Here is a 115,343-nt window from a genome sequence, read left to right on the forward strand (position 1 = left end):
TCTGGGCGACGCTGGTCCTCGGCATCCTGTCCTTCGCCGGGTTCCTCCTCCGCCAGCGCACCGCCCGCAGCCCCATGATGCCGCTCGGACTCTTCCGCGTCCGCAACTTCTGGGCCGGGAACATCGCCACCGCCTTCATCTACGGGGCGCTGTCGTTGAACGGATTCGTCGTGGGCGTCTACCTTCAACAGGGCGCGGGGCTCTCCGCGACGCTCGCGGGGCTGGCGACGCTTCCGAGCACCGTGCTGCTGATCCTCTTGAGCTCCCGCGTGGGGGCCCTCGCGGGGCGGCTCGGCCCGCGGGTGTTCATGACCGTCGGACCCCTGCTGATGGCCGGGGGCGCGCTGCTCCTGCTGACCGTGTCGGAGGAGTTCGACTACTGGTGGCAGGTGCTTCCCAGCGTGCTGATCTTCGGGCTCGGCCTGGCGGTGACGGTGTCGCCGCTGACCTCGGCCATCCTCGGGGCGATCGACACCTCGCGGTCGGGCATCGCCTCGGCGGTCAACAACGCCGTCTCGCGCGTGTCGGGGCTGCTCGTCATCGCCGCACTCGCGACGATCGTGGGCGGCACGCTGGACCTCGACGGCTTCCACCGCGCCGCGGTGGTGACCGCGGCGTTCCTGGCGCTCGGCGGGGCCATGTCGTGGCTGGGGATCCGCAACCCCGCTCCGCCCGGACAGCCGTCCGAGATCAGATGAGGCTCTTGGTGTGCCAGACGGTCTTCACCTCGGTGAAGGCGCTGATGCGCTGAAGGCTCGGCGCCGCGGCGTCCGGACCCGACTCGGGGGGAAGCACGCGCGTGAGCGTCTCCGCGGCCTTCACCTGCAGATCGAACCAGTCGATCCCGCCGGCGCCGACGAGGTCGAGCGCGTGCACATCGGGGTGACCCGCGAGCCACGGCGCGATCTCGGCGGGCGACCCGGTGAGGATGTTGACCACGCCGCCAGGGACGTCGGAGGTGGCCAGCACCTCGGCCAGGCTGATCGCCGAGAGGGGGAAGGCCTCCGAGGCGACGACGACCACGGTGTTGCCGGCGACGAGCGCCGGGGCGATGGCCGAGACGAGGCCCACCAGCGCCGTGTCCTGCGGCGCGATGACCCCGACCACCCCGGTGGGTTCGGGCACCGAGAGATTGAAATACGGCCCCGCGACCGGGTTGGCGTTGCCGGTGACCTGCGCGAACTTGTCGCACCACCCGGCGTACCAGACCCACCGATCGATGGCCTCGTCGACTTCGGCTGCCGCCTTCGTCTGCGCCAGACCGGTCTGCGCCGCGATCTCATCGATGAACTGGCCGCGCCGGCCCTCGAGCACCTCGGCGACGCGGTAGAGCACCTGACCGCGGTTGTACGCGGTCGCGCCGGACCACTTCTTCACGGCGCCGACGGCCGCGCCGACGGCATCGCGCGCATCTTTGCGGGACGCCTGCGCGGCGTTGGCGAGGAAGGCGCCCTTGGGCGCGCGCACCTCGAAGGTGCGACCCGATTCGCTGCGGGGGAAGGCACCGCCGATGAAGAGCTTGTAGGTCTTGGGAACGGTCAAACGCTGTGTCATGTCCTCGGTCCTCAGCTGTTCGCAGTGCTCGTCAGGTACGCCAGCAGCCCGTGCCGGCCACCCTCGCGCCCGTACCCGGACTCCTTGTACCCACCGAACGGGCTCGACGGGTCGAAGCGGTTGAAGGTGTTGGCCCAGACCACGCCGGCGCGGAGGCGATCGGCGACGGCGAGGATGCGCGACCCCTTGTCGCTCCAGATGCCGGCGGACAGGCCGTAGGGGGTGTTGTTGGCCTTGTCGATGGCCTCCGCGGGGGTGCGGAAGGTCAGCACCGACAGCACCGGTCCGAAGATCTCGTCGCGCGCGATGCGATGACTGGTCTGCACGCCCGTGAAGATCGTCGGCGGGAACCAGAAGCCGTTGTCGGGGATGACGCAGTCCGCGCTCCAGCGCTCGGCGCCCTCCTCCTCGCCGATGCGGCTGAGCTCGCGGATGCGGTCCAGCTGCTCCCGCGAGTTGATCGCTCCGATGTCGGTGTTCTTGTCGAGGGGGTCGCCGAGGCGGAGGGTCGACAGCCGCGCCTTCAGCCGGTCGACGACCTCGTCGTGGATCGACTCCTGGACGAGCAGTCGGCTGCCGGCGCAGCAGACGTGACCCTGGTTGAAGAAGATGCCGTTGACGATCCCCTCGATGGCCTGATCGATGGGCGCGTCCTCGAAGACGATGTTGGCCGCCTTGCCGCCGAGTTCCAGCGTCAGCTTTTTCGGGGTGCCGGCGACCGCACGGGCGATCTCGCGTCCGACGGCGGTCGATCCGGTGAAGGCGACCTTGTCGACATCCGGATGACGCACGAGCGCGGCGCCGGTCGCCCCGGCCCCGGTGATGATGTTGACCACGCCCGGGGGGAGGTCGGCCTGCTGGAGGATCTCGGCGAACAGCAGCGCCGACAGCGGCGTGGTCTCGGCGGGCTTGAGGACGACGGTGTTCCCGGCGGCCAGGGCCGGAGCCACCTTCCACGCGAGCATCAGCAGGGGGAAGTTCCACGGGATCACCTGCGCGGCCACGCCCAGCGGACGGGGATTCGCGCCCGCACCGGCGTAGTCAAGCTTGTCGGCCCATCCCGCGTAGTAGAAGAACCAGGCGGCGACCTGCGGGATGTCGACGTCGCGGCTCTCTTTGATCGGCTTGCCGTTGTCGAGGCTCTCGGCGACCGCCAGCTCGCGGGCGCGCTCCTGGACCAGGCGCGCGATGCGGAAGAGGTACTTGCCGCGGTCGCGCCCCGACATGGTCGACCAGGTCTTGTCGAACGCGCGCCGCGCCGCGGCGACGGCGGCGTCGACGTCGGTCTCGTCAGCGTGGGCGATCGTGGCGATGCGCTTCTCATCGGCCGGCGACACGGTGTCGAAGGGGGCGCCCGTCCCGGCTCGGAACTCGCCGCCGATGAAGAGTCCGTACTCGTCCCGGAGGTTCAGGATCGAGCGGGACTCGGGCGCCGGGGCGTAGTCGAGGAAGGACAGGGGGGCTGTGGTGTCGAGCTCGCGGGTCATCCGGGTCTCCTCAGTCGATCGTGACGTAGTCGGCGCCGGTGTAGTGGCCCGAGCGCAGCTTCTGCCGCTGGCGGAGGACGTCGTTCAGCAGGGACGACGCGCCGTAGCGGAACAGGTGCGGCTGGAGCCACTCCTCCCCCACGGTCTCGGCCACGAGCACCAGGTAGGCGATGGCGTCCTTCGCGGTGCGGATGCCGCCGGCGGGCTTGACCCCCACCCGCTGGCCGGTGGCGCGGTACCAGTCGCGGACGACCTCGAGCATGAGGAGGGTCGTCGGACGCGTGGCGGCGGGCTGGACCTTGCCGGTGGAGGTCTTGATGAAATCCGCTCCCGCGAGGATCGCCAGCCACGAGGCGCGCTTGATGTTGTCGTAGGTGTTCAGCTCGCCGGTCTCGAGGATGACCTTCAGCGAGGCGTAGGTGCCGTCCGCGCGGCGGCACGCCTGCTTGACCTGCGAGATCTGGTCGAACACCAGCCCGTAGCGGCCCGAGAGGAACGCCCCGCGATCGATCACCATGTCGATCTCGTCGGCGCCGGCGGCCACCGCCTCGGCGGTGTCGGCGAGCTTGATCGCGAGAGATGACCGGCCGCTCGGGAACGCGGTCGCGACGGCCGCGACACTGATGAGCCCGTCGTCGGGATCGCCGTGCGCCCCGCCCAGGGCGGCGACGGCGTCGGGGACCATGTCTCCGTACACGCACACCGCGGCCACCCGCGGACAGGTGGGGTCGGAGGGGTCGGGGGTCAGCGCCTTCGCCACGAGCGAGCGCACCTTGCCCGGGGTGTCCGCTCCCTCGAGGGTGGTGAGGTCGATCAGCTCGATGATGCGATCCAGGGCCCACGCCTTCGACGTCGTCTTGATCGATCGCGTGCCCAGCGCCGCAGCGCGCTGCTCGAGCCCGACGGCGTCGACGCCCGGGAGTCCGTGGAGGTAGCGCCGGAGGGTGGTGTCGTCCGGCTCACCGCCGAGGAGATCGACGGCGCGCTCGGCGAGCGTCTGCAATTCGGTGCGGCTCATGGCCCTTCCCTTTCCCGGTTGCCTGCGATCGGGCAAACCTCAAGCCTAGACGGTCAGCGCCGCCCGCACACGGTCGACGTCGTCGGCCATCTGCGCGATCAGCTGCGGGATGCCCTCGAAGGCCCCCATTCCCCGGATGCGATGACGGAACTGCACCTCGACGCGATGACCGTACAGATCCAGGTCGGTCTCGTCGAGGACGTAGGCCTCGACCTGCCGTCCGGTCACGTCGTCGAAAGTCGGGTTGGTGCCGATGCTGATGGCGGCGGGATAGCGGATGCTGCTGCGCGGTCCCTCCGGCTGGCTCGCTCCGATCACCCCCTCGTCCACGAGCCATCCCGCGTAGACGCCGTCTGCGGGGACGTAGCCTTCGCGATCGGCCGAGAGGTTCGCGGTGGGATAGCCCAGCTCCCTCCCCCGCTTGAAGCCGTGCACGACCTCTCCGCGCACCGACGGGGCACGCCCCAGGAGCTTTGCGGCGGTGTCGACGTCACCGGCTTCGAGGAGTTCGCGGATCCAGGTCGACGACACGCGGCGCTCTCCCTCGACCGCCCTGACGTCGTCGACGACCTGGAGGGAGAACCCGTGCTCGGCCGCGAGCTTTTCGAGCAGGTCCACGTCGCCGGCGCCGCTACGGCCGAACCGGAAGTCCCGGCCGACCAGCAGCATCGCGACGCCGAGCGCGTCGACCAGGAGTGTGCGGACGAACTGCCGGGGCTCGAGATCGGCGAGCTCGCGGTCGAAGGTCAGCATGAGCGTGGCGTCGACACCGGCCTCGGCCAGCAGTCGCAGCTTCTGGTCGGGTCCGACGAGGCTCACCGGGCAGAGGTCGGGGCGAAGGAGCGCCAGCGGATTGCGATCGAAGGTCACCGCGACCACCGGGGTGCCCATCGACGCGGCGTTGATCTTCGCGCGCTCGATGAGGGCGCGGTGACCGGCGTGGACGCCGTCGAACTTCCCGATGGCGACGACCGACGGGCCGAAGCCCCGGGGGATCTCCTCGGGAGTGCGGAAGACGATCACGGCGTCACCGCTGCGGCGCGAGCCGCCTGGGACCCGCGCGTCGCCGGGCGATGCAGAACGAGCCACCAGAGCCCGAGGAAGGGCAGCACGAGGGGGATCAGCAGATACCCCGCGCCGAACCAGGACCACACGGTGGGGTGGGCGAAGAGCGCGGGGAAGATGAAGCTGAGCGTCCCGATCACGAGGACGCCCGCGAGCTCGAAGCAGATCGCGATCCACGCCACGCGGTACCACACCCGCGAGCCGGAGAAGATCAGCGCGAGCGTGGCCACGATGTAGACCACCGCGGCCAGCGCCGAGAGCGTGTACGCCAGCGGCGCCTCGTCGAACTCCCGGACGATCTGCACGAATGAGCGTCCGGTGGCGGCGAGCGCCATGATGCCGTAGACGATGACGAGGACACGGCCGATGCCGGTCATGCGGGGGCGGGGCGTCGAGAACATGGCGTCCTCCATCCTACGTTCGCCGCCCCCCGGGCGGTCAGGCCAGCTGGATGGTCCAGATCACCTGCATCCGCCAGACCATCACCGCCACCGCGAGCGCCGCCACGCCCATGATCACGGTGCTCCAGCGGCTGCGCTCGACCAGCGCCCAGGCGACACCGGCGGGCGGAAGGAGCGCGGCCGAGACGAGGTAGACCCAGAACTCCAGCAGGCTGCCGGTGGGGGGATTGCCGGCGAACGGCGCGACGATCGCCACCACGATCTGCACGATGAGGAGCACTTCGACGAGGGCCATCGCCCCGACCGTGAGATCGCTCGGACGGCGGCCGGCAAGACCCAGGATGACGCCGAGAAGCCCGGCCGCGACGGCGACGGCGACCTGGATCAGGGTGAACCACAGGATCATCCCGCGACCTCCTCGGGCATGTTGACGACGCTCTTGATGTCCTGGCCCCGGCGTTCGACGATGCCGACCAGCACCCCGTCGGGGTCGATGGCCGCCGCACGCGGCGCGGGCAGGACTGATGCGATGCCGGTGAGCCGTTTGCCGTGCCGGAGGTCGCGCGCCTGCGCGGCGGTGACGCCGATGGAGCCGAGAACCGCCGCTGCCGCCTCGGCCGGGGGCCAGGGCGAGGCGTCCGCGAGATCGTCGACGGCGACGGCGTCGGCGAGGGGGAAGGGGCCGATGCGCGTGCGGCGGAGGGCCGTGAGATGCCCGCCGACACCGAGGGCGGCGCCGAGGTCGCGGGCGAGGGAGCGGATGTACGTGCCGCTGGAGCAGTCCACGGTCACGTCGAGATCGATCACGGAGCCCGTCCGGCGCTCGTCGGTCACCTCCAGGCGGGACACGGTCACCTCGCGTGCGGCGAGGACGACCTCCTGCCCGGAGCGGGCGAGGTCGTAGGCACGCCGGCCCTCGACCTTGATCGCCGAGTAGGTGCTCGGCACCTGGGAGATGGTGCCGCGAAGACCCGCCAGGTGCGCCTCGATCTCGCCTCGGGTCACGCCGGCGGCATCCGTCGTCGCGGTCGTCTCGCCGTCGGCGTCATCGGTCGTCGTCGCCTCGCCGAGCCGGATGGTGGCCTCGTAGGTCTTGTCGAGTCCGACGATGAAGGTGAGCAGGCGCGTGGCGGCATCCACCCCCAGCACGAGCAGTCCCGTCGCCATGGGGTCGAGCGTGCCGGCATGGCCGACCTTCCGCGTACCCCGGGCCCGGCGGGCTCGCGCGACGACGTCGTGGCTGGTGATGCCGGACGGCTTGTCGACCAGGAGGATCCCCGCCATCAGCAGGAATCCGCCCAGACGCGCCGGGGATGCGCGGGATCGGTGTTGTCGACGATGGCGGAGGCCTCGGCGCGCGGATCGGCGTCCTGGAGGTAGAGCTCCTGCCCCTCCCGATAGCGGGCGTTCGACGCGGCCCACGGATCGGGGTCGGTGCCGTCGCGCCGCGCCACGCGCTCGGCGGCGACGTCGATCGGGACGTCGAGCCACACCGACCAGTGCCAGATCCCGCGGAGTTCGGGACGCAGGAGGAAGACCCCGTCGACGATCAGAACGGCGTCGCGGGGGCCGGTGACCCACTCGGCCTCGACCGGCGCGTCCCGGCGATGGTCGAACGACGCGAGCTGGAATCCCGTCGAGCCACCGGTCTGCCCGCCGTCGCGGAACGGCTCGATGAGCACCCGCCGGAAGGTCGCGTAGTCGAACGAGTCGCGGTAGAAGCCCTCGGGCGAGGTCCGCCCGCGGGCGTAGCGTTCCGCCCGGGGCCGGTGGAAGCCGTCGATCGACGCGCGGAAGACCGCCGAGCCGTCCTCGGCGAAGACCTGTGCCAGGTGGTCGGCGAAGGTGGTCTTGCCGGCACCGTCGGTGCCGTCGACGGCGAGGATGATCCGCCCCGCACGGTAGTGCTGGCGCACCTCGTCGCGGAGCGACCGCCACAGCGTGGTGGCAGGCGTGACGGGCAGCTGCATGCCTCTCAGCCTACGACCGCGCGACCCGGGCGACATGCGGGTCTGTCTAGGCTGATCGGCATGCCCGACCTCGCCGCGCCGCTGATCGCGTGGTACCGCGACGCGGCACGCGATCTGCCGTGGCGACGGCCCGGCTTCCCCGCGTGGGGGACGCTGGTGTCGGAGTTCATGCTGCAGCAGACGCCGGTGGCCCGGGTCGTTCCGCACCTGGAGGCATGGCTCGCACGCTGGCCGACCCCTGCGAGCCTCGCCGAGGATCCCCCCGCGGAGGCGGTGCGGCAGTGGGCGAACCTCGGCTATCCGCGGCGGGCGCTGTGGCTGCACCGCGCGGCCACCGAGATCCGCGACCGGCACGGGGGCGTGGTCCCCCGCGACGTCGACGCGCTTCTCGCGCTCACCGGCGTCGGCGACTACACCGCCCGGGCGGTGGCGGTGTTCGCCTACGGCGAGCGGCACCCGGTGGTCGACACCAACACCCGCCGGGTCCTCGCGCGAGCGGTGGAGGGTCGATCCCAGCCCGGCGCGCCGTCGCGTCGCGATCTCGCCGCCATGGCCGAGATCCTCCCGCCCGACGACGAAGCCGCCGCGACCGTCAACGCGGCGGCGATGGAGCTCGGGGCGACCGTCTGCACCGCACGGGCACCCCGCTGCGACGTCTGTCCGCTGGCGGCGACGTGCGCATGGCGCGCCGCGGGCTTTCCCGACACCGGCGACGGTCGCCGCCGTCAGGCCCGGTACGAGGGCAGCGACCGGCAGGCGCGCGGGGCGGTGCTGAAAGTCCTGCGCGACGCCGATCACGAGGTTCCTCTGGAGGCCGTGATGCCGGACTGGCCGGATCCTCTCCAGCGCGACCGGGCGATCGACTCCCTCGTGTCGGACGGCCTCGTCGAGGCATCCTTAGGGATGCTGCGCCTTCCCGGGTCGGTCAGTCCTCGTCGTCCTCGCGGGGCTTGATGTAGGGGTCGGCCTCTCCGGCATAGGAGGCGGAGGACGCCAACCCTGCCACTTCGGCGTCGCGCTCGCGCGCCTGACGCAGAAGGTCCTCGATGTGGCCGGCATTCTCGGGAAGGGCGTCGGGGATGAACTCCAGCGTCGGGGTCAGCCGGACGCCGAGGCCGCGGCCCACCTCGCTGCGGAGCAGTCCGGTGGCCCGGCGCAGAGCCTCGCCGGACGCCAGGCGGGCCTCCTCGTCGCCGAGGACGGTGTAGAACACCGAGGCGTGCTGGAGGTCGCCGGTCACCTTGACATCGGTGATCGTGACGAATCCCAGCCGCGGGTCGCGCAGACCCTTCTCCAGCCGCTCGGCGATCAGCACCTTGATGCGGTCCGCCAGTCGGGCCTGTCGTTCCCCTGCCATCCTTCTCTCCCTCTCTTGTCGCCCCGTGTGCGTGCGCACTGGGGCGGCCGAGAGGGATGCCCCTCCGACGGCCGGGGACCCGCAGATCCCGTTCGCCGGTGAGGCATCCCTCGCCGCAGCGTGGCGTGTCAGCCGCGCGGCTTCTCCACCATCTCGGTGGTCTCGATCTCGTCGCCGATCTGGATGTCGTTGAACTTGCCGAGACCGATACCGGCCTCGAAGTCCGTGCGCACCTCGGTGACATCGTCCTTGAACCGGCGCAGCGATTCGATCGCCAGGCCGTCGGCCAGCACCACGCCGTCGCGGATGACCCGAGCCTTGGCGTTGCGCGTGATCGTTCCCGACCGCACGATGACACCGGCGATGTTGCCGAACTTCGAGGAGCGGAACACCTCGCGGATCTCGGCGACACCGGACTGCACCTCTTCGAACTCCGGCTTGAGCATGCCCTTGAGAGACTGCTCGACGTCGTCGATCGCGTTGTAGATGACCGAGTAGAACCGCACGTCCACACCCTCGCGGGCGGCGCGCTCACGCGCCTTCGTGTCGGGGCGGACGTTGAATCCGATCACGATCGCATTGTCGATCGTGGCCAGGTTGATGTCCGACTCGGTGATCGCGCCGACGCCGCGGTGGATGATACGCAGCTGGACGCTGTCGTCGACCTCGATCTTCAGCAGCGACTCCTCCAGCGCCTCCACGGCACCGGACACGTCGCCCTTGATGATGAGGTTGAGCGACTCGACCTTGCCCTCTTCCAGCGCACGGGTGAAGTCCTCGAGCGAGATGCGCTTGCGGGCCTTCGCCAGGGCGGCGTTGCGCTCCGCGGCCTCGCGCTTCTCGGCGATCTGGCGGGCGGTGCGGTCCTCCTCGGTGACGATGAAGACGTCGCCGGCGCGGGGCACGGAGTTCAGTCCCTGCACCTGCACCGGACGCGAGGGGTAGGCCTCTTCGACCGGCTCGCCGTTCTCGTCGATCATCGCGCGGACGCGGCCGTACGCCGTTCCCGCCACGATGGCATCGCCGACCCGGAGGGTTCCGGACTGGATGAGCACCGTCGCGACCGAACCACGGCCCTTGTCGAGCTTGGCTTCGATGGCGACACCGCGAGCGGCCTTGTTGGGGTTGGCGGTGAGGTCCAGCCCCGCATCGGCGGTCAGCAGCACCGCGTCCAGGAGGTCCTGGATGCCGATGTTGTTGCGCGCCGACACGTCGACGAACATCACGTCGCCGCCGTACTCCTCGGCCACCAGACCGTACTCGGTGAGCTGCTGACGGACCTTGGCGGGGTTCGCCTCGGGCTTGTCGATCTTGTTCACCGCGACCACGACCGGCACGTTCGCCGCCTGGGCGTGGTTCAGCGCCTCCACCGTCTGCGGCATGATGCCGTCGTCGGCGGCGACCACGAGGATCGCGAGGTCCGTGACCTGCGCACCACGGGCACGCATGGCGGTGAACGCCTCGTGACCCGGGGTGTCGATGAAGGTGACGGCGCGCTCGATGCCATCGTGCTCGGTCCACACCTGGTAGGCACCGATGTGCTGGGTGATGCCACCGGCCTCGCCGGCGACCACGTTCGTCTGACGGATCGCGTCGAGCAGTCGCGTCTTACCGTGGTCGACGTGACCCATGACGGTCACGACCGGAGGACGGATCTCGAGGTCCTCTTCGCTCTCGGCCTCGAGTTCGGCATCGAGGTCGAGACCGAAGCCCTCGAGGAGCTCCTTGTCCTCGTCCTCGGGCGAGACCATCTGGATCTTGTAACCCAGCTCCTCGCCGAGAACCTCGAAGGTGGCCTCGTCGAGCGACTCGGTGGCCGTGGCCATCTCGCCCAGGTTGAACAGGATCGTCACGAGTGTGCCGGGCTGGACGGTGTAGCCGCGCAGGGCTTCGAGCTTGTCCGCGAAGTCGGCGATCGATGCACCGCGACGCAGGCGGATGATCTCGCCGTTGCCCTTCGAGACGTTGATGCCGCCGACGACCGGCGCCGACCGCATCTCGAATTCCTGCCGCTTCGCCCGACGCGACTTGCGCTGCTTCGACTTTCCGCCGCCCTTGCCGAAGGCGCCGGCGGTGCCGCCGCCGGGCCCGCGACCGCGGCCACCGCCGCCACCGGGGCGACCGGCGAAGCCGCCGCCCGCGGGAGCGCCGGGACGGAATCCGCCGCCGCCGGCACCGCCGGGACGACTGGGACCGCCCGGACGCTGCTGGAAGGGGGCGCCGGGACGACCGCCGCCACCGGGACGACCCGCGCCGCCGGGACGGGGGGCACCCGGACGCGGAGCGCCCGGACGCGGCGCCTGCGGCCGCGGGATGTTACCCGGGGTGGGGCGCTGGCCCATCCCCTGCTGCGAGGAGAAGGGGTTGTTCCCCGGACGCGGGCCCGCGGGGCGCTGGCCCATCCCCTGCTGCGAGGAGAAGGGGTTGTTCCCCGGGCGCGGGGCGCCGGGACGCGGGGCAGCTCCCCCCGGCCGCGGTGCGGGCGGGTCGGCGCGGCAGGGGACGGCGCGGGAGCGGACGAGGAAGGGGCCTCGGGTGCCGCCGCAGCGGGACGCTCGGCCGCGGGGGCCGGGGCGCCGGGGGCCGCGGGCCGCGGCGACGACTGCGGAGCAGCCGGGGCCGCGGGCGCCGGAGCGGCGGGCGCGGGAGCTGACGGCTTGGCCGAGGTCGCGGGACGTGAGGGGCCGGGGCGGCCCGCCGGGCGGGCGGGCGCGGTCTTGGTGTCGCCGGCCGCGGGGGCCGGGGCACCGTCCGCCTGCAGAGCAGCGCGGAGCTTGCGAGCCACCGGGGGCTCGATGGTCGACGAGGGGCTCTTGACGAACTCGCCGAGTTCCTTCAGCTTGGCCAGAGCGACCTTGCTGTCGACGCCGAGTTCGGAAGCGATCTCGTGCACGCGTGGTTTGGCAGCCACAATTCTCCTGTCTAGGCCTACCCAGACAGGGCAGGCCGTTAGTCGCGGACGGGTCTCATTTCGAGCCGTTCACTTTTTTTCCATAGCCGTTCAGCCGTTTCTCGAGGGCTTTCGTGTCAGGCGCACCTGACACCCGCAATGCGCGAATGAATGCGCGGCGCCGCACCGCGGCATCCACGCACTCCTGCGTGTCGTGCACCCACGCGCCCCGCCCCGGCATCGACGCCCGTTCATCGCAGACGAGAACGGAATCGATGGCGACCACTCTCAGAAGGGTGGCCCGGGGAGCACGCGCGCGGCATCCGACGCACATTCGTACGGGTTCCATGGTACACCTCGACGGGCCTCGGCCCGGTGCCGGATCAGCCCTCTTCCAGGATCGAGTCGGGTTGGATGTCGATCTTCGCGCCCGTCAGCTTCGCCGCGAGACGCGCGTTCTGGCCCTCCTTGCCGATCGCCAGCGAGAGCTGGTAGTCGGGGACGAGCGCACGGACAGCCTTGCTGTTCGCATCGAGGATGAAGCTGGAGGTCACCTTCGCCGGAGACAGGGCGTTCGCGACGAACTTCGCCAGTTCGCCGTCCCAGTCGACGATGTCGATCTTCTCGCCGCCGAGCTCTTCGGTGACGGCCCGCACGCGCCGACCGAGTTCGCCGATGCAGGCTCCCTTGGCGTTGACCGTCGGGTCATTGGCCTTGACCGCGATCTTCGTGCGATGGCCGGCCTCGCGGGCGAGGGACACGATCTCGACGAGGCCGCCGGCGATCTCGGGCACCTCCAGGGCGAAGAGCTTGCGAACGAGCCCCGGGTGGGTTCTGGACACCGTGATCGAGGGGCCCTTGGTGCCCTTCGTCACCGAGGTGACGTAGACGCGCAGCCGCGCTCCATGGGCGTAGTCCTCGCCCGGGACCTGCTCCTCGGGGGGGAGGATCGCCTCGACGGTGCCGAGATCGACGTGGACCATGCGAGGGTTGGGACCCTGCTGCACGACGCCGGCGACGATGTCGCCCTCCTTGCCGCGGAACTCCCCCAGCACCGCGTCGTCGGCGATGTCGCGCAGGCGCTGGCTGATGACCTGCTTGGCGGCGAAGGCGGCGATGCGGCCGAAGTCGTCGGGAGTGGTCTCCTCCTCGCCGATGACCGCGCCCTCGTCGTCGGTGAGCGGCAGGTAGACGGCCACGTGACCGGTCTTGCGGTCGATCTGCGCGCGGGCGCCCGGAGGCAGCTCGCCGGTGGCGGAGGAGTGCTTGGCGTAGGCGGTCAGAATGGCCTGCTCGATGATGCGCAGCAGCTCGTCGAAGGGGATCTCCTTCTCCCGTTCGATGGTGCGCAGCAATCCGAGATCGATGTCCACGATGCCCTCTCCTCTATTCAGCTCTCTCCGGCATCCAGCCGCTCCGGAATCCTTCCTACGGTACCCGATGGGCCGCCGGCGGGTGTCGGAGGGTCACCGCGCGCAGTCGTCGCGATCGAGGTCGCGCAGCTGGAATCGCTCGTCGCTCCAGCGCACGAGCACGGGGAGGAAGCGCGAGCCGGGGAGAAGGATCTGCAGGTGCTCGTAGTCGTCGTAGACCAGGGTGCGCAGGCTATTTCCGGCGGCGCAGGAGCGGGCGACGAAGTTTTCCTGCAGGGAGGGAGGGATGACCTCGTCGGCACTCCCCCACGCCAGGAGCACCGGCATCTCCCACGGCCCAGACGCCGCGTTGGCCTCGAGGCGGTCGCCGAGCGGCCCGGCGGTGAGATCGCTGGCGTAGAGCGGGTTGTCGGCCGAGACGCCGAGGGCGGCGGCGACCGAGACCACGACACCCGGCTCGCTCGGGCACCGCTGGGTCATCTCGCGGACGATGGGCGCGGCTCCCGGAGCGAGGTACCGCGACAGCTCGATGTCGTCGTAGGTGTCGGAGTAGGGCAAAAGCACCCACGAGATGAGGATCGCGAGGAGCGCGTTCGGTTCGCCCGAGATGAGCTCTTCGGCCAGTTCCCGCGGCTCCGCGGCCGGGGCGAGAGCCGCCACTCCGAGGACGTCCACGTCGGGGGCGTAGTCGTCGGCGATCTCCGCGGCCCACAGGGCCGCGTGCCCGCCCTGCGAATGGCCCCAGGCCATCGTGCGCTTGGACAGGATCAGGTCGTCGATCTCGCGTGCGGCCAGCACCGCGTCCAGCGACGACCGCGCCTCACCGGTGCCGATGAGGTACGGGAAGACGCCCGGGGCACCCTGGCCGGAGTAATCGGTGGCGACGACCACCCAGCCCTTGGCGAGCGCGTCCTCCAGAGCCGGTATCGCCCATCGCGTGGCGGCGTCGTCCCGGAGACTGGGAGCGCATCCCCGGGCGACCCCGGTCGTGCCGTGGTGCCACATGACCACAGGGCGCGCACCGCGCGGCGGGTCGATCGGAGAGATGACGAGGCCGCTTGCGACGGCCGGCTGCCCCGCGGCATCCCTCGTCGTATACAGGATCCGCTTCACCTCGCCGCCCGCCGGAGCGCGGCCCGAGTAGTCGTCCACGCGGATGAGCCGGCCATGGTCGTACGGCACGACCTCGGGCGGGGTGTAGAAGGCGTCGACGACCGGAGCGCCGTCCCGGAGCCACTCGTTCACCCCCCACCCACCGGCGCTGACCACCACCAGCAGCACCGACAGCGCGTAGCGCCCCGCCGCCTGCCATCCGCGCAGACGCCGTGACTCGCGCGGCGACCGGTCACCCGCCGTGCGCTCACGCGACGACAGCGCCGCCTGGCGGACGACCCGGATGAGCTGGGTCGCCCCGAACACGATCGTCCGGATCCCGAAGACGACGGCGACGACGAGGACCGTCACGTCGGGCCAGGTCAGGGCGAGGATCCCGAACACGATCTGGGTCGCGCCCCAGGCCGCCGACAGAACGCGCTCGCTGGCGCGACCCCGCAGGGCGGCATCGGCGAGCGAGGCCAGGCCGCCGACGAAGAGCAGCACAGCGATCGCTGCGGGGAGGATCTGAAGCGCTCCCCGCAGACCCAGCAGGATGCCGAGGCCGAACGCCACCCAGACGATCGCCAGCACGCGCGAGAGCCAGCGCGGCTCGCGCGGGCGGACCACCTCGGCGATCCCCGTGGCCACCGCGCTCAGGGCCACGTAGATCGCCAGGAGCACCAGCGAGGTGAGCGGCCGCGTGACCACGAGCAGTCCGAGCAGCAGGGCCCCCGCGCCGACCACCACCGACACCCATGGCGGGGCATGGGTCGCGAAGTGGGCGAGCGAGCGCCACCGGATGCGGCGCGGGGTCGGGGGTGCGCTCACCCGGGCCAGCCTATTCGCCCGGGCAAGTGGCTTCGACTGCGGTGGTCAGGCGCGCATGACCTGGACCACCGACGGGCGCGGGGCGTCGGCGACATCGCCTGCCGCAGTCGAACCGTAATCGGGGAAGAGCGAGGTCGGCGCCTCGAAGGTGCCGTTCTCACCGGGGTGCTGCACGGCGACGAACACCATGCCCTCCTCGTCCCGGATCACCGGGCCGCAGGTCTCGGCATCGCGCGGGACGGCGAGGAACTGCTGGACGCGACCGCGCTCCGCGCCCTCGAGGGGAACCTTGAACAGGCCGTCGTTGCGACCGATCGTGCTCGGCGCGCCGTCCGTGGAGATCCAGAGGTCGCCCGCGGAGTCGAAGGCGAGGTTGTCGGGGCACGAGATCGGCGAGACCTGATCCCGCGGGAACCCGGCGAAGTAGGCGGGTGCGAACGTGGCGGGGTCGCCGCAGACGAGCAGGATGCTCCAGCCGAACGTCGTGCCCGCCTGTCCGCCGGTCTCGGTCAGCTCGATGACGTGGCCGAAGCGGTTGCCGGTGAGGGGGTTCGCCTCGTCGACGGGGGCTGTCGGGCCGCCGCGCTGGGAGTTGTTCGTCAGCGCGACGTAGACCTTCCCCGTCTTCGGGTTCGGCTCGACGTCCTCGGGGCGGTCCATCTTGGTCGCCCCCACCCGATCGGCCGCGAGCCGCGTGTACACGAGCACCTGGTCGATGCTCATCCCCGGGACCGCGCTCTGCCCGTTCCGGGTGAGCGGGATCCACTCCCCGGTACCGTCGAACGCCCCGTCGGCGGGGAGGGTGCCGGATCCATCGATCTCACCCGCGGGCGAGTCGCCGCGGAAGCGGGCGACGTAGAGGTCGCCGTCCGAGAGCAGCTGGCGGTTCTTCCGGCGCGACGCCGTCATCCGATTGCGGGAGACGTACTTGTAGAGATAGTCGTTGCGCTCGTCGTCGCCCATGTACGCCACGACCCGCTTGTCGGGGGCGAGGATGACGTTCGCCCCCTCGTGCTTGAAGCGCCCCATCGCGGTGTGCTTGACGGGTGTCGAGCGCGGGTCGTCGGGATCGATCTCGACGATCCAGCCGAACCGGTTCGGTTCGTTGACGTAGCCGGGGTCGTTGGCGTTGAAGCGCGGGTCGTAGGTCTCCCATCCGGTGGAGGTCGACGTCGTGGCGTTCGCCTGATAGCGGCGCTGCTCGGGCGTGCTCGCGTTCCACGCGAAGTACCCGTTGAAGTTCTCCTCGCCCGAGAGCACCGTGCCCCACGGCGTCGTCCCGCCCGCGCAGTTGCCGAGCGTGCCGCGGACCCAGCGCCCCTCGGCGTCGGCGGCGGTCTTCAGCAGCGGCGACCCGGCCGCGGGTCCGGTCAGCTCGAACACGGTCTCGACGGTGATGCGACGGTTGCGGCGGCCGTCCACCCGGTATCCCCAGGGCTCACCGGCGCGACGTCGCTCGAGCTCGACCACCGACATCCCCTGGGCCGCTTTGTAGATGTCGCCGCGACGGCGCAGCTCCGCGGGATCGGTCGACGGCGGGAACATGATCGTCGGATTGACGTACTCGTGGTTGCAGACGAGCACCCCGCGACGGCGGTTCGGCTCGGCGATGATGTCGAGGTAGTCGCAGTTGTAGCCGAACTGGGCGGCCTGCGCCTCGGGGGTCTGCGCGTCGATGTCGAACACCGGTGCCGAGGAGAACAGGGGGTCGCCCCACCGGATGACGGGTCGCCACGCGTACCCGTCGGGCACCGTGAACGCGTCGACCGAGGCGTCGACCGGCGCGATGGGGGTGAACGGCAGGCCGCTGCTCCCGCCTCGCGCGAAGGAGGCGCCGGGCAGCGCCGCTGCCCCCTGACCCGCAGCCGCGGGCGCCGATACGGGAACATCGCGAAGGCTGCTGACGGCGAGCGTGATCGCCGCCGCGGCGCCGAGACCCAGGACCGCGCGGCGCGACAGCGCGGCGGACGCGATGTCGCGGAAGTGCTCGTTGTTCGACGTGTTGCACTCGGGACCCACGCACGCGTTCGCGCACTTGAACTGGCAGGTGACGGCGGAGCGCTTCCCCCGCACGTGGTCTGCCATGGGCAGCGGGCGACGGTTCTCGATCAATGACATCGCATCCTCCTCGGTGAGAGGTCGAGCGTCGCTCTCGAGGGCGAACCCGGAGCGTCATCGAGGTGAACGGCGGGAGACCAGCCCATGAGACTGCTTTCATCTGGCGGCAGCCCCGGCCGCTACGCTGGGGCGATGGGTGCGGTGACCGAAGCCCGAACCGCAGCACACGCCGTCGAGGATGCCGAGTGGTTCCGGGTTCTCGCACGGTCCGGGTACGTCGCCAACGGGGTCGTCCACCTCATCCTGGGTGTTCTGACACTGGCGGTCGCAGTCGGCTCCGACGGGGCGAGCGACCAGACCATGGTCTTCCGGGCCATCGCCGCCGCCCCGCTGGGGTTCGCCGCACTGTGGGCTCTCACGGTCGGCTTCTCGGCGCTGGGACTCTGGCAGCTCGTGCAGAGCGTCCTGATGCGCCGCCGCGGCGATGAGATGCGCGCGGCCGTGTGGGGCCGGCGCCTCGGCGCCTGGGGTCAGGCTCTGGTCTTCCTCGCCCTCGGACTCATCGCCGCGGCCGTGGCGCTGGGCGCACGCCCCGACGCCGAGGCGACCGCGGAGGATCTCAGTTCGGTGCTCCTGGAGATCTGGGGCGGTGCGGTGGTGCTCGGCCTGACCGGCCTGGGCGTCGCGATCGGCGGCGTCTCTTTCCTCGTGATGGGCGTGCGGAGAAGCTTCGAGAACCGGATGACGCTCCCCGACGGCCGGCTCGGGACGACGATCCGGGTGCTCGGGATCGTCGGCTTCGTCGCGAAGGGGGTCGCGCTCACGATCGTCGGGATCCTGCTGCTCATCGCGACGGTGAGCGCGGACGCCGACGTGGCAGGGGGACTCGACGGCGCGGTGCAGGCGCTCTTCCGCCTGACCCTCGGTCCGTACCTCGTGGCGGCCGTGGCTGCCGGTCTGGTCTGCTACGGCGTGTTCACCGTCTTCCGGGCGCGGTACGCCCGGCTCACCTGGCGGTGAGTCGCGCGAGCGCCGCCTCCACGTCCATGACCTGACGCTCGCCGGTCGCGCGGTTCCACACTTCGACGTCGCCGGCGGCGGCGTCGCGCCCGGCGATGACGATGTGCGGCACGCCGACAAGCTCGGCGTCGGCGAACTTCACTCCGGGTGACACCTTCGGCCTGTCGTCGTAGAGCACCTCGCGACCCGTGGCCTCGAGGCGCGCGGCGATGTCGTCGGCGAGGGCGTAGGCCGCGGCATCCTTCCCCGTCGCCACGACGTGCACATCGAACGGCGACACCGACTCCGGCCAGATGAGGCCCTTGTCGTCGTTGTTCAGCTCGGCCAGGATCGCGAGGATGCGGGTGACGCCGATGCCGTACGAGCCCATCGTCACGGTGACGAGCTTGCCGTTCTCGTCGAGCACTTTCAGCCCGAGCGTCTCGGCGAAGAAACGCCCGAGCTGGAAGACGTGGCCGATCTCCATGCCGCGGGCCAGCGACACCGGGCCCGAGCCGTCGGGGGCCGGGTCGCCGGCGCGCACGGACGCGACATCCACCACGCCGTCGCCGGCGAAGTCACGACCGGCGACGAGCGAGTGCACGTGCTTCTCGTGGATGTTGGCGCCGGTGATCCAGCTGGTGCCGTCGACGACGCGGGGATCGAGCAGATACCGGATGCCGCTGGCCGACTCCTCCCCCAGTATCGGCCCGGTCTCGGACCACGGTCCGATGTAGCCCCGCACGAGCTGGGGGTTGCGTGCGAAGTCGGCGTCGGTGGCGGCCTCGACCTCGGCGGGCGCGAAGGCGACCTCGACGCGCTTGTCGTCGACGTCGCGATCGCCCGGAATGCCCACCACGACGAGTTCGCGGGTTCCGTCGAGGTGCGTGAGGGCGAGCACCACGTTCTTGAGCGTGTGCGCCGCCGTCCACTGCGTGGCATCGGCGGTCGCGGGCCCCGCGATCCCGGGCGCGGGCGCGTCGAGGTGCGCGTTGGCGTGATCGACCAGCGTCTGGATCGTCGGGGTGTCCGGAGAGTCGAAGATCACCGGCGCGGGAAGCCCATCGATCGGGAGCGGCGCGGGCGCGATCGTCTCGAACGCCTCGACGTTGGCGGCGTAGCCCCCTTCCGAGCGCACGAAGGTGTCTTCGCCGACCGAGGTGGGGTGGAGGAACTCCTCGCTGCGGGCGCCGCCCATCAGGCCGTTGTCGGCCTGCACGATCACGTACTCCAGCCCCAGGCGCTGGAAGATCCGCTCGTACGCGTCGCGCTGCGCCTGATACGAGACATCGAGACCGGCGTCGGTGTAATCGAAGGAGTAGGCGTCCTTCATGGTGAACTCGCGCCCTCGGAGGAGCCCCGCGCGGGGGCGAGCCTCGTCCCGGTACTTGTCCTGGATCTGGTAGATCGACAGCGGGAGGTCCTTGTACGAGGAGTACAGGTCCTTCACGAGGAGAGTGAAGAGCTCCTCGTGGGTGGGCGCCAGCAGGTAGTCCGCGTCCTTGCGGTCCTTCAGCCGGAAGATGCCGTCGCCGTAGGCCTCCCACCGACCGGATTCGCGATACGGGTCGGCGGGCACCAGGGCGGGGAAGTGCACCTCGTACGCCCCGATGGCGGCCATCTCCTCGCGGATGATGTTCTCGATCCGGGCCTTCACGCGCAGACCCAGCGGCAGCCAGGCGAAGATGCCGGGCGCCTGGCGGCGGATGTACCCCGCACGGACGAGGAGGCGGTGACTGGTCACCTCGGCGTCGGCGGGGTCTTCGCGGAGCGTGCGGAGGAAGAAGTGCGAGAGACGGGTGACCACGAGCGACAAGTCTAGGGCGGGAGGGCGAATGTCCGAGTCGGATTGCTGAATGCAATATATTGCAAGGAGTCCCGTAGACATCTCGACGAAAGGCTCCCGTGAAGCTTCACGACTTCCCCCGGCATCCCCTCACCTTCGGACCGAGCCCCCTCCAGCCCCTCAGGCGACTGACGCAGCATCTCGGTGGCGCCGAGATCTGGGCCAAGCGTGAGGATGTCTCCAGCGGCCTCGCTTTCGGCGGCAACAAGATCCGCAAGCTCGAGTACATCGTCCCGGACGTCCTGGCCTCGGGCGCCGACACCCTCGTCTCGATCGGGGGGTACCAGTCCAATCACACCCGCCAGGTCGCCGCGGTGGCCGCGCACCTCGGACTGAAGGCGCGGTTGGTCCAAGAGAAGTGGGTGCCGTGGGATGACCCGGTGAACGACAGGGTCGGGAACATCCTGCTCTCTCGGATGATGGGCGCCGACTCGCGCCTCGACGACGCCGGGTTCGATATCGGCATCCGCGACTCGTGGAAGCAGGCCCTGGCGGAGGTGGAGGCAGGCGGCGGCACCCCTTACCCGATCCCGGCGGGCGCCTCCGAGCATCGGCTGGGAGGGCTCGGCTTCGCGAACTGGGCCTTCGAGGTCGCCGAGCAGGAGAAGGCGCTGGGCGTGTTCTTCGACACGATCGTCGTCTGCACGGTGACGGGGTCCACCCACGCGGGGATGATCGCCGGGTTCGCGGCTTTGGAAGAGCTGACCGGCGTCCGCCGACGGGTCGTCGGCATCGACGCCTCCGCGACGATCGACAAGACGCGCGACCAGGTGACGCGGATCGCCCGGAACACCGCAGAGCTGATCGAACTCGGCCGCGACCTGCGGGACGACGAGATGCAGGTGCTCGAGGGGTGGGCGGGAGACCTGTACGGCATCCCGGTCGAGTCGACGATGAACGCCATGGCGCTCGGGGCGCAGCTGGAGGCGATGATCACCGACCCGGTCTACGAGGGCAAGTCGCTCGCAGGGCTCATCGATCTCGTGAAGGGCGGCGACATCCCCGCGTCATCCACGGTCCTCTACGCGCACCTGGGCGGCCAGCCCGCGATCAACGCGTACCACGCGCTCTGGAGCTGACGCGCGTCAGGTCGTGACGACCTGCGCCGTTCCCAGCGGGGCGTCGGGGCCCATCTCGTCGGCGATGCGATTGGCCTCCTCGATGAGGGTGGCCACGATCTCGGACTCGGGCACGGTCTTGATGACCTGACCCTTGACGAAGATCTGACCCTTGCCGTTGCCGGAAGCCACACCCAGGTCGGCCTCGCGCGCTTCGCCGGGGCCGTTGACGACGCAGCCCATCACCGCGACGCGCAGCGGCACGGTCATGTCCTTGAGGCCCTCGGTCACGTTGTCGGCGAGCGAGTAGACGTCGACCTGGGCGCGCCCGCACGACGGGCACGAGACGATCTCGAGCTTGCGCTCGCGGAGGTTGAGCGACTGCAGGATCTGGTGGCCGACCTTGACCTCTTCGGCGGGAGGCGCCGAGAGCGAGACGCGGATCGTGTCGCCGATACCCTCCCCCAGCAGGATGCCGAACGCTGTCGCGCTCTTGATCGTGCCCTGGAAGGCTGGCCCCGCCTCGGTCACACCGAGGTGCAACGGCCAGTCGCCCCGCTCGGCGAGGAGGCGGTAGGCCTTGACCATCACGACCGGGTCGTTGTGCTTGACCGAGATCTTGAAGTCGTGGAAGTCGTGCTCCTCGAACAGCGACGCCTCCCACACGGCGCTCTCGACAAGGGCCTCGGGGGTGGCCTTGCCGTACTTCTCCAGCAGTCGCGGGTCGAGCGACCCGGCGTTCACGCCGATGCGCAGTGACACGCCCGCGTCACTGGCGGCCTTGGCGATCGCGCCCACCTGGTCGTCGAACTTACGGATGTTGCCGGGGTTCACCCGCACGGCGCCGCAGCCGGCGTCGATCGCCTGGAAGACGTACTTCGGCTGGAAGTGGATGTCGGCGATGACCGGGATCTGGCTCTTCTTGGCGATGATGTGCAGCACGTCGGCGTCGTCCTGGGACGGCACCGCTACGCGCACGATCTCGCAGCCGGATGCCGTCAGTTCGGCGATCTGCTGGAGCGTGGCGTTGATGTTGGTCGTCGGCGTCGTGGTCATGGACTGGACGCTCACGGGGGCGTCGCCGCCGACCAGCACCTTTCCGACGCGGATCTGCCGAGTCTTGCGGCGGGGGGCGAGGACCTCGGGCACACGAGGCATACCGATGTTCACAGCAGGCACGGATTCAGCCTACGCCGCGCGGGTGGGCCGGGGTGGGAAAACCCGCTCCCCCGTAGGTCGCGGCGGCGGTGTGGTAGGTTCGCCGCATGTTGGCGCACTGGTGGCTCACCGCGTAGGCGGTGGTGTTCGCGCGACATCCGACCGCCTCCGGGCGGTCTTCTTCGTAGGGTGACCGCCCCCTGACGAAAGACCGAGATGACCGGCTTCCCCCACGACCTGTTCGCCGAGCTCGCCCAGGGCGCCCTCCCCTTCGCCCTCATCGCGCGCGACGCCGAGACCGTGGAGCTGCTGACCGGCGATGTCGCCGATGTCGACCTCCTCGCCGACATCCCCCTCGTCGATGCCGCGGGCGTCCCCCGCGAGGTGCTCGCCCTCGTGCCCTTCCGCCAGGTGCGCGAGCGCGGATTCGCCTGTCACGACGACGGCGCGCCGCTCCGCTGCCTGACGGTGACGGGGCGCACCGTGTTCTCGCGGGTGGAGGCCCTCGCCCAACTGCCGAGCGCTCCGGTCGCCCTGCAGGGCGCCGGTTTCGACATCGACGACGAGGCGTACGCCGACATCGTCCGGCGCGTCATCGCCGACGAGATCGGTCGCGGCGAGGGGGCGAACTTCGTCATCCGACGAGATTTCACCGCTGTCGTCGACGCCGACCCCGTGACCACCGCACTGACGTGGTTCCGGGCCCTGCTCGAGCATGAGCGCGGGGCCTATTGGACGTTCGCGGTGGTGACTCCCGGTCATATCGCCGTCGGAGCGAGCCCCGAGGCGCACGTCAGCGCGCGCGACGGGGTGGTCACCATGAACCCGATCTCCGGCACCTTCCGCCATCCGGTGGGTGGAGCGACCGTCGAGACCCTCACCGAGTTCCTGCGGTCGACCAAAGAGACCGAGGAGCTCTTCATGGTCGTCGACGAAGAGCTGAAGATGATGAGCGCGGTGTGCTCCGACGGCGGCCGCATCACGGGCCCGCATCTGAAGGAGATGTCGCGCCTCACCCACACCGAGTACGTGCTGCGCGGGCGCAGCCGCCTGGATCCGCGCGAGATCCTGCGCGAGACGATGTTCGCTCCGACGGTGACCGGCTCCCCCATGCAGAACGCCTGCACCGTCATCACCCGCCACGAGGCCTCGCCCCGGGGCTATTACTCCGGGGTCGCCGCCCTCTTCACCCCGCGCACCGACGAGATCCTCCGCGGAGAGTCCACGCACGACCTCGATGCGCCGATCCTGATCCGCACGGCCTACCTCGCTGACGGCCGCCTGCGCGTCCCGGTCGGGGCGACGCTGGTGCGCCACTCCGATCCGTACGGCGAGGTGGGCGAGACCCACGGTAAGGCCGCCGGGGTTCTCGGCGCGATCGGGGCGATCCCGCGCGATCGCCCCGCCCCGGCCGTGCTGCCGGTCGCCGCCGCGATCGATGAGGATGCCCCCGCCGCCGCTGCGCGGCCGCTCGGGTCCGACCCCGAGATCGCGTCGCTCCTGGCCTCGCGCAACGCCCGGCTCGCCGCCTTCTGGCTGAACCCGCAGGCGGCCCCCGAGGGCGGTGGGCCCTTCGCGGGCCGCTCCGCGATCGTCGTCGACGCCGAGGACCGCTTCACCACGATGCTCGCCCACCAGCTGCGCCATCTCGGACTCGACGTCGCGATCGTGCCGTGGGGTCGGGTGTCGGACGAGCAGATCGACGACGCCGAACTGGTCGTCTCCGGCCCCGGGCCGGGCGACCCGCGCGACCCATCCACCCCCCGGATGCGACGGATGCGCGAGGTGGTCGCCCGCCGCCGCGCCGAGGGTCGCCCCCTCGTGGCGGTGTGCCTCAGCCATCAGATCCTCGCCGACGGCCTCGGCATCGCGCTCGTTTCTCTCGACAAGCCCCACCAGGGCCTGCAGAAGACTGTGGACGTCTTCGGAGAGCAGGCATCCATCGGCTTCTACAACACCTTCACCGCGCGGGTGCCTGCCGGCACGACCCGAATCGACGCGACGGGGGCGCAGGAGGTCCAGGTCGCCGCCGACCCGGTCACCGGCGACGTCTTCGCGCTCCGGGGCCCCGGGTTCGCCTCCATCCAGGGTCACCTGGAGTCGATCCTCTCCCGAGACGGAATGCTCACGCTGGAGCGTCTGGTCGCCGCCGCGCTCTCCCCGGTCACCGCCTGAGCCTCACCGGTCACCGCCTGAGCCTCGACGGTCACCGCCTGAACGCCCCGCCCCCGGCGCCCAGCCCGCGGCGCCCGGCCCCGGACTCCGGTCAGCCGAACAGCGAGATCGGGTTCAGGATGTCGGCGAGGATCAGCGTGCCGCCCATCACGAGGAGGGCGATGAAGACGACGAAAGTGACGGGGACGAGCCTCGTGGCATCGACCGGCTTCGGGGGCGGCCGGCGGAACAGCTTCGCCCAGGCCCGCTTGATGCCGTCCCAGAGGGCGACGACGACATGTCCGCCGTCAAGTGGCAGGAGCGGCAGCAGGTTGAAGGCGAACAGAGCGACGTTCAGCGACGCCAACAGCGACAGGAACCCGGCGACACGGTTGAGGATCGGTGCCTCGGCAGCGGCGACCTCGCCGGCCAGCACACCGACACCGACCACGCTGAGGGGACCGTCGGGGTCGCGTTCCTCGCCGGTGAACAGCGTCGTGGCGGTGTCGTAGATGCGCACCGGGAGCTGCCAGATCACCCCGGCGACGGCGCCGACGTTCTCGATCGCGAACTGCGGGCCGGCCCAGATGGGCTGCTGGACGTAGGCAGACGACGGCGCGATGCCCGCGAAGCCCACCTCCTCGGTGACCGGATCGCCGGAGGCCTCCCTCACGAGCCGTCCGGCGTCGTCGTAGACCTCCCGCTCGGCGGTGGTGGGAACCACCTGGAGCGTCTGCTCCTCACCGTCCCTGAGCACCACGACCGAGAGCGTATCTCCCGGGGACGAGCGGATGATCTCGGATGCGTCAGCGAAGATCTCGATGGGCGTCCCGTCGATCGAGACGATCTCGTCGCCCGGCTCGAAACCGGCTGCCGCGGCCGGTGCCGCGGGATCGGAGGCCTCGCACGTCGTGCGCTCCGCCGACGCGGGGATCACGCATTCATTGACGGTCTGGACGGTGGTCGTCGACGTCTGCACACCGATGCCCGAGAGCAGGATGGCGAACAGCACGATCGCGAACAGGAAATTCATGATCGGTCCGCCGAGCATGATCACGATCCGCTTCCAGACCGGCAGCTTGTAGAACACCCGGCGGTCGTCGTCGCCGTCGAGGGTCTCGTCGTTCGCCGCCCGCGCATCCTGGACCATCGTGGCGAAGAAGCCACCGCCGGCCCGTCCGCCTCGCTCGGCGCTCTTGGGCGAGGGCGGGTACATGCCCGCCATCGAGATGTAGCCGCCGAGGGGGATGGCCTTAACGCCGTACTCGGTCTCGCCGATGCGACGCGACCACAGCGTCGGTCCGAAGCCGATCATGTACTGGCCGACGCGCACCCCGAACCGTTTGGCCGGCCACAGGTGTCCGAGCTCATGGAGGGCGATGGAGACGGCGAGGCCGACGACCATCAGGACGATGCCGATGACGAACGCGAAGACCTCCACGGCACTCACGCTATACCCGGGTTCTTTGAGTCCGCCGTGGGTCCACGGCGGGGGCCTTCGTCGCCGCGACGCTCACTTCGCACGATGCTCATTCCGCTCCCTGCTCATTCAGAAGGGGGCGACGGCGAGTTCGCCGTCGTCGGTGGGGACGAATGCGACGCGTGAGGGTGGATGACTCTCGTATGTCTTCCCGCCGGGACTAGTGAACGTCAGGACCCCGCCGGGGAGTTGCTCGACATGCCAGTTCGTCGCGTGTTTCAGCGTGTGGTGTCGGGCGCATTCGTTGCAGAGGTTGTCGTTGGAGGTCGGTCCGCCCAGTGCGAAGTCCCGGGAGTGGTCTTTGTCGCAGAGTTTGGCGGGTCTGCGGCATCCGGGTGTTCGGCAGGTGACATCCCGGGCGTTGAGGAACCTCGTCTGCGACGGATGGGGCACGTAACGGTCGACCGCGGTGACCACGCCCGTGATGGGGTCGGTCATCACCCGATCCCAGACCCTCGCCGTCCCCGCCATCCGCCTGGCGGTCTCCGGGTCGACCGGGGTGACCCCGTTCAACTCCGCCCCGGAGTTCGTCACCCCGGTGAGGGTGGTGATCGGGATGGTGATCTGCACTTCGGCGGTGATGGCGCCGAGTCCGCCCTTCGCCCCATCGGTGGGGTCGATCGTGGGGGACCCGGTGAGGAGCATGTCCAGGGCGAGGTCGCAGCGGATCTCGTCCAGCGACCGGTCATCGAACCACAGCTCATCACCGTCGGTGGACTCGTTGGTGTCGACGCCGCTCGCTTCGGCTTCGGCCTGCTTGGCGGCGTGCTCGCGTCGCTTGGCGCGATCGACGTCCTTGATGGTGGTGCCCTGCCCGGTGAGCCGGTGGTACACCCCGTGGATGTACACGTTGCTGCCCAGGATGGTGAGGGTCGACATTGCGTCGTCGAGATCGGTGACCCACACACGCCTCTCCTTCACCGCCTTGTCGTGTCGTTCCTGCAACGGACGGGGGTCCAACACCGCCGCGCGCTGGATGGCGTACTTCTTCGTCCGCGGCACGCTCTGCCGCTCCGCCTCCACGAGCACGATCCGCTCGAACGCCGCCCGATCGACCGGGTCCTCGATGACCCGGCCGGCGTCCTGGATCACCTGCGCATGCGCCCTGGTCACCCGCCCCTCCGAAAGAGCTTCCATCGTCGCCGGGAACAACTCCACCAGCTCGTACGCGTCGTGCATCTGGGTCTGCATCGACCGGTCGTTCACCCTGACCGCCATCCCCAGCTCGAGCGCCATTGAACGCAGCGGGATGTCCCGCTCCCGCGAGGACACCGACCCGATTCGTGACCGCTGCTCCAACGTCAACGCATACGCGTCCGCGAGCAGCCGCGTCTTCTTCGCCTCCAACACCGCCCGACGCCGACGCAACCGAGCCAGCTCATCCGCGAACACCCCGGCACGCTTGTCCTCCGCCCGCCGCCGCTTCTCGTCCGCGTCCACTCAAACCCCGTCCCGATGACCTACCAGAATCATCGCAGAGGGTTCCGACATTGATGATTCTTCCTTCATCCACATATCGAATCTTTATTCGCATCCGATGTCCCTTTCCTCACGCCGAATGCCGACGGCGTAGCCTGTTACCGCCGAGATGGCGAGCCCCGAGGAGAACATGAGCCCCCGACACCTGCGCGCCGGCCGGGCCGTCGCAGCCGCCACCGCGGCCACGGTGATCGCCGGGACCTCGCACACCCTCGCTGCGGAGGGCCCTCCCCCGCTCGTCCTGTTGGTCATCGCGGCGGTACTGGCCACCCCGGTCGCGCTGGTGCTCATCGGCCGTCGGCCGAGCCTCGTTCGCACACTCGTCACGGTCACCGCGGCTCAGGCCGTCTATCACGTGGCGTTCGCGCTCGCGGGCACCGGTTCGTCCTCCGACGCCGTCGCCCCTGCGGGGCACCTCCACGACGCCGCGCTTCCCCTGGCTTCGGGCGCCGTCGCGACCGTCCCCGACGCCCCGATGCTCTTCGCCCACGGCCTCGCCGCGATCCTCACGGCGCTTCTCCTCCACCACGGAGAGCGGATGCTGCGAGCCCTCGGGCGCGGCATCCGCACCCTTTTCACCGGTGCCCGTCCGCTCCTCACGCTTCCACGCGTCGCAGTCCCCCGCCTCGGGATCGACCGGCCCGCGTGGAGTCTTCACGTCCGATCGGCATCGGGCTGTTCTTCCCGGGGTCCCCCGCCACTCGTCGCGGCCGCCTGAGGCTGCGACGACTGCACACCGGTGCGAGATCGCGCCGGTGACCCACGCGCGCGCCCGCCGACCCGGCGGCGCGCCATCGACCCTGCGTGAAAAGGAAAGAATCCGCAATGACCGCTTCTGCTTCCCGCCGAACGCCCCTCGTGGCGACCGGCTCCCTCCTCGGCCTCGCCCTCGTGCTGGCCGCTCCCCTCGCCGCGTCCGCGCACATCGGCGTCTCGCCCGAGGTCGCTCCCGCCGGCACCCGGACGACCCTGCACTTCTCGTTCTCCCACGGGTGTGAGGACTCACCCACGACGACGCTTGCCGTCGACATCCCCGAGGAGGTCGCCACAGCGACCCCGGTGGTCGACGGCGAGTGGACGATCACCCGGGACGTGGGTGCCGACGGCGTACCGACCCGGGTGACATTCACCGCCGACGAGCCCATCGAGTCCGGCCTGCGCGCCTCGGTCGCGCTGGACGTCACCTTCGCGGAGGCCTCGACGGGCGCCACCGTCGCGTTCCCGGTCGAGCAGACCTGCGTCACCGGCTCGACCGCGTGGAACGAGGTGGCCGAGGCCGGAGCGGAGGAGCCGGAGCATCCGGCCCCTGTCGTCCTGGTCTCCGCCCCCGAGGACGGCGTCGCGTCAGAGCATGGCGCATCGCATGGGGGCGCTGCGTCGGAGAATCCCGCCGAAACACCCGCAGCGACCGAGCAGACCGGCACGGACGATCCGGTCGCCCGGGGGCTGGCCGCGGCGAGTCTCGCCACGGGTGTCGGCGCCCTCGTGGTAGCCCTGTGGCGGCGACGCGCGCGGAGCTGATCCCGACCGGATCACGGTCTCGGCCGAAGCCGGTGAGAGGATGGATGCGCCATGCCGACGGATGACGCCCCCCACCTGCCCCCCGTGCTTCGGCCGGACCACCCGCCCGTGCACCGCGTGAGCGACCTCGCCGAACGGTTCGCCCGCCGTGTCAGCGGCGACCCCGGCGACACGACCCTCACGGGGGTGACCCTCGCCACCGCCGACCTGCGGCCCGGCGATGTCTTCGTCGCCGTTCGGGGCGTGAACCGCCACGGCGCCGAATTCTCCGCCGACGCCGCCGCACGCGGCGCGGTGGCGGTGGTGACCGACGAGGACGGCGCGGCGCTCGCCGCGGCATCCGGTCTCCCCATCCTGGTCGTCGACGACCCGCGCGCGGTCCTCGGCGCCGTCTCGGCGTGGGTGTACGGCACAGGCCGGGACGACCGCCTGCCCCTCCTGTTCGGCACCACCGGCACGAACGGCAAGACGAGCGTGTCGCATCTGCTCGAGGGGATGCTCGACCAGCTGGGCGTCGTCACCGGACTCTCCTCGACGGCGGAGCGCCACATCGCCGGGCACGTGGTGGTCTCGCGCCTGACCACCCCCGAGGCATACGAGATGCACGCGCTGCTGGCCCTCATGCGGGAACGGGGCGTCCAGGCCGTCGCCGTCGAGGTGAGTGCGCAGGCGCTCAGCCGGCGCCGCGTCGACGGCATCGTCTTCGACGTGGCGGGATTCACCAACCTCAGCCACGATCACCTCGACGACTACGCCGACATGACGGAGTACCTCGAGGCGAAGCTGCCGCTCTTCACCGCCGAGCGGGCGCGGCGCGCGGTGGTCTCGCTCGACTCCCCCGCGGGTGTGGACGTCGTCGCGCGGTCGGAGGTGCCGACGCTGACCATCGGGACCCCGGCCATCGCCGCCGACCCCGAGGCGGCGGCACGTGCGGAATGGGTCGTCGAGATCGTCGAGGAGCGCCAGCAGGGCACCCGATTCCGGCTGTCGTCGAAAGACGGACGGACGCTCGAGACCGTCGTCCCGGTCATCGGCCAGCACATGGCCGCCAACGCCGGACTCGCGATCGTCATGCTCCTCGAGGGCGGCTACACGTGGGATGACCTCGTCTCGGCCTTCCACCGCGACGGCGGGATCCGCGCCTACCTGCCGGGCCGCACTGAACTCGTCTCGGGCGATCGAGGCCCGGCGGTCTTCGTCGACTTCGGCCATTCCCCCGACGCGTTCGAGAAGACCCTCGCCGCGGTGCGGCACGTCACCCCCGGCCGCGTGCTGATGCTCGTCGGCGCCGACGGCGATCGCGACGCCACCAAGCGGCTCGATATGGGGCGGACCGCCGCCGAGGGCAGCGACATCCTCGTCATCACCGACCACCATCCTCGCCATGAGGACCCCGACGCGATCCGCGCGACCCTCATCGAGGGGGCGCGCCGCGCGAAGCCGGACGCCGAGATCCACGAGTACTCCCCGCCCGAGCGCGCCATCCGCGAGGCCGTGGCCCTCGTCGGCGAGGGCGACGCCATTCTGTGGGCAGGCCCCGGGCACCAGGACTATCGCGACATCCGGGGTGTGCGCACCCCCTACTCCGCGCGAGAGCTCGCCCGACGGGCCCTCGCCGCCCGGGGATGGCCCGTGCCCGCGTCGCGGTGGCCGGTGCCGTACCCGGCCGACAGCACGCCGTCATCCGATCCCCTCCGCCCCGCCTGAGAGGACGGAGGGCGCGGAGCGGCCGTCAGCGCGCCGCGATCAGCTCGTCGGCGACGCGGCGCGCCCAGCTCTCGGCATCGGCCAGCGACTCGCGCGTGAGCGCCGCGGGCGCCTCGTGGCGGTCGACGACGTCTACGACGAGGTCGACGATGTCGAGGAACCGCAGTCGGCCCTCGTGGAAGGCGTCGACGGCCTGCTCGTTCGCGGCGTTGAACACCGCGGGGTAGGTCGCCCCGGCCATCCCGACCCGCTTGGCCAGCCGCACGGCGGGGAAGGCGTCCTCATCCAGCGGCTCGAAGGTCCACTGGGCCGCGCGGGTCCAGTCGATCGGCGCCCCGACGCCCGCCACGCGCTGCGGCCAGTCGAGGCCCAGGGAGATGGGAAGGCGCATGTCGGGCGGTGACGCCTGGGCGATCGTCGACCCGTCGACGAACTCGACCATCGAGTGCACGACCGACTGCGGGTGGACGACGACGTCGATCGCGTCGTAGGGCACCCCGAAGAGGAGGTGCGCCTCGATGACCTCGAGGCCCTTGTTCACCAGCGTGGCGGAGTTCGTGGTCACGACCCGCCCCATGTCCCACGTCGGGTGGGCCAGGGCCTGCGCCGGCGTGACGTCGGCCAGTTCCGACCGAGACCTCCCGCGGAACGGACCGCCCGAGGCGGTCAGCACGAGGCGGCGCACCTCGTCGTGGGTACCGGCGCGCAGCGCCTGCGCGATCGCGGAGTGCTCGGAATCGACGGGCACGATCTGCCCGGGCGCGGCGAGCGCCGTGACGAGCTCGCCGCCCACGATGAGCGACTCCTTGTTGGCCAGCGCCAGGGTGCGACCCGTCTCGAGCGCGGCGAGCGTCGGCCCGAGCCCTACCGAACCGGTGATGCCGTTGAGCACGACATCGACCTCGACGTCGCGGACGAGCTGCTCCGCCTCTGAGGCGCCGAGGGCGCACGCACTCTCGGCGACCCCGAACTGCGCCGCCTGAGCGGCCATCAGTTCGCGGCGGCTACCTGTCGCCAGACCCGCCACCTCGAAGCGGTGGGGATTGGCGGCGATGACCTCGAGAGCCTGCGTGCCGATGGAGCCGGTGGAGCCGAGGACGAGGATGCGCCGCATCCGGTCAGCCTATCCGCGCGACATCCGGCAGCGGGGTCAGGGCGCGGTCGTGGCCGCGACGTGCTGGACGCCGAGGATGTCGACGACGAAGACCAGGGTCTCCTCCTGGAGTTCGTTGCCCTCGACGGCGCCGTAGCCGAACTCCGGCGGGATGACCGCGAGCACCTGCGACCCCACGGTCTGACCCTCCAGGGCCTGGCGGAACCCGTCGACGACTCCGGTCGTCTGGAACGACGCCGGAGTGCCCGCCTCCCAGCTGGAGTCGAACACCTCGTTGTCCGACCACTTCACGCCGGTGTACTGAACGAGCACGGTGTCGCCGGGCTCGACCGTCTCGCCGTCGCCCTGCTTCAGCGTCGCGAGCTCCACCGCGGTGGGGGCATCGGCGTCGGGGACCGTGATGGTCGGCTCGCCGTCCTCCGCCAGCTCCACCTCGGGAAGCCCCTCGGGCGCGGGCTGCTCGGTGCCCCAGGCGGCATCGGGGACCGTTTCGAGGAAGTCGAAGACGTAGACCTCGCCGCCGTTGGTCTCGGTCGCGGGGAAGGTGGCGACGACGCGGGTACCGGGCGTCGCGCACCCGAGGACCTGGCCGATGGGGTTGTCGGCGGAGATCTGCTGCGGCAGGAACTGTCCGGGCTCGTAGTTGAGCGACCCGAGTTCCTCGCCGGTGTCGGCGCTGAAGGCGGTGAAGGCGATGTTGACCAGCTCGCCGGCCGCGACGGGATCGCCCTCGCCCTCGGTGACCACGGTGCTCTGCAGCTCGGAGATCTCCAGCGGCGCGGTGAAGACGGCCTGCGACGCAGCGCCCGGCTCACCCTCGACCGTGACCGACTCGGATGCCTCGCCCGACGGAGCAGCGGCGTCGCAGAGGTCGGCGACCTGCGCCGACGGCGATCCGGTCGCGTCGGGCGCACCGCCGCCGGAGCACGACGTCAGCAGGAGGAGCGACACAGCGGTGACGGACAGGGCGGCGATCGAACGAATGCGCACAGAAACCTCAGGGTCGAGGGACGAAAGGACCTCCCCATCCTGGCCTACGTTTCCTCTGTCTGGGCTGAGAGGTCCCGACCGGCCCCGAGCGCAGCGTGGCACGGGCGGGGATGCCGACGGCGGAATGAGAGCGAGAGTACCCTCGTCTGGTGACGTCCGAGGCAGCCAGCGATCTCTCCCCCGGGGACCCCGACGCGCCTTCGCATTCCATCGGCATGACCTATGCGACGGGGCGGATGGTGATCGCGCCGCTGGGCCGACTGATCTACCGCCCGAAGATCGAGGGCAAAAGCAACGTTCCCCGCCAGGGACCGGTCATCTTCGCCAGCAATCACCTGTCGTTCATCGACTCCATCGCCATCCCCGTCGCCGCTCCCCGCCCGGTGCACTTCCTCGCCAAGGCGAGCTACTTCGAGGGGTCGGGGATCAAGGGCTGGATGTCGCGGGAGTTCTTCCGCGCCATCGGCGCCATCCCGGTCCAGCGCGGAGCCGGTCAGGCCGCGCTCGACGCACTGGAGCAGCAGCGGCTGCTGCTGGCCGAGGGGCGCGCGGTTGCTCTGTACCCGGAGGGCACGCGCTCGCTCGACGGGAGGCTCTACAAGGGCCGCACGGGCGTCGCGTTCCTGGCGCTCGAGACCGGCGCGCCCGTCGTCCCCGTGGGGCTGATCGGAACGGACCGCGTCATGCCGGTGGGCGCGAAGCGCCCGTCGCTGTCGGAGCGCATCACCGTGCGGTTCGGCGCACCGCTGGATCTGTCCCATCACGGTGCGGCGTCCTCGGGGCGAGCTCGCCGCGGGGCGACCGACGAGATCATGTCGGCGATCCACGCTCTCAGCGAGCAGGAGCTCGCCGGCCAGTACAACGAGGTGCCCGCGCAGAACCCGATCGAGCGCATCAAGCAGGTCCTTCCGCACGAGCGGCTGTAGCGCGCGGCGCGTAGCGGCGGCGCGGTGGTGCGGCGGCGCGGTGGTGCGGCGGCGCGGTGGTGCGGCGGCGCGGTGTGCAAGCGGCCCGCTCAAGGCGCCGGCTGTCGGTGTGGCCCAATGGGGCCACCTTCTGCGGGGAACCGTGCCATTCGTGCCACTCGGCTGCTCGCCCCACGATCCAGGTGGCGGAAAGGGCGGCCTCGAGCCGCGGGACTCCGCGATTCGTGCCACTCGGCTGCTCGCCCCACGATCCAGGTGGCGAAAAGGGCGGCCTCGAGCCGCGGGACTCCGCGATTCGTGCCACTCGGATCGTCGCCCGCCGATCCGGGTGGCGGAAACGGCGGCCCGTGCCGCGGGACTCCGCCATTCGTGCCACTCGGCTGCTCGCCCCACGATCCGGGTGGCCCAGATGGCGGCCTCACGTGCCCCCGACCCGCCATCCGCGACACTCCGATGGACGCAGACCCCAGAACCACCACCAGTCGCGGGCCCGAATCGAGCGCCCGGTCGACGTGACCCGCCGGTGTCACGCCGACTCGTCAGCCACCAGGATGGTCGCCTCATGGCGGACCGGGAAGTTGACCGAATTGGCGATGAAGCACAGGGCATGAGCCTTGTCGTGCGCCGCCAGCGCGGCATCCCTCATCACCTCCGAAGCGACGGTCACCCGCGGGTGGAGCATCACCTCGCGGAACGCGCCGCTGGCCGCACCGTCCTCAACCATGAGACCGGTCGCCTCGTCCTCGTAGTCGACCACGACGACCCCCGCCATCACGCACGCGTGAAGGTACGACAGCAGATGGCATTCGCTGAGCGCCGCGAGGAGGAGGTCCTCGGGATTCCACCGCGCCGGATCCCCCCGGAACGGCTTGTCGGCCGACGCCAGCAGCGCGGGCTTGCCCTCGACCTCGATCGTGACGGAGCGGTCGTAGTCGCGGTATCCGCTGGTGCCGCTCCCCCGGTTGCCGGTCCACGTCGCGCGCAGCGCGTATCGATGCTCACCGATCATGGCCCCAGTCTGTCACGCAGGATCGGGGGGCTCCGGGGCCGGCGGTAGGCTGACGTGCGTGCCGCAGACCATCGCCGCCGCAGAGGCCGTCGAGCTCGCCGTCGTCGAACGCAGCGGATTCGTGGAGTCCCGTCACAGCGGGGTGGCGGTGGTGCTGAATGCCGACGGCGTGGTCGCCGAACGATTCGGCGACGTCGAGGCGCTGGTCCTCCCCCGGTCGAGCCTGAAGCCCCTGCAGGCGCTCGCTCTCCTCACGGCCGGAGCCGACCTCGCCGGCGAAGAGCTCGGCCTTTCCACCGCGAGCCACACCGGCACCGACCGCCACGTGGCCGTCGTCCGCGGCATCCTGGATCGTGCCGGCCTCGACGAGCGCGCGCTCGGCTGTCCCCCGGCGTGGCCCTCGGATCAGGCGACCCGCGACGCGGTCGTGCGCGCCGGCGGCGAGCCCTCGCGGGAGCGGATGAACTGCTCGGGCAAGCACGCTGCGATGCTCCTGACCGCCACCGTCAACGGGTGGGACACCGCGACCTACCTCGAGCCCGAGCACCCGCTGCAGATCCACGTCCGCGAGGTGATCGAACGCCTCACCGGCGAGCGCGTCGCGTCGACCGCCGTCGACGGCTGCGGGGCACCCGTCTACGCCATCACGCTGCTCGGCCTCGCCCGCGCCGTCCACCGCGTCGGGGTGTCGTCCGAGCGGTCGCCGTTCGCCCTGCATCGTCAGGCCGGAACGCTCGTTCGGACGGTCCGCGAACATCCTTGGACGATCGAAGGACCGGGCCGCCCCGACACCATCGCCATCGAGCGCCTCGGCGTCTTCGCCAAGACCGGCGCCGAGGGCGTGCTCGTGATGATTGCCCCGGGCGGCGCGACGGTCGCACTGAAGATGCTCGACGGCTCGTCGCGCGCAGCGACCGTCGTGGCGCTGCGCCTTCTCGAGCGCCACGGCGCGCTGTCGCCCGCCGACGTCGCCGCCACGGTCGCCGAGCTCCCGCTCTCGGTCACCGGGGGCGGCCGGGACGTCGGAGTGATCCGCCCGGCGATGTGACGCCGGCATCGCTCGACTCGGAGATGTGGGTCTGCGAGGCCGAGCGCTCAGCGCACCGGACGCGCCGATCGCTGCGACCTCAGCTGAGCCCGCCGTCGACCGACCGCTGATAGGCCCCCTCGTCCGGGACGAGCACCGGCGTGTCACGGTTGAGGCGCTCGCCGCGGAAGAACGGCTTCGAACCCGGGAAGGCGTACCAGAGGAACATCAGCACCACGCCGATCGCGAGCGACCCGACCCCGACGACGAACGTGCCGCCGATGCCGAACAGGACGGTGTAGCCGTAGTCGACGTCGTACATGTCGATCGCCGACTGGATGAACGCGTAGGTCAGCATCAGGGCACCCAGCAGCGGCAGAATCCCGCGGTAGAGGAGGTTCCGACCCGACGTGAACAGGTCGCGCCGGAAGTACCAGACGCAGGCGTAGCCGGTGAGGGCGTAGTAGAACGCGATCGCGAGGCCGAGGGAGAGGATCGAGTCCTGGAGGATGTTGTCGCTGACCAGCGTCATCCCGATGTAGAACAGGCTCGCGACGATCCCCATCACGATCGTGGAGAAGGACGGGGTCTTGTAGACGGGGTGGACGGTGCGGAAGCGCTGCGGGAGCGCCTTGTACACCCCCATCGCGAGCGTCCCCCGCGCGGTGGGCAGGATCGTGGTCTGGGTCGACGAGACCGCCGAGATCAGCACCGAGACGAGGAGGACCGGCGCGAGGGGGCCGAGCAGGTCGTCCTTCAGCGCCAGGAAGATGTCGTCGGCGTTGGCCTCGTTGCCGAGGCCCACGCCGGTCGTGCCGAGACCGGCGTACATCATGGCCGCGACGGTCACGCCGACGTACGTGATCACGAGGATGAGGGTCGTCAGCAGCGCCGCCCGGCCCGGGATGCGCTTGGGGTCCTTCGTCTCCTCGTTGAGGGCGAGGCAGGTGTCCCAGCCCCAGTAGATGAAGATCGCCAGCAGGATGGCCTCGGTGAAGGCGCTGAAGTCGGTGAAACCGAGCGGGTTGAACCACGACAGATCCAGGGGCGTCGGATTCGGCGCGGTGCCGGTGAAGAACTGCCAGAGGGCGGCGACGATGAAGATCGCCAGGACGAGGTACTGGATGCCGAGGAGGACGTTCTGGATCCTCTCGCCGATCTCCACTCCCCGCCAGCTCACCCACGTCATCGCCGCGATGAAGAAGACACCGGTGGCGGTGACGAGCAGCACGTTGTCGGCCAGCGAGCCGTCGCCGAACAGCGACCAGAAGTAGATCCCGGCGATCTGGGCGAGGTTCGCGAGCACGATGGTGCCGGCGACCGCGACACCCCATCCGCCCAGCCAGCCGATCCACGGCCCGAACGCCTTCGTGCTCCAGGTGAATGTCGTGCCGCAATCGGGGATCGCGTTGTTCAGCTCGCGATAGGCGAAGGCGATGAACAGCATCGGCACGAAGGCGATGATGAACGCGATCGGCGCCTGGGCGCCGACGGCGAGGACGACGAATCCGAGCGTCGCCACGAGCGAGTACACCGGTGCGGTGGATGCCAGACCGATGACGGTCGAACCCCACAGCCCCAGCGTTCCCGTTGCGAGGCCCTTGCCGTCGGGTCGACCCAGGGTCACGGGGGAGGTTGCCATGGGCTGACGGTAGAGCCACGGGGCGACGGCGGTCAAGCATGCGCGGGAGTGTCGGGGAGAAGGATGCGGCGCGGCTCGCCTCCCGCCTGCCGCACCCACGCTCTCCCGCGACCCGTGTGGCAGTAGGGCGGCAGCTCGCGGTCGGCCGTGAGCATCCGGTACTCGGGCCCGCAGGGCGCGTCGACGACGAGATCGTGGTCGGACCGGATCAGCGCGAGGGTGCGCCAGTGGCGCTGCCATTCGTCGGGTTCGCCGACCACGACGATGCGGCCGGTGCGACTGCCCCGCTCCACACCGGCATCGTAGGCGTCGAGATCGATCAGCGCGGCTCCCCTTGCCTCCCAGGCTCGAAGGGCTGCGCGCGCCTGCGGCGAGCGCCGGGTCACGAATCCGGTCAGCGCCCGCGCCTGCCAGACCTCGGGCGAGACGGGTGGACCGCCGATCGCGCCCTCGAACGCCGTCGCGACCTGGATGGCGGTGCCGTCCATCGTGCCGCGCCCGGGCAGAGCTCGGGGCTCCCACCCGGCCGGGTCGCCGCCCAGAGCGACGTGGTCGGCCCGAGAGGCGGTCGAGAGCAGGACCCGGGTGGAAGCGAGGTCCGCCAGACGCGCCACACCGCCGGTCAGCCGCTGCGCCGTCAGCGCCATCAGAGCGCCGTCGCCTCCGGCCCCGCGGAGGAGATCCTCGAGGCGGTGGAGGATCTCGCCGGCGTAATCCGCCGGATAGCGCCCGACCAGCGCGTCGACGTCGTCGACCAGGATGAGCCTCGGCGCCGGCTGCTCGGTCCGCGCGGCGTCCACGAGCTCCGCGACGACATCCCACGCCGTCTCGGGATCGGCGGGCACCCAGGTCGTGCGGTCAGGACACTGAGCGCCGAGCGTCTGGAGGGCGGTCGTCCGCCCGCTGCCGCTCCGTCCGAGGAAGACGACTCCGGCAGATCGGCCGTCGAGCATCGCGGGCCGCTGCCGCTGCTCATCGGGTTCATCGAGGAGCCCGAGGATCAGCGGCACCCCGGCCCCCGACCCGGTGCTGGCCGGCCCCCTGAGGTCGGACACCCCGAGGTCGGGCACCCTGAGGTCGTCGAGATCGACCCGCGACGGCAGCGCCGGAAGCCACGATCGACGCGGCACCGGGCCCTCGGCGGAGCCGATCACCGCGGCGACGTCGTCCGGTCCGGCGAGAGCGACACGGAATCGCCGAGGTGCGGCGTCGACGCTCCGGCGCACCCAGGCCGTGCCCCGCTCGGTCCCCGTCGCCACCGGGCGCGCCGCGTCCTCCGTCCCCAGGACCGCCCGGCTGTCGGCGGGATCGACCACCCGCAGGCTCAGCCGGAGCGGGAGATTCGCCCACAGGCCCTCGCGGATTACACCCGTGGTGCGCTGGGTGCCGAGGATCAGGTGCATGCCGAGCGCCCGCCCCCGCGCCGCGAGATCGGTGAACAGGGCCTGGAGTTCGGGATGATCGGCCAGGAGCGCGGCGAACTCGTCGACGACGACGACCAGTCGGGGCAGCTCCGCCCGGTCATCGGAGATGTCCCGGGCGCCGGTCCGGGAGAGCTCGCCCTCGCGCCACCGGATCTCCGCCCGGAGGCTGTCGATCGCCCGACGGGCTCCTGCGGGGTCGAGGTCGGTGATGACGCCGGTGACGTGGGGCAGGCCGCGAGTCGCTGGAAGGCGGTTCCGCCCTTGAAGTCGGCGAGGAGGAAGGTGACCTCGCGAGTGGAGTAGCGCGCGCACAGGGCCAGCACCCAGGTGACGAGGAGCTCGCTCTTGCCCGATCCCGTCATGCCGGTGACCACGGCGTGCGGACCGTCCTCGACGAGATCCACCGACACCGCTGCGCGGTCGCGTCCGATGGTCGCGACGAGCCCGGCTGTCGGCGTCGCCGCCTCGCCGGCTCCGAGATCGGAGAGGAGCAGCGGGCCGTCGTCGCCGGGATCGCCCCACGTGCGCGCGGCCCGCCGGGCCAGCTCGTCGGCGATCGCCGTCGCCTGCGCACGACCGACCGCTTCCGGGCGGATCTCGTACGTCTCGCCTCCGATGTCGGCATGCCCTCGATCCGGCTCGTCGACGCGCAGGACGATCGCGCAGCCGGGCGGCGGCGGTTCGCCCGGCTCCACCCGGACGATGCGGATGTCTGCGCCGTCGTCGGCATCCGCTCCTCCGGCTCGCAGGGCGAGGGTCCGCCCGGCGGCTACTCGGCGGTGCGGGAGCCGCGCGAGCCACATCTCGTCGTCGTCGGCCGATGGCAGCACCGAGAATGTTCCGGGGGGATGCACGAGGCACGCCTGCAGCACCAGGGCCCGGACGATCGCCGCACTCACCACCGGTGGCCCGATGACGGCGATCCCACCCGCCAGCGGCACCGCGATCGGCGCATCCTCGAGTACTGTCGCGCGGCGGCGCAGCTCGCCCGAGCGCGGATCACCCTTTCCGCCGGTGACGCGCACCGCGCTCGGGATGCGTCCCCGGCCGACGACCACGGTGTCTCCGCGATCGCGATGGGCACGCCAGACCTCGGCCTCCGATCCCACGAGCCGCGCGACGTCGGGGTGGACGCCCCACCATCGTTCGCGCTCCCTGCCGTGGCGCGAAGCCACCGCACGTGCCACGTCCGCGCGCACCCTCGCGCTCGACCGCTCGGCCGTGCGACGATCGCGCCGGGCGGTGCGGGCGGCATCGGCGATCGACGCGATGGCGATGAGGGGACCGAGAGCAGCGAGCCACAGCGCGAGGATCGACCCGGTGACCAGCCACAGCGCGCCCGCTCCGAGGATCGGGACCGTCGAGGCCACGATCGGCAGGGGCGGCCGGGCCGGGCGCTCCCACGCGTCATCGAGGTGGAGAACCTCGTCGGGGGCCGGGTCGTCGCTGACGATCGCGGGCGGAGCATTCCCCTTCCGCGCGACGGACCCGGGCGGCCGGGTCGGTGGCGGCGCCGTCAGAGGGGAAGCCGGGGGCAGCGGAGTGAACGAGGACACCCACCCACCCTGGACGCGCGGCGCACGCGTGGCGTGCGTCAGCGTCGATCGGTGGAGAACTCGTGCTCAGGCCGAGGCTGTGGAGGAGTCGACGTCGGCGGTCGCTCCGGCGGCGCTCTCGCGCAGCGAGACGTTCACCACGATGATCGTGATGTTGTCGCGGCCGCCGTTCTCCAGCGCGGCATCCAGCATCGCCCCCACCGCACCCGCCGGGTCGTCGTGCTGCGAGAGGAAGTGGTGGATGCCGAAATCGGTGAGCTCCTTGGTGAGCCCGTCGGAGCACACCACGAAGCGGTCGCCGTCGACGATGTCGAGCCGCACGTAATCGGGGGTCACGCTCTCGCTCGGCCCCACGGCCCGGGTGATCACGTTGCCGTAGGGGTGGTTCTCGGCCTCTTCGGGGCTCAGGCGCCCCGACGCGACGAGCTCCTGGACGACGGAATGGTCGGTGGTCACCTGGACGACGTCGTCGTCGCGGAGGAGGTAGACGCGCGAGTCGCCGATGTTCAGGGTGACCCACGTCGCCGGATCGGTCGTCGGATCCAGGTACACGCCCGTGAGGGTCGTGCCGGTGCCGTCGTCGGTCGTCTCGGGGTGCGAGGCGATGTCCTTCACCGCGCGACCGAGCGCCTTCTCGATCGTCTTCGCACTCACCGGCCCCGTCTCCACGACCGCCCGCAGCCGGTCGACGGTGCTCGCGCTGGCGATCTCGCCGCCGATGTGTCCGCCCATGCCGTCGGCGACGGCGAAGAGGGGGAAGGACGCCAGCACCGCGTCCTGATTCACCTCGCGTCGACGCCCCGTGTGAGTCGTGGCAGCCCAGCGCAGCGACAGCGTGGCGTCGGGGAGCTCGATCACGCGGTCTCCGGAGGAGATCTCAGGCACCCGCTCTCCTCTCCCCACGTCGGCTCGCATGCTCCGCCGGATCAGCACGATCGCCGGCGATGGCGTCCTCACATCCTAGTGGACACGCGGGACGACCCCGCGGACTCCCCGGCCGCGTCGGCGGCATCCGGCTCCTCGTCCGCGTCCTCGATGACGGCAGCACGGAACTGCGCGTCCGACAGCCGCCGGTAGGCGCCCCCCGCGGCCAGCAGCTCTTCGTGCGTTCCCTGTTCGACGATCCGGCCGTCCTCCATCACGAGGATGAGGTCGGCGTCGCGGATCGTGGAGAGGCGGTGGGCGATGACGAACGCGGTGCGATCCTGACGCAGCTGCGACATCGCCCGCTGGATCAGCAGCTCGGTGCGGGTGTCGACCGACGACGTGGCCTCATCCAGGATGAGGATGCGGGGATCGGCGAGGAACGCCCGGGCGATCGTGATGAGCTGGCGCTCGCCCACGCTGAGGTTCCCCGCCTCGTCGTCCAGGACGGTGTCGTATCCGTCGGGCAGGGCGTGGACGAACCTGTCGACGTAGGCCGCGCGCGCGGCCGCGGCGATGGCCTCGTCGTCGGCATCCGGGTTCCCGTACGCGATGTTCTCGCGGACGGTGCCCGCGAAGAGCCACGTGTCCTGAAGCACCATGCCGGTGCGCGATCGCAGGTCGTCCCGGGTCATCCGGCGCGTGTCGACCCCGTCGAGCGTGATGCGGCCGGAATCGACGTCGTAGAAGCGCATGATGAGATTCACCAGCGTCGTCTTGCCGGCGCCGGTCGGACCCACGATCGCGATCGTGCTGCCCGGTTCCACGGTCAGGTCGAGGTGGTCGATGAGCGGGGTGTCGGCGGCGTACCGGAACGAGACGTCTTCGAACGCCAGGCGCTTCGCCGACGCCGGCGCGGTCTCGGACGGCTGGGGATCGGGGGTCTGCTCGTCCTCGTCGAGGAGCTCGAACACGCGCTCGGCGCTGGCGACCCCGGACTGGAGGAGATTGGCCATCGACCCCAGCTGCGCGAGGGGCTGGGTGAACTGGCGCGAGTACTGGATGAAGGCCTGCACGCTGCCGATCGAGAGAAGACCGGATGCCACCTGGATGCCGCCGACGACGGCGATGGCGACGTACACCAGGTTGCCGACGAACATCATCGCGGGCTGGATGATGCCGGAGAGGAACTGCGCGCCGAAGCTGGCGCGGTACACCTCCTCGTTCTCGGCCAGGAAGTCGGCCTCCACTTCGCGCTGGTGGCCGAACACCTTCACGATCGCGTGACCGGAGAAGGTCTCCTCGACCCGTGCGTTGAGAACCCCCGTCGCCTTCCACTGCGCGACGAAGAGCTTCTGCGAGCGGCCCGCGACGACGGCGGTGATGACCAGGGTGAGCGGCACGGTGACGAGGGCGATCACCGCGAGGAGGGGTGAGATGAGGAACATCATCACCATCACCCCGATGACGGTGAGGAGCGAGATGATCACCTGCGAGAGCGTCTGCTGCATCGACTGGCCGATGTTGTCGACATCGTTGGTGACGCGGCTGAGCAGCTCCCCCCGCTGCACCCGGTCGAAGTACGACAGCGGAAGGCGGTGGATCTTGTCTTCGACCTGCATCCGCAGCCGGTTCATCGCCCGCTGGACGATGCCGTTGAGCAGGCGCGCCTGCAGCCAGCCGAAGATGCTCGAGAACACGTAGACGGCGAGAACGGCGAGGATGACCGCGCCGAGGGCCTCGAAGGCGATTCCGGCGCCGGGGGTGAAGTCGACGGCGGAGACCAGGTCGGCCTGCTGCTGCTGCCCCGACGCCACGAGCTGTTCGACGACCTCCTGCTTGGTCGCCCCCGCCGGCGCCTGCAGCGAGAGGAACCCGGCGAAGACGATGTTCGTGGCGTCGCCGAGGAGCTTCGGTCCGAGCACCGAGAGCCCGACGCTCAGGACGCCGAGCAGCAGCACGACGACCAGTCGCGGCCGGTCGGAGCTCAGGGTGCCGAGCAGGCGCCGCGCACTCGGGCCGAAGCTCTTCGCCTTCACCACCGGGGCGGTCTGCATCCGCCCGTGACCCGGCCCGCTCATGCCGCCTCCACCGAGAGCTGCGATTCGACGATCTCGCGGTACGTCTGGCTGGACTGGACGAGTTCGTCATGGGTGCCGATGCCGACCAGGCGCCCGTGGTCGAGGACGAGGATCTGATCGGCGTTCTGCACGGTGGAGACGCGCTGGGCGACGACGATCCGCGTCGCATGGGACAGATGGGTGTCGAGCGCCTCGCGGAGCGCGGCGTCGGTGGCGAGGTCAAGCGCCGAGAACGCGTCGTCGAAGAGGTAGATCTCGGGCTTCTTCGCCAGAGCCCGCGCGATCGCCAGACGCTGACGCTGACCCCCGGAGACATTGGTGCCGCCCTGCGCGATCGGGGCGTCGAGCTGACCGGGCATCGCGCGGACGAAGTCGGCCGCCTGGGCGAGCTCGAGGGCGCGCCAGAGGTCGTCGTCCCCGGCGTCCGGGTCGCCGTAGCGCAGGTTCGAGGCGACCGTGCCCGAGAACAGGAACGCTCGCTGCGGGACCAGACCCACCCGTCGCCACAGCTCGTCGGGGTCGAGCTCGCGGACATCCGTCCCGTCCACCCGCACCGAGCCCGCCGTCGCGTCGAACAGTCGCGCCACGAGACCGATCAGCGTGGTCTTGCCCGAGCCGGTCGATCCGATGACGGCGGTGGTCGAGCCCGGAGCGACCTCGAACGAGATGTCGCTGAGCACTGGATCGGCGGCGCCGGGGTAGGCGAAGGCGACCTGTTCGAAGCGCACGGCGCCACGGGGGGCGGGCGGGGCGGCCGGCACGGTCGGCGGCGCCACCGACGGCTCGGTGTCGAGCACCTCGCCGATGCGGTCGGCGCAGACCGCCGCCCGCGGGATCATCACGAACATGAAGGTCGCCATCATCACGCCCATGAGGATCTGCATGATGTAGGTGAGGAAGGCGAACAGGGTTCCGATCTGCACGTCGTTCTGCTGCACCTGGAACGCGCCGAACCAGATCACCGCGACGCTCGAGACGTTGAGCACGAGCATCACTGCCGGGAACATCAGCGCCATGAGGTTTCCGGCGCGAAGACCCGTCGCCATCACCTCGGCGCTCGCGACCGAGAAGCGCACGCGCTCCTGCGGCTCGCGGACGAAGGCGCGGATGACGCGGATGCCGCTGAGCTGTTCGCGCAGGATCTGATTCACCCGGTCGATCCGCTTCTGCATGACCGTGAAGGCCGGCACCATCCGCCACACGATCAGACCGACGATCACCAGGAGGAGGGGGATCGACACCGCCATGAGCCACGAAAGGCCCACGTCCTGACTGACGGCGAGGATGACACCGCCGACGGCGAGGATCGGGGCCGACACCATCAGCGTCGCCGAGACCTGCACGAGCATCTGCACCTGCTGGACGTCGTTGGTGTTGCGGGTGATGAGGGAGGCTGCGCCGAAGTGGCCGACCTCCCGCTGCGAGAAGGCCACGACGCGATGGAAGAGGTCGGCGCGCAGCTGGCGCCCCACTCCCATCGCCAGGCGGGATCCGAAGTACACCGCGATGATCGCGCAGACGATCTGCACCAGGCTGATGCCGAGCATGACGAGGCCCGTGGACCAGATGTAGGGGATGTCGCCGGTGATGACGCCGTTGTCGATGATGTCGGCGTTGAGCGTGGGCAGGAGCAGCGACGCGATCGACTGCGCCAGCTGGAACACCACCACGGCGACGATGAGCGGCCAGCCGGGCCGGAGATAACGGGCGAGGAGCTTGCCGAGCACGGGTGTCCCTTCCACGACGCAGGCCCATCGGGGCGCCCGCACCTCCGTGAACGCTACAGCCGTTGCCTCAGGTCAACCACCGTCTCGGGTGCGCTCTCAGCGAACCCGGTGCCGGGCTCAGGCTGCCGGGTCGTCCGGCAGGGGGAAGATCGCGTCGATCTCGGCGACATCGGCGACCGTAGGCGTCCACGCCGTCGCAGCGGCGGCGTTGGCCTGCACCTGCTCAGGGCTCGTCGCTCCGGCGATGACGCTCGAGATCGACGGCCGTGCCAGCAGCCACCCGAACGTGGCCTCGAGCATCGTGATCCCCTGCTCGCGGCAGAAGGACGCGTACGCCTCGAGGGCGTCCCACGGCGCGTTCTCCCACAGGTGAGGGCGCTGACGCATGATGCGGGTGTCGGTCGGCGCCTCGGTGCGGGAGAACTTCCCCGTGAGAAGACCGTTGTGAAGGGGGAAGTAGGGCAGGAATCCCAGACCGAAGTGCTCCGCGGCGGGGAGGCGCTCCCGCTCGACGCCGCGCGCGAGCAGGCTGTAGTGGTCCTGGGACGACACGAAGGGGACGGTTCCGCGGCGCTCGGCGACGAAGTGCGCCTCGGCGATCTGCCAGCCGCTGAGGTTGGAGTGCCCGATGTAGCGCACCTTCCCCTCCCTCACCAGGTCGGTCAGCGCGTCGAGGGTCTCCTCGATGGGCGTTCCGGGGTCGGGCGTGTGCAGCTGGTAGAGGTCGATCCGGTCGGTTCGAAGACGCATCAGGGAGGCCTCGACGGCGCGGCGGATGTACGTGCGCGACGCCTTGGCGCCCGCGAGGCCGTACCCCATGTCGCGCCCCGAGTGACCGAACTTCGTCGCCAGCACGACCTGGTCGCGACGGCCCACGAGGGCCTCGCCCATGAGGGTCTCGGACTGGCCGGGATCGCCGCCGTACATGTCGGCGGTGTCGAGGAAGGTGACCCCGGAGTCGATCGCGGCGTCGAGGACGGCCCGGGTGCCCTCGAGGGTCTCAGTGCGGGTCCCGGGGCGGCCGAAGTTGTTGCAGCCGAGGCCCACGGCGGAGACGAGCAGACCGGATGACCCGAGGCGGCGCAGCGGAACAGAATTCATGGATCACACGCTACCCGCGGACGAGCGACGACAGCCCCCGGCCGCGGGCCGGGGGCTGTCGTGGAGGGCTAGGGACGCGGAGCGTCCGGTCCCGCAGGCGGCTCGTTCGCCGGCGGCGCCGCAGGCGGCGGGGTGGGGTCGGCCGAAGGCGGTGCGGCGGGCGGCGCCGAAGGAGGTGCCGGGGGTACCGCAGGCGGAGTGGCCGGCGGCGCGGCAGCCGGCGCGGGCGGAGCCTGGTAGCCCGGAGCGGGTTCGTAGCCTGCGGGCGGCGCGGCCGGGGCGCCGGGCGAGGCCGGCGGGTAGCCGTCACCGGGCGCCGCGACGGCGCTCGGCTGCTGCGGGATACCCGACCAGACGGTGGTGTCCTTGAGGAACGAGTTCGCCCAGGGTGCGGGAGCGATGTTCGGGTTCCAGCGCGAGCGATCGAACGCCATGATGCCCAACCACACGACGTAGAGGAACACCGCGAGGATGATCCACGGCGTCTCCTTGCCGAGATTCGTCTGCACGCGCCACGCGGCGAGGATGATGTAGACGAAGGCCGCCACGCTCGGCACCCAGCCGAGCAGGAAGTTCACGTACGGGATCAGATTCAGCACGATGGCGGCGCCGATGAGGATCAGCACACCCCACGGGTTCAGGTCTCCGAGTTTGGCGAACACCATCTCGCGATAGACGGGAACCCACGCCCGCCATTTGCCCTGGACGCCGGCCTTGTCGAACAGCTTCATCGTGAAGAACGACGTGATGAGGTAGCCGGCGAGGATGATCACCAGCCAGAAGAAGAATGCAGCGATGAGCAGTCCGACGACCGCTCCCGAGTTGTCACCGTACGGATCCATTCCCATGCCTCTCGCCCGGGGAGGTCCGCGCTCCACGCGCAGACGACGGGACGGCGTCCCGCGTGTGTCATGGTAGCGACGCGACGCCGCCGTTGTGAGGAAATTCCCAGAAACGCGGGGTCGGGCGCGTCGCGGTCGGTAACGTGACGGGAGGACGTCGACGAAGGACGAGGACCCATGAGCACCGACACCCCTCCCCCGCTGCCCCGTCAGCCCGCCGCCGAGGCCGCCCGTGCCACCGAGCCCGCATCGCCCGGGATCGCCGGCGTCGACGACACCGGTGTCCCAGCCGGCGGTGGTGATGCCGCCGAGGTCGGCCGCGGCTTCTTCCGCGCGCTGTTCGACCTGTCCTTCCGCACATTCATCACCCGCCGGCTGGCCGCGGTGTTCTACGTCGTGGGTCTCATGGCGATCGGCATCGCGTTCGTGGTGTACCTCGTCACCGGGATCGTCGAGGGCGTCGGTGCGCTCTGGTTCAACCCCGGCGCCGGCATCTCCCTGATCGTGGCGACCGTCATCCTGGTGCCCCTGTTCGCGTTCCTCGCGGTGATCGCACTCCGCTTCGTCATCGAGGCCGTCGTCGCCCTCATCGCGATCGCCGAGAACACCGAGCGCACCGCCGCGAACACGCGCCGCTAGCCGGCGTCAGACGACCAGGTCGAGCTCTGCGGCGTCGACCTCGCCGGTGAGCCGCACCCCCGCGGCATCCGCCCACTGCCGGAATCCTGCGACGCTGCGGATGCGCGGCCGCTCGGTGGCGAGGCGTCGAACGAGTTCGCCCTTGGCGTGCTTGTTGAAGTGGTTCAGCGCCCGGACCGCCCCACCCGGGGCGTCGGTGACGACACGCAGAGAGACCACAGGGACGGAGGCGGGAACCGGCCCCAGCGCCACGTAGGCGTGGGAGCGGAGATCGAGGATGACCGGCGGCGCCGCCTCTGCGAGCGCCGCGGTGACCGCATCCGCCCAGTGCCGCCGGGCCGTCGCGAGTCCGGGAAGGCGTACCCCGGCGCCCAGCCGGTAGTCCGGGAGAAGATCGAGCGCTCCCACGGGACCGAAGGGCGCGGAGTGGATGAGCACGTGGGCCTTCAGCCACCGTCGGGCGGCAGCGTCCAGACTCGGCGCATCGAGCGCGTCGAAGAGCACACCGGTGTAGCGATCGGCCGCGGGGAGCGTCGGGCCGGTGCGCAGCGCGGCGTTCACGGCGATCTCGTCCCGCTGCCGCGGTCCGAGCTTCAGCACCCGCGCCGCGCGGCCGGGGTCGTCCGACAGTGCGATCAGCGCCCGCAGGGCCTCCTCGCGCTGCGGGCGCAGGGAGGGCAGCGCCAGGCTGCCGAGATCGAGCACGCGGCGGTGACCGCCGCGCTGCTTCGTCTCGGACGGCGGGAGGAGGATCAGCATGACGGCACCCGGAGAAGAGGGGCGAGGATGCGTCTGGCCGCCGAGGGCGCGGGGTGAACCCGTGCTCTCGGCGGCCAGTTGCACTCTCGCGGGGAAGGCGGAGGCGGAGGGCGGACGCTCAGGAGATCAGAGCGGCGTTCCCGGCGACGATCGTGACCTCGTCCTGCTCCATCGACAGGAACCCGTCCTGCGCGTTGGCGATGATCTTCGACCCGTCAGGGCGCGTGATGCGCACCTGACCTTCGGCGAGGATCGCCAGCACCGGCTCGTGGCCGGCCATGAAGCCGATCTCTCCCTCGACGGTCTTGGCGACCACGAGCGAGGCCTCACCCGACCAGACCTCCGCGTCGGCGGAGACCAGGCTGACTTTGAGGGGCATGATCAGCCGTTCTCCTTCTGGATGCGGGCCCACGCCTCTTCGACGTCGGAGATGCCGCCGACGTTGAAGAACGCCTGCTCGGCGACGTGGTCGAAGTCGCCCTTGACGATCGCGTCGAAGGACTCGATGGTCTCCTTGATCGGAACCGTGGAGCCCTCGACACCGGTGAACTTCTTCGCCATGTAGGTGTTCTGCGAGAGGAACTGCTGGATGCGACGCGCGCGGGCGACGACGACCTTGTCCTCTTCGGAGAGCTCGTCGACACCGAGGATCGCGATGATCTCCTGCAGTTCCTTGTTCTTCTGCAGGATCTGCTTCACGGCGGTGGCCACCCGGTAGTGGTCCTCGCCGATGTAGCGGGGATCAAGGATGCGGCTGGTCGAGGTCAGCGGGTCGACCGCGGGGTACAGACCCTTCGACGCGATCTCACGCGACAGCTCGGTCGTGGCATCCAGGTGGGCGAACGTGGTCGCCGGCGCCGGGTCGGTGTAGTCGTCGGCGGGGACGTAGATCGCCTGGAGCGAGGTGATCGAGTGACCGCGCGTCGAGGTGATGCGCTCCTGGAGCACACCCATCTCGTCGGCGAGGTTCGGCTGGTAACCCACGGCCGAGGGCATGCGGCCGAGCAGCGTCGAGACCTCGGAGCCGGCCTGCGTGAAGCGGAAGATGTTGTCGATGAACAGCAGCACGTCCTGCTTCTGCACATCGCGGAAGTACTCCGCCATGGTCAGGGCGGAGAGGGCCACGCGCAGACGCGTGCCCGGCGGCTCGTCCATCTGGCCGAAGACGAGGGCGGTCTTGTCGAAGACACCCGCCTCCTCCATCTCGCCGATGAGGTCGTTGCCCTCACGAGTGCGCTCGCCGACACCGGCGAACACCGACACACCACCGTGGTCCTGGGCGACGCGCTGGATCATCTCCTGGATGAGGACGGTCTTGCCCACGCCCGCGCCGCCGAAGAGGCCGATCTTCCCACCCAGCACGTACGGGGTGAGCAGGTCGATGACCTTGATGCCGGTCTCGAACATCTGGGTCTTGGACTCCAGCTGGTCGAAGTTCGGCGCCTGGCGGTGGATCGGCCAGCGCTCGGTGACCTCGATGGTCTCGCCCGGGGCACCGTTGAGCACCTCGCCGGTGACGTTGAACACCCGGCCCTTGGTGACGTCGCCGACGGGAACGGTGATCTGCTCGCCGGTGTCGCGCACCTCCTGACCGCGGACGATGCCGTCGGTGGGCTTGAGGGCGATGGCGCGGACGAGGTCGTCGCCGAGGTGCTGGGCGACCTCGAGGGTGATCTCGTTCGACGAGTCGCCGATCACGATCGTCGTCTTCAGCGCGTTGTAGATCTCGGGGATCGAGTCGTGCGGGAACTCGATGTCGACGACGGGGCCGGTGACGCGGGCGACCCGGCCGACGGCGGGCGATGCGGCCGTCGTGGCATCCGTCTTCTCAGCGGTGAGGCTCATGGCTTCTTCTCTTTCGTGTGGGTCTATTTGCCCGACGCGAGAGCGTCGGCGCCGCCGACGATCTCGGCGATCTGCTGCGTGATCTCGGCCTGTCGCGCGTTGTTGCGCAGCCGGGTGTAGTCGGTGATGAGCTTGTCGGCGTTGTCGCTGGCCGACTTCATCGCCTTCTGCGTCGCGGCGTGCTTGGCCGCCGAGGACTGCAGGAGGGCGTTGAAGACGCGGCTCTGGATGTAGACGGGCAGGAGTGCGTCGAGAACCGTCTCGGCGTCCGGCTCGAATTCGTAGAGCGGGTACACCTGGGCCGACGACTCCTCTTCGGCCTCCACGACCTCAAGCGGCAGGAGACGCACCGTCTCGGGGCTCTGGGTCATCATGCTGACGAACCGGTTGTACACCAGGTGGATCTCATCCACCCCGCCCTGCTCGCCGCCGCGGTTGTACGCGTCGAGGAGGGTGGCCGAGATCTCCTCGGCGGTGTAGAACTGCGGGGTGTCGGTGTCGCCCGTCCACTCGGCAGCGGCCTCGATGCGGCGGAACTGGAAGTACCCGACGGCCTTGCGTCCGATCAGGTAGAACACCGGCTCGCGGCCCTCGGACCGCAGCAGCGCCGCCAGTTCCATGCCCTCGCGGAGGATCTGCGAGTTGAACGCGCCCGCCAGGCCCCGGTCCGACGCGAAAATCACGACGGCCGACCGGCGGATGGTGGGCCGCTCCTGCGTCAGGGGGTGATCGACGTTGGAGTGCGTCGCCACCGCGGACACCGCGCGTGTCACCGCGCGGGCGAAGGGCGAAGACGCGCGGACGCGCGCCATCGCCTTCTGGATCCGCGAAGCAGCGATGAGCTCCATCGCCTTCGTGATCTTCTTCGTGGTCTGCGCAGAATTGATCTTCTGCTTGTAGACCCTCAGTTGTGCGCCCATGATCCTTCACCGGTTCCGCTCAGCGACGGCCCTTGACGATCTTCTCCTGGTTGACGTCCTCGGCCTCTGCGGCGGCGACCTCGTCGCTGCCGGGACGGTTGATCGACTGGCCCTTACCGGAGCGGAACTCCAGGATGAACTCGTCGACCTTCTTGTCCAGCTCGGCGGCGGTGTCATCGTCCAGGACGTTGGTGTCGCGCAGGCGATCGAGGATGGTGGTGTTGCGACGCAAGTAGTCCAGCAGCTCGCGCTCGAACGGCAGCACGTCTTCGACGTCGATCGAGTCGAGCTTTCCGTTCGTGCCCGCCCAGATCGAGACGACCTGCTCCTCGACCGGGTACGGCGAGTACTGCGGCTGCTTGAGCAGCTCGGTCAGGCGCGCACCGCGCGCCAGCTGGCGACGGGAGGCGGCGTCGAGGTCGGAGGCGAACATCGCGAACGCCTCGAGCGAGCGGTACTGCGCGAGCTCGAGCTTGAGGGTTCCGGAGACCTTCTTGATCGACTTCACCTGAGCGTCACCACCCACGCGGGACACCGAGATGCCCACGTCGACCGCCGGACGCTGGTTGGCGTTGAAGAGGTCGGACTGGAGGAAGATCTGGCCGTCGGTGATCGAGATGACGTTCGTGGGGATGTACGCCGAGACGTCGTTGGCCTTGGTCTCGATGAGGGGCAGACCCGTCATCGACCCCGCCCCGAGCTCGTCGGAGAGCTTGGCGCACCGCTCGAGCAGACGCGAGTGCAGGTAGAAGACGTCGCCGGGGTAGGCCTCGCGCCCCGGCGGACGACGAAGCAGCAGCGACACAGCGCGGTAGGCCTCGGCCTGCTTGGTGAGGTCGTCGAAGACGATGAGCACGTGCTTGCCGTCGTACATCCAGTGCTGACCGATGGCCGAGCCGGTGTACGGGGCGAGGTACTTGAAGCCGGCCGGGTCGGACGCGGGAGCGGCGACGATGGTGGTGTACTCCATCGCGCCGGCGTCTTCCAGGGCGCCCTTGACCGCAGCGATGGTCGAGCCCTTCTGGCCGATCGCGACGTAGATGCAGCGCACCTGCTTCGTCGGGTCGCCGGACTCCCAGTTGGCCTTCTGGTTGATGATCGTGTCGATCGCGATGGCGGTCTTGCCGGTCTGACGGTCGCCGATGATCAGCTGGCGCTGACCGCGGCCGATCGGGATCATCGCGTCGATGGCCTTGATGCCGGTCTGCATCGGCTCGTGCACGGACTTGCGCTGCATGACGCCGGGCGCCTGGAGCTCGAGGGCGCGGCGGCCGGTGGTCGCGACCTCGCCGAGTCCGTCGATCGGGGTACCGAGAGGGTCGACCACGCGACCGAGGTACCCGTCGCCGACGGGGACCGACAGCACCTCACCGGTGCGCGTGACCTGCATGCCGGCTTCGATGCCGGAGAAGTCGCCGAGGACGACGACACCGATCTCGTGCTCGTCGAGGTTCAGCGCCAGGCCCTGGGTGCCGTCGCCGAAGAGCACCAGCTCGTTGGCCATGACGCCGGGGAGTCCCTCGACGTGCGCGATGCCGTCGGCGGCATCGATGACCGTGCCGACCTCGGTCGCGGCGGCGCCGGTGGGTTCGTAGGCCGCGACGAAGTCCTTCAGCGCGTCACGGATGACGTCGGGGCTGATAGAGAGGTCTGTCATGATCTTCCTTCGTTCGGTGGGGCCTCACCTGCGAGTGTGACCCCGAATGCTCCGACGCTTCTCGGAAGCGCCGGGAAGTCTGTTATCCGGCCAGCCGCTGGCGGAGGTCGGCGAGGCGCGACGACACGCTGGCGTCGATCACGTCGTCGGCGATCTGCACACGCAGACCCCCGACCACGGTCGGGTCGACGACGGTGTTGATCGAGACCTCGGTGCCGTAGCGGGCCGAGAGCGTCCGGGACAGACGCTCGATCTGGGCGTCGCTCAACGCGACGGCGGTGATGACCGTGGCGACCTTCCGGCCGCGCTGGTCGGCGACGATGCGCATCGCCCAGGTGAGGAGCTGCCGCACCCGTCGTTCGCGAGGCTGCTGGACGAGGGCGTCGGCGATGACGATCGCCGACGCGCTGGCACGACCCGTGAGCAGAGACGACACCAGCCGACCCTTGGCCGCCGGGTCGCCCAGCCGGCTGCCGAGAGCAAGCTCCAGCTCTCCGTTGTCGGCGACGACACGGGAGAAGGCGAACAGGTCGGCCTCGACGTCGGCCTGCGGTTCCGCCACAGCCGCCGCGCGCACCGCGAGCTCTTCGATGCCCTCCACCAGATCCGCGGCCGACGACCAGCGCTCTGCGACCACGGCGCCCAGGAGGGTGCGCGTGGTGGCCGACACCTGACGCCCGAAGACGTCGTCGACGACCTTCTGCCGGGCCGGCGCCGGTGCCGACGCGTCGGCCAGAGCAGAAGCCAGCTGAGGGGTCTGCCCCACGGCGCGCGCGACCCCGAAGAGCTCACGCGCCACAGCGAGGTCGGTGATCGCCGCGGCATCCAGTGCGGCGATGCCCGACACCCGGGCCTGCGTGGTCGCGCTGCCCATCAGGAGCCCTGCTTCTGACCGGTCGTGGCCTTCGCGGCCTCGTCCGCCTCGAGCTCGGCGAGGAACCGATCGACGACGGCCTGAGCCTTCGCATCGTCGGAGAGGGTCTCGCCGATCACGCCGCCGGCGAGGTCGAGGGCGAGCGTGCCCACCTCGCTGCGCAGCGACACCAGCGCCGACTGACGCTCCGCCTCGATCTGGGCGTGTGCCGTCGCCGTGATGCGCGCAGCCTCGGAGGCGGCGGCGTCCTTCGCCTCGGCGAGGATCTTCTTGCCGTCCTCGCGGGCGGCGTCGCGGATCTCACCGGCTTCGCGCCGGGCGTCGGCAAGCTGCGCGGTGTACTCCTCCAGCGCGGCCTCGGCCTTGCGCTGGGCCTCGTCGGCCTTGGCGATGTTGCCTTCGATCGCGGCAGCGCGCTCGTCGAGCAGCTTCTGCATGCGCGGCAGCACGATGCGCCAGAACACCGCCAGGATGACGATGAAGCACACCAGCGACCAGATGATGTCGTAGTACGCCGGCAGCAGCGGGTTCTGCGACTCACCCTCTTCCGCAGCGAGAGTGACAAGAGCGTTCAGCATCTCGTCTCCTTAAACGTGAGGAAGGGGGATCAGGCGCCGAAGATGAAGCCGGTGGCGATGCCGATGAACGCAAGCGCCTCGGTGAACGCGATACCGATCCACATCAGGACCTGGAGGCGACCGGCCAGCTCGGGCTGACGAGCGACGCCCTCGATGGTCTTGCCGACGACGATGCCCACGCCGATGGCGGGGCCGATGGCGGCGAGGCCGTAGCCGACGGTCGCGATCGAACCGGTGACCTGGGCGAGAACCGTAGTTGCATCCACGGGTGTGTTTCCTTTCGGTTGGGTGGGTGGGCCGGAGCCCGCCCGCTCAGTGCTCTTCCGCGACCGCGAGCTGGATGTAGACCGCGGTGAGGATCGTGAAGACGTAGGCCTGCAGGAAGGCGACCAGCATCTCGAAGAGAGTGAAGGCCAGCCCGAAGGCGAGGGTTCCGACACCGAAGGCCTTCCACAGGCCGTCGGCGGTGAAGAGGAAGAACTGCGTCGCGGAGAAGAACAGCACGAGCATCAGGTGCCCGACGATCATGTTCATCAGCAGTCGCAGAGTCAGCGTCACCGGCCGGATGATGAAGGTCGAGAGGAACTCCAGCGGCGTGACGATGATGTAGAGGAACGGCGGGACTCCCGAGGGGAACAGCGAGTTCTTCAGGAAGTTCTTCGGGCTCTTTCGAAGCCCCGCGTAGATGAAGGTCACGTAGGACACGACCGCGAGCAGCAGCGGCACGGCGATGACGCTCGTTCCCGCGATGTTCAGGAACGGGATGATCCCGGTGATGTTCATGAACAGGATCATGAAGAACATCGTCGTCAGCAGCGGCAGGAACCGGTCGCCGTCCTTCCGGCCGAGCAGGTCGTGCGCGATGTTGACGCGGACGAAGTCCAGGCCCATCTCCACGATGCTCTGGAAGCGGGTCGGGATCATCCGCATGCGGCGTGTGCCGATCACGAACACCAGCACGAGGACGATCGTCGCGAGCACCTGCACCAGGTTGATGCGCGTGAACTCGATCGGAAGCCCGAGGCCTTCGAGGATGTTCGGCGGGAAGAAGTCCGAGATCGAGGGCGGGTGGAACTCACCGTCGGACGACGAGGCATTCGCGATCAGGGTCGCAGCTTGAGTAGACAGCGCGGGCTCCAGCTTCGGGGCACCGGTCGAGGACCGTTGCGACGATGGTCGGTGAGAGTCGTTCCGCAGACGCGCGCAGAGCGGCGGGCGGGCGCAAACACCACCCTATCAAACTCAGGGCGCGGCGTTTTTCCCGGTGTCCTGGTCCTTCTCGTCATCGAGAGGCCGGTAGCGGTCCTGCTCCGGGTCCGTGGTAGGCAGCGACACGTCGCTGACGTGCGGCACGCGCATCCGGGTGAGCACGACGACGTCGATCGTGAGCGAGGCCAGGACGCTCACCACGACGGCGACGAAGAAGACCGGTCCGTCGAGCCACGGCTGCCCGCGCAGGATGATCAGGGCGACGATGAAGATGATGAGCTTGAGGATCCAGCCGCCCATGACGATCCCGAAGAAGACCGGCACATAGAGAGGATCCCCGAACCAGCGGTTGGCGATGAGGATGCTCGCGCCGGTGATGCCGAGGAAGACCGCGGCCAGGATGACGCCCGAGAGGGCGCTCCACACCCCGTCGGGCCCCGCCACGAGACCTCCGACGATCGCCGCGGCGACGGCGAGCACCACGGTGACCACCCCCGACCACAGGAGGGTGGTGCGGAGGATGGGATTGCTGGACACGTCGGAGGTCATGAGGCTTCCTGGGGGACGTCTGCGGCACTGCGGCCGCGCTGGCGAGCGGGGAGGAGGGTGACCACGAGGCAGGCGACGACGCCGACGGCGCCGAGGGCGACGCCCAGGAGATAGTCTCCCGGCCATTCCTCCTGGGTGCCGACGTACATCAGCAGTACCGCGAGGCTGACCACCGCGGTCCACGAGTAGAAGATCAGCACGGCGTCACGGTCGCTGTGCCCCATGTCGAGCATCCGGTGATGCAGGTGCTTGCGGTCGGGCGAGAACGGCGACTTGCCCGCCCGCATGCGTCGGATGACGGCGAGGCCGAAATCGAGGAGCGGCAGCAGCACCACCACGATCGGCAGGATGATCGGGATGAAGGCACCCAGCAGCTGGGAGCGTCCGAAGCGCTCGGGGTCGAGCAGCTCGGGCGAGAGCTGCCCGGTGATGGAGATCGCGGAGCAGGCCATGAGCAGGCCCAGCATCAGTGCCCCGGAATCCCCCATGAACAGTTTCGCGGGGCTCCAGTTCAGCGGCAGGAATCCGATGCACGCGCCGATGAGGATCGCGGCGATGAGGGTGGCGAGGTTGAAGTAGGTGTTCTGCCCTGTGTCGCGGGCGAGCAGGTACGAGTAGGCGAAGAAGACCCCGTTGGCGATGAGGCAGACGCCGGCGACGAGGCCGTCCAGCCCGTCGATGAAGTTGACCGCGTTCATGACGATCACGATCGACAGGACGGTGAGCAGGAAGCTCTGCCAGCCCGAGCCGATGATGAGGTCGCCGATCGGCAGCGTGTAGATCTGCAGCCCCCCGAACCAGGCGATGATCCCCGCCGCGACGAACTGCGCGCCCAGCTTGACCATCCAGTCCAGATCGAACAGGTCGTCGGCGACTCCGACGACGACGATCAGGGCAGTGGCGACGAGGATCGAGATCACCGTGCGCGGCTCGAGCCAGACGATGGCGAAGAACGGGTTCTGCGACGACACCAGGAAGGCCGCGACCACCCCCAGGAACATCGCCACTCCCCCCAGACGCGGGGTGGGGGTCTTGTGGACGTCGCGCTCTCGGATGCCGGGGTACAGCTTGAAGCGCAGGCTCAGTCGCCAGACCACCCACGTCAGCACGAAGGTGACGGTGGCGGTGAAGAGGACCGTGAAGACGTACTGCTTCACCCTGTGCCATCCGGCGCAGCCGGCTCCGCATCCTCCAGCAGGTCGCCCAGCACCTCGCGGAGCCGATCCCGTGCGATGGCGCCGTCGCGGAGGATCCGCACGCGCGGCTCCGCTCCGCGGACGACCAGGGATGTGGCGTCCAGGATCGTGGAGGCGACCCCGACGTCGGCGGGCCCGCCGTCGAGGTAGACGTCGATGCTCTCGCCGAGCATCGCCTGGGCTTCACCGATCTCGACCGCCGCCGGGCGCCCGGTGAGGTTGGCGCTGGACACGGCGAGCGGCCCGGTCTCTTCCAGCAGCTCCAGCGCGATGCGGTGGGCGGGCATGCGGACCGCGACGGTGCCGTGTGTCTCACCGAGGTCCCACGACAGCGACGGCTGGGAGGGGAGGACGATCGTCAGCCCGCCCGGCCAGAACTCCGCGACGAGGCGCTCGACCGGCTCGGGGACCTCGGCGACCAGCGCCCGGAGCGTCGCCTGGCCCGCGACGAGCACGGGCGGGGGCGACTGGCGCCCGCGACCCTTGGCGTCGAGCAGTCGCTGCACTGCGCGGGCGTTGAAGGCGTCGGCGGCCACGCCGTACACGGTGTCGGTGGGCATCACGACGAGGTCGCCGCGGCTGATGGCCTGACGGGCCTGCCGCATGCCGGGGAGCAGCTGCTCGTCGTCACGGCAGTCGAAGAGGGTAGACATGACGCCTCGAGTCTACGGCCCCGCCCTCCGCGCGCCCCGCTCCGCTCCATCCGCGCCGGGTCAGGGGCGGAGGGCCGTGGTCGCCCGATCGCGGAGGGTGAGGTCGCGGTGGGTCGCCGCGGCCCGCCATCCGTCCGCCGTCAGAAGAGTCCGGATGTCGGGCCCCTGCCATTCGCCGTGCTCGAGGACGAGGACGCCGCCGGGGTGGAGCAGACGCCGGCCCACGGCGCTCAGCACCCGGACGACGTCGAGCCCGTCCGGGCCGCCGTACAGCGCTGCCGGCGGATCGAAGAAGCGCACCTCGGGATCGCGCGGCACCGCGTCGTCGGGAACGTAGGGAGGGTTGGACACCAGCACCGACACCGTCCCGTCGAGGTCGGGGAAGGCCTCGGCGAGGTCGACGAAGGCGACCCGCGCGTTCGCCGCGCCCACCTCGGCGAAGTTCTCCCTGGCCCACAGGTACGCCTGGACGTCGTTCTCGGCGGCGTGCACCCGCGCGTGCGGAACCTCGGTCGCGAGGGCGAGGGCGATCGCGCCGCTGCCGGTGCCGAGATCCACGCCGATCGGCTCGGGGGTCGCCGCGGCCCGGAGGGCGTCGATGGCGAGCTGGGCGACCATCTCGGTCTCGGGCCGGGGGACGAAAACCCCGGGTCCGACGCGCAACTCGAGGTGACGGAAGGGCGCGCGTCCGGTGAGGTGCTGCAGCGGCACACGGGTTGCCCGCTGCGCGACCAGGACATCGAAGCGGGCGCGGCGGGCCGGATCCAGCCGTGCGCCTCGGATCGCGGCCGCCTGCACCTCGCCGCGGCCGACTCCCAGCGCGTGCGCGGCGAGGAGCTCGGCATCGACGTCCGCACCCCCGACACCGGCGCGCTCGAGCCGGGCCTGGGCGTCGCGCAGCGCTTCGGCGAGCGGGATCTCGGCGGGGAAGGTGTTCATGACCGCCGTCCAGACTGTCACATTCGGGCCGCGTCGCCGCTCCTCCCCTAGGCTTTCAAGGGTCACCCCCACCGCCCGAAAGGTCAGCAATGCCCGGCATCCACCCCGACATCACGTCCGCCTTCGGCGACACGCCGCTCGTCCGACTGAACCGGGTCACCGAGGGCCTCCCCGGCACCGTCATCGCGAAGCTGGAGTTCTACAACCCGGCATCCAGCGTCAAGGACCGCCTCGGCATCGCCATCGTGGATGCGGCGGAGGCATCCGGGGAACTGAAGCCCGGCGGCACCATCGTCGAGGCGACGAGCGGCAACACCGGCATCGCGCTGGCCATGGTCGGCGCCGCCCGCGGTTACAAGGTGATCCTGGCGATGCCGTCCTCGATGTCGATCGAGCGCCGTATTCTGCTGCGGGCATACGGCGCCGAGGTCGTCCTCACCGACCCTGCCGGGGGCATGAAGGGCGCCGTCGCCAAGGCCCAGGAGATCGTGGCCGAGACCCCGGGCGCGGTGCTCGCCCGTCAGTTCGAGAACGAGGCGAACCCGGCGATCCATCGCAAGACCACGGCGGAGGAGATCCTCCGCGACACCGACGGAGCCGTCGACTACCTCGTCGCGGGCATCGGCACCGGGGGCACCATCACCGGCGTCGGGCAGGTGCTGAAGGAGCGAGTGCCGGGCGTGAAGATCGTCGCGGTCGAGCCGGCCGATTCGCCGCTGCTGACCAAGGGCACCCCGGGGCCGCACAAGATCCAGGGGATCGGCCCGAACTTCATCCCCGCCATCCTCGACCAGGGCGTGATCGACGAGGTGTTCGACGTCGAGTTCGACGACGCCGTCGCGACGGCGCGCGACGTGGGCGCCCGCGAGGGCATCCTCGTGGGGATCTCCTCGGGCGCCGCCGTGTGGGCGGCGCTGCAGCTGGCGGCACGTCCCGAGGCCGCGGGGAAGAACATCGTCGTGATCATCCCGTCGTTCGGCGAGCGCTACCTCTCCACGCCGCTGTACGCCGACCTCCGCGAGGACTGAGCCGGGCTCGCCCAGGCCCACGAGCGCTCCCGTGTCCGCCATCCATCCCGACATCACCACCGCGTTCGGCGGCACGCCGCTCGTGCGGCTGAACGCGCTGACCGCCGGCCTCCACGCCGAGGTGGTCGCCAAGCTGGAGTTCTACAACCCCGGCGCGAGCGTGAAGTGCCGCCTCGGGATCGCGCTCGTCGACGCCGCGGAGGCGTCCGGTGCGCTCCAGCCCGGCGGCACGATCGTGGAGTCCACGAGCGGGAACACCGGTATCGCCCTCGCCCTCGTCGGGGCCGCCCGCGGCTATCGCGTGATCCTCACCATGCCGGCGTCGATGTCGAAGGAGCGCCGGACGCTCCTGAAGGCCTACGGGGCCGAACTCGTGCTCACCGATCCGTATAAGGGGATGACCGAGGCGGTTCGCACCGCCCAGCAGATCGCCGCCGACACCCCCGGCGCCGTCCTCGCCCGTCAGTTCGAGCATCCCGCCAACCCCGAGATCCACCGCCGGACCACCGCGGAGGAGATCTGGCGAGACACCGAGGGGCGCGTGGACTATCTCGTCGCGGGGTCGGGCACCGGCGGCACGATCACCGGCGTCGGCGGTGTGCTCAAGGAGCGGAACCCCGACGTGCGCATCGTGCTCGTGCAGCCCAAGGACTCCCCCGTCCTCACCGAGGGGCGAGCGGGCGGGCACCGCATCCAGGGCATCGGCCCCAACTTCGTCCCGGACGTGCTCGATCGCAGCGTCGTGGACGAGATCATCGACGCCGAATTCGACGACGCGATCCAGGTCGCGCGAGACCTGGCCACCCGCGAGGGCATCCTCGCGGGGATGTCGGCGGGCGCCGCGGTGAGCGCGGCGCTGCAGATCGCACGCCGCCCCGAGGCTCGTGGCACGCGGATCGTCGTCATCGTGCCCGACTCCGGCGAGCGCTATCTCTCGACGGCGATGTACGCGGATCTCCGCGAGGAACAGGCGGTGCCGGCGTGATCCTCACCCGAGCCCTTTCGCGCGTGCGAGAAGACCTCGCCGCGGCGAAGCTGCGCGACCCCGCGGCGCGCAGCGCACTGGAGATCGCGCTGCTCTACCCCGGACTCCACGCGATCTGGGCGCACCGCGTCTGGCATGCCCTCTGGCGCCGGCGCCTGCGCTTCGTCGCACGCCTCGGCTCGCAGGTCACCCGCTGGCTCACGGGCATCGAGATCCACCCCGGTGCGATCATCGGGCGCCGGTTCTTCATCGATCACGGCATGGGGGTCGTCATCGGAGAGACCGCCGAGGTCGGCGACGACGTGATGCTCTACCACGGCGTGACCCTGGGCGGACGGCAGCGCGAGGGCGGCAAACGGCACCCCACGCTTCGCGACGGCGTCGCCGTCGGCGCGGGCGCCAAGATCCTCGGACCGATCACCATCGGCGCCCGCTCGGTCGTCGGCGCGAACGCCGTGGTGACCAAGGACGCCCCCGCCGACAGTGTTCTGGTGGGTGTGCCCGCCAAGCCCCGAACCCGTCGGGAGGGGATGGACACCCGGGCGGTGCTCACCGCCCCCGAGTACGTGATCTGAGCGTGCTCACGCCCGCGTCGCCCCGCCGTCCCGCCGGTCGTCGATGCGGCGCTTGAGGAAGATCATGGGGAGGAAGAGGGTCGCGAGGGCGGTGACCAGCCAGACGATCACCGGCGCCAGGATCCAGGTGAGCACGAACGGCTGGCCGATCGTGACGCCGGCCCCGGGGATGACCACCACGACGACGAGAGCCACGAGCGTGGAGATGATCCCGATCCCGCCGAGGAGGGCCGGGGCGTTCCGCCGCGCGACGCTCGCGATCCACGGGGTGAGGATGCTCTGCAGCACCGCGAAGATGACGATCGCGAGGGCGAACCCCCACCAGGTGCTCCAGTCGATGCGGAATCCCGGGAGAAGCAGATCCGCCACGATCAGCCCGAGCGCCGCCGAGACGAGGAAGATGAGCGCGCGGATGAGGAAGATGATCACGCGCTCAGGGTACGCCCCAGCGCTCCCGACCGCCGGGCGGGCGCCCGCGCCACGCCGCGACATCCGCGGGCAGCGGCGGCAGGAGTCCCGGTGAGCGATCTTCTCGGGATGTCGGCGGTCGACCTCGCCGCGCTGCTCCAGCGTCGCGAGGTCCGCGCCGTGGAGCTCGTCGACGCCGCGCTCGCGCGGGCGGCGGCCACGAGCGGGCTCGGCGCCTTCGTCGAGGTGACCGCGGAACGGGCGCGCGCCGCTGCGGCACGACGCGACGCCACGGCACCGGACGGGCCGCTGTGGGGCATCCCGATCGCGGACAAGGACCTGGTGGCGCGCGCCGGGGTGCCGACCCGGTACGGATCGCGCGCCCGCGAGGGGTTCGTCCCCACGGTGTCCGACCCGCTCGCGGCCGCTCTCGATCGCGCGGGCGCGGTGAGCATCGGCAAGACGAGCACGTCGGAGTTCGGACTCACGGGGTACACCGAGCCGCGGGGCGGCGGGGCGTGGGCGCGCGACCCCTGGAACCCCGGCGACGGCGCCGGCGGCTCGAGCGGCGGGGCCGCGGTCGCCGTGGCGACGGGGGTGCTGGCCATCGCTCCGGCCTCGGACGGCGGTGGATCGATCCGCATCCCCGCGGCCACGGTCGGCGTCGTGGGGCTGAAGCCCTCGCGGGGGCGCCTCCCCCTCGGATCGGGCCTGGACGCCCCCGAGGGCCTCGCCGTCACCGGGCCCCTCGCGCGGACGGTCGCCGACGCGGCGTTCCTCCTCGACGCCCTCTGCGCGCTCGCCCCGTACGACTTCTCGGTGCGCGCGGGCGACGCACCGCCGTTCCTCCCGGCCACGGCGGGCGACCCGCCGCGTCTGCGTGTGGGCCTCACCACCGTGTCGCCCTGGGACGACGACATCGACATCGCCGTGGACCCCTCCGCGGTCGATGCGCTGCACGCGGCCGCGACGATGCTCGCCTCCGCCGGACACGAGGTGACGGATGCCTCGTGGCAGCCGCAGCGCTACGGCCCGCTCTTCCGGGTGCTCTGGCGCGCGAGCGCCGCACGCATCCCGCTCACCCACGACGACCTGGCAATCGTCGAGCCCCTCACGGCGTGGCTGGTGCGAGAGGGCCGGGCCCTGGACGCGCGCGTGCTGCTGAGCGCCCTGGCCGAGGCCCGCGTCTTCGAGCGGGAGACGATCCGCGCCTTCGCACCGTACGACGTGGTGCTCACCCCCGCGCTCGCGCAGACGCCGCGCCCGATCGGCTGGTACGACGGCGACGACCCCGAGAGCACCTTCGCCCAGCAGGTGCAGTATGCGCCCTTCAGCAGCTTCGTCAACGTCGCCGGGCTCCCCGCGATCGTGCTGCCCGTTGCGATGACGGGCGGGCATCCGGTGAGCGTGCAGCTCGTCGGCCGACCGGGCGGCGAGCGGGCGATCATCGCCGCCGCCGCTCAGCTCGAGGGACTGCGCGGACCGCTTCCGCTCCCGCCTACGCCGTGAGGTGACAGCAGGCGGGGATGCCCAGGGTGCGCAGTGCCGCGAAGTCGGCGTCGTCGACCTGTCCCGATGCGGCCGCGAACGCCCCCAGGTCGATCGCCTCGCCCCCGATCCACGTGCCCTTGACGCCGATGGCACCGATCCGCTCGGGCGCCACGGCGAACGGGTCGGCGTCGAGCGCGACGAGGTCCGCGAGCTTCCCCGGCGCGATCGAGCCCACCTCGGCCTCCGTGCCGAGGGCGAAGGCCGCGTTGACCGTCTCAGCCGCGATCGCCTCGAACAGCGTCACCGCCTGATCGACGCCGCGTACCGCCCCGCTGGAGGTCCGCCGCGTGACGGCCGTCTGGATGTTCAGCAGCGGGGACGGCGGGCTGACGCTGCCGTCGTTGTGGAAGGACGGGTGCACGCCGGCGTCGAAGGCGTCGCGGAAGCGCTGCCAGCGCGATCCGACCTCCGCCTCGAAGATCTGCCCGTCCAGCAGGTCTCCCCAGTAGTGGAACTGGAACGGTCCCATCGAGGCGACGACGCCGAGATCGGCCATCCGCCGGAACTGGTCGCGACGCGCACCGCCGATGTGCTCCACGCGCCACCGATGATCGGTCCGGGTCAGCCCATGGCGATCGAGGGCGCGGCTGAAGGCGTCCAGCACGACGTCCAGGGCGATGTCGCCGTTGACGTGGAAGGCCATCTGCCACCCTGTCGGCGCGTGGGCATCGAGCAGGGCATCGAGCTGCACGCGGGTGTAGTTCATCGGCCCCTCCCCCGTCACCCCCGCAGGGATCCCGGCCGCCCGTGTCGTCGGGGTGTCGAGGTAGGGGGTGCTCATCGCCACGTTCCCCACCCAGGGTGAGCCGTCCGCCCACAGCTTGATGCCGCGCTTGCGCAGCATGGTCGCGGGCGCCGTCGAGACGAAGGGATCGGCGCAGTCGGGCTCGGTCGACATGTGGTAGAGCGTGATGCGGAGAGGGCAGTGCGGCAGCGCCGCGAGGGTCTCGTAGGCCTGTTTCAGCGGCGTCTTGTAGGTGTGCTCGGACGTCGAGGTGATCCCCGCCGAGGCCATGAGCATGTAGTACTCCACCGCGCCCTGCAGGGGCTTCGTCCCGGTCGACACCGCCTGGAGGACGGGGGTGGCCAGAGCCATCATCGCGGGCACCTCCGTGGCCCGGCCGTCCAGGCGGCCGTCCGCCCGCCGGCCGAAGCTCCCACCCACGGGATCGGCCGGAGGGTTCTCGGTCCAGCCGAGCGTCCGCAGCACCGCAGAGGTCACCGACGCCGCATGGCCGGAGTTGTTGGCCACGAGCACCATCCGATCGCCGAAGATCGCATCCAGTTCGTCGGCGTCGGGAGTGGCATGCCGCTGGAGGAGGCCGTCGAAGCCGAAGAACGACAGCGGGGCTCCCGGCTGGGTCTCGTCGATCGCGCGGCGGAAGACGGCGAGGACGTCGTCCCAGGTGGGCGCGAACCACGGTGCGATCCAGTACGCCGGCGGCATCGTCGCCATGCCGCTGAGGACAGGATGCGAGTGCGCGTCGATGAAGCCGGGAAGAAGCGCCGCCGCCCCGGTGTCGACGAGCGCGGCGTCAGGGAGAACGGCGCGGCATTCGGCCACGGTGCCGACCGCGACGATGCGCTCCCCGGAGAGGGCGATCGCGTCGGCACGCGGCCGCGCCGGATCCATGGTGATCACCGTTCCGGCGGTGAGGATGCGGTCAGTGGGCATGGACGACCTCCGAACGGTGCGGCAGCGACGAGACGGCGCTCGCGCTCACCCGACCACATCCCCGCGCCGGTGTAAAGCGGCGGAACGATCCCGGGCGGGATCGGGTCAGGCGTCGCCCTCGCCGCCGAGGGCGGCGAGGCGCTCCTCCTCATCCGCGGCGATGCACGATTCGATGAGCGGCTCGAGCGCCCCGTCCATCACCTGGTCGAGGTTGTAGGCCTTGTAGCCGGTGCGATGGTCGGCGATGCGGTTCTCGGGGAAGTTGTAGGTGCGGATGCGCTCGGAGCGATCCATGCCGCGGATCTGCGACTTCCGGGCATCGGATGCCGCGGCATCGCGTTCCTCCTGCTGACGCGCCAGGAGCCGGGCCCGGAGCACCCGCATGCCCGCCTCGCGGTTCTGCAGCTGGGACTTCTCGTTCTGCATGGACACGACGATCCCGGTCGGGAGGTGGGTGATGCGCACCGCCGAGTCGGTCGTGTTCACCGACTGGCCGCCGGGGCCTGAGGAGCGGAAGACGTCGATCTTCAGCTCGTTGGGATCGATCTGCACCTCTTCGGGTTCGTCGACCTCGGGGAAGACGAGCACGCCGGTGGTCGAGGTGTGGATCCGCCCCTGCGACTCCGTCGCCGGGACCCGCTGCACGCGGTGCACGCCGCCCTCGTACTTCAGGTGCGCCCACACGCCCTGCGCGGGGTCGGACGAGGATCCCTTGATCGCCACCTGGACGTCCTTGTACCCGCCGAGGTCGGACTCGGTGCGCTCGAGGAGCTCGGTCTTCCAGCCCTTCGCCGCGGCGTACTGCAGGTACATGCGCAGCAGGTCGGCGGCGAACAGCGCGCTTTCGGCGCCGCCCTCGCCGGCCTTGATCTCCATGATCACGTCGCGGGCGTCATCCGGATCCCGCGGGATCAGCAGCCGCCGCAGTTTCTCCTGCGCATCGGCGAGCCGCGCCTCCAGGGACGGCACCTCCTCGGCGAACGACGCATCCTCCCGGGCGAGGTCGCGCGCGGCGTCCAGATCCTCGGATGCCGCGAGCACGGCCTCGTGCGCCGTGACGATGCGCGAGAGCTCCGCGTACCGCCGGTTGACGCGCTTGGCGCGCGCGGCGTCGGCGTGCACCGCCGGGTCGGACAGCTCGTGCTGCACCGCGGCGTGCTCGTCGATCAGTGCGCGCACCGATTCCCACATGGCGGGCTCAGCCACGGGCGACCCGCTCAGCGGATGCTGTTGTCGTGACCGTGGCTGCCGCCGTGGCCGCCGTGACCGCCCTGGGTGGGAGCCGGCATCGACTTCTGCATCTGGACGAGGAACTCCACGTTCGAGCCCGTCTCCTTGAGCTTGCCGAGCACGACCTCCAGCGCCTGCTGGGGGTCCAGGCCCGCGAGGGCGCGGCGGAGCTTCCAGGTGATCTTGACCTCGTCCGCCGACATCAGCATCTCCTCCCGACGCGTCGACGAGGCGTTGACGTCGACGGCGGGGAAGATGCGCTTGTCGGCGAGCTGGCGGTTCAGACGCAGCTCGCTGTTGCCGGTGCCCTTGAACTCCTCGAAGATCACCTCGTCCATCTTCGAGCCGGTCTCGACCAGCGCCGTGGCGAGGATCGTGAGCGAACCGCCGTTCTCGATGTTGCGTGCCGCGCCGAAGAAGCGCTTGGGCGGGTACAGCGCCGAGGCGTCGACCCCGCCGGTGAGCACGCGACCCGAGGTGGGCGCCGAGATGTTGTAGGCACGGCCGAGGCGCGTGATCGAGTCGAGCAGCACGACGACATCGCGACCGAGCTCCACCAGGCGCTTCGCACGCTCGATGGCGAGCTCGGCGACCGTGGTGTGGTCCTCGGCGGGGCGGTCGAAGGTCGAGGCGATGACCTCGCCGCGAACCGTCCGCTGCATGTCGGTGACCTCTTCGGGGCGCTCGTCGACGAGCACGACCATCAGGTGCACCTCGGGGTTGTTGGTCGCGATGGCGTTGGCGATCTGCTGCAGCACGATCGTCTTGCCGGCCTTGGGCGGGGCGACGATGAGGCCGCGCTGACCCTTGCCGATCGGGGCGACGAGGTCGATGATGCGCTGCGTCAGCTTCTCGGGCGCGGTCTCCAGGCGCAGGCGCTCCTGGGGGTAGAGCGGCGTGAGCTTGCCGAACTCGACGCGCTCGGCGGCGTCGTCGACCGACAGACCGTTCACGGCGTCGACCTTGACCAGCGCGTTGTACTTCTGGCGGCTGGACTGCTCACCCTCGCGCGGCTGCTTGATCGAGCCGACGACCGCGTCGCCCTTGCGCAGGTTGTACTTCTTCACCTGGCCGAGCGAGACGTAGACGTCCTGCGGGCCGGGGAGGTACCCGGTGGTGCGGACGAACGCGTAGTTGTCGAGCACGTCGAGGATGCCCGCGATCGGGATGAGGACGTCGTCCTCGTTGATCTCGGTCTCGAACTCGTCGACCGGGCCCTGACCGCGGCGCTTGTTGCGCTGGCGTCCCCGACCGCCCGTCGACGAGGTGTCGTCGTCGGAGGCCTCCGGGCCGGCGTTGGCAGGGGTGCCGCCGTTCTGGTTCTGCGCCCCACGACCGTTTCCGCCCTGGTTCTGAGCGCCCTGGTTCTGGGTGCCCTGGCCGTTGCCGGCCTCCTGGGCGTTGCCGTTCTGGCCGCCGCGGTTGCGGTTGCGGCTGCGGTTGCGGCTCCGTCCGCGGGACGGGGTCTCGTCGGCGCTGTCGTCGCGGGAGTCGGCGTCGCCGCTCTCGGGCGCGGCCGGCGCGTCGTCGGACTGCGCGGCGGCAGCCGCCTCGGGTTCCGCTGCACCGTCGCCGCCCGGGGCGGCGTCAGGGGTCGCGGTGGCCCCGGAGGGGGTCTCGTCGGATGCCGCGATGTCTGCGGCGGTCTCGGACCCCGAAGCTCCGGCCTCGCCGGCGGCGGGCTGGTCTTCCGCGGGCTGGTCGGCGGCAGGCTGGTCGGCAGCCGGCTGGTCAGCGGTGGGCTCGGCTGCGGCGGGCTCGACCTCGGCCGCGGATGCGGCGTCCGCAGCGGCGGCGTCGGCGGCCGCGCTGGCCTTGGTGGCGCGGGTGCGCTTGGGGCGGGTGGTCGCGGTCACGCCCTCGGTCTTTGCTCGACGGGGCGCGCGCTTGCGCGGCGCGGTCTCCGCCGGAGCCTCCTCCGCAGCCGCGTCCTCGGCGGGGGCGCCCTCAGCGGCCGGTGCGTCGGCGGGGTCAGCGGCCGGTGATTCCTCCGGAGCCGCCGCAGCGGCGGCATCCGCGCCCTCGGCCGACGCGTCGGCGTCGGTCGGAGCTTCGGCGTCAGCCGGGTTGTCAGGGGTGGTGTTCGGGTCCGTGGCGGCGTCCGCGGGCGCGTCTGCGCGCTCGTCGGTGGTGTCGTCAGGGGTGTGGACCTCGGAGATGGACTCCACGAGTTCTCCTTGTCAGCAGATTGCAGGCAGATGGATGTCAGACGGTGCACGATGACCGCACGCGCGGCAAAGCAGAATCTCGTCCGGTGCCCGGCGACCCGGCGTGGCTAGAGCGCCTCGGCAGGACGAGAGGTGTGCGGTGTTTTCGCAGAATTGCGACGGAGGCCAGATTCACGTGTCACGTGGAACCCTCCGCGTACTCCCTCACTGTACCACCCTTGACGTCCACGGCCAGCATGAGCGCCTCCCACGGGGTGTCGGTGGCGCGCTCGGCGACGGCCACCGCTTCGAGGCGCCGACCGGGTCCGTCGGCGAGCACGAGGACACTGGGCCCGGCGCCGGAGACGACCGCGGCGAACCCGACGGCGCGCAGCGCCCGCACCAGCCTGTCGGTGTCGGGCATGGCCTGCGCACGGTAGTTCTGGTGCAGCTTGTCCTCGGTCGCGGCGAGCAGCAGCTCGGGGCTCTGGGTGAGCGCGGCGATCAGCAGCGCCGATCGCGACACGTTGAAGACGGCATCCTCGCGGGGCACCTGAAGGGGCTGCAGGCTCCGCGCGACCGAGGTGGACATCGTGAACTCGGGGACGAACACCAGCGGCGCGACACCGCGGTGCACGAGCAGCTTCTTGTGCTGCGGCCGCCCGTGGTCGACCCAGGCGATCGTGAGTCCCCCGAAGAGGGCGGGCGCGACGTTGTCGGGGTGGCCCTCCATCTCGGTGGCCAGTCGCAGCAGGGTGTCGTCGTCGAGATCGACGTCGCCGGCGAGCAGACCCTTCGCGGCGAGGAGGCCCGAGACGACGGCCGCGCCCGAGGACCCGAGGCCCCGACCGTGCGGGATGACGTTGACGGCGCGCAGCCGCAGCCCCGGCATCTCGCGTCCGACCGCGTCGAACGCATAACGGACGGCTTGCACCACCAGGTGCGAGGCGTCGCGCGGGACACCGTCCGACCCCTGGCCCTCGACGTCGATCTCGAGGTGCCCCGGGTCGAGGGCGGTGACGGTGAGCTCGTCGTAGACGCTGAGGGCCAGGCCGAGCGTGTCGAAGCCGGGGCCGAGGTTCGCGCTCGTCGCCGGCACCCGCACGACGACTTCTCGCCCCACGGGCACCGCGCTCACGCCGGTGCCGCGACGGGCGCGAGCTCGAGCACCGAGGCGACCTCGGTGGTCGCGGCGTCGACCACCGTCGGCTGCACCTCCGAGCCGTCGGCGTTGCGCAGCGCCCACTGCGGATCCTTCAGCCCGTGACCGGTCACGGTGAGCACCACGCGCGAGCCGGCGGGAATGACCCCGGCCTCGGCGCGGTCGAGGAGCCCCGCGACGCTGATCGCCGAGGCGGGCTCGACGAAGATGCCGACCTCGCCCGACAGCAGCTTCTGCGCGGCGAGGATCCGCTCGTCGTCGATGGCGCCGAAGTAACCGTCCGTGGCCTCGCGCTCCTCGAGGGCGAACTGCCACGAGGCGGGGTTGCCGATCCGGATCGCGCTGGCGATCGTCTCGGGGTGACGCACGACGGCGCCGCTGACGAGCGGTGCGCTGCCGGCCGCCTGGAACCCGAACATGCGAGGCAGGCGCGTCGAGGCACCCCGCTCGACCTCTTCGCGGTAACCGCGTGAGTAGGCGGTGTAGTTGCCGGCGTTCCCGACGGGGATGAAGTGGAAGTCCGGCGCGTCGCCGAGGACCTCGACGACCTCGTAGGCCGCGGTCTTCTGGCCTTCGATCCGGTCGGGGTTGACGGAGTTGACCAGGTGCACGGGGTAGTTGTCGGCGAGCTCGCGCGCGATCTCGAGGCAGTCGTCGAAGTTGCCGCGGATCTGGATGAGGCGGCCCTGGTGGGCGACCGCCTGGCTGAGCTTGCCCATGGCGATCTTGCCCTCGGGCACCAGCACGGCGGCGGTGATGCCGGCGTGCGCGGCGTAGGCCGCCGCCGAGGCGGAGGTGTTGCCCGTGGACGCGCAGATGACCGCCTTCGCGCCGTGCTCGACGGCGCGCGAGAGCGCAACCGTCATGCCGCGGTCCTTGAACGATCCGGTGGGGTTCATCCCCTCGTACTTCACCCAGACGTCGGCGCCGGTGCGCCGGGACAGCGCCGGTGCCGGAAGGAGGGGCGTGCCGCCCTCCCCCAGCGTGACCACGGTGGAGTCGTCGGTCACTCCGAGTCGGTCGGCGTATTCGCGGAGGACTCCCCGCCAGACGTGCGCCATGTCACTCTCCTTCCACTCGCAGCACCGAGACGACCCGTTCGACGACGCCGCTGCCGGCCAATCGTGCCACGGTCTCGCTGAGGTCCTGCTCCTTGGCTTTGTGCGTGCCGATGACCAGGCGCGCGGTGTTCTCAGGGGTCTGCGGCGCCGTGCCGCCGCCGGGGACCGGCTCGCCGGCCACGGTCTGCTCGACGGTCGCGATCGAGACCCGGCCCTCGGACAGGATGCCCGCCACCGTGGCGAGCACCCCCGGCTCGTCGTCGACCTCGAGGGTGATCTGGTAGCGCGTGGTGACCCGGCCGATGGGCACGATGGCGAGGTTCGCGCGGGTGGACTCCCCCACCCCGACACCGCCGGCGATGTGACGCCGGGCGGCCGAGACGACATCGCCGAGGACGGCCGAGGCGGTCTGCACACCACCGGCACCGGCGCCGTAGAACATGAGGTTCCCCGCGGCCTCGGCCTGCACGAACACGGCGTTGTTGGCCCCGTGGACGCTCGCCAGGGGGTGCGTGCGATCGATGAGAGCGGGGTAGACCCGCACCGAGATCGACTCGGAGTCGTCGGCATCGCGCAGGCGCTCGCAGACGGCGAGCAGCTTGATCACGAGCCCGGCGTGCCGCGCGGCATCCATCATCGCCTTGTCGATGCCGGTGATGCCCTCGCGATGCACCGATTCCAGCGGCACCGAGGTGTGGAAGGCCAGGCTCGCCAGGATCGCCGCCTTCTGCGCCGCGTCGTAGCCCTCGACGTCCGCCGTCGGATCGGCCTCCGCGTACCCGAGGCGCTGGGCGTCGGCGAGCACATCGGCGAACTCCGCGCCCTCGGTGTCCATGCGGTCGAGGATGTAGTTGGTCGTTCCGTTGACGATGCCCATGATGCGCTGCACGCGGTCGCCGGCGAGCGAATCGCGCAGCGGACGGATGATCGGGATCGCACCCGCCGCCGCGGCCTCGTAGTACACCTGCGCGCCGACCTGATCGGCGGCGTCGAAGATCTCAGGGCCGTGGGTGGCGAGCAGCGCCTTGTTGGCGGTGACGACGTCGGCGCCGGAGTTGATCGCCTGGAGCAGGTAGGTGCGCGCCGGCTCGATACCGCCCATGAGCTCGATCACGATGTCGGCGCCGACGATGAGGCTCTCGGCGTCGGTGGTGAACAGCTCCTTGGGCAGGTCGGTCTCGCGCGGGGCGTCGAGCTTGCGCACCGCGATGCCGGCGAGCTCGAGGCTCGCGCCGGCACGATCGGCGAGCTCGGCGCTGTGCAGGCGCAGCAGCGCGGCGACCTGCGAGCCGACGGCGCCGGCTCCCAGGAGCGCGACGCGCAGGCGACGGTAATCAGGCATGGGGTCCCTTCGTTGACGCGTCGGACGGCCGCCAGGCGGCGCCGACGTCTCGGGCGAGGAGGTCGTCCACGCTCTCGCCGCGGACGATGAGCCGGGCCTCGCCGTCGCGCACGGCGACGACCGGGGGCCGGGGTACGGCGTTGTAGTTGCTGGCCAGCGAGTAGCAGTAAGCGCCGGTCGCCGGGACGGCGAGCAGGTCGCCCGGGGCCACATCGCCCGGCAGGTACTCGAGGTCGACCACGATGTCGCCGGCCTCGCAGTGCTTGCCCACCACCCGGCTGAGCGCCGGGTCTGCGCTGCTCGTGCGCGAGGCGATGCGCGCGGAATACTGCGCGCCGTAGAGCGCGGTGCGGGCGTTGTCGCTCATCCCGCCGTCGACGCTGACGTAGAGCCGGTCGACACCCGATTCGAGGTGCACGGGTTTGACGGTGCCCACTTCGTACAGGGTGACCCCCGCTTGGCCCACGATCGAGCGCCCGGGCTCGAACGCCAGGCGGGGAACGGGGATGCCACGGGCGGCGCACTCCTCGGCGACGGCACCCACGATGGCGGCGGCGAGGTCGGCGATGTCCGTCGGTTCGTCGGCCTCGGTGTAGGCGATCCCGAATCCGCCGCCGAGGTTGAGCGCCGGCGCGTCACCGCCGTCGAGGAGGGACGCGTGGAGGTCGATCAGCCGCGAGGCGGCCTCTCGGAAGCCGGCGACGCCGAAGATCTGCGACCCGATGTGCGAGTGCAGTCCGCCGAATCGAAGGCCGGGGATCTCGCGGATCCGCGCGACCGCGGCCGGAGCGTCGTGCAGGGCGAAGCCGAATTTCTGGTCCTCGTGGGCGGTGGCGAGGAACGAATGGGTCTCGGCGTGCACGCCGCTGTTGACGCGGACGAAGACGGTCTGAGGGTCGGTGCGCGGCGCGTCGGCGCGCGATGTAAGGGCGGCCAGTCGCTCGATCTCGACGGGGCTGTCGACGACGATGGAGCCGACACCCAGGTCGATCGCTCGCTCGAGCTCGGCGACGCTCTTGTTGTTGCCGTGGAAACCCACGGCCGCAGCATCCGCTCCCCCCGCGATCGCGATGGCGAGTTCCCCGCCGCTGGCGACGTCGACGCCCAGTCCCTCGGACGTCACCCACCGCACGATCTCGGTGGACAGGAACGCCTTGCCCGCGTAGTACACCCGCACCGTCGTGCCGTGCGCGGCGGCGGCGCGCTCGAAGGCGTCACGGACCCGCTGAGCATGCTCGCGCACCTCGGTCTCGTCCATCACGTACAGCGGCGTGCCGAATCGGGCGGCGAGGTCGCCGGCCCTGACCCCGCCCAGCATCAGTTCCCCGGCGCCGTCGCGATGTGCGCGCTCGGGCCACACGGCGGCGGCGAGGGCGTTCGGGTCGGCGGGCACGTCGCGGGACGGAGGCGAGCCGGGCGATGGGGCGGCGGACACGGGTGGGAGACCAATCGGTGGATGCTTCGGCGCGACGTCGACCGGGATCGCCGGCGTGACGGGCTGCCTCGACCGGAAGACTCACGTGCCGGGCAGTCCTTGCAGTCTAGGGCAGAGCCCCACCGCTCACCGGTCGTCCGACTCGCCGCCCCTGCGGCGACGGCTCACGCGCACGTGCCGTTCTCCTGCAGGGCGACGTCGCGCACGATGGCCGGGTCGACCTCGAACGATCCGGTCAGCCGGTCGCCGTCGACGACGAGGTCGGTCAGGGTGATCCCAGCGGGGACGTCGCCGGCGATGCACACCGTCCACGTCTGGAGCACTCCGTCGGCGAGCCCGCCGAACTGGTCGCGCACGCCGTCGGCGGTGAGCTCCGCCCCCGCGACCGACACCGCCGAGGGGGTGAGGGCGAGGTCGCCCTCCACCGCGGACGGGACGACGGCGACCGTCACCGGCACCTCGACGCCGAACACCGGGAAGGACGTCGACAGGTGCACGTCCGGCGCATCGAGCGCCACCTCGGCGCCCTCGGGGAAGCCCTCGAGGCTGCCGAGGAGGGACTGCAGCTGCGCGGCGTCGAGGGTGACCGATCCGGACCCCGCTGCGAGGTCGGCATCCCCCCGGATCGGCACGCCCTGCACGTTCACGGAGACGTCGCCGGTCAGCTGGCCGATCGTGACGTCGTCGGACGAGATCGTCAGGTCGTCGAGGCTGCCGCGGATGAGTTGAGGCAGGACGGCCCCGTCGACCTCGACGTCGATCCGCTGATCGGCCGGAAGGGCGAGGGTGGTGATCACCTGCTCGCGGACGGTGCGGATGACGAGGTCTCGCGCGACGGCCTCGCCCACGAACCACGCGACCACCGCGAGACCTGCGACGACGAGGACCGCCAGCAGCCACGGCCACACCCGTCGCCGGCGGCGCGCGGGCGGCGCGGTGGCGATCGCCCACTCGGGGAGCGGCCGGGTCGGCTGGGTGTCGCCCGTGGTCACGGTGCTACATCCGCTCGGGCGCCGAGACGCCCAGCAGAGTCAGGCCGTTCCGGAGCACCTGGCCGGTTGCGTCGTTGAGCCACAGCCGGGTGCGGTGCACCGCCTCGACGGGCTGGTCGCCCAGCGGGATGACGCGGCAGTTGTCGTACCAGCGGTGGTAGAGCCCCGCGAGCTCTTCGAGGTAGCGGGCGACCCGGTGCGGCTCGCGCACCTCGGCGGCGAACGCGACGACCCGGGGGAACTCCTGCAGGGCACCCAGCAGCGCCGATTCGGTCTCGTGGGTCAGGAGTTCGGGAGCGAACTGAGATCGGTCGACGCCCGAGTCCGCGGCGTTCCGTGCGACGTTGTGCGTGCGGGCGTGGGCGTACTGCACGTAGAAGACGGGGTTGTCGTTTGTGCGCTTCTGCAGGACGTCGAGGTCGACGTCGAGATTGGAGTCGGCCGAGCTCCGCGTGAGGGCGTACCGCGCCGCGTCCGTGCCCACGATCTCGACGAGATCCTCCATGGTCACGACCGTGCCGGCCCGCTTGGACATGCGGACGGGCTGACCGTCTTTCACGAGATTGACCAGCTGGCCGATGAGGATCTGCAGGTTCACGCCGGGCGTATCACCGAATGCGGCGCACATCGCCATCATCCGCCGCACGTAACCGTGGTGGTCGGCGCCGAGCATGATGATGCACTGGGTGAAGCCGCGCTCGCGCTTGTCGAGGTAGTAGGCGAGATCGCCGGAGATGTACGCCGGCTGCCCATCGGACTTGATCACGACACGGTCTTTGTCGTCCCCGAACCGGGTGGTCTCCAGCCACGTCGCACCGTCGGCCTCGTAGATGTGGCCGAGCTCGCGAAGCCGGGCGACGGCGCGCTCGACGGCGCCCGAGTCGTGGAGGTCGTTCTCGTGGAAGTAGACGTCGAAGTCGACACCGAACTCGTGGAGGCTGGCCTTGATCTCATCGAACATGAACGAGACGCCGAGTTCGCGGAACGCCTCTTGCTTCGCCTCGGCGTCGAGGGCATCGATGTCACCTTCGTAGGCGAGAGCGACGCGACGGGCGATGTCGCCGATGTACGCTCCGCCGTAGCCGTCCTCGGGAGTCGGCCGCCCTTCGTGCGCGGCGACCAGGCTGCGGGCGAATCGGTCGATCTGCGCGCCGTGGTCGTTGAAGTAGTACTCCCGCGTCACCTGGGCCCCCTGCGACGACAGCAGACGCGCCAGCGCGTCGCCGACCGCCGCCCACCGGGTGCCGCCCAGATGGATCGGGCCGGTCGGGTTGGCAGAGACGAACTCGAGATTGATCACCTCGGCGGCCAGCGCGTCGCCGGTGCCGTAGGCCTCCCCCGCGTCGACGATCTGCTTGGCCAGGGCGCCGGCGGCAGCGGCATCCAGTCGGATGTTGATGAAACCGGGCCCTGCCACCTCCACCTCGGCGACGCCGTCGACGGCGCGCAGGCGCTCGGCGATCTCACCGGCGAACTCGCGCGGGTTGACCCCGACCGCCTTCGACAGCTTGAGCGCGGCGTTGGAGGCCCAGTCGCCGTGGTCGCGGTTCTTCGGCCGCTCCAGCACCAGGTCGGCCGCCGTCAGCCCTTCGCTCGCCCCCGGACGTCGGGCCTCGGCGAGCGGGGCGATGACGTCGAGCAGGGCGGCGGAGAGCGTGTCGGGATTCATAGCCCGACCAGTCTAGATGTGGCGGGTATGCCCGCCGGATGCCGCGGGTCAGCCGATCCGCACGAGGGCGCGGTGGTCGTCGGCGCCGCCCGGGAGATCCGGATCGACGTCCTCCCCCGCCGTCCATTCGGCGTCGACCCGGAGGTGCTGGAGCCCCACCGCACCCCCGTGGTAGCTGAGGAAGGCGCAGTCGGCGGCATCCCGCCCCGTCGCGATGCGCACGAGGGAGCGACGGTCTGCCAGGCGCGTGGCGTCGATGACGTACCAGGCGCCGTCGAGGTAGGCCTCGGCGACGGCGTGGAAGTCCATCGGCTCGAGACCGGGGGCATAGCAGGCGGTGTAGCGCGCGGGCACATCCATGGCCCGCAGCAGCGCGATGACCACGTGCGCGTAGTCCCGGCAGACGCCCTGCCCGGTCATGAGTGTGGTGACCGCGCTGTCGGTGCCCTGGCTGAGGCCGGGGGCGTAGGTCGTGCTGGACGCGACGAAGTCCTCGACAGCCGTCAGCAGCTCGGCGCCCTCGAGTCCCCGGAACTGACGGCGCGCCTGGGCGAACACCTCGTCGGACTGGCAGTACCGGCTCGGCCGGAGGTAGGTGATCGTCTCGAGGTCGCGGGGTTCGGTCGCCGCGGCGGGGCCGGTGACGATCGCACGGTAGCGGACCTCGAGCACCCCCGCCTCGCCCGTGATGCGGTGCAGACGGCTGCCGTTCTGGTCGACGATCTCGGTCGGCGTGTACTCGCGATCACCTTGACGCAGCGTCAGAGACTCCTCGGCGAGGGGGGTGTGACGGGTCGCCGCGACCTGGAGGATCAGGTCGACGGGAGACCAGATCTCCAGGTCCATCTCAGCGGTCACGACACGCGGCACCGGAGTATCCTCGCACGCTCCGAGAGCGTCGGATTCGGTGCAGGGCCGAGAGTGATTTACCCTTCCCGTGTGACCCGTGCCCTCGCCCCTCGGCCGTCGTGGCGTGGCCGCCTGATCGCGGCCGTCCTCGCGCTGGCTGTGGCCATCGGCGCGGTGGCCGCCGTGGCGGTCATCCGGGACTGGCTGACGCCGCCTCCCGCGGCGCCCGTCGCCGTCGCCGCACCCGAGGACGCGGTCATCCAGCCTGCTCCGCTCGTCTTTCCGGACAACCCCCGGGTCCTCGTCTTCGGCGACTCGTGGACGTTCGGCTCCGCCGCCAGCGACCCGTCCCTGGGATACGCCTACCTTCTGGCCGATCGCCTGAGCGCGGAGGTGGTCGTGGACGGCGTGCGCGGCAGCGGGTACCTGAAGCCGGGTCTGGACGGCGGATCCTTCGGCGAGCGCGTGGCGGCACTGGACCCGGCGCTGGACCCCGACGTGGTGATCCTGCAGGGCTCGATCAACGACCGCCGCCTCTACCCGGCCGGGTACCGCGAAGCGGTGACGGCGGTGTGGGACACGGTCGCGGCGACCTACCCCGACGCGACGGTGGTGATCCTCGGGCCGGCGCCGCAGGTGCTGCCGGTGGAGACGGCGACCGCGCAGATCGACGACGACCTCGCCGCCCTCGCGGCCGGTCGCGGCTGGTGGTACATCTCCCCGGTCGACGAGGAGTGGATCACCGAGGCCAACTACGACGCGATGATCGACACCGGCATCGGCCGCGATCATCCCTCGACCGAAGGCCACGCCTACCTGGCCGACCGGGTCGCCGAGGCCGTGCGCCGTCTCGGCGACGGTGCGGATGTCATCGCGGATGCGCCCGCGGAGGAGGACCTCGTCGCCCCCTGACCGGTCGGGGAGGCCCGCTCGCGGGTGGTAATCTCGTTCGGCACGCCTCCGTAGCTCAGGGGATAGAGCGTTGGTTTCCGGTACCAAAGGTCGCAGGTTCGATTCCTGTCGGGGGCACCCCTTCTTCACCGCGTGAATGGCGTCTCGGCGCGCGTTCGCGATGTCGGCGCGGGGCGGTGAGCCCTCCGCGATCGATGGGTCGCGAATGGCGACCTTCGAGCCCGGAACCCCGCCATTTTCGCCACCTCGTCTGAGCGCCGCTGATCGAGGGGTCGCGAATGGCGACCTTCAGGCGCGCAAACCCGCAATACGCGCCACCTCGCCGTCGGCGCCGCCCATCGAGAGGTCGCGAATGGCGACCTTCGGGCGCGCAACCCCGCCATTTGCGCCACCTCGTCTGGGCGCCGCTGATCGAGGGGTCGCGAATGGCGACCTTCAGGCGCGCAAACCCGCCATACGCGCCACCTCCGAAGCCGGCTCCGCGGGGCCCACACTGGTGTCGGCCCGCAGACCCCGCCATTCCGCTCCGAGCGTCAGCCCACGCCGCGGCGGGCGCGAAGCGCCCGCACCACCACCGTCGAGCCGACGACGATCGCCACGCCCACGCCCAGCGCCACCGCGAGGACGGCGAAGCCGCCGAGGCTCGACGAGATCCCCGCGCCCACGAGCGCGTACGACGCGGCGAGCGCGTAGAACGCGCTTCCGCCGCTCAGCACCACGAACACGACAGCGACGCCGGCCGCGGCGGCGATGACGAGCAACTGCCACGTCGTGCCCCACGCGCCCTCGTTCGGGGCCCCGGTGCCCTGGGCGACCGTGGCGACGTTCACGAAGAAGGCCATCGAGGTCCACCCGGCGTAGATCCCCTGCGAGACGTACAGCGTGATGCGGTCCACGGGCTTCCAGCCGGCGATCTCGGCGCGTCCCTGGCTGATCCGCCGCCACGCGACGGCGTGGGCCCCGACGATGAGCACGAACACCGCGAGCGTGAGCGGCGACTGCTGACCGAGCGACGCGGCCGCAAGCCACAGCGCGAATCCCGCGTAGACGAGGCTCAGCGGCACGACGAGCCGGTCGCGCACCGCAGAGTCGCGCACGGACGGCCGCACCTGCAGCACCGCCCACAGGATGCTCGCGGCGATGATGACCCCCCAGATCGCGAACATCGGCCCCGGCGGGACGATCGGCGAGAACTCCACGCCCGACTGGAGGTCGTTCGGTGAGAACACCTCGAACGCGACGTTGGACACGATCTGCCCGAGGGCGAGGACGAGCACCGCTGCGCGCCCGACGAAGACGCGGTCGACGGACGCCGCGGCGCGGCCGGTTCCAGCGTGGGCGGACATCGTCATCCCCTTCCGACGTCTGCCACGCTACGCCCGACTCAGGGGCTCGGGACGAAGAACAGTCCGTCGAGGAGCCCCGGGTTGTGGGCGTGCACGAGCACGGCGAACACCACCGCGTCGAAGAGCAGGTGCACCGTCACCACATACGCCAGCGACCGCGTGCGCATGAAGATGTAGCCCTGCAGGAGCGCGAACGGGATGGTGAGCACCGGCCCCCAGGCGCGGTAGCCCAGCTCCCACAGGAACGACACGAAGATGATCGCCTGCAGCACGTTGGCCTGCACGTCGGGGAAGTGGCGGCGCAGCAGCGCGAAGCACGTGCAGATGAAGAACAGCTCGTCCCAGATGCCCACCGCCCCGACGCCGACGAACAGGCGCGCGATGAGGTCGGGCGTGTCGACGACGGGCCAGTTCTGGTAGACCCCCGAGGTAATGAAGTAGAACGGCAGGATCAGCCAGCCGAGCACGAGGACGCCGACGAGCCAGCCCCACTGCAGCCCGCTCCAGCGGCCGCCGCCACGCCACGGGAAGCGGATGGCGTAGTCGCGGTAGACGAAGCGCGACACCAGGTAGGGCACCAGCACCGCTCCCCCGAGCGCCACGGTGAACCGCAGCATCGCGAGGTTGTCGAGCTCGGCCTTGAGGGGGATCGCGCTGACGATGAGCATCCCCGCGGCGATCAGAGACAGGTCGCGGAGGATGCCGGGGGGCCGGCGTCCCTCGAACTGCTCTTCCGCGGGGCCGCCGCGACGGGCCTCGGACCGCTCGACGAGGAACGCCGCGACCAGTCCGGCCGCCAGCAGCACCCACCCGAGCCAGGGCAGCAGCAGCACGAAGAACGCAGGGGCCGCGAGGCACACCAGGATCGCCGGGGCGAGCTTGGCCGACAGCGCCGGCCGGTGAAGGGTCGCGACCTCGGGGAGCGCCGGCATCAGCGTCCGCCGTCGGTGCGATAGGCGAGGTCGCGGATCGCGCGTCCCGCACGCTCGCCCTTGCGCTCGAACGCCGTGAGCACGCGGCCGGGGTGGCGCTCGGCCCACTCCCCCGCGAAGTCGCGGGCGAAGCCCGACGCATCGTCGAAGACGGCGCGCATCTGCTGCGCGTAGTCCTCCCAGTCGGTGGCCAGACGCACCACACCTCCGGGGCGGAGCGCGCGCCGCACCGTCGGGGCGAAATCCGCGTCGATCAGGCGACGCTTGGTGTGCCGCTTCTTGTGCCACGGGTCGGGGAAGAAGATCCACAGCTCGTCCACCGAGCCCGCCGGCAGCAGGTGCTCCAGCACCTCGGGGGCGTTCGCCTCGGCCAGGCGGAGGTTCCGCGCCCCGGCGCGACCGGCGTCGAGCATCGTACGGGCGAGGCCCGCCCGGAACACTTCGACGGCCAGGAAGTCGACGTCGGGACGGGATGCCGCGGCGTGGACGATCGCGTGCCCCTGGCCCGAGCCGATCTCCACCACGAGGGGCGCTCGCCGGCCGAAGACCCGCGCGGGGTCGATGGCGGCGTCCGGACGCACGCTCGTCGCGGCCTCGCCGCGCTCGAACTCCAGCAGGTAGTGCCCCGACAGCTCCTCCCACGCGCGCTCCTGCGCCTCGGACATCCGGCCGCTGCGCCGGACGAATGACACCGGCCGCTCGCGGAAGACGCGCACGTCGGTGGGTTCGGGCATGCCCCCAGGCTACCGACCGCTCACGCGGCGCCGGGTTCGGTCACGAAATCGATGAGCTCCTCCACGCGTCCGAGGAGGGCGGGCTCCAGGTCGCGGAACGACGTCACCCGCGCGAGGATCCGCTGCCAGGCCCGGGCGATGTCGGCCTGATCGCGGGCAGGCCATCCCAGTGCGCGGCACACCCCGACCTTGAACTCGGTGCCCCGCGGCACCTCGGGCCACGCGGTGATCCCCATCGCCCGCGGCGTGACGCACTGCCACACGTCGATGAAGGGGTGCCCGACGATGCGCACCGACGGCCCGTGCCGGGATGCCTCGACCGCGGCGGCCAGCCGCGACTCCTTCGACCCGGGCACGAGGTGGTCGACGAGCACGCCGTACCGGCGGCCGGGTCCCGGCGGATCGGCGTCGAGGACGTCGGCGAGATGATCGACCCCCTCGAGGTACTCCACCACCACCCCCTCGACCCGCAGGTCGTCGCCCCACACCTTCTCGACCAGTTCGGCGTCGTGCCGTCCCTCCACGAGGATGCGACTCGCGCGGGCCGTACGCGCCCGCGCGTCGGCGACCGCGAACGACCCCGAGGCCGTGCGCCGCGGCGCCGACGCCGCCGCGGGGCGCGGCGGGTCGAGGATCACGTCCGCGCCGTCGATGAGGAATCCGGGGCCGAGGGGGAACACCCGCCGGCGGCCCAGACGGTCCTCGAGCTCGACGAGACCTCCGGTGACCCCGGTCACGGCGCCGCAGAATCCGTCGTCGGCGACCTCGATCACCAGGTCGCGCTCGGCCGCCACGCGCGCCACCACCGGGCGGCCGCGCTCGCGCCATCCCGCCGACAGCACATCGCCACCGTATCGATCGTCCATGCATCGCCCTCCGGAACCGCGAGAACCCTACCTGCGCGCCGCGGGGGCTCCGCGCAGCGACCCGCGGCTCGGGCGAGCCTGGACGTTTCCCTACCGCGGTGTCTCCGCCCCTGCATAGACTCACGGTGGGAGGCTGATCCATGCGTGCGCGATGGGCGGCGGCGCTCACGGCGGCGCTGACGATGATCCTCGTGGGTGTCGGACCCGCCGCCTCGGCGACCGACCCGGTCGAGCTGGGGGCCGGCTACGTGGTCGACGAGTCCGATGTGCTCGACCAGGCGCAGGAATCCGCCGTGCAGGACCGTCTCGCCGAGCTGTACGACCAGACCGGCATCGACCTCTACACGGTGTTCGTCTCGGAGTTCACCAATCCCGCCGACAGTCAGCAGTGGGCCGACGAGGTCGCCCGGCTGAACGGGCTGGGTGTGGATCAGTACGTCCTCGCCGTCGCGACCGACGGGCGGGAGTACTACATCTCCGCCGACAGCGCCGGTCCCGTCTCGGCGGACGAGCTCACCGCCATCGAAGGCGAGATCCGTCCCTTCCTCCGCGACGGCGACTGGGTGGGCGCGGTGTCCACCACGGTCGACGGCTTTGAGTCCGCCACGACCGCCGGTGCCGGGGCGGGGTGGATCTTCGTTCTCGTCGTCGTGGCGATCGGCGCGATCGTCGTCATCTGGCTCGTCGTGCGTCGCCGCCGCTCCAGAGGCTCCGGCGCTTCCGGCGCGACCGGCCCGCCCGTGGCCGCGCAGGTGCCGCTGGCCGACCTCGAGCGGCAGGCCTCCTCTGCCCTCGTCGACACCGACGACGCCGTCCGCACGAGCGAGCAGGAGCTCGGCTTCGCCCGCGCGCAGTTCGGTGACGATGCGACCGTCGACTTCGTGGCCGCCCTCGAGAGCGCCAAGGCGCAGCTCGCCGAGGCCTTCACGCTCAAGCAGCGCCTCGATGACGAGATCGCCGACACCGACGCCGACCGCCGCGAGTGGAACGAGCGCATCCTGCAGCTCTGCCAGGCCGCCAACGCCGAGCTCGACGAGAAGGCCGCCGACTTCGATGCGCTGCGCGAGCTCGAACGGACCGCCCCCGACGCGCTCGCCCGGGTAAGGGCGGAGCGCGAGACCGCGATCACCCGACTCCGCGACACCGAAGAGCGGATGACGCAGCTGCGCACGACCTATCGCGACACCGCGCTCAGCGCCGTCGCCGACAACGTCGATCAGGCGCGACAGCGTCTCGGGTTCGCCGAGCAGCAGCTGACCGAGGCCCAGACGGCTCTCGACGCCGGCGACGGCGGCGAGGCCGCCGTCGGCATCCGCGCGGCGGAAGAGGCCGTCGACCAGGCGCAGACCCTCGAGAACGCGGTCGAGAAGCAGGCTGCCGATCTGAGCGACGCCGAGGCGGCGGCATCCGCTCTCATCGCCGAGCTCGAGCGCGAGACGGCCGCGTCCGGCGCGCTCCCCGATCCGGACGGTCAGGTCGCCGCTGCGGTGGCGGCCACGCGGCAGGTCACCCAGCTCGCCCGCGACGAAGTGGCGGCGACGCCTCGCGACCCGCTGGCGACCCTGCAGCGGCTCCAGGCCGCCGATCAGCAGCTGGATGCCCTCGTGGCGGGCATCCGCGATGCTCAGGCCGAGCAGCAGCGGCTGACCGAGGGCCTGGCACGCACCCTCGCCGCCGCCCGCGCCCGAGTCGCCGCGGCCGAGGATTACATCATGACCAGGCGCGGGGCGGTGGGCGCGAACGCCCGCACCCGCCTGGCCGAAGCCGGCGCGGCCGCGGTCCGCGCCGAGCAGCTGCAGACCTCCGACCCGCGCGCGGCGCTGGCCGAGGCGCAGCGCGCTCAGGCGCTCGCCGACGAGGCCCTCGCCTCGGCTCAGCGCGACGTCGGCGCGTTCGACCGCGGCGGGTACAACAGCGACGGCATGTTCGGCGGCGGCCCGGGCGGGGGTGGCGGCAGCGACATCCTCGGCGCGATCCTCGGCGGCATCGTGGTGAACTCCCTCCGCAGCGGCGGCGGCTCATCGCGGCGCTCCGGAGGGTCCGCCTCGTTCGGCAGCCGCCGCTCGGGCGGCGGCGGATTCCGCACCGGTAGCTTCGGTGGTGGAGGCACCCGCGGGCGCCGCGGAGGTGGCCGCTTCTGATGATCCGCATATGCGGGCACCCCACCCACCCACGACGACGTCCGAACCCCGAGCTCCGGCTCACCTCACGTACCGACAGGAAGGAAACATGATGGCCAAGCAGTCCATCTTCGGTCGCATCTCCACGCTCGTCCGAGCGAACATCAACGCCCTCATCGACCAGGCCGAGGATCCGCAGAAGATGCTCGATCAGCTGGTGCGCGACTACACCAACTCGATCGCCGACGCCGAGTCGGCGATCGCCGAGACCATCGGCAACCTGCGCCTGCTCGAGCGCGACCACCAGGAGGACGTGCAGGCCGCGGCCGAATGGGGCAACAAGGCCCTCGCCGCCAGCCGCAAGGCCGACGAGCTGCGGACCCAGGGCAACACCGTCGATGCCGACAAGTTCGACAACCTCGCCAAGATCGCGCTGCAGCGCCAGATCAGCGAGGAGAGCGAGGCGCGGGCGATCGCCCCGACCATCGCCACGCAGACCGAGGTCGTCGACAAGCTCAAGGACGGCCTGAACGGCATGAAGCAGAAGCTCGAGCAGCTGAAGTCCAAGCGCTCCGAGCTGCTGTCGCGTGCGAAGGTCGCCGAGGCGCAGACCAAGGTGCACGACGCCGTCCGGTCCATCGACGTGCTCGACCCCACGAGCGAGCTCGGCCGGTTCGAGGATAAGGTCCGGCGCCAGGAGGCCCTGGCCCAGGGCAAGCAGGAGCTGGCCGCGTCGAGCCTGGACGCCCAGTTCAACGCCCTCGAGGATGTCGGCGAGCTGACCGAGGTCGAAGCGCGCCTGGCTGCGCTGAAGACCGGCGGCCCGACGCCCCAGGCGCTCCCGGCCAGCCCCGACACGGTCTGATCGCACGGACGGGGGTGGGCGCGTCGTCGCCCACCCCCGTCGCCGTTCTCAACGGAAGGAGCAGACGTGGCACGGTTCATCGTCGTCCCGCAGTGGCAGGGCTCGTCGTCGTCACGGGCCATGCGTCTGATCGACGGGGCGCTCGCGATCGCCGGCGACCTCCCCCGCACCGCGACCACGATCCTCGAGGTCCCCACCGAAGCCGGCGAGGACCTCGGCTCAGGGGTGCGCCGATTCAGCTCGCTCACCCGGATCGCCGAACTCGTCTCGCGCGCGGTCACCGATGGCGACGGGCCGGCGGTGGTGGTCGGCGGCGACTGCGGGGTGGCGCTCCCCTCTCTCCGGGCGCTCGACACCTCGGACATCGCCGTCCTCTGGCTCGACGCCCACGCCGATCTGCAGACACCGGCGACCTCGCCGAGCGGCGCCTTCCACGGAATGGTCGTGCGAGCCCTCCTCGGCGACGCTCCGGCGGGGCTCGCCCTGGATCCGCCCCTCCCCGCCGCGCGGGTCCTCCTGGCCGGAACCCGCGAGTTCGATCCCGAAGAGGAGGCCTTCGCCCCGGCATCCGGGATCACCCTCCTCGGCGCTGACGCCCTCGCCGACCCCGACCGGATCGCCGACGCGGTCGTGGCGACCGGCGCGAGCCGGGTCTACCTCCACGTCGACCTCGACGTGCTCGACCCCGGACTCATCAGCGGGGTGAGTCATCCCGTGCCCTTCGGCGCAACGGTGGAGCAGGTCGTCGGCACGATCCGCGCCGTCCGCGCCAAACTCCCACTTGCGGGCGCGACCCTCACCGAGTTCTCCCCCGCCGAACCCGAGGTCGCCGTCGACGACCTCGGCGCCATCCTGCGCATCGTCGGGGCGCTGGCGTGAGCGGCGAGGGCGCCGATCCCGACCGGCTCATCCCCGCGTTCCTGCTGGACTCCCCCGTCAGCTACCTCGGATACCTCTACGGGTGCGCCCTCGGCCGCGTGTGGGGCGCCCTGTGGAGCACCGGCCGGGTCGAGCGCCGGGGCGGCCTGGTCGTCTTCCGCGGGATGCCGCGCTGGACCTTCGCCCGCGGGGGCGTCTGCGTGGGCGACTGCTTCCTCACCGGTGCGGGCACGATCGACGATCGGCTCCTCCGTCATGAGGCGGTGCACCGGCGCCAGTGGCGACGGTACGGACTGCTGATGCCGGTGCTCTACCTGCTGGCCGGCCGCGATGCGCTCCAGAACCGTTTCGAGATCGAAGCGGGCCTGGAGGACGGTCGCTACCTTCCCCGAAAGCCGGAGCGCCTCAGCGCGGAGAGCTGAGGCCGTAGCGGGGCGGCGTGTGGATGTGGGCGGGCGCGATCCCGCGGACGCCGGTCAGGTGCTCGACGATGTCGGCGGTTCCGAGGTACCCGCCGAGCAGGTGGATGCGCGTGGCGTCACCGTCGTCGCAGAGCATCTCGTCGGCCCAGGCGATCACCGCGCGGGACAGTGCCTCACCCGAGGCGCAGCCGCGGCCCGTGCCGGGAGCGCCGCTGCGGCGCGAGCGGTCGAGCCACGTGAGCACCATCCGCGGCGGCACCGCGATGTCGGTGCAGGCGGTGTCGTCGGGGATCTCGATGAACACACGACCGGTCGAGCACAGCGGCAGGGTCGACAGGAGCGCCTCGAGCTCGGCGAGCGAGGTCTCGTCGGCGGCGATCACGTGCTGCACCCGGGTGTGGCGCGACGACCGGCAGGCGGCGGTGTTGTGCTCGGTGGGCGACGGGGCGATCTTCGACATGGCCCTCTCACTATACCGCCGAGGAAGGGTTGCCTAACCTGATTCGCTCGATGCGAGGTCTTTCTCGGACGCGCCGGCCGGCTCGTCCACGAGAACCTCGCGCAGGCGCCGCACCTCGTCCTCGCCGAGCCCGTGCGCGACGAGGAAGCCCGCCGCGGACCCGTATCGCTCGTCGAGGTCGTCCAGGAAGGCGCGCATCACCGGCGCCGGGGATCGGGTGGCGAGCTCCTCCAGGTGGACGGCTTCGGGATGCCGCTCCTTCAGCCGCGCCACGATGTCACGGTTTCGCCACTCGGGCAGGAGCTCCTCGGTCCGGGCGTAGTCCGAGATGACCGCCTCGCGGTCCACTCCGACCGCAGCGAGCGCGATCGCGACGGTGACCCCCGTCCGGTCCTTCCCCACCGTGCAGTGGACCAGTGCGGGCGGGCCGTCGAGGATGGCGCGGATCGCCGCCACGATCTGCCCGCCCGACTCCTCGGCGAGCGAGCGGTACATGTCGGACAGGCTCATGTCCTCGGTGAAGAACGAGGTGACCGATCCGAGGAACAGCGGCACGTGCGCCGTGGTGACCGCCAGTGACTCCACCCGACTCGGAGCGTGGGCCACCTCGTCCTCGGCCCGCAGATCGACGATGGTCCGGATGCCCAGGCGACCGAGCGCCGCCACACCGTCGTCGTGGAGCTGGGCGAGGTTCCCCGACCGGAAAAGCACGCCCGAGCGCGTCCGCCCACGACCGGCCGGGAGCCCCCCGGTGTCGCGGAGATTGACGCTGCCGGGAACGGGCGGATCCGCGCCGGTCATCGCGGGGTCGCCGCGGCAGTCTCGCGCGGCGGAACCGGGTAGCGCCCGGCGATGGTGAGGCGGTTGAAGGCGTTGATCGAGATGAGGATCCAGCTGAGTGCGACGTACTCGGCCTCCGTCAGGACGCCCCCGACCCGGTCGTAGACGTCATCGGGGATCCCGTCCTCGTGGATGAAGGTGAAGGCCTCCGCGAGCTCCAGCCCGGCGCGCTCCCGATCGGAGAAGACGCCCGAATCACGCCAGGTGGCGATCTGCGTGACGGCGTCGGCGTCGAGCCCGGCCTTGATCCCCTTCTCCACGTGCACGCGCACGCAGTAGGCGCACCCGTTCAGCTGCGACGCATGGATCTGCACGATCTCCTTCAGACGATCGTCGATCCCGGCCTCGGCCGCGATCGCCCCGACCTGCTTCGCCAGGCCCGCGAGCGAGCTGTAGACGGCCGGAGCCGACTTCGACAGGTGTACGCGCTGTTCCGCGGTCATGGCGCCAGCCTACTCGCGCGCCCGCGGCCGGGCCTGCGGCAGAATGGCCGCGTGACCGAACCCGCCGATGAGTTCTCGTTCCTCGCCGATCAGGCCGCCGATGCCGGCCTCACTGGCCCGCTCCCTCGCGGTGAGCGCCTGCAGATCGACCTCGCCGACGGCCGGGTGGTGAGCGGACTGCGCTGGTGGTTCGACTCCCCCGACGACCGCCCCGTCGTGACGCTCCTGCACGGCGCCGGGCTAAACGCCCACACCTGGGACACGACGGTCATCGCCCTGGGCCTCCCCGCCGTCGCGATCGACCTGCCCGGCCACGGCGATTCGTCGTGGCGCACCGACGCGGCCTACGTTGGGCGGATGCTGGCACCCGACGTCGCTGCGGCGATCACCGCGTGGACCGATGGGCCGCAGGTGCTGGTGGGGCAGTCGCTCGGGGGCCTCACCGCCGCCGCGGTCGCCGCCGCGCAGCCCCATCTCGTCGAGAGCCTCGTGGTGATCGACATCACGCCCGGCCTCGACCCGAACGCGGGGGCGGCGGAGATCCGACGATTCTTCGCCGGCCCCACCGACTGGGCCAGCCGCGACGAGCTCGTCGACCGTGCGATGGCGTTCGGGCTCGGCGGCGGCACGCGGCAGAAGGCGGCCCGCGGAGTGTACTTCAACTCGCGCGTCCGCGCGGACGGACGCGTGGAATGGAAGCATCACTTCGCCCACCTCGCCGCGGCAGCGGGCGCCTCACCCGCCGAGGACGGCACCGCGGACGCCGGGAACGACGCCGTCGCCGCGGTCCTCGGCGAGGCAGGGTGGGAAGATCTCGCCGCCGTCCGCGTACCGCTCGCGCTGATCCGCGGCGAGCGCGGCTTCGTCACCGACGCCGATGTCGACGTCTTCCGCGAGCGCGTGCCCGCGGCATCCGTCCTCACTCTGGCGGGCGGCCACAACCTGCAGGAGGACGCCCCCGTCGCCCTGGCTGCGGAGCTGCGTCGCGCGGCCGGGAAGGGTTAACGCTTCTGTTGCGTTCGGTGTAACGGGTTCGGCAGGGCTCCCGAGGGTTCCCTAGGCTGTATCCGCACCACGGCTCGCCCGCGCGGGCCGGCAGGCATCCCCCACCCCCCGGATGCCGTCCCGAAAGGAATCACATGCTTCGCCGCACGGCCCTCGCCGCCACTGCTCTCTTCGCCGCCTCCGCCCTCGTGCTCGCCGGCTGCACCGCCTCCACCGGACCTGGCCCGACGGGCGCGACGGGCGAGCCCGACGCCGACGCCTCGGTCGCGATCCGGCTGGTGCTCGAGCCCGGAAACCTCGACATCCGCCAGACGACCGGCGCCGCCCTCGACCAGGTGCTCATCGACAACGTCTATCAGGGACTGGTATCGCGGACCACCGATCAGGAGATCGTCCCGGCGCTCGCCAGCGACTGGGAGGTTTCGGACGACGGCCTGACCTACACCTTCACGCTCGAGGAGGGCGTCACTTTCCACGATGGCCAGGAGCTGACCCCGCAGGACGTGGTCTGGTCGCTGCAGACCCGCAAGGACACCCCGGAATGGGCGGATTCCGCGCGTCTGGCGAACGTGTCGTCGATCACCGCGGACGGGCAGACCGTCACCCTGACGCTCGCGCAGCCCGACTCGAGCCTGCTGTGGAACCTCACCGGCCGCGCAGGGATCATCCTCAAGGAGGGCGACACCGTCGACTACCAGACGGCGGCCAACGGCACCGGGCCGTTCGTCCTCGAGGAGTGGCAGCAGGGAGCGAGCATCACCCTCACCCGCAACGACGCCTACTGGGGCGACGCCGCGGGCGTCGGCGAAGTGGTCTTCCAGTACATCGCCGAAGACCAGGCCGCGGTGAACGCCGCGGCCGCGGGCGAGGTCGACGTGCTCACCGGGTTCGACCCGAACCTCACCGAGCAGATCGAGCAGAGCGGCGACTGGACCGTCGTGCTCGGCACCGCCACCGACAAGAGCGTGCTGGCGATGAACAGCACCGCCGCACCCCTCGACGACCAGCGCGTGCGCCAGGCAATCCGTCAGGCGATCGATCACGACGCCATCGTCGAGGCGGTCGGTGCCGGGCAGACCCTGTACGGCCCCATCCCCGAGCCCGACCCCGGCTACGAGGACCTCAGCGACACGGCGCCGTACGACCCCGAAGCCGCGCGCGCGCTGCTCGAGGAGGCGGGGGTGGAAGACCTCGAGCTGACCCTCACGATCCCAGCCGACTACGGCACGACCATTCCGCAGATCCTCGTATCAGATTTCAACGAGGTCGGCATCACCCTCGAGGTCGACGCGGTCGACTTCGGCGTGTGGGTGAACGACGTATACACGAACAAAGACTACGAGCTCAGCTACGTGAATCACGCGGAGGCCCGCGACTTCGAGAACTGGGCCAACCCCGACTACTACTTCACGTACGACAACCCCGAGGTGCAGGACCTCTACGAGCAGTCGCTGCGCGCCACGGACGAGGCGGAGGCCGATGCCCTTCTCGCCGAGGCCGCGCGCATCGTCGCCGAGGATGCCGCGGCGGACTGGCTGTTCAATTGGGCCGGCGTGAGCGCGGTCGCCGCGGGCATCAACGGAATGCCCGTGGATAGCGTCAACGCCCGCCTGAACCTTGCAGAGCTGACCAAGAGCGACGGGTGATCCGGTACGCGCTGACCCGGGGAGCCCTGCTACTGCTGGGGCTGTTCGTGGCCAGCGCGCTCATCTTCCTCACCCTGCGCGTCCTACCCGGCGACGTCGCGCAGCAGATCGCCGGCACGAACGGCACCCCCGAGCAGGTCGCGGCGATCCGTGAGAGCCTCGGGCTGAATGCGCCGCTGTGGGCCCAGTACGTCGACTGGATCGGCGGGGTGTTCCGGGGAGACCTCGGCACCTCGCTCTACACGGGCCTGACGGTGACCGCTGAGCTCGCCGAGAAGGCCCGCGTGACGGTGCCACTCGGCATCCTGTCTCTCCTGTTCGCCCTCGCCGTCAGCATCCCGCTCGGCGTGCTCTCGGCGCTCCGGCGCGGGCGCGCCGACGGCACCGCGCTGAGCGTCGGGGCGCAGGCCGTCGCCGCGGTGCCTGTGGTGTGGGCCGGCATGATGCTCGTCGTGGTCTTCGCGGTGTGGCTGGGCTTGCTCCCCGCCCAGGGCTTCCCCCGGGGCGGCTGGAGCCAGCCGGTCGACGCCCTCCGCGCCCTGATCCTCCCCGCGCTCACGATCGGCATCATCGAAGGGGCGATGCTGCTGCGGTTCGTGCGGAGCGCCACCCTCCAGGCGATCGGGCAGGACTACGTCCGCACCGCCGCGGCCAAGGGCCTCACCCGCAACGCCGCCCTGATCCGGCACGGGCTGCCGAACGTCGGGCTCTCGGTCATCTCGGTGCTCGGCCTCCAGGTGGCCGGCATCGTCGTGGGAGCCGTGATCATCGAGCAGCTGTTCAGCCTGCCCGGGATCGGACGGATGCTGGTGAGCGACGTCGGCGCTCGGGATCTGCCGATGGTGCAGGGCGAACTGCTGATCCTCACTGGTTTCGTGCTGCTCGTCGGCTTTTTCGTCGACCTCGTCCACCGCCTCCTCGACCCTCGGCAGCGGGAGGCGGCATGAGCGCCCTCCGACGACTCTGGGCCCTCTCGACCGGGCGCTTCGGGCTGATCGTCGTCGCCGTCATCCTCCTCACGGCCGCGGTGTCGCTCGTCTGGACCCCCTTCGACCCGCAGCAGGTCGACATCCCGAACCGCTGGGCGCCGCCCGGGTGGCCGCACGTGCTCGGCACGGACGGCACGGGCCGCGACATCCTGAGCCTCCTCATCGCCGGCTCGCGGACGACCGTGGTCGTCGCGGTCGGCGCGGGCGTCGTGGCGACCGTGCTCGGCCTCGCCCTCGCAGCGCTCGGCGCGCTCACCCGCCGGTGGGTACGGGAGACGGTGGCGGTGGCCGTCGACATCCTCATCGCCTTCCCGGTGCTCCTCATCGCCATGATGATCTCGGCGGTCTGGGGCGGGTCGCTCTGGGTCGTGATCTGGGCCGTGGGCATCGGGTTCGGCGTGAACATCGCCCGCGTCACCCGCCCCGAGCTCCGCCGCGTTCTGCAGAGCGACTTCGTGCTCGCCGGCCGGGCCTCGGGTCTCACCCCGGCGCAGAACCTCGTCCGCCACCTGCTGCCGAACGTCGCGCCGGTCTTCATCGTCCAGCTGTCGTGGGGCATGGCCGTGGCCGTCCTCGCCGAGGCGGGACTGTCGTACCTCGGGTTCGGCGCTCCCCCGACCGAGCCGTCGTGGGGGCTGCTGCTGGCGGAGCTTCAGCAGTACCTCACCGTGTATCCCCTCTCGGTGCTGTGGCCGGGACTCGCGATCACCTTCACGGTGCTCGGGCTGAATCTGCTGGGCGACGGCATCCGCGACGCCACCGACCCCACCCTGTCCCGCCGGGGCGGGTCCGCCCGCCGCGCCCGGACGCACGTGCCGGAGGTCGTCGCATGAGCCTGTCGGTGCGCGACCTCGTCGTCGAGATCGACGGCCGACGCGTCGTCGACGGCATCTCGTTCGAGGTTCCCGACGGCGCGCGGCTGGGACTCATCGGCGAGTCGGGCTCGGGCAAGTCGCTCACCGCGCTGGCGATCCTCGGGCTCCTCCCCGACGGTGCGACCGCGTCGGGAAGTGTGTCGTGGAACGGCCGCGAGCTCATCGGCCTTCCCGACCGAGAGCTCGCCGAGCTTCGCGGCGACGAGATCGGCATCGTCTTCCAAGAACCCCGCACGGCGCTGAACCCGATCCGCACGATCGGGCGCCAGATCGCCGAGTCGGTGCGCATCCACGAGGGTGCGAGCAGGAGGGATGCCGCGACGCGGGCCGTCGCCGAAGCGGCGCGCGTCGCCCTGCCCGACCCCGACGGGATCGTCAGGCGCTACCCGCACCAGCTCTCCGGCGGGCAGCGCCAGCGGGTCGCGATCGCCATGGCCCTCGCCTGCCGGCCGCGGCTGCTCATCGCCGACGAGCCCACCACCGCCCTGGACGTGACGATCCAGGCCGAGATCCTCGAGCTCCTCCGCGCCCTCGTCACCGACGACGGGATGTCGCTGATCTTCATCACCCACGACCTCGCCGTCTTGGCGCAGGTCGCCACCCACGCCGTCGTCCTCGAAGACGGCCGGATCGTCGAGACCGGCCCGGTCGCCACGCTCCTGCGCGACCCCGCCTCCCCCGTCACGCGGGGACTGCTCCGCGACGCCACCGCCACCCTGTGGCGCCCCGAGGGGAGGACGCCGTGAGCGACATCCTCGTGAGCGCCCGCCGCCTCACCCGCCGGCACGCGCTGCCGAAGAAGACCCTCTTCCAGCGGCGCGGGTACACAACCGCGCTCGAGGACGCCGACATCGATGTCCGAGAGGGCAGCACCCTCGGCATCATCGGCGAGTCGGGTTCGGGCAAGTCCACCCTGGTGAGACTTCTTCTCGGGCTCGATGCCCCCACCTCCGGCACCGTCGAGGTCGACGGTCGCGCCGTCGACGCCACCGCCTCGGCGCGCTCGCTGCACTGGCTCCGGCGCCTGACGGGCGTGGTGTTCCAGGACCCCTACGCCTCGCTCGATCCGCGGATGAGCGTCGGGCGCATCGTCGGAGAGCCCCTCTGGGCCCTGGGCATCGAGGGCGACCGGCGGGCGAGGGTGCGGGAGGTGCTCGCGCAGGTCGGACTCGAGGCCGAGATGACCGAGCGCTTCCCTCACGAGTTCTCGGGCGGCCAGCGGCAGCGGATCGCCCTGGCCCGCGCGCTCGTGCACCGGCCGCGCCTGCTCGTCGGCGATGAGCCGCTCTCGGCGCTCGATGTCACCGTCCGAGCGCAGATCCTCGCTCTGCTCGCCGACCTCCGACGTCAGGAAGACCTCACCCTCGTGATGGTCTCGCACGACATCGGCGTCGTCCAGAGCATCTGCGACGAGGTGGTGGTGATGAAAGACGGCCGCATCGTCGAGGAGGGGCCGACCGAGAAAGTGCTCCAGCAGCCGCAGGTGGCCTACACCCGGCGGCTGCTGGCCTCCGTGCCCACGATCGATCCGCCCGGCGACCGCCCCGGCGTCGGAGGGGGGCGTTAGCGTGGTCGCCATGCGCGCGATCATCCCCCCCTATCTCCTTGCCCGTATCGCCTCGGTCGGTGAACCCGCCTTCGCCCACGCGGCCGCCGCGGCGCGCGCCACCCTCCAGGCCACCCCGCCCTACCGCATCGCCCGCCGTCGCCTGCGTCTGTCGATCGACGAAGACGGCACGATCACCGCCGAGACCGCCCCCGCGCCAGACCGCACGATCTCCGATGCCGGCGGTCGCGAGGTGCTGCCCGGCCGGCGGGTACGCGGCGAAGACGACCCCGCCACCGGCGACGCCGCCGTCGACGAAGCCTTCGACGGCCTCGGCATCACCTTCGACGCGTTCTGGGACGCCTTCGCGCGCAACAGCATCGACGGCGCCGGAGCACCGCTCCTGGCCACGGTGCACTACGGACGCGACTACGACAACGCGTTCTGGAACGGCGAGCGCATGGTCTTCGGCGACGGCGACGGCGAGGTGTTCACGGGATTCACCGGATCGCTCACCGTCATCGCCCACGAGCTCGCTCACGGGGTCATCGAGGCGGCGGGGGGCCTGGAGTACCAGGACCAGTCGGGAGCGCTGAACGAATCGATCGCCGACGTGTTCGGCGTGCTCGTCGAGCAGCAGCACTTCGGACAGACCGCCGACGAGGCCAGCTGGCTCGTCGGCGAGGGGATCTTCACTGACGCCGTGCAGGGGCGGGCCCTCCGATCGCTCGCGGCGCCGGGGACGGCGTATGACGACGACATCCTCGGCCGCGACCCGCAGCCGGGGCACATGGATGACTTCGTCGTGACCGACGACGACAACGGCGGCGTCCACATAAACTCCGGCATCCCCAATCGCGCGTTCCACCTGTGCGCCACCGCCCTCGGCGGCTACGCCTGGGAACGCGCGGGACGGGTCTGGTATCTCACCCTGACGTCGGGCACGCTCTCCCCCACCGCGGACTTCTCGACGTTCGCGGCCGCCACGGTCGCCGTCGCCCGGGCGGAGTACGGTGAATCATCCGAAGAAGCAGCGGCCGTGCGCGCCGCCTGGGCGGGCGTCGGGGTCGACCTCGCCGGGTAAGGCGTCGCGGCCCCGAGAGAGCGACGTGGACGGGGATGAGCGATCAGACGGATGACGGCGACGGCACGGACGCGGTGGTGGTGATCCTGGTGGAGCGCACCGGGGGTGTCACCGGGATCCCCCGGCGATGGCGCGCGGAGGCCGAGGGCGACGACGCGTCATCCTGGTTGCCGCTCATCGACGCCTGCCCCTGGGACGGGTCCTCTCGCCCAGGACGCGGCGCAGACCGGTTCCGCTGGCGGGTGCACGCGAGGTGGCACGGCGCCGACCGCGAGGCCGAGTTCGGCGACGCCGACCTGGAAGGACCGTGGCAGACCCTCGTCGAGCGCGTGCGCGAGCACGGCCGGCCGGGCTGATCAGCGCCCGAAGAGCGCGCGGCGCTTCTTCTGAGGTTTCAGCGACTTCTGCAGGTACACCGTTCCGAGCCACCGGCCGAACTTGAAGCCGACCCGGCCCATGCGCCCGACCTCTTCGAAGCCGAGCTTCTCGTGCAGCGCGATGGACGCCTCGGCGCCCTTGTCGCTGATCACCGCCACCATCTCGCGGATGCCCGCCTGCTCGCACGCGGCGATCAGCGCCTCCAGCAGCGCCCGCCCGAGCCCTTTCCCCGTCGCGGCCTGCCCGAGGTAGATGGAGTTCTCCACCGAGTACCGGTAGGCCGACTTGCTCGACATCGGCTGCACGTAGGCGTAGCCGAGGATCTGACCCGACGGCGACTGGGCCACGAGGAACGGCAGGCCGAGCTTGTGCAGGTGTGCGACCTTGTCGCGCCACTGCGCGACCGACCACTTCTTCTCGTCGAAGGTGACCACGGAGTTGGTGACGTAGTAGTTGTAGATCTCCCGGATGTCGGGGATGTCGGCGTCGGCGACCGGGCGGATCTCGAACGAGAACGGGCGCTCCGGCTCGGGACGGCGGCGAAGATGACGGGGCACCCGGCGCCTCGCCGTTTCGTACTCCTCCTCCAGCATGGCGACAGCCTACGCGGCGGCCGGCAGGCGCCAGTCGACCGGTGATGCGCCCTGCGCGGCGAGGAGCTCGTTCGTGCGCGAGAAGGGCCGGGACCCGAAGAATCCGCGGCTCGCCGACAGGGGCGACGGATGCGCCGAGGAAAGGACGGGGGTCTCGCCGAGGAGCGGACGCAGGGTCGCCGCATCCCTCCCCCAGAGGATCGCCACGAGGGGACGGTCACGGGCGGCGAGCACGCGGATGGCGTGGTCGGTGACGCGCTCCCACCCCCACCCGCGATGCGAGCCGGGTTCTCCGGGCCGGACGGTGAGCACGCGGTTCAGCAGCATGACGCCCTGATCGCTCCACGCCGACAGGTCGCCGTGCGCCACGGGCTCGATGCCGAGGTCGTCGTCGAGCTCGCGGTAGATGTTCGCCAGGCTCCGCGGCAGAGGGCTGACGCGGGGGTCGACCGCGAACGAGAGCCCGATCGGATGCCCCGGGGTGGGGTACGGGTCCTGCCCGACGATCAGCACCTTGACGTCGTCGAGCGGGCGTGAGAAGGCGCGCAGGACGGCATCCCCGGCGGGGAGGTAGCGGGCGCCCGCGGCGGTCTCGGCACGCAGACGCTCGCCGAGCGCGGCGATGTCGGGAGCGACGGGGGCGAGGGCGTTCGCCCACCCGGCGTCCAGGAGACCGGCCTCGGCGAGCTCGTCGAGCGTGCGCGCCATCATCCCGCCGTGCGCGCGTGCAGCGGCCCGCGGGCCAGCAGGTGCTGCGCCGACTGCGCGACCGGTCGCATGGTGACGAGGTCGAGGTTGACGTGCCCCGGCGCCGAGAGCGCGTAGCCGATCACGTCGGCGACGTCGTCGGCGGTGAGGGGCGCTTCGACGTCCTCGTACACACGGTCGGCGGCGGCGCGGTCGCCGCCCAGCCGGTTGAGGGTGAACTCCTCGGTCTGCACCATGCCCGGGGCGATCTCGATCACCCGGAGCGGCTCGCCGTTGAGCTCCAGACGCAGCGCGTGGGCGATCATCGACTGCCCCGCCTTCGCGGCGTTGTACCCGGCGCCGCCGGCGTAGGCGACCTGCGCGGCCGTCGAGGTGACGAAGACCACGTCGGCGTGGGCGGCCCGGTCGGCGGCGGCGCGGCGCAGGAGCGGCAGCAGCGCCGCGGTGAAGCGCTGCGTGGCGAGCACGTTGACCTCGAACATCCACTGCCAGTCGTCGGGGTCGCCGTCTTCGACGCGGTCGGCGCCGCGCGCGCCCCCGGCGACGTTGACGAGCGCGTCGACCGGTCCGGTCTCGGCGAGCCACTGGGCGAGCGCCTCGACGTCGGCCGCCGCGGTGAGGTCGGCGGCGAACGCGGCCGCGCCGATCTCGTTCTCCAGCGCTGCGAGGCGTTCCGCCCGCCGCGCCACGGCGACCACGTCCCAACCGAGGGTTCGAAGCTTCCGCGCCGTCGCCTCGCCGATCCCCGAGCTCGCTCCGGTGACCACCGCGCGCCGGGCGGTCGGTCGATCTGCGGCATCCGTCGTCGTGGCATCGGTCATACACCTCACGCTACAAGCCGCGCCCGGCGCCGGGCGCACCGCGCCTGCGCGCCCGCGTTACGTCACATTTCCCCGCCATTGTCGGGTCGAGACGCCTTCCGTACCCTCGGAGAGGTCGCGGGACCCGCCGCGGCACCCATCGACCGGTAGGAGCAGCCCATGTCCGCACCCGAGAACTGGCGTTTCGAGACCAAGCAGATCCACTCGGGCGCCCAGCCCGACCCGGTGACGAAGGCCCGCGCCACGCCCATCTACCAGACCACGTCGTACGTGTTCGACAACACCGACCACGCCGCGAACCTCTTCGCGCTGGCCGAGTTCGGCAACATCTACACCCGCATCCAGAACCCCACGCAGGATGTCGTCGAGCAGCGCATCGCGGCGCTCGAAGGCGGCACCGGGGCGCTCCTGGTCTCCAGCGGCCAGGCGGCCGAGACCTTCGCGATCCTGAACCTCGCCGAGGCGGGCGACCACTTCGTCTCGTCGAGCTCGATCTACGGCGGCACGTACAACCTCTTCAAGTACACCCTCGCCAAGCTCGGCATCCAGGTCACGTTCGTCGAGAATCAGGACGACCCCGAGGAGTGGCGTCGCGCGGTGCGACCCAACACCAAGGCGTTCTTCGCCGAGACGATCGGCAACCCCAAGATCAACGTCCTCGACATCCGCACCGTCGCCGACGTCGCGCACGAGGCGGGGGTTCCGCTCATCGTCGACAACACCATCGCCACGCCGTACCTCATCCGTCCCTTCGAGCACGGCGCCGACATCGTCCTGCACTCGGCGACGAAGTTCCTCGGCGGCCACGGCACGGTGATCGGCGGCGTGATCGTCGACGGCGGGTCGTTCGAGTGGTCGAAGAACGTCGACCGCTTCCCGGCCTTCACCGAGCCCGACCCGTCGTACCACGGGGCGAGCTACACCGCGGCGGTCGGCGACGGGCTGGCCTACATCATCAAGGCGCGCGTGCAGCTGCTCCGCGACCTCGGGTCATCCATCTCCCCCAACAGCGCCTGGCTGCTCCTGCAGGGCATCGAGACGCTGTCGCTGCGCATCGAGCGTCACGTGCAGAACGCACAGGAGATCGCCGAGTGGCTCGAGAACCAGTCCGACGTGGCGTCGGTGAACTACTCGGGCCTTCCCACCTCGCCCTGGTACGCCGCCGCGAACCGCTACGCCCCGAAGGGCGTCGGCGCCGTGCTGTCGTTCGAGTTGAAGGGCGGTGTGGATGCGGGCCGCGCGTTCGTGAACTCGCTGACCCTTTTCAGCCACCTGGCCAACATCGGCGACGTGCGCTCGCTCGTCATCCACCCCGCCTCGACCACCCACTCGCAGCTCACGCCCGAGCAGCAGCTCACCGCCGGGGTGACCCCCGGGCTCGTGCGCCTCTCGGTGGGCATCGAGAACGTCGACGACCTCAAGGCCGACCTCGAGCAGGCCCTCGCCGCCGCGCGCCAGGTCTCGGAGGCCGCGCGCGCCTGACCCGGCGCGCCCCGGGGCGCCCCGCGAACTCGACCAGGGTTCGCGGGGCGCTCTGCGTCTCGGTGCGGACGCGCGGCGCGGCGCGGCACCGAGGCACGACGCCCCCCCCCCCCCCCCCGCGGCATCCGTCCCCTTCTCCGGCAGCGCGTGTGGCCGTCCGGCGCACTCCCGCGGAGATCCACGCTCCCACGGACCGATCCCGCCTCACACGACCGCGCGAACGCGGATCTCCTCGGGAGCGAAAGGATGCGACGCCGCCGCCGCGCCCACAGGACCCGCATCCCTCACTCAGTTCCGCACTTTCCCGCGGAGATCTACGCTCCCGCGGACCGATCCTGCCCACACGACCGCGCGAGCGTGGATCTCCGCAGGAGTGCGAGGATGCCACCACGCGCCTCGCCCGCAGAACGCCACTCCTGGGCTCAGCCCGCCGGGTTCCCGCGGAGATCTACGCTCCCGCGGACCGATCCTGCCCACACGACCGCGCGAGCGTGAATCTCCGCGTGTGCGAAGTGGGCCTGCACGCCGCACGCCGCACGCCGCACGCCGGGCGCCGCGCACCCGTGTGCACCCGACCGCCGCCAGACCCAACCGCCGCGCGCGACCGCGGCGCCGTCAGACCTTCATGCGCGGGCGCACCCGCGCCAGCCCGCCGTCGACGGCGAGCACCTGACCGGTGATCCAGTCGTTCGCGGGGTCGAGGAGGAAGGCCACGGCCCGCGCGACGTCATCGGGCTGGCCGAGGCGCCCGAGCGCGTGCATGGCCTCGGACACCTTCCGCGCCCCCTCGGTCTCGGTCAGCGACGCCGTCAAGGACGTCTCGGTCAGCCCGGGGGCGACGGCGTTGACCCGGAGGTTCCGCGACGCGTACGTCGCCGCAGCCGACAGCGCCAGCCCGATCACTCCGGATTTCGCGGCCGCGATCGCCTCGTGGTTCGCCGTTCCGTGCATGGCCGCCGCGGATGACACGAGCACGACCGATCCGCCGCGCTTGAGGTGCTTGCCCGCACCGCGCACGGTCGCGAACGCCGTCGTGAGCGAGGCGGCGATCACCTCGTCGTACTCCTCGGCGGTGGTCAGGTGCGCCGGCTTGAGCAGCAGCGACCCGGCGAAGCACGCCACGCCGTCGAGCTCGCCCGCCGCGGCGAACACGTCGTCGACGGCCGCGAAGTCGGTGGCGTCGAGGATGTGGTCGGGGGTGATGGTGTGGTCGCCGCGGGCGGTCGTGATGACCTCGTGTCCGCCGTCGCGCAGGATGTCCGCGGTGGCCTGGCCGATGCCGCTCGATGCGGCGATGAGAAGGAAGCGCGCCATGCTCCCATCATCGTGCGCTCAGACGGGGGCGGGCTCGAATCGGCCGGATCCGGGCAGGGCGACCCAGACGCGGGCACCGCCGAGCGGCGCGTCGCTGATGCCGATCTGCCCGCCGTGCGCTTCGACGATGCGGCGGCAGGTGGCAAGGCCCAGCCCCAGTCCCGGCGCGACGACGTTCTCGCCCCGCTCCATGAGCCCGAAGACCCGTTCGCGCTCGGCGACGGGGACGCCGGGGCCGTTGTCGTCCACGACCAGACGGATGCCCGCGGCCGAGCGCTCCGCACGCACCTCGACGTGCGGCCGCGTCCCCGTGGCGGCGGCGAACTTCACGGCGTTGGCGACCAGGTTCTCGACCAGGACCCGCAGCATGGTCCGATCGCCCTCGAGGTCGGAGTCGGCGATCACCGCGATGTGCGCGCCGCTGTCGCTCAGGGCGGCGTGCAGGTCATCCTGGATCTCCTCCAGCAGGTCTGCGACGTCCACGCGCACCGGCGTCGGCGGCACCCCGCCCACGCGCGCGAAGGCGAGCAGGTCGTCCAGCATGTTCGACATGCGATGCGCCGCGGCTTCGGCGCGCTCGATGGCCCGGGATGCGGCGGGCGCACCGGCGAGCTCGGGGGCGTCGACGGCGAGCTCGAGGAATCCGCTGATCGCGGTCAGCGGGTTGCGCAGGTCATGGCTGACCTGGCGGGCGAAGCCCTCGAGGGCCTCGTTCGACCGGCGCAGCTCGCGCGCGAGCCTCCGCAGCTCGAGGACGTCGACCACCTGGCGGGCGAGGACGTCGAGCGCCGCGCCCTGCTCGGCGGTGAGCGCGCCGGGATCGTCGTCGAAGACGCAGAGGGTGCCGATGGGCACGCCGCCCGGCGTCACCAGGGGGCTCGAGGCATAGAACCGGATGCGGGCGATGTCGCCGGTGACGAAGGGGTTCTGAGCGAATCGCTCGTCGCGTCGGGCATCGCTGACGATGACGCGCTGGGCGTTCTCGAAGACGACCGCGCACATGGAATCGTCTCGCGAGCAGGTGGACGCCGCGATCCCCACCGTGGCGATCTGGTGCTGCTGCCGGTCGTCGATGATGTTGATCACCGCCGTGGGCACCCCCGAAATGGTCGCCGCCAGGCGCACCAGGCCCTCGAGGTCGGGCTCGGGAGGCTCGCCGATGACGCCGTACTGCGCGATCACCTCGCGGCGCGTCGCGTCCTGTGCTGTGCTCACGTGCGTCCCCCCGGGCCCCACAATAGCCGGGGGCGTAACACGGCGCTGGGCGGCGCGGCCAACGGCGAGAATGGCAGGCATGGACTGGCAGACCTCCGAAGACACGGTGCCGAGCGCCCCCGTGACAGAGGCCGATGCCCGTCTGCTCCTCGGCCGCCCGCCCGTGACCGGCGCCTGGCGCGACGGCGACCCGGCAGGAGCACGCCAGTTCGCCGCCTTCGGGGCGTTCCGCACCGAGGGCGGCCGGGAGCTCCCGGGCATCCGCATCGCGTTCGAGACCTGGGGCGAGCTGAATCCGGCTCGCGACAACGCCGTGCTGATCCTCCACGCCCTCACCGGTGACAGCCACGTCACCGGCGAGGCCGGTCCGGGGCATCCCACCGACGGCTGGTGGGACGACATCGTCGGCCCGGGCGCACCCGTCGACACCGACCGCTGGTACGTGGTCGCACCCAACATGCTGGGCGGATGCCAGGGCTCGACCGGGCCGGCGAGCGTCGCGCCCGACGGCTACGAGTGGGCGTCGCGGTTCCCGTACCTGACCATCCGCGATCAGGTCGCCGCCCAGGTGCGCCTCGCCGACGCGCTCGGCGTCGACAGCTGGGCGGCGGTCATCGGCGGATCGATGGGCGGCATGCACGCGCTGGAGTGGGCCGTCTCGCACCCCGAACGGGTGGAACGGATGGCGGTGCTCTCGGCCCCGCCCGTGACCACCGCCGACCAGGTGGCGCTCAACTCGGTGCAGCTCGAGGCGATCCGCATCGATCCGCGGTTCCAGGGCGGGGAGTACTACGACGCCGGCGACGGCGACGGACCGCACCGCGGGCTCGCCCTCGCGCGTCGGATGGCGCTTCTGAACTACCGTTCGCCGACCGAGCTCAATTCGCGCTTCCAGCGCTCGTGGCAGTCCGGTGTCAGCCCGCTCGGCCACGGCGGACGCTTCGCGGTGGAGAGCTACCTCGACTTCCACGGCAACAAGTTCACGCGCCGCTTCGACGCGAACAGCTACCTAACCCTCGTCGAGGCGATGAATTCGCACGACATCGGTCGCGACCGCGGCGGGGTCGAGAGCGCGCTGGAGCGGGTGACGGCACGCGCACTGGTGCTCGGTATCGACAGCGACCGCCTCTTCCCGGTCGACGGACAGCACCGCATCGCCCGGGGGCTGCGCCACAACATCGACGGCGACCGCGCTGTGGAGCTCGTCAGCGACTTCGGCCACGACGGATTCCTCATCGAGACCGCGCGGGTCGGGCACCACCTCGCGCGGCTGCTCTCCGTCTAGGCGCGCAGGTAGCGCCAGGGAAGGCGCCCGATCTCCAGTCGATGGCGGCGATCGCCGGGCCCCGGCGCGGCGAATTCTGCATCCTCGGCCCAGAGCAGGATCGGTCCGTCGGGTCCGCGGCGCGCCACCGTGTCGAATCGCCGCACCCCGGCCATCCGGGCGTGCTCGATCGCCTCGCGCACACCCGCAGCCCCCACCAGCCCGTGAAGGGTCACCCACGTCGGCGGGTACAGCACGAGGTCGCCGCGACCGTGGGCGGCGAGGGCCTCGACGAGCCGGAGCCACCGGGCGCGCTCGACCTCGCCCGCAGCGAGGACGAGATCCTCCGCGTCGCCCGTGCGCAAAGCCCCTGCGAGGAAGAACCAGGTGCGGATCCGCAGCGGCAGGCCCGGGGGCGGCTCCCACCGCGACAGCGTCACGAGCGTCTCCTCCGTCAGGTCGAGACCGATCTCCTCCCGCGTCTCGCGCACGGCGGCCCGTCGGGCGGTCGCCTGCTCGTCGCCGGGCTCGCCACCGGCCGCGTCGACCGGCTCGACCATCCCCCCGGGGAAGACCCAGGCGCCCGCGAACGACCCCCGCGGGGGCCGCTCCAGCAGCAGCGCCTCGACCCCCGACGCCGTGTCGCGGAGCAGCACTGCGGTGCCGGCGACCGGCACACCGGGATCGTCGCCGTCGTCCTCGGCCCTCGGGCGCGACTCGCCGGCGGCGTCGGCCAGCACCCGGGCCAGTCGGTCGGCGGCGGAGGGCGCGCCCGGCTCCTCGGCCGACCGGGTCACGCCTCTGGCGACGGGTCGGCGTCGCTCTCGAGCGCGCGCTCCAGGCGGTCGATCTTGGCGTCGATCTCGCCCGTCCGCCCGGGACGGATGTCGGCCTTGAGCACGAGCGACACCCGCGACCCGAAGGGCAGGACCGCCTCGGTCGCGCGCTTGACGACGTCCATCACCTCGTCCCACTCGCCTTCGAGCTCGGTGAACATCGACGTGGTCCGGTGCCGCAGGCCCGAGGTGCGCACCACGCGGACGGCGGCGGCGACGGCATCGTGAACGGAGCCGTCGGAACGGCCGGTGCCGCTCGGGGCGACGGAGAAGGCGACGAGCATGTGGTCCTCTCGGAAGACGGGATCAGGTCAGGGCGTCCACGGCGGCGGGCGCGGGCACGCGTCGGGGCGATCGCACGAGGAGGGCGACACTCCACACCAGGAGCGCGGCGAGCAGGATGTTGCGCAGCGTCAGCGCGCCGACGGCGATCGGATCGCCTCCGAGCACGCGGTCGTACCAGAGCGGATAGACCAGCTGCGTGAGGGCAGCGGCGACGAGCGCCAGGCAGGCCGGCGACCACCACCGGTCGCGGTCGAGCACGAGGCCGACGACGAGGGGCGCGACGATCCACGTGAGGTACTGGGGCGACCCGACCTTGTTGGTGACGATGAGGACGAGCACGAGACTGAGCGCCAGGGCGGGGAAGATCCGCAGGAACGGGATGCCGCGGCGCACCTGCACCGCGCCGAGCACCGTCACCACGGCGACCGCTCCCCCCAGCACGAGGGTCATCGCCTCGCTCACGGCCGCGGCGCCCGGGCCGGCGACCTGCCAGGTCAGGATCTCATCGTCGTAGTACACCCGGGAGTCGGCGACGCCCCCGACGGCGCGCCAGAGCCAGTAGACGCTGACGGGCGCCTCGACCTGCAGGCCGCGCTCGGTCTGATCGAAGACGAAGCCGAAGAGGTGCCTCGCTCCGCCCACCGCGACGACGATGCCGATCACGATCGCCGACAGCGCCGCGGCACCGCCGAGCAGGGCGAGGCGGCGACGCACGGCGACGAGGGCGGCGAGGAGCAGCGCGGCGGGCCAGACCTTGATCCACGTGGCCGCCGCGAGGAGCGTCGCGGCGAGCCAGGGTCTGCTAAGCAGCCACAGACACCCTGCGACGGCGAGGGGAACGGTGACCGCATCCAGACGGTACAGCCCGACCGGACCGAGCGCGACGATGAACACCAGCCAGAACCACGCAGCAACCGTGCGGCCCTGCGACCGGCCCCGCCCCACGAGGACCGCGAACGCCGCCGCATCGAGGGCGGTGACGACGACAGGCCAGGCGACGAGGTACGAGCCGAACACCGGCGCGAGCACGTGGGTGACGAGGATCGGCGCCAGCGCCAGGGCGGGGTAGACCCAGTTCTCGGTGATCCCGACGACCCCGAGGCCCATCGCCGCGCGATCGGCCCAGGGCGCGTAGACGAGGTACACGTCGCCCATCGGCTGATTGGGCTGGAGGAAGCCGAGCACGGCCACGGCGGCGTGCACGAGCACGAACGCCACCCACAGCACCGCCCGCTTCGACACGCGCCCATCCTAGGCCGCAGGTCCTTCGGAACCCTGTCGGGGCCTCGCCGCGGGCTCAGCCGGCGAGCACCTCGGCGATCACCGCCGGCAGGGCATCGGCCACATCGAGCGCCGTCACGGGCCCGGCGCCCGCCCCGGCACCACCGGCCGCACGTTGGGCGGCCCGGACGCCGGCGCGCTGATGAACCCACACCGCCGCCGCGGCACGCCGTGCCCAGGGTTCCATGCCGGGGTCGGCGGATGCCCCGCCGGCACCCCCGCTCCCGGCACGCTCCTCGCGGGCTGCCGCACCGGCGATGACCGCTCCGATCACCCCCGCCAGGACGTCGCCCGTCCCCGCGGTGGCCAGCCACGAGGTGCCGTCCTGGGCGACCCGCGCATGCCACCCACCCGGTTCGGCCACGATGGTGCGCGCGCCCTTCAGCACCACGACCGCACCGGTGCGGCGTGCGGTCTCCTGCGCGGCGCGGACACGATGATCGCCGGCATCGGGCCCGACCGGCGCGAGGCCGAGCGCGGCGCGCAGCCGGTCGTGCTCGCGGTCATGGGGCGTGAGGATCCGCACCCCGCCCTCGCGCGCCCCATCGGCGATGAGATCGAGCGCACCGGCGTCGACGACGACCGGCTCGGGACGGGACAGGATGTCGCGGAGCGCCGATCCCTCGCCCGGGGGCCGCGTCGCGGCATCCGTCCCCGAGCCGATCAGCCAGGCCTGGACCCTTCCGCTGGCGGTGACCGTCTCGGGGCGGCGCTGGAGCACGAGCCCGGTGGGCCGGTCGGGCCCGAGATAGCGGACCATCCCGACTCCTGTCCGCCACGCCGCCTCGACACCGAGCACCGCGGCGCCGGGGTACTGCTCCGAACCGGTGCGGATCCCGACCACGCCGCGACGGTACTTGTCGTCGGTGTCGGTCGGGGCGTGCAGCTCGGCCGCCGTGTCGGACAGACCCCAGGGGACGCTCATCCCGTCACCCTAGCCGGGTGTCAGCGCCCGCCGAAGGGCCCTCAGCGCCCGCGACGGGTGGCGTCCTGAACCTCGCCGACGAGTTCTTCGATGACGTCCTCGAGGAAGAGCACCGCGGTGATCGTGCCGCTCTGATCCCGCACCTGGGCCAGGTGGCGGCCGTCGCGGCGCATGAGCGCCAGGGCGTCCTCGAGGTCGGTGGTCTCCTGCACGGGCACCATGTGGTGGATGCGCTTGGCCGGGATCGGGGTGTCGACCGCGGCATCGGGCCCCTCGGCCACCCGGAGGATGTCCTTCAGGTGCACGTAGCCCACCGGCGCGCCGTCCGCCCCGACGATGACGTAGCGCGAGAAGCCGTGGCGGGCGACAGCCCGCTCGATGTCGCCCGGCGTCGTGGTCTCGGGGAGGGTGACGAGGTCGGCGAGCGGCACGGCGATGTCCTTCGCCTTCTTGTCGGTGAACTCCATCACCGCCGCGACCGTGCCCGCCGAGTCGTCCAGCACTCCCTCGATGCGCGACTGGTTGACGATCGTCGCGACCTCTTCGAGAGTGAACGTCGACGCGGCCTCGTCTTTCGGCTCCACCCGGAACAGCCGCACGATGTGGTTGGCGATCCAGTTCAGCGTGAAGATCACGGGGTGGAAGACCTTCGACACCCACACCAGCGGGGCCGCGAGCATGAGGACCGCCCGGTCGGGCACCGAGAAGGCGAGGTTCTTCGGCACCATCTCACCGAAGACGACGTGGAGGTACGACACCAGCACGAGCGCGATGGCGAAGGCGATCGCGTCCACGAGCCCCGCGGGCAGACCGGTCAGGGCGAGGGGCTCTTCGAGCAGGTGATGGATGGCCGGTTCGGAGACGTTCAGGATCAGCAGCGAACAGATCGTGATGCCCAGCTGCGAGGTCGCCAGCATCAGGGTGGCGTGCTCCATCGCGTACAGCGCAGTGCGGGCGGCGCGGACGCCCTTCTCGGCCAGCGGCTCGATCTGCGAGCGTCGCGCCGAGATCACGGCGAACTCCGCGCCGACGAAGAAGGCGTTGCCGAGGAGCAGCACGACCAACCAGGCGATCCCTGCCCAATCGCTCATCGGTCCTCACCCCCGGCCTCGGTGCGCGCGGCCACGACCGCGGGGGTGAAGCGCACCCGGTCGACGCGGCGGCCGTCCATGCGCTGCACCTCCAGCGCTCCGTCCTCGATGCTCACCGCGTCGCCGACGGCGGGGATGCGCTCGAGAACGCTCATGATGAAGCCGCCCACGGTGTCGTACACGTCTCCCTCGGGGATGCGGATGCCGGTGCGATCACGCACCTCGTCGGGCCGCAGCTCGCCGGGGAAGCTCACGTAGCCGCTCCCCCGCACGATGCCGGCGCGACGCCGGTCGTGCTCGTCGAGCACCTCGCCGACGATCTCTTCCACGAGGTCTTCGAGCGTGACCACGCCCGCCGTGCCGCCGTACTCGTCGACGACGACCGCCATCTGGTAACCCCGGGCCCGCAGTTCCGACACCAGCGCATCGAGGTGGACGGCCTCGGGCACGCGCAGGACCTCGCTCGCGAGGGCTGCGGCCGGCACATCGGCACGCCGCTCCCTCGGCACGCCGATCGCGGCCTTGAGGTGCACGATGCCGGTGATGTCGTCCATCGACTCGCCGCTGACGGGGAACCGGGAGTGGCCGGTCCGACGGGCGAGCTGGATCACGTCGTCCGCGCTGTCGTCGGACGAGAGCGCATGGATGCTGGGGCGCGGCGTCATCACGTCGGCGGCGGTGAGCCGCGCGAAGTTCAGGCTTCGATCCAGGAGGCTGGCGGTGTCCTTCTCGAGCACGCCCGCGCTCGCCGAGCGCCGGACGAGGCTGGAGAGCTCTTCGGCCGTGCGTGCTCCGGAGAGCTCCTCCTTGGGCTCGATGCCGAGGGCCCGCAGCACCGCGTTGGCACTGCCGTTGAGGAGCCGGATGGCGGGGCGGAAGACGGTGGTGAAGGCCACCTGGAACGGCATCACGAGCTTGGCGGTCTGGCGTGGTACGGCCAGGGCGAAGTTCTTGGGGACGAGCTCGCCGATGATCATCGAGAAGACGGTGGCGACCGAGACGCCGACGATGGCCGACAGCGGCACGACCAGACCCTCGGGCCACCCCCAGCCCAGCAGGACCGGACGCAGCAGGTTCGAGATCGCCGGCTCCATCGTGTACCCGGTCAGGAGCGTGGTCAGGGTGATGCCCAACTGGGCGCTCGAGAGGTGCGTGGAGGTGATGCGCAGCGCGCTGATCGTCAGCGACAGCCGCGACTCCCCCGCCTCCTGGCGGGCCTCGAGATCGGCGCGGTCGAGGTTGACGAGCGCGAACTCGCTCGCCACGAACAATCCGGTGCCGACGGTCAAGAGCAGCCCCACGCCCAACATGACGTAATCCATCACGCGTCACCCCCGATCAGCGCGGGGGCAGGGCGGTGGGGCGAGGGTCTACAACTGGGAGGGTCGTCCATCTCGCCGAGAAGTCTACGGCAGGACGCGCGCGGACGCGGCGGCGGATCGGGGTGCCGATGAGTGGGAACCTCGCTCCCCACGGCCGCCGAACCGACGTAGTCTTCCCCCGACGCATTCACGCGAATCCATCCGTGGACCCCGTCCACCGACCGACGAAGGAACAACGATGTCGACCGTCACCGATTCCGCCACCTCTACGACCCTGATCGACCCCGACGTCTTCGGGGGTCTCATCCACATCGACGGCGCCTGGGTGCCCGGCGGAGGAGGGCAGATCGCCTCCGTCGAACCCGCGACCGGCGAGACGCTCGCGATGGTCGGGATGGCAGGCCCCGCGGATGTCGCGAAGGCCGCCGAGGGCGCGGCGCGCGCGCAGCGCGAGTGGGCCGCGACCCCGCACCCGGTGCGCGCCGGGGTGCTCCGCAAGGCCGCGCAGCTGTGGGAGCAGCACGCCGAGGAGATCATGGGCTGGAACGTGCGCGAAGTCGGCGCCATCCCGCCGCTCGCCGGGTTCGCCCTCCATGTCACCGCGGCGGAGTGCTACGAGGCCGCGTCGCTCCCCTCGGCGCCCCTCGGATCGATCCTCGCGAGCGAGGAGCCCCGTCTGTCGCTCGCGCAGCAGGTGCCCGTCGGCGTGGTCGGAGTCATCTCGCCGTTCAACGTGCCGCTGATCCTCGGCATCCGCGCCGTCGCCCCCGCCCTCGCGCTCGGCAACGCGGTGCTGCTCAAGCCCGACCCGCGCACCGTCATCACCGGCGGGGTGAGCATGGTGCGCATCTTCGAGGAGGCGGGACTCCCCAAGGGCCTGCTTCAGCTGGTTCCGGGCGGCGCCGACGTCGGGGAGGCGATGATCGCCGACCCCCGCGTGCGGGTCGTCGCCTTCACCGGCTCCACCCGCGCCGGGCGCTCGGTGGGCGAGCTCGCCGGCCGCCACCTCACCCGGGCGCACCTCGAGCTCGGCGGCAACTCGGCCTTCGTCATCCGTCACGACGCCGATGTCGACCAGGCCGTCAACCTCGCCACCTGGGGCGCGTTCCTCCACCAGGGTCAGATCTGCATGACGGTGGGCCGGCACATCGTGCACGAGTCGCTCTTCGATGCGTACGTGGAGAAGCTCGCGGCGAAGGCGGAGTCGATGATCGTCGGCGATCCGGCCGCGGGGCAGGTGCACCTGGGGCCGCTCATCGACGAGGTGCAGCGGGACCGCGTTCACACCCTCGTGCAGGACGCCGTCGCCCAGGGGGCCACGCTCGCCGCGGGTGGGACGTACGAGGACCTCTTCTATCGTCCGACCGTGCTCGCGAACCCTCCGAAGGATGCCGCGGCCTACTGCGACGAGGTCTTCGGCCCGGTCGCCTCGGTGGTGTCGTTCAGGTCCGACGATGAGGCGGTCGCCCTCGCCGCCGACACCGAGTACGGCCTCTCGCTCGGCATCGTCACCGCCGATGCAATGGCGGGATGGGAGATGGCGCAGCGCATCCCCTCCGGGATCGTGCACGTGAACGACCAGACGGTGAACGACGAGGCCAACGCCCCGTTCGGCGGGGTCGGCGCCTCGGGCACCGGATCTCGCCACGGCGGCGCGCAGGCGAACATCGACGCGTTCACCGAGACGCGCTGGATCACGATGCGGCGGGAGCCCGGGCAGTACCCGCTCTGATCTCCCGGTGTGCCGGGATCACCAGCTGACGGGGAGTGCCTTGCCCTCCTCGTACCCGGCCGCGGACTGCAGGCCCACGCGGGCGCGCTCGTGGAACTCCGCGACGCTCCGCGCGCCCGCGTAGGTGAAGGAGGACCGCACTCCCGAGGTGATCATGTCCAGGAGGTCTTCGAGTCCGGGGCGCAGGGGGTCGAGGTAGATCTTCGACGACGAGATCCCCTCGGCGAAGAGCTCCTTCCGGGCCCGCTCGTAGGGATCGAGCCGACCGAAGCGCTCCTGCACGGCCTTCGTCGAGGCCATGCCCCAGGACTCCTTGTACGCCCGACCCGCGTCATCCCGCAGCAGTTCGCCGGGCGCCTCGATGGTGCCGGCGAACCACGAGCCGATCATCACCGAGGCAGCGCCCGCGGAGAGCGCGAGCGCCACATCGCGCGGATACCGCACCCCGCCGTCGGCCCAGACGTGCGCGCCGCGGGCCCGGGCGGCCTCGGCGGTCTCGAGGACCGCCGAGAACTGCGGGCGGCCCACGGCCGTCATCATCCGGGTGGTGCACATCGCGCCGGGACCGACCCCGACCTTCAGGATCGTCGCTCCCGCGTCGACGAGGTCGCCTACCCCGTCGGCGGTGACGATGTTCCCCGCGACGATCGGCACGCCGAGGCCCTCGGCCGAGACGGCACGCAGCGCTCGGAGCATGCCGTCCTGGTGTCCGTGCGCCGTGTCGACGACGAGGACGTCGACGCCGGCGGCCACGAACGCCCGGGCCTTCGCTGCCACGTCCCCGTTGATGCCGACGGCCGCGGCGACCGCGAGGCGACCCGAGGCGTCGACGGCGGGGCGGTAGAGGGTGGTGCGCAGTGCGCTCCGACGCGAGAGGGTGCCGACGACGAAGCCGTGGTGCAGCACGCACACCGTCTCGGCGTCGGCGCCGACGATGAGATCGAACGCGTGACGGGCATCGTCGACGTCGTCGGCGTCGATCGACGCGGCATGTCCGCGGGCGAGGTCGCCCAGACGCGCGTCGGGGAGAGCCGAACCGAGACGTCGCGCGGGAACCACCCCGAGGACGTCGTCGATGTGGACGCGCTCGGCCGGGGCGTCACTGACGACGATGCCGTGGCCTTCGGTCGCGGGGAGCAGCCGCGCGGCGTCGGCGACGGTCGCGGCCGCGGGGAGCACGAGCGGCGTGTCCCACGGCACCGGCTGGGCCTTGACCCAGCGGATGGCCGCGTCGAGCTCCTGGAGCGGCAGGTCCTGGGGCAGGACGCCCAGCCCGCCGCGCCGCGCGAGGGTCGCCGCCAGGCGCGCCCCGGTGACCGAGTTCATGTTCGCCGACACCAACGGCAGGGTCGCCGGTGTGCCGTCGGCGGGGGCGAGGTCGACGTCGAGACGGCTCGTGATCGCCGAGCGGCGCGGGACCAGGAACACGTCCGAGTAGGTGAGGTCGACCTGCGGTCTCGCGCCGTAGAACTCCATTGCACCGATCCTAGAGACCTTTCCCGAGCGGTAAAGAGCGCGATTCTTGCCGCATCGGACCCGGAGAGGACCGGAAACCTCGGACACAGACTGGGTTAGTCTTAACAACCGTGCGTGCGGGCCGTACCGAGACCTGTACGACGGACGAATTTCGGCGATGAAAGCAGGCGATCGAGCGTGTCGAGCCAGGTGACCGGCGTCGGGGTGTCGAGCGAGGGGGAGTTCGGGGCCAACGAATGGCTGGTCGACGAACTCTACGAGCAGTACAAGGTCGACAAGAACTCCGTGGACAAGGAGTGGTGGCCGATCCTCGAGGCCTATCACCCCGTCGAGGTGGACGGCGAGAGCGCGGACCGCGTCGGGGAGGCGGTCGCTGACACCGCGCCCGCGCCGGAGGCGCCGGCCGCGAAGGACGCGACGCCCGCGGCATCCCCCGAACCCGCCGCTCCCACTCCCGCGAGCGAGGCGCATCCGATCACCGCGCCAGTGCCCGTGATCGGCGCGCAGCCGGTCGCGCGGACGACGGCGAAGCCCGCCGCGCCGCAGCCGATTCCGGCGCAGGCCCCCAAGGTCACCCCTTCCGCGGCGAAGGAGCAGACCGACGAGGACACGGTCACCGTCCTCAAGGGCATGACGAAGACCCTCGCCGCCAACATGGACCAGTCGCTGACGGTGCCGACCGCGACGAGCGTGCGCACCGTGCCGGCGAAGCTGATGATCGACAACCGCATCGTCATCAACAACCACATGGCGCGCACCCGCGGCGGCAAGATCAGCTTCACCCACCTCATCGGCTGGGCGATGATCCAGGCGCTGAAGGAGTTCCCCAGCCAGAACGTCTTCTACGCCGAGGTGGACGGCAAGCCCTCGGTGGTCGCCCCTGCGCACATCAACCTCGGCATCGCCATCGACCTCCCCAAGCCCGACGGCACCCGGTCGCTCCTCGTCCCGAGCATCAAGCGCGCCGAGAGCCTCACCTTCAGCGAGTACCTCGCCTCGTACGAGGACCTCGTGACACGGGCCCGCGGAAACAAGCTCACCGCGGCCGATTTCCAGGGCACCACGATCTCGCTGACCAACCCCGGTGGCATCGGCACCGTCCACTCGGTGCCGCGCCTGATGAAGGGGCAGGGCTGCATCGTCGGCGCGGGTGCGCTGGATTATCCGGCGGAGTTCCAGGGCGCGAGCGAGAAGACGCTCAACGAGATGGCGATCGGCAAGACGATCACCCTCACCAGCACCTACGACCACCGCGTCATCCAGGGCGCCGGATCGGGCGAGTTCCTGAAGATCATCCACGAGCTGCTCATCGGCAAGCGCGGGTTCTACGACGACATCTTCGCCGCCCTGCGCATCCCCTACGCGCCGATCCACTGGGCCAGCGACATCAACGTCGACGTCGCCGAGCGGGTCGACAAGACCGCCCGCGTGCAGGAGCTCATCAACTCCTTCCGCGTGCGCGGCCACCTCATGGCCGACATCGATCCGCTCGAGTACGTCCAGCGCACGCACCCCGACCTGGAGATCGAGCAGCACGGACTGACCTTCTGGGATCTGGACCGCGAGTTCGTCACCGGCGGCTTCGGCGGCAAGCGCCTGATGAAGCTCCGCGAGATCCTCGGCGTGCTGCGCGACTCGTACTGCCGCACGATCGGCCTGGAGTACATGCACATCCAGGACCCGGCGCAGCGGCTGTGGTTCCAGCAGAACGTCGAGGTCAAGTACACCAAGCCCGGCCACGACGAGCAGCTGCGCATCCTGTCGAAGCTGAATCAGGCCGAGGCGTTCGAGACGTTCCTGCAGACCAAGTACGTCGGTCAGAAGCGCTTCAGCCTTGAGGGCGGCGAGTCCCTGATCCCGCTGCTGGACGAGGTGCTGCAGGGCGCGGCCCAGGCGGGCCTCGACGGCGCCGCGATCGGCATGGCCCACCGCGGCCGGCTGAACGTCTTGACCAACATCGGCGGCAAGACCTACGGGCAGGTCTTCCGCGAGTTCGAGGGATCCGTCGCCGTGGGCGCCAAGCGCGGCTCGGGCGACGTGAAGTACCACCTCGGCACCGAGGGCACCTTCGTCGCCGACGACGGCAGCGAGCTGCCGGTGTACCTCGCCGCCAACCCCTCGCACCTCGAGACCGTCGACGGCGTGCTCGAGGGGATCGTGCGCGCCCGCCAGGACCGCAAGCCCGTCGGGTCGTTCTCGTGGCTGCCGGTCCTCATCCACGGTGACGCGGCCTTCGCCGGCCAGGGCGTCGTGGTCGAGACGCTGCAGATGTCGCAGCTGCGCGGCTACCGGACCGGTGGCACCGTGCACATCGTGGTCAACAACCAGGTGGGCTTCACCACGATGCCCACCGACGCACGGTCGTCGGTCTACGCCACCGACGTCGCCAAGACGATCCAGGCCCCGATCTTCCACGTCAACGGCGACGACCCCGAGGCCGTCGTCCGGGTGGCCCAGATCGCCTTCGCCTACCGCGAGAAGTTCCACCGTGACGTGGTGATCGACCTCGTCTGCTATCGCCGACGCGGCCACAACGAGGGTGACGACCCGTCGATGACGCAGCCGCTGATGACCAACCTCATCGAAGCCAAGCGCTCGGTGCGGCGGCTCTACACCGAAGCCCTGGTCGGCCGTGGCGACATCACCGAGGAGGAGTACGAGCAGGCCAAGCGCGACTTCCAGAGCCGCCTCGAGATCGCCTTCGCCGAGACGCACGAGGCAGAGACCGGGTCGTCGCCGATCGTGGGCCCGGACGCCGAGGACGCCGGGGCCACGCCCGCCGGCGAACTCGACACCACCGGGGTGTCGCGCGACATGGTCCACCTCATCGGCGACGCGTTCGTCAACAAGCCCGAGGGGTTCTCGGTGCACGCCAAGATCCAGCAGCTGCTGGACAAGCGCCTGGACATGAGCCGCAACGGCAACATCGACTGGGGCTTCGGCGAGCTCCTCGCCTTCGGGTCGCTACTGGTCGAGGGCACCTCGGTGCGCCTGGCCGGTCAGGACTCGCGGCGCGGCACGTTCGTCCAGCGCCACTCGGTGCTGCACGACCGCCAGAACGGCCAGGAATGGATCCCGCTGGCGAACCTCGCCGACAACCAGGGTCGCTTCTGGGTCTACGACTCGCTGCTCAGTGAGTACGCCGCAATGGCCTTCGAGTACGGCTACTCCGTCGAGCGCTCCGACGCGCTCGTGCTCTGGGAGGCCCAGTTCGGCGACTTCGCCAACGGCGCCCAGTCGGTGATCGACGAGTTCATCTCGTCGGCCGAGCAGAAGTGGGGCCAGCAGTCCAGCGTCACGCTCCTCCTCCCCCACGGGTACGAGGGTCAGGGGCCGGACCACTCCTCGGCCCGGATCGAGCGGTACCTGCAGATGTGCGCGCAGGACAACATGATCGTCGCTCGACCGTCGACCCCGGCATCGTACTTCCACCTGCTGCGTCGCCAGGCCTACGCACGTCCGCGCCGGCCGCTGATCGTCTTCACACCGAAGGCGATGCTGCGTCTGCGCGGAGCGACCAGCAAGGTCGAGGACTTCCTCACCGGCCGGTTCGAGCCCGTGCTCGACGACGATCGCGGCATCGATGCCTCGAAGGTGGAGCGGGTGCTGCTGCACTCGGGCAAGCTCCACTGGGACCTCCGCGCCGAGCTCGACAAGAAGCCCGACCCGCGGATCGCCCTCGTGCGCCTGGAGCAGTTCTACCCGTCCCCGGTCGAGGCGCTGCACCGTGTGCTGGCGAACTACCCCGGCGCCGACCTCGTGTGGGTGCAGGACGAGCCCGAGAACCAGGGCGCGTGGCCGTTCATCGCCCTCGAGCTGAGCAAGCACCTCGACGGTCGCGACATCGAGCTGATCTCGCGCCCGGCGATGGCATCGACGGCGACCGGGTCGCCGAAGGTGCACGCCGCCGAGCAGGCGGAGATCATGC

At 71.0% G+C, this 115,343-nt stretch carries 103 protein-coding genes, 1 tRNA gene and 1 pseudogene (2 of these 105 only partly in view); 33 read left to right on the forward strand and 72 right to left on the reverse strand.

Annotated features, from left to right (window positions below; all coding sequences use genetic code 11):
* A protein-coding gene (locus T9R20_RS11540) for an MFS transporter (RefSeq protein ID WP_322409454.1) crosses the window boundary here: on the forward strand, positions 1-698 show its 3' portion. 685 nt of this gene lie to the left of the window's left edge; the window shows 698 of its 1,383 coding nt (coding positions 686-1,383); the start codon falls outside the window, past its left edge; its stop codon occupies positions 696-698.
* Here T9R20_RS11540 and T9R20_RS11545 read toward each other — a convergent pair.
* The 8 genes from T9R20_RS11545 to T9R20_RS11580 are packed head-to-tail and all read right to left on the reverse strand — an operon-like array spanning position 691 to position 7,495.
* Positions 691-1,554 carry an aldehyde dehydrogenase family protein gene (locus tag T9R20_RS11545; protein WP_322409455.1) on the reverse strand — a complete coding sequence of 288 codons (864 nt, stop codon included), beginning with the start codon at positions 1,552-1,554 and terminating at the stop codon, positions 691-693. The genes T9R20_RS11540 and T9R20_RS11545 overlap by 8 nt on opposite strands.
* Positions 1,555-1,565: 11 nt before the next feature.
* On the reverse strand, positions 1,566-3,041 hold the full coding sequence (locus tag T9R20_RS11550) for an aldehyde dehydrogenase family protein (protein WP_416182903.1): 1,476 nt from the start codon (positions 3,039-3,041) through the stop codon (positions 1,566-1,568).
* A 10-nt stretch (positions 3,042-3,051) separates the two neighbouring features.
* A complete protein-coding gene (gene deoC / locus T9R20_RS11555) occupies positions 3,052-4,059 on the reverse strand; it encodes a deoxyribose-phosphate aldolase (protein WP_322409456.1) in 1,008 nt (335 codons plus the stop codon).
* A 45-nt stretch (positions 4,060-4,104) separates the two neighbouring features.
* On the reverse strand, positions 4,105-5,082 hold the full coding sequence (locus tag T9R20_RS11560) for a bifunctional riboflavin kinase/FAD synthetase (RefSeq protein WP_322409457.1): 978 nt from the start codon (positions 5,080-5,082) through the stop codon (positions 4,105-4,107).
* The gene (locus T9R20_RS11565) at positions 5,079-5,525 is read right to left on the reverse strand and encodes a hypothetical protein (protein WP_322409458.1); all 447 of its coding nucleotides are present in this window, start codon (positions 5,523-5,525) and stop codon (positions 5,079-5,081) included. The genes T9R20_RS11560 and T9R20_RS11565 overlap by 4 nt, the downstream gene beginning before the upstream one ends.
* Before the next feature lie 37 nt (positions 5,526-5,562).
* A complete protein-coding gene (locus T9R20_RS11570) occupies positions 5,563-5,931 on the reverse strand; it encodes a hypothetical protein (RefSeq protein WP_322409459.1) in 369 nt (122 codons plus the stop codon).
* On the reverse strand, positions 5,928-6,809 hold the full coding sequence (gene truB / locus T9R20_RS11575) for a tRNA pseudouridine(55) synthase TruB (protein WP_322409460.1): 882 nt from the start codon (positions 6,807-6,809) through the stop codon (positions 5,928-5,930). Before truB ends, T9R20_RS11570 begins: the two co-directional genes overlap by 4 nt.
* On the reverse strand, positions 6,809-7,495 hold the full coding sequence (locus T9R20_RS11580) for a uridine kinase (protein ID WP_322409461.1): 687 nt from the start codon (positions 7,493-7,495) through the stop codon (positions 6,809-6,811). Before T9R20_RS11580 ends, truB begins: the two co-directional genes overlap by 1 nt.
* Positions 7,496-7,555: 60 nt before the next feature.
* Here T9R20_RS11580 and T9R20_RS11585 point away from each other — a divergent pair, with 60 nt between their 5' ends.
* Positions 7,556-8,449 (forward strand): A/G-specific adenine glycosylase, encoded by an 894-nt coding sequence (locus T9R20_RS11585; RefSeq protein WP_322409462.1) that lies wholly within the window; start codon positions 7,556-7,558, stop codon positions 8,447-8,449.
* Here T9R20_RS11585 and rbfA read toward each other — a convergent pair.
* The 6 genes and pseudogenes from rbfA to T9R20_RS11615 all read right to left on the reverse strand — a co-directional run bounded on the left by rbfA (position 8,421) and on the right by T9R20_RS11615 (position 17,156).
* Complete coding sequence (gene rbfA / locus T9R20_RS11590) at positions 8,421-8,852, reverse strand: 30S ribosome-binding factor RbfA (protein WP_322409463.1); 432 nt, start codon at positions 8,850-8,852, stop codon at positions 8,421-8,423. The two genes, T9R20_RS11585 and rbfA, sit on opposite strands and share 29 nt — an antisense overlap.
* A gap of 128 nt (positions 8,853-8,980) precedes the next feature.
* A pseudogene (gene infB / locus T9R20_RS11595) lies at positions 8,981-11,763 on the reverse strand (translation initiation factor IF-2).
* 55 nt (positions 11,764-11,818) lie between these two features.
* Positions 11,819-12,091 (reverse strand): YlxR family protein, encoded by a 273-nt coding sequence (locus T9R20_RS11600; RefSeq protein WP_322409464.1) that lies wholly within the window; start codon positions 12,089-12,091, stop codon positions 11,819-11,821.
* A gap of 34 nt (positions 12,092-12,125) precedes the next feature.
* Positions 12,126-13,115: a transcription termination factor NusA gene (nusA, locus tag T9R20_RS11605; protein ID WP_322409465.1), complete on the reverse strand. Its 990-nt coding sequence runs from the start codon at positions 13,113-13,115 to the stop codon at positions 12,126-12,128.
* A gap of 93 nt (positions 13,116-13,208) precedes the next feature.
* Positions 13,209-15,038 carry a lipase family protein gene (locus T9R20_RS11610; protein ID WP_322409466.1) on the reverse strand — a complete coding sequence of 610 codons (1,830 nt, stop codon included), beginning with the start codon at positions 15,036-15,038 and terminating at the stop codon, positions 13,209-13,211.
* 45 nt (positions 15,039-15,083) lie between these two features.
* A complete protein-coding gene (locus T9R20_RS11615; RefSeq protein WP_322409467.1) occupies positions 15,084-17,156 on the reverse strand; it encodes a PhoX family phosphatase in 2,073 nt (690 codons plus the stop codon).
* Between the two features lie 132 nt (positions 17,157-17,288).
* On the opposite strand from T9R20_RS11615, the gene T9R20_RS11620 reads away from it, so the two are divergent.
* Positions 17,289-18,116, forward strand: a complete 828-nt coding sequence (locus T9R20_RS11620; protein WP_322409468.1) for a DUF1206 domain-containing protein — start codon at positions 17,289-17,291, stop codon at positions 18,114-18,116.
* On the opposite strand, the gene T9R20_RS11625 is transcribed toward T9R20_RS11620, so the two are convergent.
* Positions 18,103-19,902 (reverse strand): proline--tRNA ligase, encoded by a 1,800-nt coding sequence (locus T9R20_RS11625; RefSeq protein WP_322409469.1) that lies wholly within the window; start codon positions 19,900-19,902, stop codon positions 18,103-18,105. The genes T9R20_RS11620 and T9R20_RS11625 overlap by 14 nt on opposite strands.
* Positions 19,903-20,000: 98 nt before the next feature.
* On the opposite strand from T9R20_RS11625, the gene T9R20_RS11630 reads away from it, so the two are divergent.
* A complete protein-coding gene (locus T9R20_RS11630; RefSeq protein ID WP_322409470.1) occupies positions 20,001-21,020 on the forward strand; it encodes a 1-aminocyclopropane-1-carboxylate deaminase in 1,020 nt (339 codons plus the stop codon).
* Positions 21,021-21,026: 6 nt separating this feature from the next.
* On the opposite strand, the gene ispG is transcribed toward T9R20_RS11630, so the two are convergent.
* A complete protein-coding gene (ispG, locus tag T9R20_RS11635) occupies positions 21,027-22,178 on the reverse strand; it encodes a flavodoxin-dependent (E)-4-hydroxy-3-methylbut-2-enyl-diphosphate synthase (RefSeq protein ID WP_322409471.1) in 1,152 nt (383 codons plus the stop codon).
* Between the two features lie 195 nt (positions 22,179-22,373).
* Here ispG and T9R20_RS11640 point away from each other — a divergent pair, with 195 nt between their 5' ends.
* Positions 22,374-24,332 carry an anthranilate synthase family protein gene (locus tag T9R20_RS11640; RefSeq protein WP_322409472.1) on the forward strand — a complete coding sequence of 653 codons (1,959 nt, stop codon included), beginning with the start codon at positions 22,374-22,376 and terminating at the stop codon, positions 24,330-24,332.
* A gap of 91 nt (positions 24,333-24,423) precedes the next feature.
* On the opposite strand, the gene T9R20_RS11645 is transcribed toward T9R20_RS11640, so the two are convergent.
* Both T9R20_RS11645 and T9R20_RS11650 read right to left on the reverse strand, forming a co-directional pair.
* A complete protein-coding gene (locus T9R20_RS11645) occupies positions 24,424-25,752 on the reverse strand; it encodes a site-2 protease family protein (protein WP_322409473.1) in 1,329 nt (442 codons plus the stop codon).
* Positions 25,753-25,860: 108 nt separating this feature from the next.
* A complete protein-coding gene (locus T9R20_RS11650) occupies positions 25,861-27,231 on the reverse strand; it encodes an HNH endonuclease signature motif containing protein (RefSeq protein ID WP_322409474.1) in 1,371 nt (456 codons plus the stop codon).
* Between the two features lie 148 nt (positions 27,232-27,379).
* Here T9R20_RS11650 and T9R20_RS11655 point away from each other — a divergent pair, with 148 nt between their 5' ends.
* The 3 genes from T9R20_RS11655 to T9R20_RS11665 all read left to right on the forward strand — a co-directional run bounded on the left by T9R20_RS11655 (position 27,380) and on the right by T9R20_RS11665 (position 30,498).
* Positions 27,380-27,988 (forward strand): hypothetical protein, encoded by a 609-nt coding sequence (locus T9R20_RS11655; RefSeq protein ID WP_322409475.1) that lies wholly within the window; start codon positions 27,380-27,382, stop codon positions 27,986-27,988.
* Between the two features lie 107 nt (positions 27,989-28,095).
* Positions 28,096-28,791: a DUF1775 domain-containing protein gene (locus tag T9R20_RS11660; protein ID WP_322409476.1), complete on the forward strand. Its 696-nt coding sequence runs from the start codon at positions 28,096-28,098 to the stop codon at positions 28,789-28,791.
* 51 nt (positions 28,792-28,842) lie between these two features.
* Complete coding sequence (locus tag T9R20_RS11665; protein ID WP_322409477.1) at positions 28,843-30,498, forward strand: UDP-N-acetylmuramoyl-L-alanyl-D-glutamate--2,6-diaminopimelate ligase; 1,656 nt, start codon at positions 28,843-28,845, stop codon at positions 30,496-30,498.
* Between the two features lie 25 nt (positions 30,499-30,523).
* Here T9R20_RS11665 and dxr read toward each other — a convergent pair whose 3' ends face one another.
* On the reverse strand, positions 30,524-31,612 hold the full coding sequence (gene dxr, locus T9R20_RS11670; RefSeq protein WP_322409478.1) for a 1-deoxy-D-xylulose-5-phosphate reductoisomerase: 1,089 nt from the start codon (positions 31,610-31,612) through the stop codon (positions 30,524-30,526).
* 36 nt (positions 31,613-31,648) lie between these two features.
* Positions 31,649-32,602, reverse strand: coding sequence for an FKBP-type peptidyl-prolyl cis-trans isomerase (locus tag T9R20_RS11675; protein ID WP_322409479.1), 954 nt, complete (start codon positions 32,600-32,602; stop codon positions 31,649-31,651).
* A 215-nt stretch (positions 32,603-32,817) separates the two neighbouring features.
* Between T9R20_RS11675 and T9R20_RS11680 the strand changes: the two genes are divergently transcribed.
* A complete protein-coding gene (locus tag T9R20_RS11680) occupies positions 32,818-33,528 on the forward strand; it encodes a lysophospholipid acyltransferase family protein (protein WP_322412167.1) in 711 nt (236 codons plus the stop codon).
* A 526-nt stretch (positions 33,529-34,054) separates the two neighbouring features.
* On the opposite strand, the gene T9R20_RS11685 is transcribed toward T9R20_RS11680, so the two are convergent.
* Complete coding sequence (locus tag T9R20_RS11685) at positions 34,055-34,537, reverse strand: OsmC family protein (protein WP_322409480.1); 483 nt, start codon at positions 34,535-34,537, stop codon at positions 34,055-34,057.
* A gap of 58 nt (positions 34,538-34,595) precedes the next feature.
* Between T9R20_RS11685 and T9R20_RS11690 the strand changes: the two genes are divergently transcribed.
* The gene (locus tag T9R20_RS11690; protein ID WP_322409481.1) at positions 34,596-35,585 is read left to right on the forward strand and encodes an asparaginase; all 990 of its coding nucleotides are present in this window, start codon (positions 34,596-34,598) and stop codon (positions 35,583-35,585) included.
* Between the two features lie 79 nt (positions 35,586-35,664).
* Here T9R20_RS11690 and T9R20_RS11695 read toward each other — a convergent pair whose 3' ends face one another.
* The 8 genes from T9R20_RS11695 to T9R20_RS11730 all read right to left on the reverse strand — a co-directional run bounded on the left by T9R20_RS11695 (position 35,665) and on the right by T9R20_RS11730 (position 46,801).
* On the reverse strand, positions 35,665-37,206 hold the full coding sequence (locus T9R20_RS11695) for an APC family permease (protein WP_322409482.1): 1,542 nt from the start codon (positions 37,204-37,206) through the stop codon (positions 35,665-35,667).
* 32 nt (positions 37,207-37,238) lie between these two features.
* The gene (locus T9R20_RS11700) at positions 37,239-38,609 is read right to left on the reverse strand and encodes a hypothetical protein (protein WP_416182904.1); all 1,371 of its coding nucleotides are present in this window, start codon (positions 38,607-38,609) and stop codon (positions 37,239-37,241) included.
* Entirely contained in the window at positions 38,600-40,186 is a 1,587-nt protein-coding gene (locus T9R20_RS17080; protein WP_416182905.1) for an FtsK/SpoIIIE domain-containing protein, read from the reverse strand. The genes T9R20_RS11700 and T9R20_RS17080 overlap by 10 nt, the downstream gene beginning before the upstream one ends.
* 66 nt (positions 40,187-40,252) lie before the next feature.
* Complete coding sequence (locus T9R20_RS11710; protein WP_322409484.1) at positions 40,253-41,071, reverse strand: PP2C family protein-serine/threonine phosphatase; 819 nt, start codon at positions 41,069-41,071, stop codon at positions 40,253-40,255.
* 68 nt (positions 41,072-41,139) lie between these two features.
* The gene (locus tag T9R20_RS11715; protein WP_322409485.1) at positions 41,140-43,131 is read right to left on the reverse strand and encodes an ABC transporter ATP-binding protein; all 1,992 of its coding nucleotides are present in this window, start codon (positions 43,129-43,131) and stop codon (positions 41,140-41,142) included.
* Positions 43,128-44,858, reverse strand: coding sequence for an ABC transporter ATP-binding protein (locus tag T9R20_RS11720; protein WP_322409486.1), 1,731 nt, complete (start codon positions 44,856-44,858; stop codon positions 43,128-43,130). Before T9R20_RS11720 ends, T9R20_RS11715 begins: the two co-directional genes overlap by 4 nt.
* A gap of 117 nt (positions 44,859-44,975) precedes the next feature.
* Positions 44,976-45,959 (reverse strand): aldo/keto reductase, encoded by a 984-nt coding sequence (locus tag T9R20_RS11725; RefSeq protein WP_322409487.1) that lies wholly within the window; start codon positions 45,957-45,959, stop codon positions 44,976-44,978.
* A 68-nt stretch (positions 45,960-46,027) separates the two neighbouring features.
* Positions 46,028-46,801 (reverse strand): DUF5684 domain-containing protein, encoded by a 774-nt coding sequence (locus T9R20_RS11730; RefSeq protein ID WP_322409488.1) that lies wholly within the window; start codon positions 46,799-46,801, stop codon positions 46,028-46,030.
* A gap of 177 nt (positions 46,802-46,978) precedes the next feature.
* Between T9R20_RS11730 and T9R20_RS11735 the strand changes: the two genes are divergently transcribed.
* Positions 46,979-47,440, forward strand: a complete 462-nt coding sequence (locus T9R20_RS11735) for a DUF4282 domain-containing protein (RefSeq protein ID WP_322409489.1) — start codon at positions 46,979-46,981, stop codon at positions 47,438-47,440.
* Between the two features lie 6 nt (positions 47,441-47,446).
* Here T9R20_RS11735 and T9R20_RS11740 read toward each other — a convergent pair whose 3' ends face one another.
* The 13 genes from T9R20_RS11740 to prmC all read right to left on the reverse strand — a co-directional run bounded on the left by T9R20_RS11740 (position 47,447) and on the right by prmC (position 58,619).
* Positions 47,447-48,199, reverse strand: a complete 753-nt coding sequence (locus T9R20_RS11740) for a YaaA family protein (protein WP_322409490.1) — start codon at positions 48,197-48,199, stop codon at positions 47,447-47,449.
* A gap of 118 nt (positions 48,200-48,317) precedes the next feature.
* Positions 48,318-48,578 (reverse strand): F0F1 ATP synthase subunit epsilon, encoded by a 261-nt coding sequence (locus T9R20_RS11745; protein WP_322409491.1) that lies wholly within the window; start codon positions 48,576-48,578, stop codon positions 48,318-48,320.
* A gap of 2 nt (positions 48,579-48,580) precedes the next feature.
* Complete coding sequence (atpD, locus tag T9R20_RS11750; RefSeq protein ID WP_322409492.1) at positions 48,581-50,044, reverse strand: F0F1 ATP synthase subunit beta; 1,464 nt, start codon at positions 50,042-50,044, stop codon at positions 48,581-48,583.
* Positions 50,045-50,067: 23 nt separating this feature from the next.
* Positions 50,068-50,964 carry a F0F1 ATP synthase subunit gamma gene (locus T9R20_RS11755; protein WP_322409493.1) on the reverse strand — a complete coding sequence of 299 codons (897 nt, stop codon included), beginning with the start codon at positions 50,962-50,964 and terminating at the stop codon, positions 50,068-50,070.
* A gap of 19 nt (positions 50,965-50,983) precedes the next feature.
* Positions 50,984-52,621 (reverse strand): F0F1 ATP synthase subunit alpha, encoded by a 1,638-nt coding sequence (atpA, locus tag T9R20_RS11760; RefSeq protein ID WP_322409494.1) that lies wholly within the window; start codon positions 52,619-52,621, stop codon positions 50,984-50,986.
* Between the two features lie 82 nt (positions 52,622-52,703).
* Complete coding sequence (locus tag T9R20_RS11765) at positions 52,704-53,495, reverse strand: F0F1 ATP synthase subunit delta (RefSeq protein ID WP_322409495.1); 792 nt, start codon at positions 53,493-53,495, stop codon at positions 52,704-52,706.
* Complete coding sequence (locus T9R20_RS11770) at positions 53,495-54,073, reverse strand: F0F1 ATP synthase subunit B (RefSeq protein ID WP_322409496.1); 579 nt, start codon at positions 54,071-54,073, stop codon at positions 53,495-53,497. Before T9R20_RS11770 ends, T9R20_RS11765 begins: the two co-directional genes overlap by 1 nt.
* A gap of 29 nt (positions 54,074-54,102) precedes the next feature.
* Positions 54,103-54,339 (reverse strand): ATP synthase F0 subunit C, encoded by a 237-nt coding sequence (gene atpE / locus T9R20_RS11775; protein ID WP_124292836.1) that lies wholly within the window; start codon positions 54,337-54,339, stop codon positions 54,103-54,105.
* Between the two features lie 46 nt (positions 54,340-54,385).
* Positions 54,386-55,180: a F0F1 ATP synthase subunit A gene (gene atpB / locus T9R20_RS11780; RefSeq protein WP_322412168.1), complete on the reverse strand. Its 795-nt coding sequence runs from the start codon at positions 55,178-55,180 to the stop codon at positions 54,386-54,388.
* Between the two features lie 135 nt (positions 55,181-55,315).
* Positions 55,316-55,831: a hypothetical protein gene (locus T9R20_RS11785; protein ID WP_322409497.1), complete on the reverse strand. Its 516-nt coding sequence runs from the start codon at positions 55,829-55,831 to the stop codon at positions 55,316-55,318.
* Complete coding sequence (locus T9R20_RS11790) at positions 55,828-56,988, reverse strand: MraY family glycosyltransferase (protein WP_322409498.1); 1,161 nt, start codon at positions 56,986-56,988, stop codon at positions 55,828-55,830. The genes T9R20_RS11785 and T9R20_RS11790 overlap by 4 nt, the downstream gene beginning before the upstream one ends.
* Positions 56,985-57,680: an L-threonylcarbamoyladenylate synthase gene (locus tag T9R20_RS11795; RefSeq protein WP_322409499.1), complete on the reverse strand. Its 696-nt coding sequence runs from the start codon at positions 57,678-57,680 to the stop codon at positions 56,985-56,987. The genes T9R20_RS11790 and T9R20_RS11795 overlap by 4 nt, the downstream gene beginning before the upstream one ends.
* 60 nt (positions 57,681-57,740) lie before the next feature.
* Positions 57,741-58,619 carry a peptide chain release factor N(5)-glutamine methyltransferase gene (gene prmC / locus T9R20_RS11800; RefSeq protein WP_322409500.1) on the reverse strand — a complete coding sequence of 293 codons (879 nt, stop codon included), beginning with the start codon at positions 58,617-58,619 and terminating at the stop codon, positions 57,741-57,743.
* A gap of 89 nt (positions 58,620-58,708) precedes the next feature.
* Here prmC and cysK (T9R20_RS11805) point away from each other — a divergent pair, with 89 nt between their 5' ends.
* Genes cysK (T9R20_RS11805) through epsC form a run of 3 tightly spaced genes read left to right on the forward strand, consistent with a single transcriptional unit; the run spans position 58,709 to position 61,207 of the window.
* Positions 58,709-59,647, forward strand: coding sequence for a cysteine synthase A (gene cysK, locus T9R20_RS11805; protein ID WP_322409501.1), 939 nt, complete (start codon positions 58,709-58,711; stop codon positions 59,645-59,647).
* A gap of 31 nt (positions 59,648-59,678) precedes the next feature.
* Positions 59,679-60,632 carry a cysteine synthase A gene (gene cysK, locus T9R20_RS11810; protein ID WP_322409502.1) on the forward strand — a complete coding sequence of 318 codons (954 nt, stop codon included), beginning with the start codon at positions 59,679-59,681 and terminating at the stop codon, positions 60,630-60,632.
* Positions 60,629-61,207 (forward strand): serine O-acetyltransferase EpsC, encoded by a 579-nt coding sequence (gene epsC, locus T9R20_RS11815; protein WP_322409503.1) that lies wholly within the window; start codon positions 60,629-60,631, stop codon positions 61,205-61,207. Before cysK (T9R20_RS11810) ends, epsC begins: the two co-directional genes overlap by 4 nt.
* 6 nt (positions 61,208-61,213) lie before the next feature.
* Here the strand turns inward: epsC and T9R20_RS11820 are convergent, their stop codons facing one another.
* Entirely contained in the window at positions 61,214-61,636 is a 423-nt protein-coding gene (locus T9R20_RS11820; RefSeq protein WP_322409504.1) for a hypothetical protein, read from the reverse strand.
* Between the two features lie 90 nt (positions 61,637-61,726).
* Here T9R20_RS11820 and T9R20_RS11825 point away from each other — a divergent pair, with 90 nt between their 5' ends.
* On the forward strand, positions 61,727-63,124 hold the full coding sequence (locus T9R20_RS11825) for an amidase (RefSeq protein WP_322409505.1): 1,398 nt from the start codon (positions 61,727-61,729) through the stop codon (positions 63,122-63,124).
* Here the strand turns inward: T9R20_RS11825 and T9R20_RS11830 are convergent.
* The 10 genes from T9R20_RS11830 to T9R20_RS11875 all read right to left on the reverse strand — a co-directional run bounded on the left by T9R20_RS11830 (position 63,114) and on the right by T9R20_RS11875 (position 76,749).
* On the reverse strand, positions 63,114-64,841 hold the full coding sequence (locus tag T9R20_RS11830) for an amidohydrolase (RefSeq protein ID WP_322409506.1): 1,728 nt from the start codon (positions 64,839-64,841) through the stop codon (positions 63,114-63,116). The genes T9R20_RS11825 and T9R20_RS11830 overlap by 11 nt on opposite strands.
* Before the next feature lie 105 nt (positions 64,842-64,946).
* Entirely contained in the window at positions 64,947-66,032 is a 1,086-nt protein-coding gene (gene prfA, locus T9R20_RS11835) for a peptide chain release factor 1 (protein ID WP_322412169.1), read from the reverse strand.
* A 26-nt stretch (positions 66,033-66,058) separates the two neighbouring features.
* Complete coding sequence (gene rho / locus T9R20_RS11840; RefSeq protein WP_322409507.1) at positions 66,059-68,239, reverse strand: transcription termination factor Rho; 2,181 nt, start codon at positions 68,237-68,239, stop codon at positions 66,059-66,061.
* Between the two features lie 178 nt (positions 68,240-68,417).
* Positions 68,418-69,356 (reverse strand): homoserine kinase, encoded by a 939-nt coding sequence (thrB, locus tag T9R20_RS11845; RefSeq protein WP_322409508.1) that lies wholly within the window; start codon positions 69,354-69,356, stop codon positions 68,418-68,420.
* Positions 69,353-70,441 (reverse strand): threonine synthase, encoded by a 1,089-nt coding sequence (gene thrC / locus T9R20_RS11850; protein ID WP_322409509.1) that lies wholly within the window; start codon positions 70,439-70,441, stop codon positions 69,353-69,355. Before thrC ends, thrB begins: the two co-directional genes overlap by 4 nt.
* Position 70,442: 1 nt before the next feature.
* Positions 70,443-71,783, reverse strand: coding sequence for a homoserine dehydrogenase (locus T9R20_RS11855; protein ID WP_322409510.1), 1,341 nt, complete (start codon positions 71,781-71,783; stop codon positions 70,443-70,445).
* The gene (gene lysA / locus T9R20_RS11860) at positions 71,776-73,218 is read right to left on the reverse strand and encodes a diaminopimelate decarboxylase (protein ID WP_322409511.1); all 1,443 of its coding nucleotides are present in this window, start codon (positions 73,216-73,218) and stop codon (positions 71,776-71,778) included. The genes T9R20_RS11855 and lysA overlap by 8 nt, the downstream gene beginning before the upstream one ends.
* Before the next feature lie 164 nt (positions 73,219-73,382).
* Positions 73,383-74,210 (reverse strand): LmeA family phospholipid-binding protein, encoded by an 828-nt coding sequence (locus T9R20_RS11865; RefSeq protein ID WP_322409512.1) that lies wholly within the window; start codon positions 74,208-74,210, stop codon positions 73,383-73,385.
* 4 nt (positions 74,211-74,214) lie between these two features.
* On the reverse strand, positions 74,215-75,879 hold the full coding sequence (gene argS / locus T9R20_RS11870; RefSeq protein WP_322409514.1) for an arginine--tRNA ligase: 1,665 nt from the start codon (positions 75,877-75,879) through the stop codon (positions 74,215-74,217).
* Between the two features lie 48 nt (positions 75,880-75,927).
* Entirely contained in the window at positions 75,928-76,749 is an 822-nt protein-coding gene (locus T9R20_RS11875; protein ID WP_322409515.1) for a transglutaminase family protein, read from the reverse strand.
* A 69-nt stretch (positions 76,750-76,818) separates the two neighbouring features.
* On the opposite strand from T9R20_RS11875, the gene T9R20_RS11880 reads away from it, so the two are divergent.
* Together T9R20_RS11880 and T9R20_RS11885 are read left to right on the forward strand one after the other, a co-directional pair.
* Positions 76,819-77,640 (forward strand): SGNH/GDSL hydrolase family protein, encoded by an 822-nt coding sequence (locus T9R20_RS11880; protein ID WP_322409516.1) that lies wholly within the window; start codon positions 76,819-76,821, stop codon positions 77,638-77,640.
* 44 nt (positions 77,641-77,684) lie between these two features.
* Positions 77,685-77,757 (forward strand) — tRNA-Arg (locus T9R20_RS11885).
* A 416-nt stretch (positions 77,758-78,173) separates the two neighbouring features.
* Here T9R20_RS11885 and T9R20_RS11890 read toward each other — a convergent pair.
* Genes T9R20_RS11890 through T9R20_RS11905 form a run of 4 tightly spaced genes read right to left on the reverse strand, consistent with a single transcriptional unit; the run spans position 78,174 to position 81,518 of the window.
* On the reverse strand, positions 78,174-78,986 hold the full coding sequence (locus T9R20_RS11890; protein ID WP_322409517.1) for a hypothetical protein: 813 nt from the start codon (positions 78,984-78,986) through the stop codon (positions 78,174-78,176).
* A 38-nt stretch (positions 78,987-79,024) separates the two neighbouring features.
* Positions 79,025-79,918: a CPBP family intramembrane glutamic endopeptidase gene (locus T9R20_RS11895; protein WP_322409519.1), complete on the reverse strand. Its 894-nt coding sequence runs from the start codon at positions 79,916-79,918 to the stop codon at positions 79,025-79,027.
* Positions 79,918-80,652: a tRNA (guanosine(46)-N7)-methyltransferase TrmB gene (gene trmB / locus T9R20_RS11900; RefSeq protein WP_322409520.1), complete on the reverse strand. Its 735-nt coding sequence runs from the start codon at positions 80,650-80,652 to the stop codon at positions 79,918-79,920. Before trmB ends, T9R20_RS11895 begins: the two co-directional genes overlap by 1 nt.
* A gap of 20 nt (positions 80,653-80,672) precedes the next feature.
* Entirely contained in the window at positions 80,673-81,518 is an 846-nt protein-coding gene (locus tag T9R20_RS11905; protein ID WP_322409521.1) for a DUF3097 family protein, read from the reverse strand.
* Between the two features lie 140 nt (positions 81,519-81,658).
* On the opposite strand from T9R20_RS11905, the gene T9R20_RS11910 reads away from it, so the two are divergent.
* The 4 genes from T9R20_RS11910 (at position 81,659) to T9R20_RS11925 (ending at position 85,804) form a co-directional block, all read left to right on the forward strand.
* Positions 81,659-83,659, forward strand: a complete 2,001-nt coding sequence (locus T9R20_RS11910) for a TPM domain-containing protein (protein WP_322409522.1) — start codon at positions 81,659-81,661, stop codon at positions 83,657-83,659.
* A gap of 91 nt (positions 83,660-83,750) precedes the next feature.
* Positions 83,751-84,503 (forward strand): PspA/IM30 family protein, encoded by a 753-nt coding sequence (locus T9R20_RS11915; RefSeq protein ID WP_322409523.1) that lies wholly within the window; start codon positions 83,751-83,753, stop codon positions 84,501-84,503.
* 66 nt (positions 84,504-84,569) lie between these two features.
* Positions 84,570-85,382 (forward strand): arginase family protein, encoded by an 813-nt coding sequence (locus T9R20_RS11920; protein ID WP_322409524.1) that lies wholly within the window; start codon positions 84,570-84,572, stop codon positions 85,380-85,382.
* Positions 85,379-85,804, forward strand: coding sequence for a Fe-S oxidoreductase (locus T9R20_RS11925; RefSeq protein WP_322409526.1), 426 nt, complete (start codon positions 85,379-85,381; stop codon positions 85,802-85,804). Before T9R20_RS11920 ends, T9R20_RS11925 begins: the two co-directional genes overlap by 4 nt.
* On the opposite strand, the gene T9R20_RS11930 is transcribed toward T9R20_RS11925, so the two are convergent.
* Genes T9R20_RS11930 through T9R20_RS11940 form a run of 3 tightly spaced genes read right to left on the reverse strand, consistent with a single transcriptional unit; the run spans position 85,788 to position 87,547 of the window.
* Positions 85,788-86,264 (reverse strand): SIP domain-containing protein, encoded by a 477-nt coding sequence (locus T9R20_RS11930; protein ID WP_322409528.1) that lies wholly within the window; start codon positions 86,262-86,264, stop codon positions 85,788-85,790. The two genes, T9R20_RS11925 and T9R20_RS11930, sit on opposite strands and share 17 nt — an antisense overlap.
* 33 nt (positions 86,265-86,297) lie before the next feature.
* Positions 86,298-87,065, reverse strand: a complete 768-nt coding sequence (locus tag T9R20_RS11935) for a tyrosine-protein phosphatase (protein ID WP_322409530.1) — start codon at positions 87,063-87,065, stop codon at positions 86,298-86,300.
* On the reverse strand, positions 87,062-87,547 hold the full coding sequence (locus tag T9R20_RS11940; protein ID WP_322409531.1) for a carboxymuconolactone decarboxylase family protein: 486 nt from the start codon (positions 87,545-87,547) through the stop codon (positions 87,062-87,064). Before T9R20_RS11940 ends, T9R20_RS11935 begins: the two co-directional genes overlap by 4 nt.
* Positions 87,548-87,598: 51 nt before the next feature.
* On the opposite strand from T9R20_RS11940, the gene T9R20_RS11945 reads away from it, so the two are divergent.
* The 8 genes from T9R20_RS11945 to T9R20_RS11980 all read left to right on the forward strand — a co-directional run bounded on the left by T9R20_RS11945 (position 87,599) and on the right by T9R20_RS11980 (position 95,048).
* On the forward strand, positions 87,599-88,552 hold the full coding sequence (locus tag T9R20_RS11945; protein ID WP_322409532.1) for an alpha/beta hydrolase: 954 nt from the start codon (positions 87,599-87,601) through the stop codon (positions 88,550-88,552).
* A gap of 134 nt (positions 88,553-88,686) precedes the next feature.
* Positions 88,687-90,198, forward strand: coding sequence for an ABC transporter substrate-binding protein (locus T9R20_RS11950; protein ID WP_322409533.1), 1,512 nt, complete (start codon positions 88,687-88,689; stop codon positions 90,196-90,198).
* Entirely contained in the window at positions 90,195-91,145 is a 951-nt protein-coding gene (locus tag T9R20_RS11955) for an ABC transporter permease (RefSeq protein WP_322409534.1), read from the forward strand. Before T9R20_RS11950 ends, T9R20_RS11955 begins: the two co-directional genes overlap by 4 nt.
* The gene (locus tag T9R20_RS11960; protein ID WP_322409535.1) at positions 91,142-92,020 is read left to right on the forward strand and encodes an ABC transporter permease; all 879 of its coding nucleotides are present in this window, start codon (positions 91,142-91,144) and stop codon (positions 92,018-92,020) included. The genes T9R20_RS11955 and T9R20_RS11960 overlap by 4 nt, the downstream gene beginning before the upstream one ends.
* The gene (locus T9R20_RS11965; protein ID WP_322409536.1) at positions 92,017-92,808 is read left to right on the forward strand and encodes an ABC transporter ATP-binding protein; all 792 of its coding nucleotides are present in this window, start codon (positions 92,017-92,019) and stop codon (positions 92,806-92,808) included. Before T9R20_RS11960 ends, T9R20_RS11965 begins: the two co-directional genes overlap by 4 nt.
* Positions 92,805-93,629 (forward strand): ABC transporter ATP-binding protein, encoded by an 825-nt coding sequence (locus T9R20_RS11970; RefSeq protein WP_322409537.1) that lies wholly within the window; start codon positions 92,805-92,807, stop codon positions 93,627-93,629. Before T9R20_RS11965 ends, T9R20_RS11970 begins: the two co-directional genes overlap by 4 nt.
* Before the next feature lie 10 nt (positions 93,630-93,639).
* Positions 93,640-94,692 carry a M4 family metallopeptidase gene (locus T9R20_RS11975; RefSeq protein ID WP_322409538.1) on the forward strand — a complete coding sequence of 351 codons (1,053 nt, stop codon included), beginning with the start codon at positions 93,640-93,642 and terminating at the stop codon, positions 94,690-94,692.
* A gap of 35 nt (positions 94,693-94,727) precedes the next feature.
* Positions 94,728-95,048, forward strand: a complete 321-nt coding sequence (locus T9R20_RS11980) for a protealysin inhibitor emfourin (RefSeq protein WP_322409539.1) — start codon at positions 94,728-94,730, stop codon at positions 95,046-95,048.
* Here T9R20_RS11980 and T9R20_RS11985 read toward each other — a convergent pair whose 3' ends face one another.
* From T9R20_RS11985 to T9R20_RS11995, 3 genes are read right to left on the reverse strand one after another with little or no spacing between them, the layout of a single operon-like run.
* Entirely contained in the window at positions 95,049-95,663 is a 615-nt protein-coding gene (locus tag T9R20_RS11985) for an N-acetyltransferase family protein (protein ID WP_322409540.1), read from the reverse strand.
* Positions 95,664-95,672: 9 nt separating this feature from the next.
* Positions 95,673-96,371 carry a uracil-DNA glycosylase gene (locus T9R20_RS11990; protein WP_322409541.1) on the reverse strand — a complete coding sequence of 233 codons (699 nt, stop codon included), beginning with the start codon at positions 96,369-96,371 and terminating at the stop codon, positions 95,673-95,675.
* Complete coding sequence (locus T9R20_RS11995; RefSeq protein WP_322409542.1) at positions 96,371-97,192, reverse strand: SDR family oxidoreductase; 822 nt, start codon at positions 97,190-97,192, stop codon at positions 96,371-96,373. The genes T9R20_RS11990 and T9R20_RS11995 overlap by 1 nt, the downstream gene beginning before the upstream one ends.
* 159 nt (positions 97,193-97,351) lie before the next feature.
* On the opposite strand from T9R20_RS11995, the gene T9R20_RS12000 reads away from it, so the two are divergent.
* The gene (locus T9R20_RS12000) at positions 97,352-98,674 is read left to right on the forward strand and encodes a bifunctional o-acetylhomoserine/o-acetylserine sulfhydrylase (protein ID WP_322409543.1); all 1,323 of its coding nucleotides are present in this window, start codon (positions 97,352-97,354) and stop codon (positions 98,672-98,674) included.
* Between the two features lie 615 nt (positions 98,675-99,289).
* Here the strand turns inward: T9R20_RS12000 and T9R20_RS12005 are convergent.
* Both T9R20_RS12005 and T9R20_RS12010 read right to left on the reverse strand, forming a co-directional pair.
* On the reverse strand, positions 99,290-99,988 hold the full coding sequence (locus T9R20_RS12005; protein ID WP_322409544.1) for an SDR family oxidoreductase: 699 nt from the start codon (positions 99,986-99,988) through the stop codon (positions 99,290-99,292).
* Between the two features lie 18 nt (positions 99,989-100,006).
* Complete coding sequence (locus T9R20_RS12010; protein WP_322409545.1) at positions 100,007-101,203, reverse strand: GAF domain-containing sensor histidine kinase; 1,197 nt, start codon at positions 101,201-101,203, stop codon at positions 100,007-100,009.
* Positions 101,204-101,282: 79 nt separating this feature from the next.
* Here T9R20_RS12010 and metX point away from each other — a divergent pair, with 79 nt between their 5' ends.
* Complete coding sequence (gene metX / locus T9R20_RS12015; RefSeq protein WP_322409546.1) at positions 101,283-102,488, forward strand: homoserine O-acetyltransferase MetX; 1,206 nt, start codon at positions 101,283-101,285, stop codon at positions 102,486-102,488.
* Here the strand turns inward: metX and T9R20_RS12020 are convergent.
* Genes T9R20_RS12020 through T9R20_RS12045 form a run of 6 tightly spaced genes read right to left on the reverse strand, consistent with a single transcriptional unit; the run spans position 102,485 to position 108,207 of the window.
* The gene (locus T9R20_RS12020; protein ID WP_322409547.1) at positions 102,485-103,264 is read right to left on the reverse strand and encodes an NUDIX domain-containing protein; all 780 of its coding nucleotides are present in this window, start codon (positions 103,262-103,264) and stop codon (positions 102,485-102,487) included. The genes metX and T9R20_RS12020 overlap by 4 nt on opposite strands.
* Entirely contained in the window at positions 103,261-103,587 is a 327-nt protein-coding gene (locus T9R20_RS12025; RefSeq protein ID WP_322409548.1) for a thiamine-binding protein, read from the reverse strand. Before T9R20_RS12025 ends, T9R20_RS12020 begins: the two co-directional genes overlap by 4 nt.
* Before the next feature lie 22 nt (positions 103,588-103,609).
* A complete protein-coding gene (locus T9R20_RS12030) occupies positions 103,610-104,830 on the reverse strand; it encodes a glycosyltransferase 87 family protein (RefSeq protein ID WP_322409549.1) in 1,221 nt (406 codons plus the stop codon).
* A gap of 55 nt (positions 104,831-104,885) precedes the next feature.
* The gene (locus T9R20_RS12035) at positions 104,886-105,794 is read right to left on the reverse strand and encodes an ADP/ATP-dependent (S)-NAD(P)H-hydrate dehydratase (protein ID WP_322409550.1); all 909 of its coding nucleotides are present in this window, start codon (positions 105,792-105,794) and stop codon (positions 104,886-104,888) included.
* 41 nt (positions 105,795-105,835) lie between these two features.
* A complete protein-coding gene (locus tag T9R20_RS12040; protein WP_322409551.1) occupies positions 105,836-106,885 on the reverse strand; it encodes a hemolysin family protein in 1,050 nt (349 codons plus the stop codon).
* The gene (locus tag T9R20_RS12045) at positions 106,882-108,207 is read right to left on the reverse strand and encodes a hemolysin family protein (protein WP_322409552.1); all 1,326 of its coding nucleotides are present in this window, start codon (positions 108,205-108,207) and stop codon (positions 106,882-106,884) included. The genes T9R20_RS12040 and T9R20_RS12045 overlap by 4 nt, the downstream gene beginning before the upstream one ends.
* 238 nt (positions 108,208-108,445) lie before the next feature.
* On the opposite strand from T9R20_RS12045, the gene T9R20_RS12050 reads away from it, so the two are divergent.
* Complete coding sequence (locus T9R20_RS12050; protein WP_322409553.1) at positions 108,446-109,939, forward strand: aldehyde dehydrogenase family protein; 1,494 nt, start codon at positions 108,446-108,448, stop codon at positions 109,937-109,939.
* An 18-nt stretch (positions 109,940-109,957) separates the two neighbouring features.
* Here the strand turns inward: T9R20_RS12050 and T9R20_RS12055 are convergent, their stop codons facing one another.
* A complete protein-coding gene (locus T9R20_RS12055) occupies positions 109,958-111,415 on the reverse strand; it encodes a GuaB1 family IMP dehydrogenase-related protein (protein ID WP_322409554.1) in 1,458 nt (485 codons plus the stop codon).
* Positions 111,416-111,592: 177 nt separating this feature from the next.
* On the opposite strand from T9R20_RS12055, the gene T9R20_RS12060 reads away from it, so the two are divergent.
* Positions 111,593-115,343, forward strand: the 5' portion of a protein-coding gene (locus T9R20_RS12060) for a multifunctional oxoglutarate decarboxylase/oxoglutarate dehydrogenase thiamine pyrophosphate-binding subunit/dihydrolipoyllysine-residue succinyltransferase subunit (protein WP_322409555.1). The gene runs 20 nt beyond the window's last position; the window shows 3,751 of its 3,771 coding nt (coding positions 1-3,751); it begins with the start codon at positions 111,593-111,595; the stop codon falls past the right edge of the window.

This window comes from Microbacterium invictum (genome assembly GCF_034421375.1).
GTDB lineage: Bacteria > Actinomycetota > Actinomycetes > Actinomycetales > Microbacteriaceae > Microbacterium > Microbacterium invictum_A.

Coding starts and splice junctions, on each gene's coding strand:
- T9R20_RS11545 (WP_322409455.1), bottom strand. CDS start 1,554: ATGACACAGCGTTTGACCGTTCCCAAGACCTACAAGCTCTTCATCGGC.
- T9R20_RS11550 (WP_416182903.1), bottom strand. CDS start 3,041: ATGACCCGCGAGCTCGACACCACAGCCCCCCTGTCCTTCCTCGACTAC.
- deoC (WP_322409456.1), bottom strand. CDS start 4,059: ATGAGCCGCACCGAATTGCAGACGCTCGCCGAGCGCGCCGTCGATCTC.
- T9R20_RS11565 (WP_322409458.1), bottom strand. CDS start 5,525: ATGTTCTCGACGCCCCGCCCCCGCATGACCGGCATCGGCCGTGTCCTC.
- T9R20_RS11570 (WP_322409459.1), bottom strand. CDS start 5,931: ATGATCCTGTGGTTCACCCTGATCCAGGTCGCCGTCGCCGTCGCGGCC.
- truB (WP_322409460.1), bottom strand. CDS start 6,809: ATGGCGGGGATCCTCCTGGTCGACAAGCCGTCCGGCATCACCAGCCAC.
- T9R20_RS11580 (WP_322409461.1), bottom strand. CDS start 7,495: ATGCAGCTGCCCGTCACGCCTGCCACCACGCTGTGGCGGTCGCTCCGC.
- T9R20_RS11585 (WP_322409462.1), top strand. CDS start 7,556: ATGCCCGACCTCGCCGCGCCGCTGATCGCGTGGTACCGCGACGCGGCA.
- rbfA (WP_322409463.1), bottom strand. CDS start 8,852: ATGGCAGGGGAACGACAGGCCCGACTGGCGGACCGCATCAAGGTGCTG.
- T9R20_RS11600 (WP_322409464.1), bottom strand. CDS start 12,091: ATGGAACCCGTACGAATGTGCGTCGGATGCCGCGCGCGTGCTCCCCGG.
- T9R20_RS11615 (WP_322409467.1), bottom strand. CDS start 17,156: ATGTCATTGATCGAGAACCGTCGCCCGCTGCCCATGGCAGACCACGTG.
- T9R20_RS11620 (WP_322409468.1), top strand. CDS start 17,289: ATGGGTGCGGTGACCGAAGCCCGAACCGCAGCACACGCCGTCGAGGAT.
- T9R20_RS11640 (WP_322409472.1), top strand. CDS start 22,374: ATGACCGGCTTCCCCCACGACCTGTTCGCCGAGCTCGCCCAGGGCGCC.
- T9R20_RS11655 (WP_322409475.1), top strand. CDS start 27,380: ATGGCGAGCCCCGAGGAGAACATGAGCCCCCGACACCTGCGCGCCGGC.
- T9R20_RS11660 (WP_322409476.1), top strand. CDS start 28,096: ATGACCGCTTCTGCTTCCCGCCGAACGCCCCTCGTGGCGACCGGCTCC.
- T9R20_RS11665 (WP_322409477.1), top strand. CDS start 28,843: ATGCCGACGGATGACGCCCCCCACCTGCCCCCCGTGCTTCGGCCGGAC.
- dxr (WP_322409478.1), bottom strand. CDS start 31,612: ATGCGGCGCATCCTCGTCCTCGGCTCCACCGGCTCCATCGGCACGCAG.
- T9R20_RS11680 (WP_322412167.1), top strand. CDS start 32,818: ATGACCTATGCGACGGGGCGGATGGTGATCGCGCCGCTGGGCCGACTG.
- T9R20_RS11685 (WP_322409480.1), bottom strand. CDS start 34,537: ATGATCGGTGAGCATCGATACGCGCTGCGCGCGACGTGGACCGGCAAC.
- T9R20_RS11695 (WP_322409482.1), bottom strand. CDS start 37,206: ATGGCAACCTCCCCCGTGACCCTGGGTCGACCCGACGGCAAGGGCCTC.
- T9R20_RS11700 (WP_416182904.1), bottom strand. CDS start 38,609: ATGCACCTGATCCTCGGCACCCAGCGCACCACGGGTGTAATCCGCGAG.
- T9R20_RS11715 (WP_322409485.1), bottom strand. CDS start 43,131: ATGAGCGGGCCGGGTCACGGGCGGATGCAGACCGCCCCGGTGGTGAAG.
- T9R20_RS11725 (WP_322409487.1), bottom strand. CDS start 45,959: ATGAATTCTGTTCCGCTGCGCCGCCTCGGGTCATCCGGTCTGCTCGTC.
- T9R20_RS11730 (WP_322409488.1), bottom strand. CDS start 46,801: ATGGATCCGTACGGTGACAACTCGGGAGCGGTCGTCGGACTGCTCATC.
- T9R20_RS11735 (WP_322409489.1), top strand. CDS start 46,979: ATGAGCACCGACACCCCTCCCCCGCTGCCCCGTCAGCCCGCCGCCGAG.
- T9R20_RS11740 (WP_322409490.1), bottom strand. CDS start 48,199: ATGCTGATCCTCCTCCCGCCGTCCGAGACGAAGCAGCGCGGCGGTCAC.
- T9R20_RS11745 (WP_322409491.1), bottom strand. CDS start 48,578: ATGCCCCTCAAAGTCAGCCTGGTCTCCGCCGACGCGGAGGTCTGGTCG.
- atpD (WP_322409492.1), bottom strand. CDS start 50,044: ATGAGCCTCACCGCTGAGAAGACGGATGCCACGACGGCCGCATCGCCC.
- T9R20_RS11755 (WP_322409493.1), bottom strand. CDS start 50,964: ATGGGCGCACAACTGAGGGTCTACAAGCAGAAGATCAATTCTGCGCAG.
- atpA (WP_322409494.1), bottom strand. CDS start 52,621: ATGACAGACCTCTCTATCAGCCCCGACGTCATCCGTGACGCGCTGAAG.
- T9R20_RS11765 (WP_322409495.1), bottom strand. CDS start 53,495: ATGGGCAGCGCGACCACGCAGGCCCGGGTGTCGGGCATCGCCGCACTG.
- T9R20_RS11770 (WP_322409496.1), bottom strand. CDS start 54,073: ATGCTGAACGCTCTTGTCACTCTCGCTGCGGAAGAGGGTGAGTCGCAG.
- T9R20_RS11785 (WP_322409497.1), bottom strand. CDS start 55,831: ATGACCTCCGACGTGTCCAGCAATCCCATCCTCCGCACCACCCTCCTG.
- T9R20_RS11795 (WP_322409499.1), bottom strand. CDS start 57,680: ATGTCTACCCTCTTCGACTGCCGTGACGACGAGCAGCTGCTCCCCGGC.
- prmC (WP_322409500.1), bottom strand. CDS start 58,619: ATGAACACCTTCCCCGCCGAGATCCCGCTCGCCGAAGCGCTGCGCGAC.
- cysK (WP_322409501.1), top strand. CDS start 58,709: ATGCCCGGCATCCACCCCGACATCACGTCCGCCTTCGGCGACACGCCG.
- T9R20_RS11830 (WP_322409506.1), bottom strand. CDS start 64,841: ATGCCCACTGACCGCATCCTCACCGCCGGAACGGTGATCACCATGGAT.
- prfA (WP_322412169.1), bottom strand. CDS start 66,032: ATGTGGGAATCGGTGCGCGCACTGATCGACGAGCACGCCGCGGTGCAG.
- thrC (WP_322409509.1), bottom strand. CDS start 70,441: ATGGCGCACGTCTGGCGGGGAGTCCTCCGCGAATACGCCGACCGACTC.
- T9R20_RS11855 (WP_322409510.1), bottom strand. CDS start 71,783: ATGCCTGATTACCGTCGCCTGCGCGTCGCGCTCCTGGGAGCCGGCGCC.
- argS (WP_322409514.1), bottom strand. CDS start 75,879: ATGAATCCCGACACGCTCTCCGCCGCCCTGCTCGACGTCATCGCCCCG.
- T9R20_RS11890 (WP_322409517.1), bottom strand. CDS start 78,986: ATGTCCGCCCACGCTGGAACCGGCCGCGCCGCGGCGTCCGTCGACCGC.
- T9R20_RS11895 (WP_322409519.1), bottom strand. CDS start 79,918: ATGCCGGCGCTCCCCGAGGTCGCGACCCTTCACCGGCCGGCGCTGTCG.
- trmB (WP_322409520.1), bottom strand. CDS start 80,652: ATGCCCGAACCCACCGACGTGCGCGTCTTCCGCGAGCGGCCGGTGTCA.
- T9R20_RS11905 (WP_322409521.1), bottom strand. CDS start 81,518: ATGGACGATCGATACGGTGGCGATGTGCTGTCGGCGGGATGGCGCGAG.
- T9R20_RS11910 (WP_322409522.1), top strand. CDS start 81,659: ATGCGTGCGCGATGGGCGGCGGCGCTCACGGCGGCGCTGACGATGATC.
- T9R20_RS11915 (WP_322409523.1), top strand. CDS start 83,751: ATGGCCAAGCAGTCCATCTTCGGTCGCATCTCCACGCTCGTCCGAGCG.
- T9R20_RS11930 (WP_322409528.1), bottom strand. CDS start 86,264: ATGTCGAAGATCGCCCCGTCGCCCACCGAGCACAACACCGCCGCCTGC.
- T9R20_RS11935 (WP_322409530.1), bottom strand. CDS start 87,065: ATGACCGGCGCGGATCCGCCCGTTCCCGGCAGCGTCAATCTCCGCGAC.
- T9R20_RS11940 (WP_322409531.1), bottom strand. CDS start 87,547: ATGACCGCGGAACAGCGCGTACACCTGTCGAAGTCGGCTCCGGCCGTC.
- T9R20_RS11950 (WP_322409533.1), top strand. CDS start 88,687: ATGCTTCGCCGCACGGCCCTCGCCGCCACTGCTCTCTTCGCCGCCTCC.
- T9R20_RS11960 (WP_322409535.1), top strand. CDS start 91,142: ATGAGCGCCCTCCGACGACTCTGGGCCCTCTCGACCGGGCGCTTCGGG.
- T9R20_RS11965 (WP_322409536.1), top strand. CDS start 92,017: ATGAGCCTGTCGGTGCGCGACCTCGTCGTCGAGATCGACGGCCGACGC.
- T9R20_RS11975 (WP_322409538.1), top strand. CDS start 93,640: ATGCGCGCGATCATCCCCCCCTATCTCCTTGCCCGTATCGCCTCGGTC.
- T9R20_RS11980 (WP_322409539.1), top strand. CDS start 94,728: ATGAGCGATCAGACGGATGACGGCGACGGCACGGACGCGGTGGTGGTG.
- T9R20_RS11985 (WP_322409540.1), bottom strand. CDS start 95,663: ATGCTGGAGGAGGAGTACGAAACGGCGAGGCGCCGGGTGCCCCGTCAT.
- T9R20_RS11990 (WP_322409541.1), bottom strand. CDS start 96,371: ATGGCGCGCACGCTCGACGAGCTCGCCGAGGCCGGTCTCCTGGACGCC.
- T9R20_RS11995 (WP_322409542.1), bottom strand. CDS start 97,192: ATGACCGATGCCACGACGACGGATGCCGCAGATCGACCGACCGCCCGG.
- T9R20_RS12000 (WP_322409543.1), top strand. CDS start 97,352: ATGTCCGCACCCGAGAACTGGCGTTTCGAGACCAAGCAGATCCACTCG.
- T9R20_RS12005 (WP_322409544.1), bottom strand. CDS start 99,988: ATGGCGCGCTTCCTTCTCATCGCCGCATCGAGCGGCATCGGCCAGGCC.
- metX (WP_322409546.1), top strand. CDS start 101,283: ATGGACTGGCAGACCTCCGAAGACACGGTGCCGAGCGCCCCCGTGACA.
- T9R20_RS12025 (WP_322409548.1), bottom strand. CDS start 103,587: ATGCTCGTCGCCTTCTCCGTCGCCCCGAGCGGCACCGGCCGTTCCGAC.
- T9R20_RS12035 (WP_322409550.1), bottom strand. CDS start 105,794: ATGAGCGTCCCCTGGGGTCTGTCCGACACGGCGGCCGAGCTGCACGCC.
- T9R20_RS12040 (WP_322409551.1), bottom strand. CDS start 106,885: ATGAGCGATTGGGCAGGGATCGCCTGGTTGGTCGTGCTGCTCCTCGGC.
- T9R20_RS12045 (WP_322409552.1), bottom strand. CDS start 108,207: ATGGATTACGTCATGTTGGGCGTGGGGCTGCTCTTGACCGTCGGCACC.
- T9R20_RS12050 (WP_322409553.1), top strand. CDS start 108,446: ATGTCGACCGTCACCGATTCCGCCACCTCTACGACCCTGATCGACCCC.
- T9R20_RS12055 (WP_322409554.1), bottom strand. CDS start 111,415: ATGGAGTTCTACGGCGCGAGACCGCAGGTCGACCTCACCTACTCGGAC.